The 114,191-nt window shown below is 68.8% G+C and carries 112 protein-coding genes, 4 tRNA genes and 1 pseudogene (1 of these 117 cut by a window edge); 41 read left to right on the top strand and 76 right to left on the bottom strand.

The annotated features are described in order from the left end of the window. The 7 genes from QM714_RS16000 to QM714_RS15970 form a co-directional block, all read left to right on the top strand. Positions 1-329, top strand: the final stretch of a protein-coding gene (locus tag QM714_RS16000) for a hypothetical protein (protein WP_415102323.1). 364 nt of this gene lie to the left of the window's left edge; 329 of the gene's 693 nt are visible here — the last part of the coding sequence; its start codon lies off the left edge, out of view; it ends in the stop codon at positions 327-329. After that, positions 329-640: a hypothetical protein gene (locus QM714_RS15995; RefSeq protein ID WP_415102322.1), complete on the top strand. Its 312-nt coding sequence runs from the start codon at positions 329-331 to the stop codon at positions 638-640. The genes QM714_RS16000 and QM714_RS15995 overlap by 1 nt, the downstream gene beginning before the upstream one ends. Next, positions 637-1,365, top strand: a complete 729-nt coding sequence (locus QM714_RS15990; protein WP_415102320.1) for a hypothetical protein — start codon at positions 637-639, stop codon at positions 1,363-1,365. Before QM714_RS15995 ends, QM714_RS15990 begins: the two co-directional genes overlap by 4 nt. Then, entirely contained in the window at positions 1,362-1,763 is a 402-nt protein-coding gene (locus QM714_RS15985) for a hypothetical protein (protein ID WP_415102318.1), read from the top strand. The genes QM714_RS15990 and QM714_RS15985 overlap by 4 nt, the downstream gene beginning before the upstream one ends. Before the next feature lie 2 nt (positions 1,764-1,765). Beyond that, the gene (locus tag QM714_RS15980; RefSeq protein WP_415102316.1) at positions 1,766-2,311 is read left to right on the top strand and encodes an RNA 2'-phosphotransferase; all 546 of its coding nucleotides are present in this window, start codon (positions 1,766-1,768) and stop codon (positions 2,309-2,311) included. A gap of 297 nt (positions 2,312-2,608) precedes the next feature. After that, positions 2,609-2,896: a group II intron maturase-specific domain-containing protein gene (locus QM714_RS15975; protein ID WP_415102314.1), complete on the top strand. Its 288-nt coding sequence runs from the start codon at positions 2,609-2,611 to the stop codon at positions 2,894-2,896. 192 nt (positions 2,897-3,088) lie between these two features. Then, positions 3,089-3,253 carry an addiction module protein gene (locus tag QM714_RS15970; protein ID WP_415102312.1) on the top strand — a complete coding sequence of 55 codons (165 nt, stop codon included), beginning with the start codon at positions 3,089-3,091 and terminating at the stop codon, positions 3,251-3,253. Positions 3,254-3,289: 36 nt separating this feature from the next. Here the strand turns inward: QM714_RS15970 and QM714_RS15965 are convergent, their stop codons facing one another. Beyond that, a complete protein-coding gene (locus tag QM714_RS15965) occupies positions 3,290-3,997 on the bottom strand; it encodes a heme oxygenase (biliverdin-producing) (RefSeq protein ID WP_415102310.1) in 708 nt (235 codons plus the stop codon). Between the two features lie 174 nt (positions 3,998-4,171). Between QM714_RS15965 and QM714_RS15960 the strand changes: the two genes are divergently transcribed. Genes QM714_RS15960 through QM714_RS15935 form a run of 6 tightly spaced genes read left to right on the top strand, consistent with a single transcriptional unit; the run spans position 4,172 to position 11,108 of the window. Next, positions 4,172-5,287 carry a heme/hemin ABC transporter substrate-binding protein gene (locus QM714_RS15960; protein ID WP_415102308.1) on the top strand — a complete coding sequence of 372 codons (1,116 nt, stop codon included), beginning with the start codon at positions 4,172-4,174 and terminating at the stop codon, positions 5,285-5,287. Next, the gene (locus tag QM714_RS15955; protein ID WP_415102306.1) at positions 5,284-6,363 is read left to right on the top strand and encodes a FecCD family ABC transporter permease; all 1,080 of its coding nucleotides are present in this window, start codon (positions 5,284-5,286) and stop codon (positions 6,361-6,363) included. Before QM714_RS15960 ends, QM714_RS15955 begins: the two co-directional genes overlap by 4 nt. Further along, positions 6,360-7,199 carry a heme ABC transporter ATP-binding protein gene (locus tag QM714_RS15950; protein WP_415102304.1) on the top strand — a complete coding sequence of 280 codons (840 nt, stop codon included), beginning with the start codon at positions 6,360-6,362 and terminating at the stop codon, positions 7,197-7,199. The genes QM714_RS15955 and QM714_RS15950 overlap by 4 nt, the downstream gene beginning before the upstream one ends. After that, positions 7,196-8,284 (top strand): hypothetical protein, encoded by a 1,089-nt coding sequence (locus QM714_RS15945; RefSeq protein ID WP_415102303.1) that lies wholly within the window; start codon positions 7,196-7,198, stop codon positions 8,282-8,284. The genes QM714_RS15950 and QM714_RS15945 overlap by 4 nt, the downstream gene beginning before the upstream one ends. Then, complete coding sequence (locus tag QM714_RS15940) at positions 8,274-9,680, top strand: hypothetical protein (protein ID WP_415102301.1); 1,407 nt, start codon at positions 8,274-8,276, stop codon at positions 9,678-9,680. The genes QM714_RS15945 and QM714_RS15940 overlap by 11 nt, the downstream gene beginning before the upstream one ends. Before the next feature lie 36 nt (positions 9,681-9,716). Then, on the top strand, positions 9,717-11,108 hold the full coding sequence (locus tag QM714_RS15935) for an HtaA domain-containing protein (protein WP_415102299.1): 1,392 nt from the start codon (positions 9,717-9,719) through the stop codon (positions 11,106-11,108). Positions 11,109-11,185: 77 nt separating this feature from the next. Here QM714_RS15935 and QM714_RS15930 read toward each other — a convergent pair whose 3' ends face one another. The 7 genes from QM714_RS15930 to pdxH form a co-directional block, all read right to left on the bottom strand. Further along, positions 11,186-11,758: a TetR/AcrR family transcriptional regulator gene (locus tag QM714_RS15930; RefSeq protein ID WP_415102297.1), complete on the bottom strand. Its 573-nt coding sequence runs from the start codon at positions 11,756-11,758 to the stop codon at positions 11,186-11,188. 275 nt (positions 11,759-12,033) lie between these two features. Next, positions 12,034-12,504: a MarR family winged helix-turn-helix transcriptional regulator gene (locus QM714_RS15925; RefSeq protein ID WP_415102295.1), complete on the bottom strand. Its 471-nt coding sequence runs from the start codon at positions 12,502-12,504 to the stop codon at positions 12,034-12,036. After that, complete coding sequence (locus QM714_RS15920) at positions 12,504-14,132, bottom strand: MDR family MFS transporter (protein ID WP_415102293.1); 1,629 nt, start codon at positions 14,130-14,132, stop codon at positions 12,504-12,506. Before QM714_RS15920 ends, QM714_RS15925 begins: the two co-directional genes overlap by 1 nt. Before the next feature lie 402 nt (positions 14,133-14,534). After that, positions 14,535-16,475 (bottom strand): ABC transporter ATP-binding protein, encoded by a 1,941-nt coding sequence (locus tag QM714_RS15915; protein WP_415103049.1) that lies wholly within the window; start codon positions 16,473-16,475, stop codon positions 14,535-14,537. 53 nt (positions 16,476-16,528) lie between these two features. Further along, positions 16,529-18,262, bottom strand: coding sequence for an ABC transporter ATP-binding protein (locus QM714_RS15910; protein ID WP_415102291.1), 1,734 nt, complete (start codon positions 18,260-18,262; stop codon positions 16,529-16,531). Beyond that, positions 18,262-18,876 (bottom strand): TetR/AcrR family transcriptional regulator, encoded by a 615-nt coding sequence (locus tag QM714_RS15905; RefSeq protein ID WP_415102289.1) that lies wholly within the window; start codon positions 18,874-18,876, stop codon positions 18,262-18,264. The genes QM714_RS15910 and QM714_RS15905 overlap by 1 nt, the downstream gene beginning before the upstream one ends. 105 nt (positions 18,877-18,981) lie before the next feature. Further along, positions 18,982-19,641 carry a pyridoxamine 5'-phosphate oxidase gene (gene pdxH, locus QM714_RS15900; RefSeq protein ID WP_415102287.1) on the bottom strand — a complete coding sequence of 220 codons (660 nt, stop codon included), beginning with the start codon at positions 19,639-19,641 and terminating at the stop codon, positions 18,982-18,984. A gap of 190 nt (positions 19,642-19,831) precedes the next feature. On the opposite strand from pdxH, the gene QM714_RS15895 reads away from it, so the two are divergent. Beyond that, entirely contained in the window at positions 19,832-20,938 is a 1,107-nt protein-coding gene (locus QM714_RS15895) for a citrate synthase 2 (protein WP_415102285.1), read from the top strand. 114 nt (positions 20,939-21,052) lie between these two features. Further along, a complete protein-coding gene (gene serC / locus QM714_RS15890) occupies positions 21,053-22,180 on the top strand; it encodes a phosphoserine transaminase (protein WP_415102283.1) in 1,128 nt (375 codons plus the stop codon). An 81-nt stretch (positions 22,181-22,261) separates the two neighbouring features. Here the strand turns inward: serC and QM714_RS15885 are convergent, their stop codons facing one another. The 4 genes from QM714_RS15885 to QM714_RS15870 form a co-directional block, all read right to left on the bottom strand. After that, complete coding sequence (locus QM714_RS15885) at positions 22,262-22,774, bottom strand: macro domain-containing protein (protein ID WP_415102281.1); 513 nt, start codon at positions 22,772-22,774, stop codon at positions 22,262-22,264. 59 nt (positions 22,775-22,833) lie between these two features. Continuing rightward, positions 22,834-24,066, bottom strand: coding sequence for a class I SAM-dependent methyltransferase (locus tag QM714_RS15880; protein ID WP_415102279.1), 1,233 nt, complete (start codon positions 24,064-24,066; stop codon positions 22,834-22,836). A 79-nt stretch (positions 24,067-24,145) separates the two neighbouring features. After that, entirely contained in the window at positions 24,146-25,033 is an 888-nt protein-coding gene (locus QM714_RS15875) for an NUDIX hydrolase (RefSeq protein WP_415102277.1), read from the bottom strand. A gap of 88 nt (positions 25,034-25,121) precedes the next feature. Then, positions 25,122-26,513, bottom strand: a complete 1,392-nt coding sequence (locus QM714_RS15870) for a geranylgeranyl reductase family protein (protein WP_415102275.1) — start codon at positions 26,511-26,513, stop codon at positions 25,122-25,124. 151 nt (positions 26,514-26,664) lie between these two features. Here QM714_RS15870 and QM714_RS15865 point away from each other — a divergent pair, with 151 nt between their 5' ends. After that, positions 26,665-27,126 (top strand): MarR family winged helix-turn-helix transcriptional regulator, encoded by a 462-nt coding sequence (locus tag QM714_RS15865; RefSeq protein ID WP_415102273.1) that lies wholly within the window; start codon positions 26,665-26,667, stop codon positions 27,124-27,126. A 71-nt stretch (positions 27,127-27,197) separates the two neighbouring features. Continuing rightward, on the top strand, positions 27,198-28,799 hold the full coding sequence (locus QM714_RS15860) for a DHA2 family efflux MFS transporter permease subunit (protein WP_415102271.1): 1,602 nt from the start codon (positions 27,198-27,200) through the stop codon (positions 28,797-28,799). Between the two features lie 497 nt (positions 28,800-29,296). Here QM714_RS15860 and QM714_RS15855 read toward each other — a convergent pair whose 3' ends face one another. The 6 genes from QM714_RS15855 to rplJ all read right to left on the bottom strand — a co-directional run bounded on the left by QM714_RS15855 (position 29,297) and on the right by rplJ (position 40,464). Then, positions 29,297-29,794: a DUF4232 domain-containing protein gene (locus tag QM714_RS15855; RefSeq protein WP_415103048.1), complete on the bottom strand. Its 498-nt coding sequence runs from the start codon at positions 29,792-29,794 to the stop codon at positions 29,297-29,299. A gap of 194 nt (positions 29,795-29,988) precedes the next feature. Then, positions 29,989-33,876: a DNA-directed RNA polymerase subunit beta' gene (locus QM714_RS15850; RefSeq protein WP_415102269.1), complete on the bottom strand. Its 3,888-nt coding sequence runs from the start codon at positions 33,874-33,876 to the stop codon at positions 29,989-29,991. A 134-nt stretch (positions 33,877-34,010) separates the two neighbouring features. Continuing rightward, positions 34,011-37,475, bottom strand: coding sequence for a DNA-directed RNA polymerase subunit beta (rpoB, locus tag QM714_RS15845; protein ID WP_415102267.1), 3,465 nt, complete (start codon positions 37,473-37,475; stop codon positions 34,011-34,013). A gap of 282 nt (positions 37,476-37,757) precedes the next feature. After that, complete coding sequence (locus QM714_RS15840) at positions 37,758-39,083, bottom strand: aspartate aminotransferase family protein (RefSeq protein ID WP_415102265.1); 1,326 nt, start codon at positions 39,081-39,083, stop codon at positions 37,758-37,760. 168 nt (positions 39,084-39,251) lie between these two features. Then, positions 39,252-39,650 carry a 50S ribosomal protein L7/L12 gene (gene rplL, locus QM714_RS15835; RefSeq protein ID WP_415102263.1) on the bottom strand — a complete coding sequence of 133 codons (399 nt, stop codon included), beginning with the start codon at positions 39,648-39,650 and terminating at the stop codon, positions 39,252-39,254. A gap of 85 nt (positions 39,651-39,735) precedes the next feature. Beyond that, positions 39,736-40,464 carry a 50S ribosomal protein L10 gene (gene rplJ, locus QM714_RS15830; RefSeq protein WP_415102261.1) on the bottom strand — a complete coding sequence of 243 codons (729 nt, stop codon included), beginning with the start codon at positions 40,462-40,464 and terminating at the stop codon, positions 39,736-39,738. A gap of 447 nt (positions 40,465-40,911) precedes the next feature. Here rplJ and QM714_RS15825 point away from each other — a divergent pair, with 447 nt between their 5' ends. Further along, positions 40,912-41,907: a DnaB-like helicase C-terminal domain-containing protein gene (locus QM714_RS15825; RefSeq protein ID WP_415102259.1), complete on the top strand. Its 996-nt coding sequence runs from the start codon at positions 40,912-40,914 to the stop codon at positions 41,905-41,907. 135 nt (positions 41,908-42,042) lie between these two features. Here the strand turns inward: QM714_RS15825 and rplA are convergent, their stop codons facing one another. The 5 genes from rplA to QM714_RS15800 form a co-directional block, all read right to left on the bottom strand. Further along, complete coding sequence (rplA, locus tag QM714_RS15820; RefSeq protein ID WP_415102257.1) at positions 42,043-42,762, bottom strand: 50S ribosomal protein L1; 720 nt, start codon at positions 42,760-42,762, stop codon at positions 42,043-42,045. A gap of 91 nt (positions 42,763-42,853) precedes the next feature. Beyond that, the gene (gene rplK, locus QM714_RS15815; RefSeq protein WP_415102255.1) at positions 42,854-43,282 is read right to left on the bottom strand and encodes a 50S ribosomal protein L11; all 429 of its coding nucleotides are present in this window, start codon (positions 43,280-43,282) and stop codon (positions 42,854-42,856) included. 91 nt (positions 43,283-43,373) lie between these two features. Continuing rightward, entirely contained in the window at positions 43,374-44,210 is an 837-nt protein-coding gene (gene nusG / locus QM714_RS15810; protein ID WP_415102253.1) for a transcription termination/antitermination protein NusG, read from the bottom strand. Positions 44,211-44,283: 73 nt separating this feature from the next. Beyond that, entirely contained in the window at positions 44,284-44,508 is a 225-nt protein-coding gene (gene secE / locus QM714_RS15805) for a preprotein translocase subunit SecE (protein ID WP_415102251.1), read from the bottom strand. A 45-nt stretch (positions 44,509-44,553) separates the two neighbouring features. Then, positions 44,554-44,626 (bottom strand) — tRNA-Trp (locus QM714_RS15800). 294 nt (positions 44,627-44,920) lie between these two features. On the opposite strand from QM714_RS15800, the gene QM714_RS15795 reads away from it, so the two are divergent. Together QM714_RS15795 and QM714_RS15790 are read left to right on the top strand one after the other, a co-directional pair. Next, positions 44,921-45,994, top strand: a complete 1,074-nt coding sequence (locus QM714_RS15795) for an adenosine deaminase (protein WP_415102249.1) — start codon at positions 44,921-44,923, stop codon at positions 45,992-45,994. Between the two features lie 376 nt (positions 45,995-46,370). Further along, positions 46,371-47,009 (top strand): DUF4190 domain-containing protein, encoded by a 639-nt coding sequence (locus tag QM714_RS15790; protein ID WP_415102247.1) that lies wholly within the window; start codon positions 46,371-46,373, stop codon positions 47,007-47,009. A gap of 23 nt (positions 47,010-47,032) precedes the next feature. On the opposite strand, the gene QM714_RS15785 is transcribed toward QM714_RS15790, so the two are convergent. The 7 genes from QM714_RS15785 to QM714_RS15755 form a co-directional block, all read right to left on the bottom strand. After that, a complete protein-coding gene (locus tag QM714_RS15785; RefSeq protein WP_415103047.1) occupies positions 47,033-48,082 on the bottom strand; it encodes a UDP-N-acetylmuramate dehydrogenase in 1,050 nt (349 codons plus the stop codon). Between the two features lie 13 nt (positions 48,083-48,095). After that, a complete protein-coding gene (locus QM714_RS15780; RefSeq protein ID WP_415102245.1) occupies positions 48,096-48,488 on the bottom strand; it encodes a MaoC/PaaZ C-terminal domain-containing protein in 393 nt (130 codons plus the stop codon). After that, positions 48,485-48,886, bottom strand: a complete 402-nt coding sequence (locus QM714_RS15775; RefSeq protein ID WP_415102243.1) for a MaoC family dehydratase N-terminal domain-containing protein — start codon at positions 48,884-48,886, stop codon at positions 48,485-48,487. The genes QM714_RS15780 and QM714_RS15775 overlap by 4 nt, the downstream gene beginning before the upstream one ends. 10 nt (positions 48,887-48,896) lie before the next feature. Then, positions 48,897-49,067, bottom strand: coding sequence for a 50S ribosomal protein L33 (gene rpmG / locus QM714_RS15770; RefSeq protein WP_415102241.1), 171 nt, complete (start codon positions 49,065-49,067; stop codon positions 48,897-48,899). Positions 49,068-49,120: 53 nt separating this feature from the next. Continuing rightward, positions 49,121-49,194: transfer RNA gene (locus QM714_RS15765), tRNA-Met, on the bottom strand. Between the two features lie 52 nt (positions 49,195-49,246). Then, positions 49,247-49,319: transfer RNA gene (locus tag QM714_RS15760), tRNA-Thr, on the bottom strand. 60 nt (positions 49,320-49,379) lie between these two features. Continuing rightward, on the bottom strand, positions 49,380-50,780 hold the full coding sequence (locus tag QM714_RS15755; RefSeq protein WP_415102239.1) for an amidase: 1,401 nt from the start codon (positions 50,778-50,780) through the stop codon (positions 49,380-49,382). A gap of 84 nt (positions 50,781-50,864) precedes the next feature. On the opposite strand from QM714_RS15755, the gene QM714_RS15750 reads away from it, so the two are divergent. Then, the gene (locus tag QM714_RS15750) at positions 50,865-51,035 is read left to right on the top strand and encodes a hypothetical protein (RefSeq protein ID WP_415102237.1); all 171 of its coding nucleotides are present in this window, start codon (positions 50,865-50,867) and stop codon (positions 51,033-51,035) included. Between the two features lie 36 nt (positions 51,036-51,071). On the opposite strand, the gene QM714_RS15745 is transcribed toward QM714_RS15750, so the two are convergent. Genes QM714_RS15745 through QM714_RS15735 form a run of 3 tightly spaced genes read right to left on the bottom strand, consistent with a single transcriptional unit; the run spans position 51,072 to position 54,047 of the window. Then, positions 51,072-51,674 carry a DNA-3-methyladenine glycosylase I gene (locus QM714_RS15745; RefSeq protein ID WP_415102235.1) on the bottom strand — a complete coding sequence of 201 codons (603 nt, stop codon included), beginning with the start codon at positions 51,672-51,674 and terminating at the stop codon, positions 51,072-51,074. A gap of 4 nt (positions 51,675-51,678) precedes the next feature. After that, complete coding sequence (locus tag QM714_RS15740) at positions 51,679-52,644, bottom strand: pirin family protein (RefSeq protein WP_415102233.1); 966 nt, start codon at positions 52,642-52,644, stop codon at positions 51,679-51,681. Between the two features lie 44 nt (positions 52,645-52,688). Continuing rightward, a complete protein-coding gene (locus QM714_RS15735) occupies positions 52,689-54,047 on the bottom strand; it encodes an MFS transporter (RefSeq protein WP_415102231.1) in 1,359 nt (452 codons plus the stop codon). Between the two features lie 79 nt (positions 54,048-54,126). Between QM714_RS15735 and QM714_RS15730 the strand changes: the two genes are divergently transcribed. The 3 genes and pseudogenes from QM714_RS15730 to QM714_RS15720 all read left to right on the top strand — a co-directional run bounded on the left by QM714_RS15730 (position 54,127) and on the right by QM714_RS15720 (position 56,424). Next, on the top strand, positions 54,127-55,347 hold the full coding sequence (locus tag QM714_RS15730; protein ID WP_415102229.1) for a PQQ-dependent sugar dehydrogenase: 1,221 nt from the start codon (positions 54,127-54,129) through the stop codon (positions 55,345-55,347). Continuing rightward, positions 55,301-56,107: pseudogene (locus QM714_RS15725) on the top strand (agmatinase family protein); the annotation flags it as partial. The gene QM714_RS15730 and the pseudogene QM714_RS15725, both read left to right, overlap by 47 nt. 104 nt (positions 56,108-56,211) lie before the next feature. Continuing rightward, on the top strand, positions 56,212-56,424 hold the full coding sequence (locus tag QM714_RS15720; RefSeq protein WP_415103046.1) for an arginase family protein: 213 nt from the start codon (positions 56,212-56,214) through the stop codon (positions 56,422-56,424). 151 nt (positions 56,425-56,575) lie between these two features. Here QM714_RS15720 and QM714_RS15715 read toward each other — a convergent pair whose 3' ends face one another. From QM714_RS15715 to QM714_RS15695, 5 genes are all read right to left on the bottom strand, one after another. Next, positions 56,576-57,367, bottom strand: a complete 792-nt coding sequence (locus QM714_RS15715) for an ABC transporter ATP-binding protein (RefSeq protein WP_415102227.1) — start codon at positions 57,365-57,367, stop codon at positions 56,576-56,578. Beyond that, positions 57,364-58,428 carry a FecCD family ABC transporter permease gene (locus tag QM714_RS15710; RefSeq protein WP_415102225.1) on the bottom strand — a complete coding sequence of 355 codons (1,065 nt, stop codon included), beginning with the start codon at positions 58,426-58,428 and terminating at the stop codon, positions 57,364-57,366. Before QM714_RS15710 ends, QM714_RS15715 begins: the two co-directional genes overlap by 4 nt. After that, entirely contained in the window at positions 58,425-59,483 is a 1,059-nt protein-coding gene (locus QM714_RS15705; protein ID WP_415102223.1) for a FecCD family ABC transporter permease, read from the bottom strand. The genes QM714_RS15710 and QM714_RS15705 overlap by 4 nt, the downstream gene beginning before the upstream one ends. Before the next feature lie 10 nt (positions 59,484-59,493). Continuing rightward, positions 59,494-60,504, bottom strand: coding sequence for an ABC transporter substrate-binding protein (locus QM714_RS15700; protein ID WP_415102221.1), 1,011 nt, complete (start codon positions 60,502-60,504; stop codon positions 59,494-59,496). A gap of 241 nt (positions 60,505-60,745) precedes the next feature. Beyond that, a tRNA-Tyr gene (locus QM714_RS15695) sits at positions 60,746-60,826 on the bottom strand. A 138-nt stretch (positions 60,827-60,964) separates the two neighbouring features. Here QM714_RS15695 and QM714_RS15690 point away from each other — a divergent pair. Then, positions 60,965-61,456: a YajQ family cyclic di-GMP-binding protein gene (locus QM714_RS15690; protein ID WP_415102219.1), complete on the top strand. Its 492-nt coding sequence runs from the start codon at positions 60,965-60,967 to the stop codon at positions 61,454-61,456. 69 nt (positions 61,457-61,525) lie between these two features. On the opposite strand, the gene QM714_RS15685 is transcribed toward QM714_RS15690, so the two are convergent. From QM714_RS15685 to QM714_RS15670, 4 genes are read right to left on the bottom strand one after another with little or no spacing between them, the layout of a single operon-like run. Next, positions 61,526-62,527 (bottom strand): sulfate/molybdate ABC transporter ATP-binding protein, encoded by a 1,002-nt coding sequence (locus tag QM714_RS15685; protein ID WP_415102217.1) that lies wholly within the window; start codon positions 62,525-62,527, stop codon positions 61,526-61,528. Beyond that, a complete protein-coding gene (locus tag QM714_RS15680) occupies positions 62,524-63,333 on the bottom strand; it encodes a sulfate ABC transporter permease (protein WP_415102215.1) in 810 nt (269 codons plus the stop codon). The genes QM714_RS15685 and QM714_RS15680 overlap by 4 nt, the downstream gene beginning before the upstream one ends. Continuing rightward, positions 63,326-64,177 carry a sulfate ABC transporter permease subunit CysT gene (gene cysT / locus QM714_RS15675; protein WP_415102213.1) on the bottom strand — a complete coding sequence of 284 codons (852 nt, stop codon included), beginning with the start codon at positions 64,175-64,177 and terminating at the stop codon, positions 63,326-63,328. Before cysT ends, QM714_RS15680 begins: the two co-directional genes overlap by 8 nt. After that, positions 64,174-65,202, bottom strand: coding sequence for a sulfate ABC transporter substrate-binding protein (locus QM714_RS15670; protein ID WP_415102211.1), 1,029 nt, complete (start codon positions 65,200-65,202; stop codon positions 64,174-64,176). The genes cysT and QM714_RS15670 overlap by 4 nt, the downstream gene beginning before the upstream one ends. A gap of 235 nt (positions 65,203-65,437) precedes the next feature. On the opposite strand from QM714_RS15670, the gene QM714_RS15665 reads away from it, so the two are divergent. Both QM714_RS15665 and QM714_RS15660 read left to right on the top strand, forming a co-directional pair. Further along, positions 65,438-67,384 carry a 2-oxoacid:acceptor oxidoreductase subunit alpha gene (locus tag QM714_RS15665; RefSeq protein WP_415102209.1) on the top strand — a complete coding sequence of 649 codons (1,947 nt, stop codon included), beginning with the start codon at positions 65,438-65,440 and terminating at the stop codon, positions 67,382-67,384. Continuing rightward, a complete protein-coding gene (locus QM714_RS15660) occupies positions 67,381-68,463 on the top strand; it encodes a 2-oxoacid:ferredoxin oxidoreductase subunit beta (RefSeq protein ID WP_415102207.1) in 1,083 nt (360 codons plus the stop codon). Before QM714_RS15665 ends, QM714_RS15660 begins: the two co-directional genes overlap by 4 nt. A gap of 57 nt (positions 68,464-68,520) precedes the next feature. Here QM714_RS15660 and QM714_RS15655 read toward each other — a convergent pair whose 3' ends face one another. Continuing rightward, positions 68,521-68,922 carry a hypothetical protein gene (locus QM714_RS15655; RefSeq protein WP_415102205.1) on the bottom strand — a complete coding sequence of 134 codons (402 nt, stop codon included), beginning with the start codon at positions 68,920-68,922 and terminating at the stop codon, positions 68,521-68,523. A gap of 114 nt (positions 68,923-69,036) precedes the next feature. Here QM714_RS15655 and rarD point away from each other — a divergent pair, with 114 nt between their 5' ends. After that, complete coding sequence (gene rarD / locus QM714_RS15650) at positions 69,037-69,945, top strand: EamA family transporter RarD (protein WP_415102203.1); 909 nt, start codon at positions 69,037-69,039, stop codon at positions 69,943-69,945. 165 nt (positions 69,946-70,110) lie between these two features. Here rarD and QM714_RS15645 read toward each other — a convergent pair whose 3' ends face one another. The 16 genes from QM714_RS15645 to QM714_RS15570 form a co-directional block, all read right to left on the bottom strand. Further along, positions 70,111-71,043 (bottom strand): polyprenyl synthetase family protein, encoded by a 933-nt coding sequence (locus QM714_RS15645; RefSeq protein ID WP_415103045.1) that lies wholly within the window; start codon positions 71,041-71,043, stop codon positions 70,111-70,113. An 86-nt stretch (positions 71,044-71,129) separates the two neighbouring features. Beyond that, a complete protein-coding gene (nuoN, locus tag QM714_RS15640) occupies positions 71,130-72,722 on the bottom strand; it encodes an NADH-quinone oxidoreductase subunit NuoN (RefSeq protein ID WP_415102201.1) in 1,593 nt (530 codons plus the stop codon). Continuing rightward, positions 72,719-74,236, bottom strand: a complete 1,518-nt coding sequence (locus QM714_RS15635) for an NADH-quinone oxidoreductase subunit M (RefSeq protein WP_415102199.1) — start codon at positions 74,234-74,236, stop codon at positions 72,719-72,721. Before QM714_RS15635 ends, nuoN begins: the two co-directional genes overlap by 4 nt. 52 nt (positions 74,237-74,288) lie before the next feature. After that, positions 74,289-76,217, bottom strand: a complete 1,929-nt coding sequence (nuoL, locus tag QM714_RS15630) for an NADH-quinone oxidoreductase subunit L (protein ID WP_415103044.1) — start codon at positions 76,215-76,217, stop codon at positions 74,289-74,291. Between the two features lie 25 nt (positions 76,218-76,242). Beyond that, positions 76,243-76,536 carry an NADH-quinone oxidoreductase subunit NuoK gene (gene nuoK, locus QM714_RS15625; protein WP_415102197.1) on the bottom strand — a complete coding sequence of 98 codons (294 nt, stop codon included), beginning with the start codon at positions 76,534-76,536 and terminating at the stop codon, positions 76,243-76,245. Next, on the bottom strand, positions 76,533-77,321 hold the full coding sequence (locus QM714_RS15620; RefSeq protein WP_415103043.1) for an NADH-quinone oxidoreductase subunit J: 789 nt from the start codon (positions 77,319-77,321) through the stop codon (positions 76,533-76,535). Before QM714_RS15620 ends, nuoK begins: the two co-directional genes overlap by 4 nt. A 26-nt stretch (positions 77,322-77,347) precedes the next feature. Then, positions 77,348-77,905 (bottom strand): NADH-quinone oxidoreductase subunit NuoI, encoded by a 558-nt coding sequence (gene nuoI / locus QM714_RS15615; RefSeq protein ID WP_415102195.1) that lies wholly within the window; start codon positions 77,903-77,905, stop codon positions 77,348-77,350. Then, a complete protein-coding gene (gene nuoH / locus QM714_RS15610; protein ID WP_415103042.1) occupies positions 77,905-79,185 on the bottom strand; it encodes an NADH-quinone oxidoreductase subunit NuoH in 1,281 nt (426 codons plus the stop codon). Before nuoH ends, nuoI begins: the two co-directional genes overlap by 1 nt. 41 nt (positions 79,186-79,226) lie before the next feature. Continuing rightward, on the bottom strand, positions 79,227-81,656 hold the full coding sequence (locus QM714_RS15605) for an NADH-quinone oxidoreductase subunit G (protein ID WP_415102193.1): 2,430 nt from the start codon (positions 81,654-81,656) through the stop codon (positions 79,227-79,229). Positions 81,657-81,703: 47 nt separating this feature from the next. Continuing rightward, the gene (gene nuoF, locus QM714_RS15600) at positions 81,704-83,020 is read right to left on the bottom strand and encodes an NADH-quinone oxidoreductase subunit NuoF (RefSeq protein ID WP_415102191.1); all 1,317 of its coding nucleotides are present in this window, start codon (positions 83,018-83,020) and stop codon (positions 81,704-81,706) included. Continuing rightward, positions 83,017-83,694: an NADH-quinone oxidoreductase subunit NuoE gene (gene nuoE / locus QM714_RS15595; RefSeq protein ID WP_415102189.1), complete on the bottom strand. Its 678-nt coding sequence runs from the start codon at positions 83,692-83,694 to the stop codon at positions 83,017-83,019. The genes nuoF and nuoE overlap by 4 nt, the downstream gene beginning before the upstream one ends. Before the next feature lie 70 nt (positions 83,695-83,764). Next, the gene (locus QM714_RS15590) at positions 83,765-85,138 is read right to left on the bottom strand and encodes an NADH-quinone oxidoreductase subunit D (protein WP_415102187.1); all 1,374 of its coding nucleotides are present in this window, start codon (positions 85,136-85,138) and stop codon (positions 83,765-83,767) included. After that, positions 85,138-85,863, bottom strand: coding sequence for an NADH-quinone oxidoreductase subunit C (locus tag QM714_RS15585; RefSeq protein WP_415102185.1), 726 nt, complete (start codon positions 85,861-85,863; stop codon positions 85,138-85,140). Before QM714_RS15585 ends, QM714_RS15590 begins: the two co-directional genes overlap by 1 nt. Beyond that, entirely contained in the window at positions 85,860-86,414 is a 555-nt protein-coding gene (locus tag QM714_RS15580; protein WP_415102183.1) for a NuoB/complex I 20 kDa subunit family protein, read from the bottom strand. Before QM714_RS15580 ends, QM714_RS15585 begins: the two co-directional genes overlap by 4 nt. Positions 86,415-86,457: 43 nt before the next feature. Further along, positions 86,458-86,814 (bottom strand): NADH-quinone oxidoreductase subunit A, encoded by a 357-nt coding sequence (locus QM714_RS15575; protein WP_415102181.1) that lies wholly within the window; start codon positions 86,812-86,814, stop codon positions 86,458-86,460. Between the two features lie 210 nt (positions 86,815-87,024). Beyond that, positions 87,025-87,714 carry a demethylmenaquinone methyltransferase gene (locus tag QM714_RS15570; RefSeq protein ID WP_415102179.1) on the bottom strand — a complete coding sequence of 230 codons (690 nt, stop codon included), beginning with the start codon at positions 87,712-87,714 and terminating at the stop codon, positions 87,025-87,027. A 94-nt stretch (positions 87,715-87,808) separates the two neighbouring features. Here QM714_RS15570 and QM714_RS15565 point away from each other — a divergent pair, with 94 nt between their 5' ends. The 4 genes from QM714_RS15565 (at position 87,809) to QM714_RS15550 (ending at position 92,255) form a co-directional block, all read left to right on the top strand. Then, positions 87,809-88,972, top strand: a complete 1,164-nt coding sequence (locus tag QM714_RS15565; protein WP_415102177.1) for a L,D-transpeptidase family protein — start codon at positions 87,809-87,811, stop codon at positions 88,970-88,972. Between the two features lie 431 nt (positions 88,973-89,403). Continuing rightward, complete coding sequence (locus QM714_RS15560) at positions 89,404-89,616, top strand: hypothetical protein (RefSeq protein WP_415102175.1); 213 nt, start codon at positions 89,404-89,406, stop codon at positions 89,614-89,616. Positions 89,617-89,632: 16 nt separating this feature from the next. Beyond that, positions 89,633-90,895: a hypothetical protein gene (locus QM714_RS15555; protein WP_415102173.1), complete on the top strand. Its 1,263-nt coding sequence runs from the start codon at positions 89,633-89,635 to the stop codon at positions 90,893-90,895. Between the two features lie 94 nt (positions 90,896-90,989). Next, entirely contained in the window at positions 90,990-92,255 is a 1,266-nt protein-coding gene (locus QM714_RS15550; protein ID WP_415102171.1) for an isochorismate synthase, read from the top strand. A 6-nt stretch (positions 92,256-92,261) separates the two neighbouring features. Here QM714_RS15550 and QM714_RS15545 read toward each other — a convergent pair whose 3' ends face one another. After that, the gene (locus QM714_RS15545) at positions 92,262-93,305 is read right to left on the bottom strand and encodes a hypothetical protein (RefSeq protein WP_415102169.1); all 1,044 of its coding nucleotides are present in this window, start codon (positions 93,303-93,305) and stop codon (positions 92,262-92,264) included. A gap of 95 nt (positions 93,306-93,400) precedes the next feature. Here QM714_RS15545 and QM714_RS15540 point away from each other — a divergent pair, with 95 nt between their 5' ends. Both QM714_RS15540 and QM714_RS15535 read left to right on the top strand, forming a co-directional pair. Continuing rightward, on the top strand, positions 93,401-93,658 hold the full coding sequence (locus tag QM714_RS15540) for a type II toxin-antitoxin system Phd/YefM family antitoxin (protein ID WP_415102167.1): 258 nt from the start codon (positions 93,401-93,403) through the stop codon (positions 93,656-93,658). Between the two features lie 6 nt (positions 93,659-93,664). After that, entirely contained in the window at positions 93,665-94,057 is a 393-nt protein-coding gene (locus tag QM714_RS15535; protein WP_415102165.1) for a PIN domain-containing protein, read from the top strand. On the opposite strand, the gene QM714_RS15530 is transcribed toward QM714_RS15535, so the two are convergent. Continuing rightward, entirely contained in the window at positions 93,999-94,646 is a 648-nt protein-coding gene (locus tag QM714_RS15530) for a M81 family metallopeptidase (RefSeq protein WP_415103041.1), read from the bottom strand. The two genes, QM714_RS15535 and QM714_RS15530, sit on opposite strands and share 59 nt — an antisense overlap. A gap of 148 nt (positions 94,647-94,794) precedes the next feature. Further along, positions 94,795-95,436, bottom strand: a complete 642-nt coding sequence (locus QM714_RS15525; RefSeq protein ID WP_415102163.1) for an MBL fold metallo-hydrolase — start codon at positions 95,434-95,436, stop codon at positions 94,795-94,797. Positions 95,437-95,533: 97 nt separating this feature from the next. Here QM714_RS15525 and QM714_RS15520 point away from each other — a divergent pair, with 97 nt between their 5' ends. Beyond that, a complete protein-coding gene (locus QM714_RS15520) occupies positions 95,534-96,037 on the top strand; it encodes a GNAT family N-acetyltransferase (protein WP_415102161.1) in 504 nt (167 codons plus the stop codon). Further along, positions 96,034-97,260, top strand: coding sequence for a cytochrome P450 (locus tag QM714_RS15515; protein WP_415102159.1), 1,227 nt, complete (start codon positions 96,034-96,036; stop codon positions 97,258-97,260). The genes QM714_RS15520 and QM714_RS15515 overlap by 4 nt, the downstream gene beginning before the upstream one ends. A 74-nt stretch (positions 97,261-97,334) precedes the next feature. Here the strand turns inward: QM714_RS15515 and menD are convergent, their stop codons facing one another. From menD to QM714_RS15495, 4 genes are read right to left on the bottom strand one after another with little or no spacing between them, the layout of a single operon-like run. Beyond that, on the bottom strand, positions 97,335-98,969 hold the full coding sequence (gene menD, locus QM714_RS15510) for a 2-succinyl-5-enolpyruvyl-6-hydroxy-3-cyclohexene-1-carboxylic-acid synthase (protein ID WP_415102157.1): 1,635 nt from the start codon (positions 98,967-98,969) through the stop codon (positions 97,335-97,337). Beyond that, positions 98,966-99,895 carry an o-succinylbenzoate synthase gene (locus QM714_RS15505; RefSeq protein WP_415102155.1) on the bottom strand — a complete coding sequence of 310 codons (930 nt, stop codon included), beginning with the start codon at positions 99,893-99,895 and terminating at the stop codon, positions 98,966-98,968. The genes menD and QM714_RS15505 overlap by 4 nt, the downstream gene beginning before the upstream one ends. A gap of 17 nt (positions 99,896-99,912) precedes the next feature. Next, entirely contained in the window at positions 99,913-100,962 is a 1,050-nt protein-coding gene (locus QM714_RS15500; RefSeq protein ID WP_415102153.1) for an AMP-binding protein, read from the bottom strand. 20 nt (positions 100,963-100,982) lie between these two features. Continuing rightward, positions 100,983-101,489, bottom strand: a complete 507-nt coding sequence (locus QM714_RS15495; RefSeq protein ID WP_415102151.1) for a DUF6297 family protein — start codon at positions 101,487-101,489, stop codon at positions 100,983-100,985. Between the two features lie 211 nt (positions 101,490-101,700). On the opposite strand from QM714_RS15495, the gene QM714_RS15490 reads away from it, so the two are divergent. From QM714_RS15490 to QM714_RS15480, 3 genes are all read left to right on the top strand, one after another. Then, positions 101,701-102,573, top strand: a complete 873-nt coding sequence (locus tag QM714_RS15490) for a 1,4-dihydroxy-2-naphthoate polyprenyltransferase (protein ID WP_415102149.1) — start codon at positions 101,701-101,703, stop codon at positions 102,571-102,573. Between the two features lie 36 nt (positions 102,574-102,609). Continuing rightward, positions 102,610-102,747: a hypothetical protein gene (locus QM714_RS15485; protein WP_415102147.1), complete on the top strand. Its 138-nt coding sequence runs from the start codon at positions 102,610-102,612 to the stop codon at positions 102,745-102,747. A gap of 100 nt (positions 102,748-102,847) precedes the next feature. Next, positions 102,848-104,197, top strand: a complete 1,350-nt coding sequence (locus QM714_RS15480) for a TrpB-like pyridoxal phosphate-dependent enzyme (protein WP_415102145.1) — start codon at positions 102,848-102,850, stop codon at positions 104,195-104,197. An 87-nt stretch (positions 104,198-104,284) separates the two neighbouring features. Here the strand turns inward: QM714_RS15480 and QM714_RS15475 are convergent, their stop codons facing one another. Continuing rightward, positions 104,285-104,548: a DUF4229 domain-containing protein gene (locus QM714_RS15475; protein ID WP_415102143.1), complete on the bottom strand. Its 264-nt coding sequence runs from the start codon at positions 104,546-104,548 to the stop codon at positions 104,285-104,287. A 63-nt stretch (positions 104,549-104,611) separates the two neighbouring features. Here QM714_RS15475 and QM714_RS15470 point away from each other — a divergent pair, with 63 nt between their 5' ends. Both QM714_RS15470 and QM714_RS15465 read left to right on the top strand, forming a co-directional pair. Further along, positions 104,612-104,803: a hypothetical protein gene (locus QM714_RS15470; RefSeq protein WP_415102141.1), complete on the top strand. Its 192-nt coding sequence runs from the start codon at positions 104,612-104,614 to the stop codon at positions 104,801-104,803. An 82-nt stretch (positions 104,804-104,885) separates the two neighbouring features. After that, entirely contained in the window at positions 104,886-105,236 is a 351-nt protein-coding gene (locus QM714_RS15465; RefSeq protein WP_415102139.1) for a hypothetical protein, read from the top strand. Between the two features lie 259 nt (positions 105,237-105,495). On the opposite strand, the gene QM714_RS15460 is transcribed toward QM714_RS15465, so the two are convergent. The 9 genes from QM714_RS15460 to hemL form a co-directional block, all read right to left on the bottom strand. Then, entirely contained in the window at positions 105,496-105,777 is a 282-nt protein-coding gene (locus QM714_RS15460; protein ID WP_415102137.1) for a hypothetical protein, read from the bottom strand. 83 nt (positions 105,778-105,860) lie between these two features. After that, positions 105,861-106,421, bottom strand: coding sequence for a hypothetical protein (locus QM714_RS15455; RefSeq protein WP_415102135.1), 561 nt, complete (start codon positions 106,419-106,421; stop codon positions 105,861-105,863). Positions 106,422-106,492: 71 nt separating this feature from the next. Then, positions 106,493-107,743, bottom strand: a complete 1,251-nt coding sequence (locus QM714_RS15450; RefSeq protein WP_415102133.1) for a hypothetical protein — start codon at positions 107,741-107,743, stop codon at positions 106,493-106,495. 285 nt (positions 107,744-108,028) lie between these two features. Continuing rightward, positions 108,029-109,057: a c-type cytochrome biogenesis protein CcsB gene (gene ccsB, locus QM714_RS15445; RefSeq protein ID WP_415102131.1), complete on the bottom strand. Its 1,029-nt coding sequence runs from the start codon at positions 109,055-109,057 to the stop codon at positions 108,029-108,031. After that, entirely contained in the window at positions 109,057-110,688 is a 1,632-nt protein-coding gene (locus QM714_RS15440) for a cytochrome c biogenesis protein ResB (protein ID WP_415102129.1), read from the bottom strand. Before QM714_RS15440 ends, ccsB begins: the two co-directional genes overlap by 1 nt. Further along, entirely contained in the window at positions 110,685-111,449 is a 765-nt protein-coding gene (locus QM714_RS15435) for a cytochrome c biogenesis CcdA family protein (RefSeq protein ID WP_415102127.1), read from the bottom strand. The genes QM714_RS15440 and QM714_RS15435 overlap by 4 nt, the downstream gene beginning before the upstream one ends. Beyond that, a complete protein-coding gene (locus tag QM714_RS15430) occupies positions 111,442-111,996 on the bottom strand; it encodes a TlpA family protein disulfide reductase (RefSeq protein ID WP_415102125.1) in 555 nt (184 codons plus the stop codon). The genes QM714_RS15435 and QM714_RS15430 overlap by 8 nt, the downstream gene beginning before the upstream one ends. A 23-nt stretch (positions 111,997-112,019) precedes the next feature. Beyond that, positions 112,020-112,694, bottom strand: coding sequence for a histidine phosphatase family protein (locus tag QM714_RS15425; protein WP_415102123.1), 675 nt, complete (start codon positions 112,692-112,694; stop codon positions 112,020-112,022). Then, positions 112,694-114,046, bottom strand: a complete 1,353-nt coding sequence (hemL, locus tag QM714_RS15420; protein WP_415102121.1) for a glutamate-1-semialdehyde 2,1-aminomutase — start codon at positions 114,044-114,046, stop codon at positions 112,694-112,696. Before hemL ends, QM714_RS15425 begins: the two co-directional genes overlap by 1 nt. Positions 114,047-114,191 lie beyond the last annotated feature (145 nt).

Genomic DNA, 114,191 nt, shown 5'->3' with positions numbered 1-114,191 from the left:
GGTCTCGTGTTGCCACAAACGCTGGATCGAAGCTCCTGTCGCCGAGTTCGCTAGCGGACGAGGTCGCGAACGCCACAGGCGGAGTCCTCAAGACGAACAAGGGCGGCTTCACCGTCGAGATCCCAAACGGGAGCCGAGGCATCACGGTTCGCGTCATGGAACGTGGAGGGGCGCGGACCAACTACTACCGAGTGAGTGTTCCCGGCAAGGCGACCTACACGGTTAGGGGCGAGGCATCCACCGACGCTGCCCTGACCCACATGGACATCGGTGAGTCATCACTGAGCGACATCCTCTCGATCATCGCTCGAATCCAAGGAGGCGGCTGATGTCCACCACGGACGCCCTCTGGGGCGGGCAACTCAAGGCAGTCGGCTTCGACCCGGTTGTGCACAGCCTCACGCTCCAGATCGACGTCATTGACGGGGGCGTGAGCACGACCTACGACCTGGAATGCTCCGGCGTTTCTGGCCTGCGGTTCACGAACTCCATCCCCGATCCGTGGACCTACGCCGAAGTGACAGAGGTTCATACCGGCCAGACGACGGCAGGACAGTGGACGGTCGAATTGGTTCTGTGGTCTGAGGACTGCGAACTCGTTTGCACGTGCGATGCCTTTGTCGTGATTGAGCACTCATGAACCGACTCCTCGCCATCGTCGTCGCCCTTCTGACCGCGTGGCTCGGGCTTGCTTCACCTGTCGCAGCCGCAGGCGCTGCCGAGTCGCTGGGGCAAGCCCAGACCTACACCTACGACTGCCACACGCTCGCCAACCTGCACACGCAAACCACTAGCGAGCGTGGGCCACCGACGACGTGGGACGGAGGCTTTACCTACGACGCAGTCGACCGTTGGTCATGCGACTCTTCGGCATGCCCGGACACCATCGCCGGCAGCGTCCACACCAACTACGACGACATCACCCGTTCTGCTCGGGTGACCGCGGTCAGGACCACGACCACGGCGACCGCATGGCCTGCGTCGGAGATCTCTGCGCTCTCTGAACGGGCGAGTGCCACAAACGCAGCAACCCGTGCTAACATCGCTGGTGCCCGGTTCGCGCAGAAGTCCTACAGCGAGATGTTCAGCAGCGGCGGGCGCTTCGCGGGTCAGAGCATCGACGATGTCGCTGGTTCGTTGAGGTCGGGGGCCTTGTCTCCGAAGGACGTCCCGATCGATGTCATTGTGCGAGACGGGAACTCCCTGATCCTCAACACCCGCTCGTCTCAGGCGCTCATCAGAGCGGGCGTCCCGCGGTCGTCGTGGAATGTGATCGATCGGACCGGCCAGGCTGCCTATGAGTCTCGACTCACGGGTCAGCTCACTCGCAACGGGCTGTCGAGCTACGGGACGGAACTGCCGTGAACTCGACCGCGGTCAAGCGGGTGATCGGGCCGCTCTCTCCGCCACCGTCCGCGTACACCGAGGACGTGGTGTTCAGCCATCCCGGCGGAGACGCTGAGTTGCGATGCCGCTATGAGCGGAACGGCTCGATGTACGTCGGTGGCCTGCGGTTCCGCCGAGTGCGCGCCTACCGATTCCGTGCGGAGGGGCACTGCACGCCGTGGCACATCGAAGACGCCTACGACACCCTCGTTGAGGTCGAGCAGTCCGAGTGGATCGGCGAACTGCTCGCGGCCGAGCCGAGCGAGACTTGGGGACACTGGAAGATCCGGCACTTCCTGATCTACATCGATGGTGCGGGCGCCTACGAGGTCGCTGCCGAGGACGTCGAGTGGCTGCCAGAGGCATCCGCTTCGTGAGTTTGAGCGACGTCGACCTGGGCCGGGCCGTCTCTCATGCCTTGCGCCACGAGCCATGGCTCTATGAGCTGGAGTTGGACGAGGAGGGCTGGGCTCCGGTCGACCAACTGATTGCTGCACTGCGCGAGAAGGACGGCGACTGGGAGGCCGTCGACCGCGCGGCCTTGGAGCGGATGATTGCAACAGGGGCCAAGCGCCGTCACGAGTTTGACGGCGACCGCATCCGGGCGCTCTACGGTCACTCGGTACCCGGACGCATCCATTGCCGTCAGGCGACGCCGCCCGCGCGACTGTTCCACGAGACGGCGCCGGAGACCTGGGTCGAGATCCAGGCTCACGGGCTGTTGCCGATGGGGCGCCAGTTCGTGCACCTGTCCGTTGACCGCGAGACCGCCACATCGGTCGGCAGGCGCAAGAGCCCTGATCCGACCATCCTGGCGATCGACGCGCGTGCAGCAGCGTCGGCCGGGACGGCGTTCTATGAAGGCAACGAGCTCGTGTGGCTCGCCGACTGCATCCCGGCTCGATTCATCGCGCCCGAGGAGTAATCAGCTGGTCTGGGCGAGTCGGCGGGCCTGGTGGCGCAGGAGCGCGCCTTCGATGAGGGCGCGGATGCTGTTGCGTTCGTCGGGGTCGAGCTGGATGGGAGGCGCTCGGCCCGTCATGGACCCGCGCCAAGCACCGACGCGCCGGGGGCGCAACGATGAAGCTCGTTCGGTACGCCGACCACTTCCTCGTCCACGGAGCCCCCGCCGATGCCGAACCGCTGTTCGGCGAGGTCGCAGCGGTTCTAGAACCGGTTGGCTTGCGCCTATCGGAAGAGAAGACCCAACTGACCCACATCGATGACGGGTTCGACTTCCTCGGCTGGCGCATCCAGCGCCGAACACTGGCAAGGACCTGGCGGCGTCAGGAGAACGGTTTACACCTATCCATCGAAGCGCTCGCTGGCTTCGATCAAGGCCAAGATCAGACTCCTGACCCGCCGAGCAGCCCACCGCACGCTCGCAGACCTCCTGCGCCGCCTCAACCCGACGATCAGGGGCTGGTGCAACTACTTCCAGCACGGGTATCCAAGCGGACCTTCTCCTACGTCGATCACTTCGCCTTCTGGCGGATCGTCGGCTGGCTGAAGAAGCGCCACCCCAAGCTGAACACGCACACCGTGGTCCGCCGCCACCGGGGCGCTTCAGACTGTTAGATCGAGGGCATGCGCTGCTTGACAGGTTTCGAGTGCTGGGAGGTTCCGGTGTCACCTATCCCGGAGACTCCGTCGAGGCTCAGCCAGGGGACTCGCCGCAAGTACTCTGAGGTCATGACAGCTCTTGGAGACCGTCGAGGCGGACTCTGGCCAGAACGAGGTCGACGCAGCCTGGGACCTCGAGACTGCGAAGCGGATCGACGACATCCGCAGCGGCAAGGTCGCGATGATGACCTGGGATGAGATGAAGGCCGAACTGGAGGCCGACCGCGTAGCGAGACGCGGGTGACGCTCGAGCACTTCCGTCGGCGCTTTCACGCGAGCGTCAGCCCAACTGGCCCAGCTCAGCGAAGAGCGCCTGGTTCAGCGAGAAGGCGGCCCGGACCTCGTCGACCACAGTGTCCCGCTCAGTCGGAGCGAGCGGAAGGGCGTCGAGGCGGGCGCGGTAGGCGTCCTTGTAGGGCTTCGGCTTCGGGATCGCTGGGAAGTTGTAGAACGCGACACCGTCGCCAGCGAGACCGAACTCGCGGGTGAGCATCCGGCCGACCACCTGGCCGCCGGACAGATCACCGAGGTAGCGGGTGTAGTGGTGGGCAACGTAGCCGCCTCCTGCGGCCAGGTCGACACTGGCGCGCACTCGCGCCGCATAGGCGGCTGCCGCCGGCGAGTCCACCTCCCGGGCACCCCCCGGTGACCAATAGTCGAGGTCGGCGTCGATGGCGGCGAGCCGGTCCAGGGCTGGGTCGAGGACCGCGGCAACGGCCGGCAGGTCCCGGTGTGCCTGCCCAACCGACTCCAAGGCGGCGTACACCTCACGCAGTCGGAGCAGGTAGGCGGCGTACCCCTCAGCCCCGACCTCACCCGCCACCAGGCGAGTCATGAACGGAGAGTCCTCGGCGGCCTGATGCTCCAGACGAGACCCCTCCCGCAGGGCAACCGACAGTGGCCGGTCGATCGGCAGCGACCCAACTCGATCTCCAGCGGCCCGATCGGCGGCAGCCTGATCGACGGTGACCTGATTCGCGGTGGTCATGGCATAGCTCCCAGCATGGTGTGGACGAGTGGCGGTCTGCCGCGAGGTCGTCATTTTATCGACATCTTGTCAACATCATACTGACAAGGCGTCACTACGTGGACTCGGTGACCAAGGTACACCTAAATAAGGTTAGCCTTACCTGAAACCTCCCCACACCAGAAGGTCCTCCCCGTGTCTCAGCACGCCCGCGCCGCGCGGCTGCTCGCCTCCGGCCTGCTCGCGCTCGCCCTCGGCGCCTGCGGCCTGAGCGGACCGGACTCGAGCCAGGAGGTCAGCAGCGCCGGCAGCCGGACCAGCGCGGCCCCCGAGTTGGCGGCGACGACTCCACTGACGGACCCGCGCGACTGGACCGGCCCGACGAGTGCGGTCGTCGAAGACCCCGAGGTGCACCCGGTCGCCGACGACCCGAGTCCGCATCTCCCGGTCACCGTCACCGATGCCCAGGGCACCGAGGTCACCATCACGGACACCAGCAGGATCCTGGCTCTCGACATCTACGGCACTCTGTCGCGGACCGTGTTCGAGTTAGGCCTCGGTGATCGCGTGGTCGGTCGGGACATCTCCACCCAGTTCGCCGAGGCCAAGGACCTCCCGCTGGTGACCCGTGGCGGCCACGACCTGAACGCCGAGGCGATCTTGGCGCTCGACCCGACGGTGATCCTCACCGACACCTCCCTCGGCCCCTGGGACGTGGTGCTGCAGATGCGCGACGCCGGCATCCCTGTCGTCGTGCTCGACTCCCACCGCGGGCTGGACAACGTCGGCTCCCTGACCCGGTCCGTCGCCGAGGCGCTTGGTGTCCCTCAGGCCGGCCGCAAGCTGGCCCAGCGCACCGAGACCGAGGTCGACGACGTTCGACAGCAGATCGACAAGGTCGCACCCCGATCATTGGCCGACAAGCTCCGCACGGTCTTCCTCTACGTCCGCGGCAAGAGCGGCATCTACTACATGTTCGGCGAGGGCTCGGGCGCGGACTCGCTGATCAACGCCCTCGGCGCCTACGACGTCGCCGACGAGATCGACTGGTCGGGCATGCGCCCGATCACCGACGAGGGCATCATCGCCGCCCAGCCCGACGTCGTGCTGATGATGACGGATGGGTTGAAGTCCGCGGGCGGCGTGGACGGGCTGCTCGAGCGACTGCCCGCGCTCGCCCAGACTCCGGCTGGGGAGAATCGCCGCTTCGTCGACATGAGCGACAGCGAGATCCTCGGCTACGGCCCGCTGACCGCCCAGGTGCTCAACGCGCTGGCCGTGGCGATCTACGCGCCCGAGGCGGTCTCATGACCGCCGTCGCCAGCCAGGCGCTGGCCGTTGGCACCACCCGAGGCCGGGTCGGCGCCACCCTCTTGCTCAGTGGCCTGACCATCGCACTGCTGGTCGCGGTCGTGATCTCGGCCGGGCACGGCCAGCTCGCCATCCCACCGGCCGAGGTGCTCGGGTCGGTGCTGCACCGGCTCGGTCTCGATGTCGGGCCGCTGCCCGCCCACCCGCAGGGCGACAACACGCTCTGGGAGGTGCGCTTCCCCCGGGTCACCATGGGTGCGCTGGTGGGGGCATCCCTGGCCACCGCAGGCGCGCTGATGCAGGGCATCTTCGGCAATCCACTCGCCGAGCCCGGCGTGGTCGGCGTCTCCTCCGGTGCTGCGGTCGCCGCCGGCGCGGTCATCGTCTTCGACGTCGCGTTCGTCGGCACCTGGACGGCACCGGTGGCCGCCTTCCTCGGTGGGTTGGCCACCACGCTGCTGGTCTATGTGCTCTCCCGCGACGCCGGCCGCACGGAGGTCGTCACCCTGGTGCTGACCGGCGTCGCCCTCAACGCGATGACCAGTGCCGGGCTCGCGTTCTTGATGTTCCTCGGCGACACCCAGGCGCGCGAGGAGATCGTCTTCTGGACGCTCGGCAGCCTCAACGGGTCGCGCTGGGAGTACGTCGCGGTGGTCGCGCCGCTCGCCTTGGGCGGCATCCTGCTCGCCGGCCTGCTCGCCCGCAAGCTCGATCTGCTGGCTCTCGGCGACCGTGCCGCCCGGCACGTGGGTGTCGACGTGGAGCGGCTCAGGCTGACCGCCATCGTGCTGGTCGCCGTGCTCACCGCGGCGGCAGTCTCGTTCTGCGGCGTGATCGCCTTCGTCGGCCTGGTGGTGCCGCACCTGATCCGGATGGTTGCCGGACCAGGGCACCGACTGCTGGTTCCCGCCAGCGCGCTGGGTGGCGCCCTGCTGGTGGTGCTGGCCGATCTCTGGGCGCGCACCGCGGTCGCGTACGCCGACCTGCCGATCGGCATGCTCACCTCCCTGGTGGGTGGACCGTTCTTCTTCTGGCTGCTGCGGCGTGCCCGCCGTACGGCTGGAGGCTGGGCATGAGCGCGCCACACGCTCCCGGATCGGGCGCCCACCTGGTGGCCCGGTCGGTACGCGTCCAGATCGACGGGACGGAGATCCTCAGCGGCGTCGACCTGGATGTCCGCGCCGGCGAGGTGGTCGCACTGGTCGGACCCAACGGCGCCGGCAAGTCGACGCTGCTGGCCACGCTCGCCGGCGACATCGCTCCGACGTGCGGCACCGTCGAGCTCGACGGACGCCCGGTCCATGACTGGGCAGTCCGCGCCTTGGCGCGCGAGCGCGCGGTCCTGCTCCAGAAGCAGGGACTGGCCTTCGGCTTCCACGTCGAGGATGTCGTGCGGATGGGCCGCGCACCCTGGCATCGCACACCGCGCCAGGACGCCGATGACGAGGTCGTCACCGCCGCCTTGCTGCGCGCTGACGTCGCATCGCTGGCCGAACGCCTCTTTCCGACGCTGTCCGGCGGTGAGCAGGCGCGCGCGTCGTTCGCCCGGATCCTCGCCCAAGAGACTCCCGTTCTGCTCTTGGACGAGCCCACCGCAGCCCTGGACATCCGCCACCAGGAGGCACTGCTCACCGCGTGCCGCGAGCTGGCCGACACCGGCTGCGCCGTCGTGGTCGTGCTGCACGACCTGACCCTCGCGGCGGCGTACTCCCACCGGATCTGCCTGCTCGCCTCGGGTCGAGTGCGCGCCGACGGTCCACCGGCGACGGTGCTGACCGCAGCCCTGCTGAGCGAGGTCTACGAGCATCCGGTCGAGGTCCTCGACCATCCCCACGGCCCCGTGGTCGTGCCGGTCCGACACGACCATCTGTCCGCAGCGCCTCGATCGCTCCGGGCCGAGGAGGTCTCATGATTCACCGTGCGATTCCCCGTGCGATTCCCCGGGCGATGCTCATCCTCGCGCTGCTCGCAGGCACCGTCTTAGGCAGCATCGGAGCGGGCAGTCCGGCTCAGGCCGCCTCGCGGGTCAGTGTGGCGGGCACGGTCAGCGCGACTTCCGCGACGCAGCTGCGGGTGAGCGGGAGTGGCTTCCAGTCGATCAAGAACGGTCACGGCGGGATCTACGTGCTGTTCGGCACGGTCCGAGGAGGCTGGAAGCCCAGCCGGGGCGGTGCGGTCGGTCGCGACTACTTCTACGTCCCCGACAGCGAGACGGGGAACAACCAGGGCTACCAGAAGTACGTCGCCTTCCCCGGCTCGGACACCGCCAGCTCGGCCAACGGAGGCGTGATGTCCGGCGCGGGCGGCTGGTCGACGACTCTCAACGTGCCGGGGCCGACCTTCCGGGCCTACGACCGCGACGGGAACGTCAAGACCATCGACTGTCGCAAGGTCACCTGCGGGGTCATCACCATCGGCGCGCACGGGGTGGTCAACTCTCGCAACGAGACGTTCACCCCCGTCTCGGTGTCGGCGACGTCGACGACTCCGTCGTCCTCACCGTCGGGCTCCCCCACCGCCGACGACGGCGCCTCGGGAGAAGCCGACCAGGGCAGCTCGACGGCTCCCACCGGCAAGCCCAGCTTCGAGATCGACCGCGCCTCCGCTGTCGCCGGGCGGGTGCTGGCGTTCGCCGGGTCCGGACTCCCGGCTCGCAGTCAGGTCTCGGCCGTCCTCGACGACGGTGTCACCGCCGCCGGGCCGTTCCTGGTCGGTGACGACGGCCGGCTCACGGGAGTGATCTCACTGCCGGCCGACCTGGATCGAGGCACCCACGAGTTGCGGCTCTATGGCATCGAGAAGCCGCCGTCGGTCAGGTTCGCCGTGGCGGCCGCCACCGAGCCGGTCCAGGCAGCGGACCCGACCGAGGTTGCCGCCAGCACGAGCACCAGCGACCGAGCGGCCATCCTCTTCGCGGTCGGCGCCGGCCTGGTCCTCGCCCTCGCGTTGGCGCGGCTGTTGCTCCTGCGACGTCGGAGGTCCAGCGATGGCCACTGATCCCCGCCGCCACCTGCGGCAGGCGCTGGCAGCCCTAGCCGCCGTGGCCGGCGCCACCGCGCTGGTCGTCGGCGGCGCGCTGACCGTCTCGGTCGAAGCAGCCGATCCCGCCCCCGCCGCTGCGGACGATTCCACCAGCACCGCAGCCAGCACCCCGACCGCGACGGAGTCGACCCCGCCCGCCGAGACCTCCGATCCCACAACCACGCCGACCAGCGACCCGACGGACTCGGCCAGCCCGACCGCGCCGACGACCTCACCCACGACTGAGCCGAGCAGCGAGCCCAGCACTGATCCGACCACCGGTCCCACCGAGGTGGACGACGCCGTGCTGCGGTGGGGGATCAACAACGAGTCGAACAATCGAGCGTTCGCTCCCGACACCTTCAACTTCTTCTCCGCGGGCAAGATCCCCGACCCCGGCCAGGGCGGCACCACCATCGAGCGGTCAGACTGGCACGCCCGATCCGGTCAGGTCGAGATCCAGAAGTGGAACGGATCCAGCTGGCGCCGAGCGACCTGGGGCGGGCTGAGCACCGACAGCACCGGAGCGCCGTTGGGTGCACCCACTGCCGGCACGTTCAGCAACCACCAGTTCGTCTTCTCCGGCGGCGCCGGGACCGTCGACCCGACCGCCGGCACCGCCCACGTGACCTGGGCCGGCGACGTCACGGTCCTCTACTACTCCGGCATGTCCTTCTTCTACATCTCCAACCCGGTCCTCGACATCGCCGACGGACACGGCCAGCTGACCGGCACCGTCAGCGGCTTCGCCTCCTCGGTGGAGGACACCAGCATCTGGGCCCCGGTCCCGCCGGCGACCGTCGTCCTCGCCGATCTGCCGAAGGTAGACCTCGGCGACGACACCGGGCTCTCCGCAGACCCCGCCTACCTCGGCGTGAGGATCAGCGGTCTGCCCCAGGTGACCACTGGCGCCTCGTGGGGCGCGTTCCCGAAGACCTTCGTCGCCTTCATGGACAAGCTGGGCACGGCCGCCTTCTGGTTCTCCAGCGGCGCTTCGACCGACGCCTTCAAGGTGCCGCTGCCGATCACCGTGGGCTGGGACGGCTCACCCAGCGAGCTGCCACCCTCCACCGCGCCGACCACTCCGCCGATCGAGCAGCCCACGCCGCCCACCGCCAAACAGCCACCGCCCCCAGCGGAAGCCGCGCCGCCAGGGGACGCACTCGCCCCGGCGCCGCAACCCGCGGCCGCTGCACCGGCTCTCGCCCTCCCGGGTCGTCCGGACACCGCAGCAGTCGTCTCGCCGACGGTCGTCCAGGTCGCGAGCACTACCCAGACCCATCCGGGCTGGTGGATCGGGGGCGGGTTCCTGCTCTCGGCCGCTGCCCTCCTCCTGGTGCCCGGGGCCTCTCGGGCACGCACCACCGCATGACCCACGAGCACCACCTCCCCACGAAAGGAACCCAGCATGTCCACACTGACCGACGGCACACGCCGCCGCACGACCCGGAGCCTCTCCGGGCTCGTCGCAGCGGCGGTGGTCGCCACCGGAGTGGCTTTCACTCCGGCCGCTCCCGCCTCCGCGGCGCCGGCCACGGGCGAACTGAAGTGGAAGATCTCCCAGCAGTTCGTCACCTCGATGCCAGTGCACACCTTCACCGACGGCGCGAGTCAGGACACCGACGGGGTCGTCAGCTTCCCTGACGCCGCCGGGTCCTACGACACCGGCAGCGGCGACGCGACGGTGTCCTACTCCGGCTCCGTCACAGGCACGTTCGTGAATGGCGACACCGAGTACTACCACGTCACCATCGCCGACCCGACCGTGACCGTCGACGCCGACGGCAGCGGCGAGATCAGTGCCGTTGTGTCGGCTGCGAACGTCGCGTTCGGCCCTAACGCCGCCGCCAGCACCGATCCGGCGCGGGTCGTGGTGACGACCTTCGCCGACGGATCGTTCTCCAGCGACACGGGCACGCGCAGCTTGGCCGCCACCCCCGACTGGGGCGGCGTCCTCCCGGCCAACAGCGCGACCGCTACCGACCTGGGCATCGCTGCGGATCGACCCGTCGAGGGTCAGGCCTTCGCACCAACGTTCCTCGCTCAGGTCACCCCAGGCGTCCGGGCACACTTCTACGCCAGCGGAGCAGCCAGTGACGCCAACAAGGCCCCGGCTCCGTTCGTTGCCGCCGCGAACCCGACCGTCGACATCACGACCCTGTCGGTGAGCTATCGCGGCGGAGTAAGCCTGAAGGTCGCCGGTGAGAACTTCTCCGGAGTCACCGAGCCCGGCGACGACGGCGTCTACGTCGGCGTAGCACCGGCCGGCGGGCTGCCCGATGTCTCCTCCCCTGACGGCATGGAGGCGTTTGCCGGCGCTGCCTGGGTGCCCGCGGCCGCGATCACCGACGGCACGTTCACCACCACTCTGAACCTGCCGACCGACAAGCTGGACCAGAAGACGTCGTACTCGCTGTACACCTGGCAGGCGCACACCCACTCCAACCCCTCCCAGGACACCGAGACAGCGGTGAGCATCGACTGGGACAAGCTGCGCGGACCAGCCGAGGTGAAGGCCAAGGTCACCAAGGCGCCCCATCCCACCAAGAAGGGCAAGCTCAAGGCGACCGTGGCAAACCCGAACGGCAAGACCAAGCCGACCGGCAAGGTCGAGGTGGACGTGCTCCGCAAGGGCCACGTCGTCAAGCGGCTGAAGGCCAAGAAGCTCACCGCCGGCAAGGTGACCTTCACGCTGCCGAAGCTGGCCACCGGGAAGGTCCAGTTCAGGGTGGTCTATCTCGGCTCGAAGACCTTCAAGCCGGCGAACACGACCATCTCGCACAAGGTCACGCGCCGGTAGGTCACTCGGCGGTAGCACCACCTGGCCGCCACGGCGCGGGGGCTCGGGCCCTCGCGCCAGCGGTCAGCGGTCAGCGGTCAGCGACCGTCGGTGACACCGACGGCTCGGAGCACGAACGCCTGGATCTCCCGGGCCGGGAGGTGACGGGGGCCGAGGCAGGCGTGGATCAAGGACACCGTGGCGTCCAAATCGTCGACCATCAGCACTCCGGCGTCCCGGCCCTCGGTGAGCAGACCGCGGAGGACACCCTCCACGTCGAGCACATGGTCCCGGATGGCGATCCGGCCGGCCGGGGAGAGGGCGCCGTACAGCTGGGTGCCGAGGCCCATATGGAACCGCTCGCCGGCCTGCAGCTGGTAGCCGACGTAGACCCGCAGCCGCTCCACGACGTCGTCGGCCGCCTCCAACTCGGCCCGGAGCTCGTCGAGGTAGCGGGCCGTCTCCTCGGTGGCGAAGCCGACGGCGACCGCCTCCTTGTCGTGGAAGTGGTGGTAGATCGCGGTGCGCCCGATCCCGGCTCGCTGCGCGATCTGCGCCATCGACACCGCGTCGTAGCTCCGCTCGGCGACCAGCTCGGCGAACGCCTCGAAGACGCGCCGGTGCACCAGTTCGCGGTGTTCCGCGAGGGAACCGGCAGCGATCCTGGGCACCAGCGTCCTCTCTGTCTGGCCGACAGCCGCGGGCGGGCGCGACGGTCCGTCGCCCATGGTCCCACACGGAGGGCCCGGGGACAGGTGCACCGATTGGCCCGAAACGGCAGTCCTCGCCTCGGCTACTGGTGTGTACGGACGGCATATGTGACCTACGCACCAGTAGCCCGGTTCACGGCCCCGTCACAGCTGCCCCACCGACAGCCCGCAACCGGAGAGGTTGCATCCGACTTCGTCAAGAGACTCGATCTGGTCGACGAACCCAGAGAGGCTTCTCAGTCCAGGGCCGCGTTGTAGCGGCCGAGCGCGGAGACGAACTCCTCCAGCTGCTCGTCGGACCAGTCACCCAGCCCTGCATCGAGCCACCGGCGCCGCTCCGCCCTGACGGCCTCCAGTCGGCTCACTGCATGGGGAGTCGGACCGACCAGGAAAGCGCGGCCGTCGTCGGGGTCGGGGTGCCGCTCGACGAGGTCAAGACCCTCCAGATGACGGAGGTGCCGGCTGATGGCGCCCTTGTCGATGGCGAACCGATCGACCAAGGTGGTCGCTCGCACCGGCCCTTTCTCGGCCACGAAGGCCAACACCAGGTACGACGCGGGCGCCAGGTCGGGATCCACGCTCTGGGCCCGCTGACCGATCACTCGCTTGACCCGACGGATCAGCACGCCGACCTCGGATTCGAGCGTGGTCAGCAGGTCGGCACGGACGGCACCGACCTTCGTCGCCGGGTCCGTTGCCGCGTTCATCACCGGGCACCACCGGGCTGGTCGACGCCGAGCTCGGCGGCCACCTCCGGGTTGAGCTCCTCCGCGTGCAGGATCGTGGTCCGGAGCGGAACCTCACGGATGAACAGCACGCACACCAGCGCGGCCACCGCAAACGGCGCGGCCACCAAGAACAGGTGTCGGGTCGCCTGCCCGAAGGCGTGCTCGAAGAGTTCCCGCACCGGCTCGGGCAGCGTGCCGAGGTCGGGGATGGAGTGGCTCTCCGCGCCGTCCTCGACGGTGATGCCCATCGCCGTCAGCCCCTTGGTCACCGTCTCGGCCACCTGATGACTGAGCACGGCACCGAGCGCCGAGACACCGATCGATCCACCGATCGACCGGAAGAAGGTGACCACCGAGCTCGCCGCCCCGAGATCTGCCTGCGGGGTGTTGTTCTGCACGGCGAGGACGAGGTTCTGCATCGTCGCGCCGAGCCCGAGCCCGAGGAGGGCCATGAAGATGCCGACGAAGACGAGTGAGGTGTGCTCGTCGATGGTCGCGAGCAGCGAGATGCCGACGATGACCAGGACCATGCCGCCCACCAGCCACGGCTTCCACCGACCGACCTTGGTGATCATCCGGCCCGAGACGATGCTGGAGACGAGCAGCCCGCCGACCATGCAGATCGACATCAACCCAGCCCGGGTTGGGGACATGCCCCGGGACAGCTGGAAGTACTGGCTCAGGTAGACCGTGGAGCCGAACATGGCGACCCCGATCAGGATCGAGGCAGCCGTGGACAGACTGGTGGTCCGGTCGCGGAAGAGCCGCATCGGGATGATCGGCTCGCGGGCGACCTTCACCTCGACAAACACGGCGGCCGCGAGGACCAGGATCCCGGAGAAAACCAGGCCGTAGCTGACACCGGAGGTCCACGCGAACTGGTTGCCCGCCAGCGAGACCCAGACGAGCAGAATGCTCACGCCACCGACGATCAAGGTGGCGCCGAGGTAGTCGATGTGCACCTCGCGGCGTGCGACGGGCAGGTGCAGCGTCTTCTGCAGCACCACAAAGGCGAGCAGCGCGAAGGGCAGGCCGACGTAGAAGCACCACCGCCAACCGACGGTGTCCACCAGCAGACCACCGATGAGCGGACCGGACACGGTCGCGAGCGCGAACGTCGCGCCGGTGTAGCCGTTGTAGCGGCCACGCTCGCGGGGCGGAACCATGCTCGCGATGACGACCTGGACCAAGGCGGTCAGGCCACCGACACCGAGACCCTGCACGGCGCGGGCGGTGATCAAGACCTCCATGCTCGGCGCCGTGGCCGCGATCAGGGAGCCGACCGAGTAGATCACCAGCGCGACCTGCACCAGCAGCTTCTTGGACAACAGGTCCGCCAGCTTGCCCCAGATCGGCGTGGTCGCCGTCATGGTCAACAACGTCGCCACGACCACCCAGGTATACCCGGTCTGGCTGCCCTGGAGATCTGCGACGATCTTCGGCAGCGCGTTGGACACCACGGTGCTCGACAGCATGGCGACGAACATCGCCAGCAGCAGGCCGGTCATGGCCTCGAGCACTTCGCGGTGGGTCATCTGGCCGGACGCCTCTGGGGGCGCGTCGGTCGTTCCGATGGGTTGGGCCTGGGTCACGGGGTCTCGCTTCACGCTGAAGATAATGTTGTCGTGGTCAACAATATTCCCGAATCGTTGACCAGGGCAACTTTTAACCGGATTGGTGTGCGCGGCTCGTCGACGGCCCAGCGTCACCACCTGTCAGCGCTCGACCCCACCGACGATCGAGCCCGGGCATGCAGCGACCCGCGGGCGTGGTCTCGTTGGGAGACCGCTCCGGGGGGACGTGCCCCGGATCGCCCGCGGGTCGGGTGACTGCTTCGGGATTCGCCAGCAGCGCCGCACGGCGCTGTGGCCGGTCGCTGCTAGCGGGCAGCCACCTCACGCGTCCTTGAAGATTCCATCTGTTGGACCACCTCCCTTCCCGTGTCCGACCACCGTAGGTCCCCGGGCGTTCCGCATCAACCAGTTTCCCTCCTCGAGGGCGCTTGAGGATCAGCCGACCTCGACGGCAGCGAACTGGGACTCGTAGAGCCGGGCATAGGCGCCACCAGCGGCCACCAGCTCCTCGTGGGTGCCCTGTTCGACGATCGCCCCGTCCTCCATCACCAAGATCAGGTCGGCGTCGCGGATCGTGGAGAGCCGGTGGGCGATCACGAAGGAGGTGCGGTCGGTGCGTAGCGCCGCCATGGCGTGCTGGAGGAGCAGCTCGGTGCGGGTGTCCACCGAGGAGGTTGCCTCGTCGAGGATTAGCAACGCCGGCTCGGCCAGGAAGGCGCGGGCGATGGTGACCAGCTGACGCTCGCCGGCCGAGAGGCTGGAGCCCTCGTCGTCGATCACCGTGTCGTAGCCATCGGGCAGCGCATGCACGAACCGATCGACATAGGTGGCCCGCGCGGCCTCGAGGATCTCCTCCTCGGTCGCGCCAGGGCGGCCGTAGGCGATGTTGTCGCGGATCGTCCCGGTGAACAGCCAGGTGTCCTGCAGCACCATGCCGGTCTGCTCGCGCAGCACCGAGCGTGGCAGGTCGGCGATGTCGACGCCGTCGAGGGTGATCCGTCCTGCGTCGACCTCGTAGAAGCGCATGATCAGGTTGACCAGGGTCGTCTTGCCGGCGCCGGTCGGCCCCACAATGGCGATGGTGTGGCCGGGCTCGGCGACCAGGGACAGGTCCTCGATCAGCGGGCGGTCGGGGTCGTAGGAGAAGGAGACATGCTCGAAGCGGACCTCGCCACGCGCCTCCGGCGGCAGCGCCTTCGCGGGCGTCCGGTCGGGCTCCTCCTCACGAGCGTCGAGAAGCTCGAAGACCCGCTCGGCCGACGCCACGCCCGACTGCAGCAGATTCATCATCGAGGCAACCTGGGACAGCGGCTGGCTGAACTGCCGGGTGTACTGGATGAACGCCTGCACGTCACCCAGGCTCATCGCGCCGCTGGCGACGCGCATGCCGCCGAGCACGGCGATCACCACGTAGTTGAGGTTCCCGATGAACATCATGATCGGCATGATCAGCCCGGAGACGAACTGCGCACCGAACGAGGCGCGGTAGAGCTGCTCGTTCTCCTCGCCGAAGATGCGCTCCGCCTCGGCCTGCCGACCGAACACCTTGACCAGGTGATGGCCGGAGAAGGTCTCCTCGATGTGGCCGTTGAGGACGCCGGTACGACGCCACTGGGCGACGAAGAGCCCCTGCGAGCGTTTCATCACCGTCCCTGCGGCGATCATCGTCACCGGGACGACGATCAGCGCGACCAGCGCGAGGGTCGGGCTGATCCAGAACATCATCACCAGCACCGCGACCACGGTCAGCAGCGAGGTGAGCAGCTGGCTCATCGTCTGCTGCAGGGTCTGGCTGATGTTGTCGATGTCGTTGGTGACGCGCGAGAGGAGCTCGCCGCGAGGCTGCTTGTCGAAGAAGCCGAGCGGCAACCGGTTGATCTTGTCCTCGACGTCGGAGCGCATCGCGTAGATCGTGCTCTGCACGACGTCGTTGAGCAGATAGCCCTGCAGCCACCCCAGCAGCGCGCCACCGACATAGATGCCTAGCACCAGCAAGAGCACGTGCCCGACGGCGCCGAAGTCGACGCCCTGACCGACCACGACGTCCATGCCCGCCACCATGTCGGCGATCTGGTCGTGGCCCGCATGCCGCAGCATCTGCACGACCTGGGCCTGGCTGGTGCCCGCGGGGATGCCGCTTTCGGCCAGCTTGCTGCCCATCAGGCCGTTGAAGATGAGGTCGGTCGCGCGACCGAGCACCTTGGGTCCGATCGAGAACAGCACGACGGAGCAGATTGCCAGCAGCACGACCAGGGTCGCCTTGACCTTCTGCGGCGCCATCCGGCGGACCAGTCGTTTGGCGGAGGGGCCGAAGGTCATCGCCTTCTGACCGACCATGCCGCCGCCCATCGGCCCGTGACCGGGCCCGCCGCGCATGCCGCGTGAGTCGATCCGCTCGGTCTGCTTCAGGGTCTCGCCGTTGCGGTCACTCACGCCGCCTCCTCCGCGGTGAGCTGGGACGCGACGATCTCCTGGTAGGTCGGGTTGTCGACCAGCAGCTCCTCGTGAGAACCGATACCGACCACCCGGCCGGCATCGAGCACGATGATCCGGTCGGCGTCGCGGATCGTCGAGACCCGCTGGGCGACGATGAGGACTGTGGCCTCCCGAGTCACTGGCCGGAGCGCCGCTCGCAGTCGCGCATCGGTCGCCAGGTCGAGGGCGGAGAAGGCGTCGTCGAACAGGTAGATCTCCGGACGACGTACGACGGCGCGCGCGATGGCCAGCCGCTGCCGCTGACCGCCGGAGAAGTTGGTGCCCGCCTGTGCGACCGGGGCGTCGAGCCCCTCCGGCAGCGACTCCACGAACTCCTTCGCCTGGGCGATCTCGAGGGCCTGCCAGATCTCGTCGTCGGTGGCATCGGCCTTGCCGTGCTGGATGTTGCTGCGCACGGTGCCGGAGAACAGGAACGCTCGCTGCGGGACCAGCCCGATCGTCGACCAGAGCAGCTCGGGGTCCAGCCGACGGATGTCGACACCGTCCACCCGGACCTGCCCGGCGGTGGCGTCGAAGAGTCGCGGCACCAGGTTGACCAACGTGGTCTTGCCGGCGCCGGTGGAGCCGATCACCGCGACCGTCTCCCCGGGAGCGGCGGAGAAGCTGATGTCGTGCAGCACCGGCTCGTCGGCTCCGGGGTAGGCGAAGTCGACACCGTCCAGCTCGAGCTGCCCGTGCGCCGACAGCTCTCGGATCGGATTCGGATCGGCGACGACCGAGGTCTCGGTGTCGAGCACCTCCTGGATCCGGGCCGCGCCGACGGCCGCACGAGGGATCATGATCAACATGAAGGTCGACATCATCACCGCCATCAGGATCTGCATCAGATAGGTCAAGAAGGCGGTGAGCGCGCCGATCTCCATGTCGCCGTTGTCGACGCGGTGGCCACCGAACCACAGCACGGCGACGCTGGAGAGGTTGACCACGAACATCACCATCGGGAACATCACCGCCATCCACCGGCCGGTGTAGATCGCCACGTCGGTGAGGTCGGTGTTGGCCTTGGCGAACCGCTCGGTCTCCCGAGGCTCGCGAGTGAACGCGCGCACCACCCGCACGCCGGTGATCTGCTCGCGGAGCACTCGGTTCACCTCGTCGATGCGTGGCTGCATCTTGCGGAACCCAGGCACCATCCGGCTGACCACCAGGCCGACGCAAGCGACCAGGATCGGAATGATGACGGCCAGCAGCCAGGAGAGGCCGAAGTCCTCGCGCATCGCCATGAAGGTGGCGCCGACCAACATGATCGGTGCGGTGATCATCAGCGTGCAGGAGGTCAGCACGAGCATCTGCACCTGCTGGATGTCGTTGGTGGTACGGGTGATCAGGGACGGTGCGCCGAACTGTTGAAGCTCTCGCTGGGAGAACTCGCCGACACGATGGAACAGCCCGGAGCGCACGTCGCGGCCGAACGCCATCGCCGTCCTGGCACCGAAGTAGACCGCGCCGATCGAGCACATCACCTGGACCAAGGTGACGGCCAGCATGATGCCGCCGAGGCGCCAGATCTCGCCGGTGTCACCGCGCACGACACCGTCGTCGATGATGTCCGCGTTCAGACTCGGCAGGTAGAGCATCGCGATGGTCGCGATCAGCTGGAGGACGACGACTCCTGCCAGCAGGCTCCGATAGGGGCGCAGGTGGGTGCGAAGCAGCGTGAGCAGCATCAGCTCTCCTTCCGGGCGACGCCGTGGAGCACGGCCTCGGCGATCTGTTCGGGGGTCAGGCTCGCCTGACCGGTCATGCCAGGGTGCTGAGCGCCGTACACCAGGCTGCGCAGGACCAGCGCGGCCACGGCCGGCTCGACCCGGAGCTCGGTCGCGTGCTGCTCGAAGAGCAGGGTGAGGCGCCCCAGCAGCACCTCGTTCGCGCGCGTCAAGAAGCCGGGAGGTCCGGGCTTGTGGCGCTTGCTGTGCTTGATCGGGTCGGCCGCGACCACGGCTTGGCGCAGCGCGATGAAGACGGTGGCGGCTCGGTTGCTGGTCTCCTGCATCCGCTGGGCGACCAGTCGCACCTTGCCCGCGAGGTCCGGTGCTCCTGCGATCAACTCGGCAAACGCCGCGTCTCCCCCGGGCGGGTCCAAGACGTGCTGGGCGACCGCCGCGAGCAGTTGCACCTTGTCGTCGAAGGCCCGATAGATGGTCCCTTCGGCGACGCCGGCCGCCGCGGCGATCTCGCGAGTGGTCGGGACGGTCCCACTCTCCATCACCATGGGGGCCACGGTCGCGACGATCGCCTGTCGGCGCTCTTCCGGCTTCATCGGTTTGGCTCGGGGTGGCACGTTGACCCACTGTAAGTGAGTGAGCACTCACTCACAAGTGGTTTTTCGATCGACCCCGAGCGACTCGGCTCAGGGCGCGAGCGCCGGCGCGCTGCCCGCCGGTGATTACGGCGCCAACCGCTCGGTCGCCCACCCGTCGAGAGTGCGGCGGTAGACCAACCGGTCGTGCATCCGACCAGCCCGACCCTGCCAGAACTCGAAGGACTCCGGCGCCACCCGGAAGCCACCCCACTCGTCCGGCGGGGGGATCACCTCGACGTCGGCGAATCGCACCTCGGCATCGTCGTACGCCGCCTGCAACTCGGCGCGGTCGCCCACCGGCGTGGACTGGTGCGAGGCCCAGGCGCCCAACTGGGCCGGCCGCGGGCGAGCGGCGAAGTAGTCGGCCACGTCGTCACGCGACAACACCGACGCCGAGCCTTCGATCCGGACCTGTCGCTCCAACGGGTGCCAGGGGAACAACAACGAACAGGCTGGGGTCGCGGTCAGGTCACGGCCCTTCCGGGACTGCAGGTTGGTGAAGAACACGAAGCCGGCGTTGTCGTATCCCTTGAGCAGCACCATCCGCGCCGACGGCTGACCGGCCGCGGAGACGGTGGCGATCACCATCGCGTTCGGCTCGGTGAGCTCGGCGGCAATCGCGTCCGCGAGCCAACGTCGAAACATCTCGAACGGGTCGGCGGCCAGATCGCTCTCGTCCAGGCCACCTCGTGCGTAGTCGGCGCGCAGCGCGGCCCAGTCCGGACGAGCGTCGTCGTGCGCCATACCGGCACCCTAGACGTGAACCCAGCCGGATCAGCGACCGGACCACACGTGCGCCCGTTGCGGCCGCGGGGCAGAATGACCCGGATGGCTGCGCGATCCGCAGCTGATCCTCGCGCAACCGAAGGAGTCTCATGACCGCCCCAGATCTCGCGACCACACCCAATGTCTCGAGGCCCGAAGGAGGCCTCGGATGACGGAGGTGCAGCACGGTCTGGAGGGGGTCGTCGCGTTTGCGACGGAGATCGCGGAGCCGGACAAGGAAGGCTCCGCACTGCGCTACCGCGGGGTCGACATCGAGGAGCTGGTCGGCCGAGTTCCCTTCGAGAAGGTCTGGGGTCTCCTCGTCGACGGCAGCTATGACCCCGGCCTGCCGCCGGCCGAGCCCTACAACATCGCCATCCACACCGGGGACGTGCGTGCCGACGTCCAGGCCAGTGTGGCGATGCTCGCCCCGATGCTCGGGATGGGGCAGACCTACGACATCAGCGACGAGCAGGCCCGGCTCGACCTCTCTCGGGTGGCGGTGATGGTGCTGTCGTACGCCGCCCAGGCCGCCCGTGGGCTCGGCAAGCCGGTGGTGGCGCAGCGCGTCGTCGACGAGGGCGACTCCCTGGCGGAGAAGTTCTTGATCCGCTGGCGCGGTGAGGCCGACCCCAGGCATGTCCGAGCGATCGATGCCTATTGGAGCTCGGCCGCCGAGCACGGCATGAACGCCTCCACCTTCACGGCCCGGGTGATCACCTCGACCGGCGCCGACGTGGCCGCCGCGTTCTCCGGAGCCATCGGCGCGATGAGCGGGCCGCTGCACGGCGGTGCGCCGTCCCGGGTGCTGGGCATGATCCAGGAGGTCGAGCGGCGCGGCGATGCGACGTCGTACGTCAAAGAGCTGCTCGACAAGGGCGAGCGGCTGATGGGCTTCGGCCACCGGGTCTACCGGGCCGAGGACCCGCGCGCCCGGGTGCTCCGCAGGACGGCCCGCGAGCTCGGCGCACCCCGCTACGAGGTGGCCGAAGCGTTGGAGAAGGCGGCCTTGGAGGAGCTGCGGGCGCGGCGTCCGGATCGGGTGCTGGAGACCAACGTCGAGTTCTGGGCCGCGATCGTGCTGGACTTCGCCCAGGTCCCCGGGAACATGTTCACCTCGATGTTCACCTGCGCCCGCGCCGCCGGTTGGTCGGCGCACATCTTGGAGCAGAAGCGCACCGGTCGGCTGATCCGGCCGTCGGCGATCTACATCGGCCCGGAGCCGCGGCCCGCCTCGACCATCGAAGGCTGGGACTCTGCCTGGGCGGCGAACTGACGCCTTAGGACGTGCCGCTCACCCGCAACCTCGTTGGCGTCACCCGGGATGCCAGAATGGGCCCGCCGACAATGTCGTCGGGTGCCCGCCCTCGACGCCTGTGAAAGGTCTCCCATGAGTGCCGACGTCCCGGCCATCGCCATCCCCGCCGACCTGCTGCCCGCTGACGGCCGCTTCGGCGCGGGCCCGGCCAAGATCGACCCCGCCCACCTGAGCGCGCTCGCCGCGACCGGCACCTCGTTGATGGGGACCTCCCACCGACAGGCTCCGGTCAGGAACCTGGTCGGGAAGGTGCGAGCTGGTCTTGCCGAGTTGTTCGCGCTGCCCGAGGGCTACGAGGTCGTGCTCGGCAACGGTGGCGCCACCGCGTTCTGGGATATCGCGACCTACGGGCTGATCCGGGAGAAGAGCCAGCATCTGTCCTTCGGGGAGTTCTCCGCGAAGTTTGCGAAGGCCGCGGCCACAGCGCCGTGGCTAGCCGAACCGAGCGTGATCAGCGCCGAGCCCGGCAGCCGGCCGGTCTCCGTCGCGGAGGACGGTGTCGACGCCTACGCCTGGGCGCACAACGAGACCTCCACCGCGGTGATGACCGACGTGGTCCGACCCGCGGACACCGGGGACGCGCTCGTGCTGATCGACGCCACCTCCGGCGCCGGCGGACTGCCGGTCGACGTGAGCCAGACCGACACCTACTACTTCGCGCCGCAGAAGTGCTTCGCCTCCGACGGCGGCCTCTGGATCGCGCTGATGTCGCCCGCGGCGCTGGACCGCGCCGCCGAGATCGCCGCCTCCGATCGGCACATTCCCGCGTTCTTCGACCTGCCGACCGCGATCGACAACTCCCGGAAGAACCAGACCTACAACACCCCGTCGGTGGCCACTCTCTTCTTGATGTCCGAGCAACTGGACTGGATGCTCGCGAAGGGTGGCCTGAAGGGCATGGTGGAGCGCACCACGGCCTCCTCCGACACGCTCTACGGCTGGGCCGAGCGGACGTCGTACACCACGCCGTACGTCCCCGACCCCGCCGCCCGCTCGCTGGTGATCGGCACCATCGACTTCGACGAGGCGGTGAACGCCGACACCGTCGCGGCGGTGTTGCGCGCCAACGGAGTGGTCGACACCGAGCCCTACCGCAAGCTCGGCCGCAACCAGCTCCGGATCGCGATGTACCCCGCCATCGACCCCGCCGACGTCGCCGCCCTGACCACCTGCATCGACTACGTCGTCGAACGCCTCTGACCGGCCGCCTGTGGACAAAACTGAGATACTACGGTCCCGATTGGCTGCTCCTACGGCGGAAAACAGCCAGTCGGGACCGTACTATCTCGAAACGCCGTCCACCCGAGCCTGGATGGCGTCGTGGGTGGCAGCGTCGAAGGCGACCAGACGAGCCTCCTCGACGAGGCTCTCGGTGGTGAGCAGGGTGTCGACGGCGGCGGCGATGGCGTCCTGCTTGGGCCATCCGTAGACCCCTGCGGAGACCAGCGGGAAGGCGACCCGGCGGGCGCCGAGCTCGTCTGCGACGGCTAGGGCACCGGTGTAGCAGGAGACGAGCAGGGAGCGGTCGGTCTCACCTCGGGTGTAGTTCGGTCCCACCACGTGGATCACCCAGCGCGCGGGCAAATCCCCGGCCGTGGTCCAGCCGGCCGCGCCAGTAGCCAGGCCTCGTGGGAAGCGACGGATGCAGTCCTCCAACACCGTCCGCCCACCGCGTCGATGGATCGCGCCGTCCACACCGCCTCCGCCGCGCATCGCGCGGTTCGCGGCGTTCACCACCGCATCCACTGACTGCTCGGTGATGTCACCGTGGACGACCGTCAGCTGTCTGGGCATGACGCCATTGTGCCTTCGACTTCATGGTGTCCTCGCCGAGCCGCTTCACCTCGCAGCGGTCAGCCGGACGCCTGCCGGTCGAGCAGCACGCCCAGCCGCGGCGTGATGCCCCACGCCGCGACCAGGTCGTCGTACTCCTCACGCGCGCCGGGATCGACCCGCCCGCGGCGGACGGCACGCAGCATGGTGTTGCGAGGCGTGTGCCTGCTCTCGACGAACTCGACGACGTCCACCCGATAGCCCGCCGCGCGGAGCAGCGACGCGCGCAACGCGTCGGTGAGTGTGTCGGCGAAGCGCTCGCGCAAGATGCCGTCGCGGACGATCGAGGCGTACGGCGTGGGCGCGGTGGCCCGCCGAAGTTGAGCCGCGACGTCGTGGTGGCAACAGGGAGCTGCGAGGATCACCGGCGCCTGCCAGGAGATGGCGCGGGCGAGGGCGTCGTCGGTGGCGGTGTCGCAGGCGTGCAGGGCAAGCACCACCTCCGGGGCCGGAGTCAGCTCCACCTCGGCGATGCTCTCGGCGACGAACCGGATCGGCTGGCCGAGACTCTCGGCCAGCGCGGCGTTCCGGGCCCGGGAGTCCGCCCTCGTGTCGACCCCGGTGAGTGCGACCGGCAGGCCACGAACCTCGGCGAGGAACCGGTGGGCGACGAAGGTGAGGTAGGCGTTGCCGCAGCCCAGGTCGACCACGCGGAGTGGATCCCCCTCGGTCGGCGTCCGCAGGCGCCCCTTGCCGAGCGCGTCGGTCAGCGCCGCGTCGAGCTGCTGGAGGAACTCCTCGACCTGGCGATACTTCGCCTGCCGGGACGGCTTGACCCGACCGTCCCCCGTCGAGAGGCCGAGGGCAACCAGCACGGAGTCCTCGGGAGGCAGCAGGCGGGTCTTGTCTCGGTCGTGGCCACGCTCCACCTCGACCGGCGCCGTCCGCGCCCGGGTGTGCACCCGAGGGCTGCCCTTCTTGCCCACCCGGACCTGATGGGTCGCCTCGACGGTCTCGACGTGCCAGTTGCCGAAGGGCTCGGCGAGCAACTCGTCCACCGCCGTGGCGGCGGCCGAACCGACCAGGTGGTTGCTGGTGTGCGCCTGAGTGTCGTCGTACTTGGTGACCTGCAGATGTCGGCCGGCCTTGAGGTCGACGTAGCGCAGCTCGACGCGGCGCCACTCCGGGCGAGCAGCACGACGGCGCCCCGAGGCCACCGCTCGCAGCAGCCTCGCCTCGTCCAGCAGCCAGGTGCGCACTGCCGCGAACTCCTCCTGCGCCGGCGTGGTCGACGCCGGCAACGGATCCGTCACCGCAACACCGCGGCCAGGATCACCAATGCCAGCAGGAGTCCCAGGGCGACCGGGATGACCAGGCGGCGGTGGCGCGGATTCACCGCGGAAGTGTATCCAGCGAGAGCGCGGCACGAACGACCTCGGTGACCGGCCTCTCTCCCGCGGCGATCTCCGACTCGGGCACCCACGCGACGGCATCAGTGGTGCCGTCGACCTCCATCACCTGGGGCTCAGCGTCGTCAGGCACGGTCGCGGCGAAGAGGAGATGGATGCCGTGATAGTCCTCGAACCGGCCCGACGGCGCGGTCCCGGAGAAGTGCAGGTCGTGCACGTCCAAGAGACCCCCGACCGCGCACGCGACGCCGCACTCCTCTCGCACCTCTCGGGCCAGCGCCTTAGCCGGCGGCTCTCCGTGGTCGATCCCGCCGCCCGGCAGGGTCCACTCGCCGGAGTGGTGGCCGCGCTCGGAGATCCGGGTGAGCAGGATGGCCTCACCGCGTCTGATCACCGCGTAGGCAGCGATCCGTTGGAGCTGGAACGGCTGATGGTCCGAGAGTGCCTCCACGACCAGGGGCACCACGGGGACCTCCCCATCGAGGATCTTGGTCAACGGCTGCCAGGCTGCCTCCACCGTCGATCCGTCGACCTCGACCACTCGCGGCTCCGGGGCATCGGTGGCCACCCAGCCGTCGTAGACCAGCCTCAGCGCGTGAGCATCGACGCGGATCCCGCCCCGCCAGACACCAGGCAAGTGGGCTGAGTAGACCCTGGCCGTCTCGGACACGTCGGCGGTCAGACCGGTCTCTTCGAAGATCTCACGAAGGACGGCCTCGCGCGGGTGCTCTCCGTGTTCGACGCCGCCTCCGGGCAGAGTCCATCGTTCTTCAGCGGAGATGCGGGGCGAGATGCGGCACAGCAACAGGTGTGCGTCGCGCAGGATCACGGCGTACGCCGCGACGCGCTGTTGCTGAGGGAGGCCGGCCACCACCCCAACCTAGCGGGATGGGTGCGCACCACTGTCGACGGATAGCGGACCGCGCGGCGTGAACCCTCATGCTCACGTGGGTTGCGGGCTACCGGACAGGCGGACTGTCGCCACCGGGAAGGAAGCGCCATGCAGCCCGGTCGAGGAGGTATCCCCTCGGCAGAGCCGTCGATCCGATCACGAGCGGACAGCGGGCCCGGTCGATCAGGAGAACGGCGCCCGCGCGTCCCGCGCCTGGGAGTGCCGACCGGCCCAGCGCCACACTCGTGCTGCCCGGTCGCGGTCGGCGTCGGTGACCAGGTTGCCCATCCAGCGCAGGGCCAGCGTCATCAGCCAGTCCGAGCGCATGCCGACCGGCCCGAGTGCCGGTAGCAGCCGCGGGATGGTGACGAGTCCGGCCAGGCGACGCGCGATCGAGAAGCTTCTCCCCGTAATGGTGCCGCAACACCGCAGGCCAGAGCGTGCCCAGGTCGGGCGGGTCGTCGACGAATGTCTCCGCCACCAGCCGACCACCTTCCAGTCCGTAGTCGATGCCTTCACCGTTGAGCGGGTTCACGCACGCGGCCGCATCGCCGATCAGTGCCCAGTTGCGGCCCGCGACCCCGGAGACAGCGCCGCCCATCGGCAACAGCGCCGACGTGCTGGCCCGCAGGTCTCCGGTGAGCGCGAAGTCGTCGCGTCGCTGGGCGGCGTAGTGCTGCATCAACGGACGCAGCGCCACCTCGGCCGGTCGCTTCTGGGTCGCCAGCGTGCCTACCCCGAGATTCACCTCGCCGGTGCCGAGCGGGAAGATCCAGCCGTAGCCGGACAGCACCTCGCCGTCGGTCCCGCGCAGCTCGAGGTGGGAGCTGATCCACGGGTCGTCGCTCATCTCCGAGGCGACGTAGGAGCGGCCGGCGACGCCGTACACCGTGTCGCGGTGCCACTGCCTGCCCAGCATCTTCCCGACCGGCGAGCGGACCCCGTCGGCAACGACCAGTCGGCGGCAGGCCACCTCGAAGAGCCGGCCGTCGCGGAGGAACTCCACGGCAGTGACCCGGTCCCCGTCTCGGCGGACGCTGATCGCGCGGGATCCGTCGAGCCCGGTGGCACCGGCCTTGAGGGCGGTGGTCCGCAGGTGGTCGTCCAGCTCGGTGCGAGCGACGGCCGAGCCCCAATCGGGCAAGGATCCGCCGGGCCAGGGGAGCAACAGCGTCTGACCGAACCCGTGTGCGCGCAGCCCCTGGTTGACGGTGTGGGCGCGCAACCAGTCCTCGAGTCCGAGCCCGATCATCTCCGCGATGGCCCGCGGGGTCAGCCCGTCGCCACAGGTCTTGTCCCGCGGGAAGGTGGCCGCATCGGTGAGCACCACGTCCAGGCCGAGCCGCGCCGCCCAGGCCGCAGCGGCCGATCCTGCCGGACCCGAGCCGACGACTAGTACGTCGGTGCTCAGGTCTCCGCCTCGACCGTGCGGCGCACTCGACTTCGCTGGACCAGCCACCTCGAGATTGTCTCAGCCAGCACCGAGACGGCATATTCCGAGGGGACAGGTCGTCTCGCCTCGAGGCACGTCGGCTCACTTTCCGAATAGGGTCGGCAACCGCGATAGATCTATCTTTCGCGATAGTCGCGCTTGCGCTACTATCTTCGGCGTGGATCCGCGAGGCGAGCTGTTCGACAGCCTGGAGAGCTTCCTGCGGCAGTTGATCGGCATGGTGGAGTCGGAGGGTCTCACCTTCCTGGCGGACATCGAACTTTCCTTCACCCAGGTCCGCACCACGATGCTGCTCGCCTGCTCTGGGCCGTTGCCGATCCGCGCGGTCGCCGACCATCTCGACCTGTCGGTCCACGCCGCAGGTCGCAACATCGACCGCTTGGTGGAGCTCGGGATCCTGGAGCGGCGGGAGAACCCCGACGACCGACGGGTCAAGCTGGTCTCGCTGTCCGTGCCCGGGCTGGAGATGGTCGACCAGCACCTCGCCGCCCGGCGGCGGGCCCTGCGGGCCTTCATCGAGCAACTGCCCGGCGAGCAGGTGGACGCCTTGGCCAGCGCCCTTCGGCCGATCCTTGCCGCCGACTATCTGCACTCACGGCGGCCGGTCCCGACGCTCTAGAGCCTCCTTGCGCTCCCCTCACCCGCGCACTTCACATCCCACCAGCCTCAGACCAGAGAGAAGAGAGAACTATGTCCAGCACGACCGATCCGAGCGGGGCGCCGCCTGGCGGCCAGCTCGCCGATGACGACGACAAGATCACTCCGGCCATCCTCAAGGTCGCCGGCGTGGTGGTGCTCGGCTCGATCATGGCGATCCTCGACACCACGGTCGTGAATGTCGCCCTGCCGACGTTCCAGACCGAGTTCAACGTCGACGAGTACTCCACCGTCGCGTGGGCGATCACCGGCTACACGCTGGCTCTGGCCGCCATCATCCCGGTCACCGGGTGGGCGGCCGATCGATTCGGGACCAAGCGCCTCTACATGATGGCGCTGACCCTGTTCACCCTCGGCTCGGTGCTCTGCGCCACCGCCTGGAGCATCCAGTCACTGGTTGCCTTCCGGGTCCTGCAGGGCCTCGGCGGTGGCATGCTGATGCCCCTCGGCATGACCATCATGACCAAGGCGGCCGGACCCCACCGGATGGGCCGGTTGATGGCGATCCTCGGCATTCCGATGCTGCTCGGCCCGATCCTGGGCCCGATCATCGGCGGCTGGCTGATCGACTCCGTCTCCTGGCACTGGATCTTCCTGATCAACCTGCCGCTCGGTGCCATCGCCATCGCCTACGCGTTCTTCGCCTTGGCACCGGACGCCCCGGAGCCGAGCGAGAGCTTCGACGTGATCGGGATGCTGCTGATGTCGCCCGGCCTCGCACTCTTCCTTTACGGCGTCTCGTCCATCCCCGGGGAAGGCACCATCGCCGCCACGAAGGTTCTTGTGCCCGGGCTCCTCGGCGCCGCGTTGATCATCGGCTTCGTCTTCTGGGCGTTCCGTCCGGAGCACCCGCTGCTCGACCTGCGGCTCTTCAAGGACCGCAACCTGACCGTGGCAACGGTGGTCATGTTCATGTTCGCCGGCGCGTTCTTCGGCGCCCTGCTGCTGGTGCCGACCTACTTCCAGCAGGTGCGCGGTGAGAGCGTCCTGAAGGCCGGCCTCCTGGTCGCGCCCCAGGGTCTCGGCGCGATGGTGACCATGCCGATCGCCGGCGCCCTCACCGACCGACTGCCCGTCGGCCGCATCGTCCCGTTCGGTTTCATCGGCATCCTCCTCGGCATCTCCGGGCTCGCGCTGAGCACCGACCCGGGCACGCCCTACTGGCACATCATCGCCTGCCTCTTCGTGATGGGGCTCGGCATGGGCGCCACGATGATGCCGATCTTCACCTCGGCGTTGAAGACGCTGCGCACGCACCAGGTAGCCCGCGGCTCGACCCTGATCAACGTCATCCAGCAGGTGGCCGCCTCGGTCGGTGTCGCCGTGATCTCGGTCATCCTGACCAACCGGGAGAACGCCTCCGAGGCGGTCCGGGCGGCGCGCTCACTCGCCGAGGCACAGGGTGCCGGCATCCAGCCACCGGACTGGGCCGTGGCGGTCATGCATCAGCTCGGCGACGCCTTCCAGGCGACCGCACTGTCCGACCTTGCGGGCGCCTTCAGCACCGCCTTCTGGGCGGCCGCCGCCGTGCTGGTGGTCACCTTGATCCCGGTGGCCATGCTCCCCCGCAAGCACGAGGAGTCGCACCTGCTCGACGACGAGGCCGGCTCACCCGGCCCGAGGGTGATGCACTGAGTTCGGAGACAGTACGGTCCCGATTGGCTGCCCTGAGCCAGGACTGTGGACAGCACCACGGTGGAACCGCGCGTTGGCGGGTTGCTGGTCGCTAGTGGTGGCGACCGACAGGGGCAGCCACGCCGGGGTGAGCACCGCCCGTGGCTGGGGTTCGTTGCCGGGTTGCTGGCGCTTGCCCCGGCTTCGCGGTGCGGCCGGTGGGCGTCTGCTGCGGTCTTCTTGCGTCTCCTGCTCCTTTGTGGGTGCTGAGTGCCCGGTCTACTGGACACTCAGCACCCACAACAGCGCACCAGACGGGCCGGCATGCAGCCGAAGGCGACGGCCCACCTTCTCGCATAGCTGCTCTGTCGGCGAGCACCCCAGGCGACCAGCACCCCGGCCGCGGCCCCTCTCCACGGATCCAACCTAAGGCCGCACGAAGTCCAGCCAATCGGGACCGTACTATCGCCCCAACGCCGGCGACGAGGCCTCTGCCGACGTCGACTGGGTGGCGAGACTCAGTGGGCAGGCCGCCGATACGGCTTGTGGCTGAGCAGGTGGACCTTGTGCTTGCGGCAGCCGGTGGTCGGATGCTTGACGTACTGCGAGTGCGTCTCGTTGGGCAGATAGACCCGGAAGCCGTCGACGTGCGCCGGGCGGCACAGCTTGCGTGGATAGTTCTGCGCCACCGTCTCTTGGATCGGGCTGACCAGGCGCTGCCCGGGCTGCACGACAAGGCTGCGCACGTGCCCGGGGTCCCGGTCGGCTGGGGCGCCGATCTGGGTCCCGTCTCCGTCGCCGACATAGGACACCCCGCCGTAGCCGCCGGTGCGGCAGGCATGGTCGGAGATGTTCTTGATGGCGATCACGCCGTACCGATGACCCATCCCGGCACCACGGCCATGGTAGCTGATCGCCATGTCCGAGCTGATGCAGGCGGCGACTTCTGCGTGACCAGAGGTCGGGCTCGCGCTGGCCACCGCTGGTCCCGCCAGCAGACCGGCGCCTAGCGCCATCGCCGCTGAGGCAGCTGACCAGCACGCTCGTCGTGAGAGATTCATGGTTCCCCCTTCGCGGGGCTCCTTCGGCCCCTCTTGAGGAGAGCCTCGACGGCCCCGTGAAGTTGCGGCCGCCGCCTGAGAATCCGCGAAGAACACAGCACTGCGGGCCGACCCCGGGAGGGGCCGGCCCGCAGCGGACGAGCGTCAGCTCAGTTCTGGTAGGACCCGAAGTCGAAGTCGTCCAGAGCAACGGCCTGAGCCGCGCCGGCGGGACCGAACTCGTAGTCGTAGGAGTCGTACCCGGTGACGGAGTACGCCGCCGCGCGAGCCTCCTCGGTCGGCTCCACCCGGATGTTGCGGTAGCGCTCCAGGCCGGTGCCGGCGGGGATCAGCTTGCCGATGATCACGTTCTCCTTCAGCCCCAGCAGGGAGTCGGAGCGACCGTGGATCGCGGCGTCGGTGAGCACCCGAGTGGTCTCCTGGAAGGAGGCCGCCGAGAGCCAGGACTCCGTGGCCAGCGAGGCCTTGGTGATGCCCATCAACTCCGCACGACCCGAGGCCGGCTTGCCGCCCTCGGAGACCACTCGCCGGTTCTCCTCCTCGAAGAGGGTCCGGTCGACCAGATCGGACGGCAGCAGGTTGGTGTCACCCGACTCGATGACCGTCACCCGGCGCAGCATCTGTCGGACGATGATCTCGATGTGCTTGTCGTGGATCGACACACCCTGGCTGCGGTAGACCGCCTGAACCTCGTCGACCAGGTGCTGCTGGGCCCGACGCACGCCGAGGATCCGCAGCACCTCCTTCGGGTCGGGCGTGCCGACCGTCAGCTGCTGGCCGACCTCGATGTGGTCGCCGTCGTGGACCAGCATCCGAGAGCGCCGCGAGACGGGGTACTCCTGGACATCGGAGCCGTCGTCGGGAGTGATGATGACCTTGCGGGCCTTGTCGGTCTCCTCGATGGTGACCCGACCGGTGACCTCCGAGATCGGCGACAGGCCCTTGGGCTGCCGGGCCTCGAAGAGCTCCACCACACGGGGCAGACCCTGGGTGATGTCGTCGGCCGAGGCCACACCACCGGTGTGGAAGGTCCGCATGGTCAGCTGGGTGCCGGGCTCACCGATCGACTGGGCGGCGATGATGCCGACCGCCTCACCGATGTCGACGAGCTTGCCGGTCGCCAGGGAGCGGCCGTAGCACTTCGCGCAGGTGCCGGTGCGAGCATCGCAAGCCAGCACGGAGCGGACCTTGACCTCCTCGATGCCGGCCTCGACCAGCTCACCGATCTTGATGTCGCCGAGGTCCTCGCCGGCCACCGCCAGCACCTCGCCGGTCTCGGGGTGGAGGATGTCCACCGCCGAGGTCCGGGCATACGCCGCGGTCTCGGCGTTGTCGTCCTTGCGGACCACGCCGTCCTCGCCCCGCACGCCGATCCGCTTGGGCAGGCCACGCTCGGTGCCGCAGTCCTCCTCACGGATGATGACGTCCTGCGAGACGTCGACCAGGCGCCGGGTGAGGTAGCCCGAGTCGGCGGTGCGCAGGGCGGTGTCGGCCAGACCCTTGCGGGCACCGTGGGTCGAGATGAAGTACTCGACCACGGACAGGCCGTCGCGGAAGTTCGACTTGATCGGCCGCGGGATGATGTCGCCCTTCGGGTTGGCCACCAGGCCACGCATGGCCGCCACCTGGCGGATCTGCATCATGTTTCCGCTGGCCCCGGAGTCGACCATCATGTAGATCGGGTTGCTCCGGTCGAAGGTCGACTCCATCGCCTTGGCGACGTCGTTGGAGGCTTGTGTCCAGATCTCGATGAGCTCCTGCCGCCGCTCGTCGTCGGTCACCAGACCGCGCTCGAACTGCTGCTGGACCTTGGCCGCCTGGGCCTCGTAGCCCTCCAGGATTGTCCACTTCTCCGGCGGCGTCACGACGTCGTCGATGGAGACGGTCACGCCCGAGCGGGTGGCCCAGTGGAAGCCGGCATCCTTGAGTGCGTCCAAGGACGCGGCCACCTCGATCTTGGTGTAGCGCTCCGCCAGGTCGTTGACGATGGCACCGAGCTGCCGCTTGCCCACCTCGAAGTTCACGAAGGGGTAGTCGGCCGGCAGCGCCTCGTTGAACAACGCCCGCCCGAGCGTGGTGTCCAAGGTGAGCGAGTCGCCCTCGACCTCCATGTCTACGGGGGGTACGACGGCCGCGCCGAACCGGATCTTCACCCGGCTCTGCAGCGCGACCTCGCCACGGTCGAAGGCCATGATCGCCTCGGCGACCGAGGAGAACGCCCGGCCCTCGCCCAGCTCACCCTCACGGTCGGTGGTGAGGAAGAACAGGCCGATGATCATGTCCTGGGTGGGCATGGTGACCGGTCGACCGTCGGACGGCTTGAGGATGTTGTTGGTCGACAGCATCAGGATCCGGGCCTCGGCCTGCGCCTCCGCCGACAGCGGCAGGTGGACCGCCATCTGGTCGCCGTCGAAGTCGGCGTTGAAGGCGGTGCAGACCAGCGGGTGGATCTGGATGGCCTTGCCCTCGATCAGCTGCGGCTCGAAGGCCTGGATGCCGAGTCGGTGCAGGGTAGGTGCGCGGTTGAGGAGCACCGGGTGCTCGGTGATGACCTCTTCCAGGACGTCCCACACCACGGCGTACCGGGACTGGCCGGACGTGGCGCGCTCGACCATCCGCTTGGCGGACTTGATGTTCTGGCTGTGCGAGAGGTCGACCAGCCGCTTCATCACGAAGGGCTTGAACAGCTCCAGCGCCATCTGCTTGGGCAGACCGCACTGGTGCAGCTTCAACTGCGGGCCGGAGACGATCACCGAGCGACCGGAGTAGTCGACGCGCTTGCCGAGCAGGTTCTGCCGGAAGCGACCCTGCTTGCCCTTGAGCATGTCCGAGAGCGACTTCAGCGGGCGGTTGCCCGGCCCGGTGACGGGACGGCCACGGCGACCGTTGTCGAACAGCGAGTCGACGGCCTCCTGCAACATCCGCTTCTCGTTGTTGACGATGATCTCGGGGGCGCCGAGGTCGAGCAGTCGCTTCAACCGGTTGTTGCGGTTGATCACGCGGCGGTACAGGTCGTTGAGGTCGGAGGTCGCGAAGCGGCCACCGTCCAACTGCACCATCGGGCGCAGGTCCGGCGGGATCACCGGGACGGCGTCGAGCACCATGCCCTGCGGCTTGTTGCCGGTCTTGCGGAAGGCGTCGACGACCTTGAGACGCTTGAGGGCGCGGACCTTGCGCTGGCCCTTGCCGGTCGCGATGGTCTCGCGCAGCGACTCGACCTCGGCCTCGATGTCGAAGGACTCCAGGCGCTTCTGGATCGCGGTCGCGCCCATGTAGCCCTCGAAGTACTTGCCGAACCAGGTCTTCATCTCCCGATAGAGCATCTCGTCGCCCATCAGGTCCTGGACCTTCAGCGACTTGAAGGTCTCCCAGACCTCGGCCAGGCGGTCGATCTCGCGCTGGGCGCGGTCGCGGACCTGCTTCATCTCACGCTCGGCACCGTCGCGGACCTTGCGCTTGGCGTCGGCCTTGGCTCCCTCGGCCTCGAGGGTCGCCAGGTCCTCCTCGAGCTTCTGGCTGCGCTCGGCGATGGCCTGGTCGCGCCGCTTCTCGAGGCGCTCGCGCTCCATGCCGACCTTGCCCTCGAGCGAGGACAGGTCGCGATGGCGAGCGTCCTCGTCGACGTGGGTGATCATGTACGCCGCGAAGTAGATGACCTTCTCGAGGTCCTTCGGCGCCAGGTCGAGCAGGTAGCCGAGGCGGCTCGGCACACCCTTGAAGTACCAGATGTGGGTCACCGGCGCGGCCAGCTCGATGTGGCCCATCCGCTCACGGCGGACCTTGGACCGGGTCACCTCGACGCCGCAGCGCTCGCAGATGATGCCCTTGAAGCGGACGCGCTTGTACTTGCCGCAGTAGCACTCCCAGTCCCGGGTAGGACCGAAGATCTTCTCGCAGAAGAGGCCGTCACGCTCGGGCTTGAGCGTGCGGTAGTTGATGGTTTCCGGCTTCTTGACCTCGCCGTGGCTCCAGGTGCGGATGTCTTCCGCAGTGGCCAGGCCGATCTGAAGCTGGTCGAAGAAGTTCACATCGAGCACGGTGGCTGCATTCCTTCGTTAGTTTTTCGAAACATGAGGCTTGTGGACTGATCCCCCGACTGCGGCCCCCGCCGCAGGATCGGAGTCCCGGCGAAGTCTCCGAGCGAGAGCGCCGAAGACTTCGCCGAGGGCGATCAGACTTCTTCGACGGACGACGGCTCGCGGCGGGACAGGTCGATGCCGAGCTCTTCGGCGGCGCGGAACACGTCCTCCTCGGAGTCCTTCATCTCGATGGCAGTGCCGTCCTTGGAGAGCACCTCCACGTTGAGGCAGAGGGACTGCATCTCCTTGACCAGCACCTTGAACGACTCGGGAATGCCGGAGTCGGGGATGTTCTCGCCCTTGACGATCGCCTCGTAGACCTTGACCCGGCCGGGGACGTCGTCGGACTTGATGGTCAACAGCTCCTGCAGGGCGTAGGCGGCGCCGTACGCCTCCATCGCCCAGACCTCCATCTCGCCGAACCGCTGGCCGCCGAACTGGGCCTTTCCGCCCAGCGGCTGCTGGGTGATCATCGAGTAGGGCCCGGTCGAGCGCGCGTGGATCTTGTCGTCGACGAGGTGGTGGAGCTTGAGGATGTACATGTAGCCCACCGACACCGGGTCGGGGAACGGCTCGCCGGAGCGACCGTCGAAGAGGTCGGCCTTGCCGTTCTCCCCCACGACCCGCACGCCGTCCCGGTTGGGCAGCGTCGCGCCGAGCAGGCCGGTGATCTCGTCCTCCTTGGCGCCGTCGAAGACCGGCGTAGCGACCAGAGTGTCGGGGTCGGCCTTGTCCGCACCGATCTCGATCAGCCGCTTCTTCCAATCCGTCGACCCCTTCTCCCCGTGGAGGTTGAGGTCCCAGCCCTGCTTGGCCAGCCAGCCGAGGTGCAGCTCGAGGATCTGGCCGATGTTCATGCGTCGCGGCACGCCCAGTGGGTTGAGGATCACGTCGACCGGGGTGCCGTCCTCCATGAACGGCATATCCTCGATCGGCAGGATCTTGGCGATCACGCCCTTGTTGCCGTGGCGGCCGGCGAGCTTGTCACCGACCGAGATCTTCCGCTTCTGGGCGACGTAGACGCGCACCAGTTGGTTGACACCCGGGGGCAGCTCGTCGCCGTCCTCGCGGTTGAACTCGCGGACACCGATGACCGTGCCGGACTCGCCGTGCGGCACCTTCATCGAGGTGTCGCGGACCTCGCGGGCCTTCTCGCCGAAGATCGCGCGCAGCAGCCGCTCCTCCGGGGTCAGCTCGGTCTCACCCTTGGGGGTCACCTTGCCGACCAGGATGTCGCCGTTGGTCACCTCGGCGCCGACCCGGATGATGCCGCGCTCGTCGAGGTCGGCGAGCAGGTCGTCGCCGACGTTCGGGATATCGCGGGTGATCTCCTCCGGACCGAGCTTGGTGTCGCGAGCGTCGACCTCGTGCTCCTCGATGTGGATCGAGGTGAGGATGTCCTCTTGCACCAGGCGCTGGCTGAGGATGATGGCGTCCTCGTAGTTGTGTCCCTGCCACGGCATGAACGCCACGAGTAGGTTGGTGCCCAGCGCCATCTCGGCGTCGTCGGTGCACGGCCCGTCGGCGATCGGCGAGCCGACCTCGACCCGGTCGCCCTCGGCGACCAGCGGGCGCTGGTTGATGCAGGTGCCCTGGTTCGAGCGGCGGAACTTCTGCAGCCTGTACGCCGAGTAGGTGCCGTCGTCGTTGGTCGTCTCGACCAGGTCGGCGGACACCTCGCGGATCACGCCGGCCTTCTCGGCGGTGACGACGTCACCTGCGTCGACGGCGGCGCGATACTCGATGCCGGTGCCAACCAGCGGGGCGTCGCTGGAGATCAGCGGCACCGCCTGACGCTGCATGTTCGCGCCCATCAGGGCCCGGTTGGCGTCGTCGTGCTCGAGGAACGGGATCAGCGCCGTGGCCACCGAGACCATCTGGCGTGGCGAGACGTCGACGTAGTCGACCTCGTTCGCCAGCACCTCGGAGACCTCTCCGGCCCGCTGGCGGACCAGGACGCGCTCCTCGACGAACCGGCCGGCGCTGTCGATCGCCGCGTTGGCCTGGGCGATGACGTAGCGGTCCTCGTCGTCGGCGGTGAGGTAGTCGATCCGGGTGGTGACCTTGCCCTTCTCGACCTTGCGGTAGGGCGTCTCGACGAAACCGAACGGGTTGATCCGACCGTAGGAGGCCAGCGACCCGATCAGACCGATGTTGGGACCCTCGGGAGTCTCGATCGGGCACATCCGGCCGTAGTGGCTGGGGTGCACGTCCCGGACCTCCATGCCGGCCCGGTCACGAGACAGTCCACCAGGGCCGAGCGCGGAGAGACGCCGCTTGTGGGTCAGCCCGGCGATCGGGTTGGTCTGGTCCATGAACTGGCTCAGCTGGGAGGTGCCGAAGAACTCCTTCAGCGCCGCCACGACCGGTCGGATGTTGATCAGCGACTGCGGCGTGATGGCCTCGACGTCCTGGGTGGTCATCCGCTCGCGCACCACCCGCTCCATCCGGGCCAGGCCGGTGCGCAGCTGGTTCTGGATCAGCTCGCCCACCGTGCGCAGACGACGGTTGCCGAAGTGGTCGATGTCGTCGGCGACCAGCTCGACGGTGCCCTGCGGGGTGTCGAGCTCGGTCTGACCGTCGTGCAGCGCGACGATGAACCGGATCGCTGCCACGATGTCGTTGATGGTCAACGTCTGCTGGTCGAACGCTTCGTTCAGACCCAGCTTCTTGTTGATCTTGTAGCGGCCGACCTTGGCCAGGTCGTAGCGCTTGGGGTTGAAGTAGTAGTTGTTGAGCAGCGTCTGGGCTGCCTCCCGCGTCGGGGGCTCACCGGGCCGCAGCTTGCGGTAGATGTCGAGCAGCGCGTCGTCCTCACCCTGGGTGTGGTCCTTCTCCAAGGTGAGCATCATGGATTCGTACTGGCCGAACTCCTCGCGGATCTGCTCGTTGGTCCAGCCGAGGGCCTTGAGCAGCACCGTGACGTTCTGCTTGCGCTTGCGGTCCAGACGCACGCCGACCATGTCGCGCTTGTCGATCTCGAACTCCAGCCAGGCACCGCGGCTGGGGATCAGCTTGGTGGTGTAGATGTCCTTGTCGGAGGTCTTGTCGGCGGTGCGCTCGAAGTAGACGCCGGGTGAGCGGACCAGCTGGGAGACCACCACGCGCTCGGTGCCGTTGATGATGAAGGTGCCCTTCGGGGTCATCAGGGGGAAGTCGCCCATGAAGACCGTCTGGCCCTTGATCTCACCGGTCTCGTTGTTGGTGAACTCGGCGGAGACGTAGAGCGGGGCGGAGTAGGTGAAGTCCTTCTCCTTGCACTCGTCGACGGAGTACTTGGGGTCGTAGAAGACCGGGTTCTCGAACGAGAGCGACATCGTCTCGGAGAAGTCCTCGATCGGGGAGATCTCCTCGAAGATCTCCTGGAGTCCGGACTTGCGGGAGACGTCCTCGCCGGCGGCGAGTCGGTTCTCGACCGACTGGTGCCACTTCTCGTTGCCGACCAGCCAGTCGAAACTGTCGGTCTGGAGAGAGAGGAGCTGGGGAACCTCGAGCGGTTCGTGGATCTTTGCGAAAGAAATGCGGCGTGGGTGACCAGAGGTGCTGCGCGCGGCCAAGAGGTGTCCTTCGAAGGGTCGCTCTGGGAGAGGCACCCGCTCACCACCGAACAACCACCGGGCAGGCCGAAGGGCATTTGAGAGAGGGCGCGAACGCCTAGTCTAACCCAGAACGCGGGCACGACTCAACACCGGAGTCAAGCCTCTCAGCGAAATCTCAGCCCAACCTCGACTGGGAGATCTCGACGACCTGCCGGATGGAAGAGAATCATGCGCGGTCAAACGCCTCAGGTCAAGCGGTTCGGCGGCGCGTCCCCTCCATGACGGCCGCCGAGACCGTCGTCAAGACACGGCCGCGTCGGCAGTCTCCAGCGCCCGATCGATGATCTCCAGGCCCCGGTGGGCGTCCTCGTCGGAGATGTTCAGCGGCGGCACCACGTGGATCCGGTTGTAGTTCGCGAACGGCAGCAGGCCGTCGGACTTCATCGCTGCGACGACGGCATTCATCGCGTCCGAGCTGGCGCCGTACGGCGCGAGCGGCTCCCGGGTGGCCGGGTCCCTGACCAACTCGATCGCCCAGAAGGCGCCCATCCCGCGGACCTCGCCCACCGAGGGGTGCGCCTCGGCGATCTTGGCCAACCCGGGCCCGAAGATCTCGACACCGAGCCGGGCGGCGTTCTCGACGATCTGCTCCTCTCGCATCGTCTCGATGGTGGCCACCGCGGCGCCACATGCCAGCGGATGTCCGGAGTAGGTCAGCCCACCGGGATAGACCCGGTCGTCAAAGGTGGCCGCGATGGCGTCGTCGATGATCACTCCGCCCAGCGGGACGTAGCCGGAGTTGACGCCCTTGGCGAAGGTGATCAGGTCGGGGACCACATCGCCGTGCTCGAAGCCGAACCAGCGACCGCTGCGGCCGAAGCCGGCCATCACCTCGTCGGCGATGTAGACGATGCCGTGCTTGTCGCACAGCTCACGGACACCGGCCAGATAGCCGGGCGGCGGCGGCATGATCCCGGCCGTCCCCGGGATGCTCTCGAGGATGACCGCGGCGATGTTGCCCGGGCCTTCCAGGGCGATCACCTGCTCGAGGTGCGCCAACGCGCGGTCGCACTCCTCTTCCTCCGTGGTGGCATTGAAGGCGCTGCGGTAGAGGAACGGCCCGAAGAAGTGGACGGTCCCGGCACTGCCGTTGTCGCTGGCCCAACGGCGGGGGTCGCCGGTCACGTTGACCGCGAGGTGGGTGCCCCCGTGATAGGAGCGGTAGCAAGAGAGCACCTTGGTCCGGCCGGTGTGCAGCCGCGCCATTCGGATCGCGTGCTCGACGGCGTCCGCGCCACCGTTGGTGAAGAAGACCTTCTCCAACCCGTCGGGCGCCTGCTCGGCGATCAGTCGCGCCGCCTCGGAGCGGGACTCGACGGCCGTGCCGGGCGCCATCGTGCAGAGCGCGGCAGCCTGGCGCTGGATCGCCTCGATCACCTTGGGGTGCTGGTGTCCGATATTGGTGTAGACCAACTGCGAGGAGAAGTCGAGATAGTCCTTGCCGTCGCCGTCCCAGACCCGCGACCCCTCGGCTCTGGTCACCACCATCGGCTTGATCTGCGCCTGCGCAGACCAGGAGTGGAAGACGTGCTGACGGTCCAGCTCATAGATGCGACTCGGGTCCATGCGAGCCAGAGTAGTGGGTGTCACCTCCGACGACATCCACCAACGACCGAGGGCGGCCACCCGGAACCGGGTGGCCGCCCTCGGCGGTGTGCAGGTGTGGCCGGATCAGCAGCCCGGGTGGGCCGCTCCGGCCATCGTCAGCCCAACAATCATCAGTTCAGCAGAGGGTCACTTGAGGGTGACCGAGGCGCCAGCGCCCTCGAGTGCCTCCTTGGCCTTCTCGGCGGCGTCCTTGTCGACGCCCTCCAAGACGGCCTTGGGTGCGGCCTCGACCAGGTCCTTGGCCTCCTTCAGACCCAGGGAGGTCAGCGCGCGCACCTCCTTGATGACGTTGATCTTCTTGTCGCCGGCGGCGTCGAGGATCACGTCGAAGGAGTCCTGCTCGGCAGCGCCGCCGTCGGCGGCGGCCTCGCCACCCGCGGCGGGGGCGCCGGCAGCGGCAACGGCAACAGGGGCAGCGGCAGTGACGCCGAAGGTGTCCTCGAACTGCTTGACGAACTCGCTCAGCTCGATGAGGGTCATCTCCTTGAACGCGTCGAGCAGCTCGTCGGTGGTGAGCTTCGCCATGATGGCGGTTCCTTCCGTTCGGTGGCCCGTCGCGGTGCTGCGATCGGACCGGGGTTTCTCAGGTGGTGGGTACGTCGGCCTGGGCTCAGGCCTCGGTCGGCTCCGCGGCGTCTTCGGCAGCGGCCTCGGTCGACTCCTCTGCAGGAGCCTCCTCGGCGGCGGCCTCGGCAGCCTCGGGAGCTTCCTCGGCAGGGGCATCGGCCGCAGCCTCCGCCTCCGGAGCGGGCTCGTCGGCAGCGGCCTGGTCATCTGCGACCGGGGCCGCCGGCGTACCGGCACCACCTGCGAGGATCGATGGGTCGCTCTCGGCCTTGGCCTGCAGGGCGCCGACCACGCGGGCGGCCTGCGACAGCGGGGCGTTGAGCAGGTAGACGGCCTGGGACAGCGAGGCGAGCATCGCGCCCGCCAGCTTGCCCAGCAGCACCTCACGCGACTCGAGGTCGGCCAGCTTGGCGACCTCCGCAGCGTCGAGGGGCTTGCCGTCGAGGTAACCGCCCTTGATCACGAGGGCGGGGTTCGCCTTGGCAAAGTCACGCAGACCCTTGGCCGCCTCGACGACGTCGCCCTTGATGAAGGCGATCGCGGTCGGTCCGGTCAGCAGGTCGTCGACACCCTCGACGCCGGCTTCCCTGGCGGCGAGCTTGGTCAGCGTGTTCTTGACCACGGCGTAGTTGGCGTTCTCACCCAGGGCGCGCCGCAGGTCCTGCAGCTGCTTGACGGTGAGCCCGCGGTACTCGGTCAGCACAGCACCGGCGGCATCGTTGAACGACTCAGCGATCTCCGCGACGGCTGCTGCCTTGTCTGGCCGCGCCATGGGGTCTCCCTTCGGGGCTCCGCGAGACCCCCGGCATCGAGCTCCACGACGACGAACGCCCCGGGCGCAGGCCCAGGGCGTGGGAGGGATCCGGTCGCCGGGCGGCTGCCCTGGCGTGGTCCTCTGGCTCTGTCACCTGCGCTGGCCGTCCGCTCTCACGGAACCTTCGACCGGATCGTGCGACCCGGCCACCGGCGGTCTCTGGTTTCGAGGCGTCACTCTACGGCTCCCGTGTCTGGCCTCCAAATCCCTGGCGCTGGGCGAGGCCTGGCCGCCCCGTCTGCCGCGGTGTTCTTGCGTCTACCGCGGTCTTGTGGTGGCAAAGTACCCGGCATACCGGGTCTCAACCCACTACAGCACCGCGGGAGATGGGGCGGGGCGGCCGCCGGCGGGACCGATTTTACTGTTCGCCCGCGCGGGTGGGCCGCGACGTGTTGAATGGCGTGCGTGGATCTCGACGTTCACTCGCTGAGCAACGTGCTCGACACCACCGATGCACGCCTGCGCGCCGAGACCGGACCCGCCCGGATGTGGCCGTCCGGCTTTGGTGCGCTCGACGAGGTGCTCAGCGGTGGACTGCGCGGGGGCAACCTGATCCTGCTGTCCGGGGCGCAGGGCCTCGGCAAGACCACGATGGCCGTGCAGATGGCCCGCAACGCGGCCAGGTCGGGTCGGCAGGTCCTCTACTTCACCTATGAGCACGACCCGCAGAACATCTTGGAGCGGGTGCTGGCCCTCGAGATCGGCGAGCTCAACGACCCCCAGGGCGCGAACCTGGTCCGGATCCGGCAGGCGTTCGAAGGGGTCGATCACGGCACCGGAGGTCTGACCGACCGGCTGGTCGACGTCAAGGGGGCGATCCCTGCGCTGCAGAAGATGGTGAACTACACCGATCGCTTCCACGTGCACCGCTCCAGCGGCAACGTGACGAACATGCAGGTCATCACCAACGCCGTCGAGCAGGTGTGGCGACAGTTCGGCGAGGCCCCGATGGTGGTCGTGGACTACCTGCAGAAGGTCAAGGAGGACAGCTCCGACATCGAGGCCGAGCGGGTGACCGTCGTCGTGGAGAACCTCAAGGACCTCTCCTTGGACGCCAAGATCCCCGTCCTGGCCATCGTGGCCGCCGACAAGGACGGCCTGGAGACCGGCAAGCGCCTGCGCGCACAGCACCTGCGGGGGTCGACGGCGCTGGCCTACGAGGCCGACGTCCTGCTCATGCTGGCGCACAAGTACCAGATCATCGCCCGCCACCACCTCGTCTTCGATGCCGGTCAGGCCGAGCGGTTCAAGGACTGGGCCGTGTTGTCGGTGGAGAAGAACCGCAACGGGCGCGACGGCGTCGACTTGGAGTTCCGCAAGCGCTTCGACCAGAGCCGCTACGAGGAGGACGGGCACCTCGTGGTGGAGAAGCTGGTCGACGAGCGGCTGTACGTCGAGTAGCCAGCGCCGCTTCTCAACCGGGCCATCTCAACCGGGCCATCTCAACCGGGCCATCGCGCCGACCTCTCGCGCAGGTCGCGAAATGACGCGACCCGCCGAGGTGAGCTCGGCGGGTCGGGTCGAAGTGTCCAGCCGTCAGGCGGTGGCGTCGTCCTCCAGCGCAACATCGCGGGTGCGGTTGGGGTCGACCTGGATGCCGGGGCCCATGGTGGTCGAGAAGGTGATCTTCTTGACATAGCGACCCTTCGACGACGACGGCTTGAGCCGGAGCACCTCTTCGAGTGCGGCGGCGTAGTTCTCGGCGAGCTGGGTCTCGCTGAAGGACGCCTTCCCGATGATGAAGTGCAGGTTGGCGTGCCGGTCGACGCGGAACTCGATCTTGCCGCCCTTGATGTCGGAGACGGCCTTGGCCACGTCGGGGGTGACGGTGCCGGTCTTGGGGTTCGGCATCAGGCCGCGCGGGCCGAGGACTCGACCGAGCCGGCCGACCTTGCCCATCATGTCCGGAGTCGCGACGACGGCGTCGAAGTCGAGCCAGCCGCCGGCCACCTTGTCGATCAGCTCGTCCCCGCCGATCACGTCGGCGCCCGCCTCACGCGCAGCGTCGGCCTTGTCGGCGTTGGCGAACACCAGCACCTTGGCGGTCTTGCCGGTGCCGTGCGGGAGGTTGACGGTGCCGCGCACCATCTGGTCGGCCTTGCGCGGGTCGACGCCGAGGCGCATCACCACGTCGACGGTCTCGTCGAACTTCTTCTTGGCCGACCCCTTCGCGATCTTGATCGCGGCCAGGGGGGCGTAGGTCTCGGCCCGGTCGTAGGTCTCTTCGGCCTGCCGGTAGGACTTGCTGCGCTTCATGGTCTGGTTCTCTCTTCTTCCAGGTGTGGTACGACGGGCCAGCGCCGGCCCTGCCACGTGGTGCGGATGGTGTGTCGGTGGATCAGCCGGATCAGTCGGTGGTGACGCCCATGGAGCGGGCGGTCCCCTCGACGATCTTCATGGCAGCCTCGATGTCGTTGGCATTGAGGTCGGGGAGCTTGGTCTGGGCGATCTCACGGACCTGGTCCTTGGTGAGCTTGCCGACCTTCTCCCGGTGCGGCACACCGGAGCCCTTCTGCAGGCCGGCGTACTTCTTGATCAGCTCGGCCGCGGGCGGGGTCTTGGTGATGAAGGTGAACGAGCGGTCCTCGTAGATGGTGATCTCGACGGGGATGACGTTCCCGCGCATGGACTCGGTCTGGGCGTTGTAGGCCTTGCAGAAGTCCATGATGTTGACGCCGTGCGGACCGAGGGCAGTGCCGACCGGCGGCGCCGGGGTCGCGGCCCCGGCCTGCAGTTGCACCTTGACGAGCGCTGCGATCTTCTTCTTGGGAGGCATTCTTTCTGGGTCTTTCTTCTCGTGGTCGTAGCGAGCCGGTCACCGGTGTGCGGCGCCGTGCCCTGCCACCTTCGGGTGTTGCTGGTGAGCCTCAGACCTTCTCGATCTGGCTGAAGCTCAGCTCGACCGGGGTCTCCCGGCCGAAGATCTCGACGAGGGCCTTGACCCTCTGGGACTCGGGGTTGATCTCGGTGATGGTCGCGTGCAGCGTGGCGAACGGACCGTCGACGACCATGACCGAGTCGGACACGTCGAAGTCGGCAACCTCGATCGGCTTCTTGGCGGGCGCGCCGCCGGAGGCGGCGGCACCGCCGGTCGCGGCTTCCGCCTCGACGGCCGCAGCCACGGCCGGCGCCAGCATCGACTCGACCTCGGCCATGCTCAGCGGCACCGGCTGGTGGCTGTGGCCCACGAAACCGGTCACCGACGGCGTGTGTCGCACGGCGGCCCAGGACTCGTCGGTCAGGTCCATCCGGACCAGCACGTAGCCGGGCAGGACGGTCCGCTTGACCATCTTGCGCTGGCCGTTCTTGATCTCCGCGACCTCCTCGGTGGGAACCACGATCTCGTGGATGTAGTCCTCCATGTTGAGGGAGTGGATGCGGTTCTCGAGGTTGGCCTTGACGCGGTTCTCCATGCCGGAGTAGGTGTGCACGACGAACCAATCGCCCGGCTTGGCCCACAGCTCGCGGCGGAACGCCTCCAGCGGGTCGTCCTCCCCCTGGTCGTCCTCGGCCACCTCGACGGCGTCCTGGTCGACCACGGCCACCTCGACGGCGACCTCCTCGACCTGGGGAAGCTCGTCGACCTCGTCCGTCGCAGGCTCGACCACCGCCTCGTCAGCCTCTTCGGGTGCTGCTGACTGCTCGCTCTCGACAGACTCGACCGAGGTCTCGTCGTACTCGTCCGACACGTGCTGCTCCGTCATGTTGTTTTCTGTGTCTCTTCCGCCCGCCGGTGGCGAGCTCTCGTCAGGAGGCTGATTCGGGCCTTGGCACGGTCTAGGCGAACGCCCAGAACACGAGCTTGCCGAAGGCCAGGTCCAGCAGCGCGACCATTGCCATCATGAACAGCACGAAGGCCATGACCACCACGAAGTAGGTCCAGAGTTGCTCACGGGTCGGCCACACCACCTTGCGGAGCTCCGCGACCACCTGGCGATAGAAGGTCGCCGGGCTGGTGCGCTTCTCACGCGAGGTGTTGCGGACCGCGCGGCTGTCCGACACGTCTGCCACCTTTCCGACTTCACCTTGGTCGTGCGTGGGTTCTTGCAGGGCACGAGGGACTTGAACCCCCAACCTTCGGTTTTGGAGACCGATGCTCTGCCAGTTGAGCTAGTGCCCTCCGAGACCTCCCCACCCTTCCGCTGACGGATCCAGGGCAGGGCAAAGCATGTGGGAGGCCACCGATCCACGAGTGTACGGCGAAGGGCGAGGCCGCGTCCAAACCGCGGCGAGACGCACGCAGGGGCCGCATCCCGGGCCGAGTCTGGCGGGTGGGCCGAGAGCGGGTGGTCAGGAGACTCCGGTCCGCCTCTCAGCCGACCTACGGAGGGGAACCACTGATCAATCCCGACTGACGGGTCAACCGGTGCGGGACACCGGATCGACCAAACGTCATGCACCTACGATGGCGGCCATGCCGAGCGCGACCCAACCGCCGCGCGACCTGCGCCTGTTGCCCAAGGCGCACCTGCATCTCCACTTCACCGGCTCCATGCGGCACCAGACCCTGCTCGAGCTCGCCGAGCGGGAGGGCCTCACTCTGCCGGACTCGCTGGTCGAGGAGTGGCCGCCCCAGCTCTCCGCGGCCGACGAGAAGGGCTGGTTCCGCTTCCAACGTCTCTACGACGTCGCGCGCTCGGTGCTGAGCACCGAGGACGACGTACGCCGTCTGGTGCGCGAGGCCGCGGAGGACGACGTCGCCGACGGCGGCCGGTGGCTGGAGATCCAGGTCGACCCCAGCGGCTATGCCGCCCGGTTCGGGGGAATCACCGCGTTCACCGACCTGGTCCTGGACTGCGCGCGGGACGCCGCGGAGCGGACCGGACTCGGCATCGCGGTCGTGATCGCGGCGAATCGGACCAGGCACCCGCTCGATGCGCGGACGCTGGCGCGGCTCGCTCGGCAGTACGCCGGTCGCGGCGTCGTCGGCTTCGGTCTCTCCAACGACGAACGGCGCGGCGTCACCGCCGACTTCGGCCCCGCCTTCGCGATCGCCGAGCGGGCCGGCCTGCTGCTCGCCCCGCACGGCGGGGAGCTGCTCGGTCCGCCGAGTGTGCGCGCGGTCCTCGACCACCTGCACGCCGATCGACTCGGCCACGGCGTCCGATCCGCGGAGGATCCACGTCTGCTGGACCGGATCGCGGCCGCCGGCGTGGCGCTCGAGGTCTGCCCGGTCTCCAACGTGGCGCTCGGGGTCTACACCGACCTCAGCTCCGTGCCGCTGCCTCAACTGCTCGAGGTGGGCGCCACCGTCGCGCTGGGCGCCGACGACCCGTTGCTCTTCGGGTCACGCCTCGCCGGTCAGTACGCCACCATGCGCGCCGCGCACGGACTCACCGACGCCCAGCTCGCCGAACTCGCCCGGATGTCCTTCCGCGCGAGCAGGGCACCCAGCAGCGACGTCGCCCGTTGGCTCGGCGAGGTCGACGCCTGGCTCGCCAGTCCTGCCCCCGAAGTCTCCGAGGACGCCGTCCTGGATCGGCGCTGAGCGCACCCGCGCCGCCCTCCCCCCGCCGACAACGTCATCCTCTGCGGTCGCCCGCGCGACCGCAGAGGATGACGTCCGGTGGGACACCGAGGCGCGGCGATGGGAGGATGGCGGGGTGACGACACCCTCCGACCCCTGGTCAGCGCCACCCTCGGACGACGATCTTTGGGAGAAGGCGACCCCGTCCTCCGACCGGCCCACCGAGACCGCTGAGTCCACTGAGACCACTGAGTCTGCTCAGTCGGCCGAGACGCCCGAGCCGGCACAGTCGTCGGAGTCGGCATCCTCCGCTGCTCCCACGCAGCCCCCAGAGCGAGGACAGGCGGGTGAGACAGCCCCGTCCGCTCCGGCGCCCGAGCCTCCGCCGACCGCACCGATGACCGCCCAGCCACCCGTTGGCGGACCCGCCGCCACACCACCCCCGACGACGCCATACGGCACCAGTACCCCCTATGGAAGTGGCGCGCCCTACGGCACCGCGGCTCCCTACGGCGGCCAGCCCTCCGGCACCGGTCTGCCGTACGGCGCGAGCCCGCCACCGCCACCCGGCGCACCCGCCGGGCAGCAGCCGCCTCCGTCGAGCTATCCGCCACCGGGCTACCAGCCACCCCCCTATGGGGCCGCCTACCCTCCCGCACCGAGCGGCATCCCGGGCCCGGGCGGCTACGCCGCACCCAACCCACCGGACCACCCTTCGGCCACGACCGCGATGGTGCTCGGCCTGATCGGGCTGATCGGCATCGCCGTGTGCGGCGGCATCACGCTCGTGCTGAGCCCGTTCGCCTGGGTGATCGGTGGCCGCGCGGTGCGCGCGATCGACGCCTCCGGTGGTCAGCTGGGCGGGCGCGACAAGGCGAGCGCCGGCCGGATCACCGGCATCATCGGCACCGTCTTGCTGGTGCTCGGCGTGCTGTTGGTGGGGCTGATCGTGATGCTGGCGCTCATGAGCACGCCCAGCCCACAGCAGTCCGACTTCGGGTCCACCACCCAGTCCGCCCAGGTGTGGCGCGACTAGCCTGGATCCGTGGAGGGGCGCCGCTACAGCGCGCAGCCGACCAGCACCGGCTCGTTGGCCAGGCGGACGCCGAACACCTGCTCCACGCCGGTGCGCACCTCCCGGGCCAGTGCGAGCAGGTCGGCTGTGGTCGCCTCGCCTCGGTTGGTGAGCGCGAGCGTGTGCTTGCGAGAGAGCCGCGCGGGCCCCGCGCCGTACCCCTTGTCGAAGCCGGCGTGCTCGATCAACCAGGCCGCGCTGGTCTTGATGCCACCGTCCGGCTGTGGCCACTGGGGCGCATCGTCGGGGAGCGCGGCCGCTGTCTCGGCTGACAGCACCGGGTTGGTGAAGAACGACCCAGCGCTCCAGGTGTCGTGGTCGGCGGCGTCGAGGACCATCCCCTTGGCCGCCCGCAGCGCGAGCACGGCGTTGCGCACCTCGGTCACCGGAGCACGCGAGCCCGGTTCGACGCCGAGCGTGCGGGCCAGCTCGGCGTAGCCGATCGGGGCACCGAGGCTGCCCTGTCGGAACTGGAAGGTGACCTCGAGGACGAGATATCGGCCTGGCTCGGCCTTGAATCGGCTGCTGCGATAACCGAAGCCGCAGTCGGCCGCCGCGAACGTCCGCTGGGTGCGGTCGACCCGATCCCAGGTGCGCACCGAGGCGATCGTGTGAGCGACCTCCTGGCCGTAGGCGCCGACGTTCTGGATCGGCGTGGCGCCCACCAACCCCGGGATCCCGGACAGGGCCTCCACCCCGATCCACTCCGAAGCCACGGCGCGGGCGACGAGGTCGTCCCAGGGCTCACCGGCCGCGACCCGGACCGTGACGCCACCACAGGTGGGATCGCCTTCGCAGACGTCGCCCTCACAATTGTCGGGGTTGACCTCCAACCCCCGGGTGGCCACGTGCACGACGGTGCCCGGGACGCCGTCGTCGGACACCACGACGTTGCTTCCACCGCCCAGGACGAGGACCGGTTCACCGGCCGCATCGGCGTCGGCGACCGCGCGGACCAGGGTCGCCTCATCCGCCGCCTCCAGCCAGGACCCGGCTGGGCCACCAAGCCGCAGCGTGGTGTGGTCGCGGAGCATCTCGGCGCGGATCTCAGCCACGCACGACGGCCTTCGGTAGGCCCAACACCTTCTGCCCCTGACAGGTGACCTCCAGGGCCAGGGTGGTCAATCCGTCCTCGACACTCTTGACGGTGCCTGCGACGGTGACCTCTACGCCGTCATCGTCGTCGGGCACGACCACCGGGTTGGTGAACTTGGCACCAAGGTCGGCGACCTCGGCGCCGTCGGTCCACTCCGCCACCGCCCGAGCGGCCAGCGCCATCGTGAACATGCCGTGCGCGATCACGCCTGGCAGGCCGACCCCGGTGGCCACACGGTCGGACCAGTGGATGGGGTTGAAGTCGCCGCTGGCACCGGCATAGCGCACCAGGTCGGCCCGGGTGACCCGATAGGAGCGGGTCACGAGCACGTCGCCGGGGGTCACTGGTCGGCTCCCCGGTGGACCAGGGTGGCCGTGGTCGTGCAGACCAGCGCGCCGCCTGCGTCGGTGATCTCACTGCGGGTGCCGATGATGTCGTTGCCGCCGATCTGCCGCAGCGACGCGACCGACAACGTCGCGGTGAGCACGTCGCCCGGCCGGATCGGCCGCTCGTAGTGAAAGCGCTGCTCGCCGTGGACGATCCGGAACAGCTCCACCTGCTCGGCCTCGAGGAACTGGTTCATCGCGTCGAAGGCGAGCACGATCGGGAAGGTCGCCGGCACCGAGCCGCCGTCGTACGGCGTGCCGACGGCGACGGCGAACTCGCGGACCTTCTCCTCGGCCACGGCATAAGGCCGCGTCGGCGGGAACTCTCGCCCCACCAGGGACTGGTCGATCGGCATGACCCGAGGGTCAGCGGGTCTCGCGGTGCGGGGTGTGCTTGCGGCAGCGCCGGCAGAACTTCGCCAGCTCCAACCGGTCGGGGTCGTTGCGGCGGTTCTTCTTGGTGATGTAGTTGCGCTCCTTGCACTCGGTGCAGGCGAGTGTGATCTTGGGGCGAACGTCGGAGCTCTTGCTGGCCACGGAAGGTCCTTTGGTCGATCGTTGGTGCGTGCGGAAGCGGTCGCGCTGCGCAGTAGCGGGGGCGGGACTCGAACCCGCGACACCACGATTATGAGCCGTGTGCTCTAACCACCTGAGCTACCCCGCCGCGGACACGGAGCTCCGGCGTGAGCGAACTCCGAGCCGGGTCTCCGATCCAGAGCCCCCTTACGGAATCGAACCGTAGACCTACTCCTTACCATGGAGTCGCTCTGCCGACTGAGCTAAGGGGGCAACGGCGAGCAAGGATACACAGCCGCGAGGCTCGGGGAGAAATCGGCTTGGAGGTCCCGCTCAGCCCTGGATCCGAGCCCAGGGCTGAGCCTGCTCCAACTCGTAGGCGAGCTCCAACAAGGTTGCCTCCCGACCGGCCCCCGCGCCGAACATGACGCCCATCGGCAGTCCGTGGGAGTCGGTGGCCAGGGGCAGCGAGATCGCCGGGTCGCCGGTGGCGTTCTGGTACGGCGTGAAGGCGACCCAGCCCAGCAGTCGCTCGATAACGGTCTCGTAGTCCTGGGTGGGGTCGAGGTAGCCCAGCTTCGGGGTCGGCCCACCCATGGTCGGGGTGAGCATCACGTCCCAGTCGCGGTAGAACTCCGCCGAGGCCACGGCCGACCGGCGCAGCCGACGGATCGCTCCGGGCAGACGGGGCAGGTTCGTCCGACAGTGCCGAGCAAGCCCGGCGGAGAGGTTGTCCACCTTCGACCGGTCCCAGGTCGGGCCGAACGTCGGCCGACCGGTGCCGAGCAGGACGAAGGCCAAGAACGCCCAGTAGAGCAAGAAGTCGTCGGCGAAGGTCTCGCTGGCGGGCGGCCCGGTCTGCTCGACCTCGTGGCCGAGGCTCTCGAGCAGGGCGGCGACCTTGAGTATCTGCTCCACCGACTCGGGCTCGACGGTGGCGTGGCGCGAGTCGGTGACCACCGCGACCCGAAGGCGCCGCCGTCCGGGACGGGTCACGTCGCCGACGGGAGGCAGCGCCAGGTTGCGATACACCCGCTCCGACTCCCTCAGGAAGGCGGCCGTGTCGCGCACCGAGCGGGTGAGCACACCATCGGCGATGATCCGCACCGGCATCTGCCGGTTGACCCGATCCTGGGCCAGCCGGTCGCGGGTCGGCTTGAGCCCGACAAGCCCGTTGGCGGAGGCGGGGATCCTGATCGAGCCGCCGCCGTCGTTGGCGTGGGCGATCGGCACGACCCCGGCCGCGACGAACACACCCGAGCCCGACGAGGAGGCGCCGGCGCTGTAGTCCTGATCCCACGGGTTCCGGACCGGACCAAGACGGGGGTGCTCCGCAGTCGCGCTGAACCCGAACTCCGACAGCTGCGTCTTGCCGATCGGGATCAGGCCGGTCGCCAGATACATCCGGGCCAGATCGCCGTCGGCCTTGGCCGGTCGGGAGACGTAGGCGTCGGTGCCCTGCTGGGTCGGCAGGCCGGCCACCTCGACGTTGTCCTTGATGAAGGACGGTACGCCGGCGAAGTAGCCCCCTCGGGGGTTACCGGCCTCGGCCCTTGCCCGATCGAACGTCTCGAGCGCGAGGCCACCGAGGTGGGGGTCGACGGCGCTCACCCGAGCGATGGCAGCCTCCACCACCTCGGGGACCGACATCTCCCCGGCGTGCAAGGCGTCGACCAGACCGACCGCGTCGCGGTCGCCGAGGGCATCGTCTGCAAAGGCATGGACACGAGTCACCGACTCACTTTAGTGCATCTGGCCTGCTGTCCGACGCCCCGAGATACCGGACGACGACTCGCGCATACGTACTACCCTGGTGGAATGACGCTATGGCCGCTCTGGCTCGGGCTCGCGGGTGCGGTGCTGATCTGGCTCATGATCGCCGCCGGGTGGGTCAACCTCGCCGCGGGCATCGTAGTCGCGCTCTTCGTGGGGCCATCCGTGTACGTCGCCATCGTCATCATGTTCTTCGACGACACCCGCGACCGCTGACGAGACGAACACGCCACCTTGTTCCCTGGCAGACCCTCAACGGCCTGACACCGCGCAACCTCGCCGATGACAGCCGGCGAGATGATCGTCGACCAGGCCGATCGCCTGCATCAGCGCATACATCGTGGTCGGGCCCACGAACACGAACCCTCGCTTCTTCAACGCCTTCGACAGCGCCACCGACGCTGCCGACGTGGCAGGCACGTCGGCGAGAGTCCTCGGGGCGGGGAGCGGATCGGGGCGGAACCCTTCGACGAAGGACGCCAGACCACCGTCCTCGCGCAGTCGCACGGTCGCCACCGCATTGGTCATGGTGGCCTGGATCTTGGCGCGGTTGCGGACGATGCCGGCGTCGTTCATCAGTCGCTCGGCGTCGCGGTCGTCGTACGCCGCGACGACGTCAGCCTCGAAGTCCGCGAAGGCAGCCCGGAACGCCGGTCTCTTGCGCAGGATGGTCAGCCAAGAGAGACCGGACTGGAAGGCCTCCAAGGTGAGTCGCTCGAAGTGGGCGGCCTCGCCGACGACCGGCATTCCCCACTCGGCGTCGTGGTAGGCGATGTACTCCTCGCTGCTGGAGCCCCACGGGCAACGGGCGATGCCGTCGGCGCCGGTCACCGCACCCTGACCGACCACGTCCACGCGTTCAGCCTCGCGCCTTCAAGCGGGCGTTGGGAAGCGGCGGTGCCGGGATCGGCGCCAGCCGGTCGCTCACCACGCCGAACCTGCCCGGCGCCGCCCGGTGCCCAGAGCTGACCGGCTTGCCGTCGTCGAGGATCTGCGCCTGCCACTCGGCTCGATAGCCGACGATGTCGTCATGGCTCCGACCCACGAGGTTCCACCACATCACGATCTGCTCTCCGAACGGTTCACCCCCGAGCACCAGGACCCTGCTCCCGCCGCCGAGCGCCTCGATGACGAGTGGCCACCCGGCGTCCTCGTCCGCGGCCGGCAAGGCGGCCAGCTCGCCCGGCTTGACCTCGGTGCCGGCCGGACCGGCTCGACCGATCGAGACGACACCGTGGTCGACCAGCACGCCGTACTCGAAGCCAGGCTCCGTCTCCAGTTCGAGAACCGTCCCCTCGTCCACGGTGAGCTCCGCTCCGACCAACGGGGTGAAGGTCGACACCGGTGAGGTGTCCCCCAACAGAGAGCCGACCAGGACGCGGGCGGCCCAGCCGTCGCCCTCGATCAGCTGCGGGGCATGGTGCACGAAGCCGGGCTCGGTGTCGCGGGCGGAGTCGGGGAGGGCCACCCAGAGCTGCGCGCCGTGCAGCTCACGGGTCGGCGCGGTGGAGACCTCGGAGTGGCTGATCCCTCGGCCGGCGGTCATCAGGTTGACCTCACCGGGGCGCACCAGCGCATGGTGGCCGGCACTGTCGCGATGCTCGATCTCACCGGTGAACAGCCAGCTCACGGTCTGCAAACCCGTGTGCGGATGCGGCGCGACCCTCATCCCACCGGTGTCTGCCACCCGGTCTGGCCCGTAGTGGTCCACGAAGCACCATGCGCCGATCAGCGACCGCTCCCGCGACGGCAGCGTGCGTCGCACCGTCATCGCCCGGAGGCCGCCGAGCGGCACCTCTCGAGGGAGCACCTTCTGCACTGTCACCCTCCTATCGTCGCGCCAGGGTCAAGGGCCCAGGCGTCGAGGAGCTAGACACCTTCTCGATCGGAGAACCCGGGGTGGACGAAGGGCTCACCGCGTTTGAGCTGCTCGATAGATCCGGGATGGACCCGAGCCAGATGGGCCAGTGCCTTGCGGCGGAAGCGCAGGATCTGCACCACGCCGAGAAGCCAGACGGGGTACTGCACCGACAGGGCGATCCGGAAGTCCGCGAGATCGTACGCCGCCATGCCGGCCGGCTGGCGCCAGTCGAGCACGATGCCCACCAGCGCGATGGTGAGCAGAGCGGCCAGGAAGCCGCCGATGTTCACCACGCCGTTCGCCCGCCCGCTCGCCTCCTGTGGCATGAAGGTCCGGGCCAGGTCGAAGCCCACCATCGAGGCCGGGCCGCCGGTCGCGATCGCGAGCACGAGCACCACGAGCAACCAGATCGGAGCCGGGCCGGACTGAGCCAGCACGATCGTCCAGACCACGGCGATCATGGTGACCACCCCGACAACCATCGGCGATCGGTAGTAGGGGAATCGTGCCACCAGCAGCCCCATCGCCGGCCCGGCCACCATCACCCAGCCGGTCATCACCATCAGCAGGATCCCGGCCTCGCGTGAGGACAGCCCCTCCCCCTGCACCAGGAACGGATAGCCCCACAGCATCCCGAAGATGGTGACCGAGAACGGCGAGGTGAAGTGCGACCACATCCCCAGCCGAGTGCCCGGATTGCCCCACACGCTGCGCAGCGACCGGGCCAGCACCCGCATCTTGACGACGACCGGGGCGGCGACCCGATACGGCGAGTCCTTGACGAGTAGCGCAACCGCCACCATCAGCACGACGCCGATGCTGGAGACGACGGCGAAGGTGCGGGTCCAGCCGAGCGCGTGCAGCGCCCAGGCGAGTGGGCCCGCGGCCGCGATCGCACCGAGCTGGCCCACCTGGCCGGTGAGCTGGGTGACCAACGGAGCCTGCCGCACCAGGAACCAGGCGGTGACCAGCCGCAGCACCGACCCGAAGATCATCGCGTCGCCAGCACCCAGCACGGCGCGGGCCAGCGCTGCGATCGAGAAGGTGGTCGCGAAGGCGAATGCCAGCTGGGCCAGAGTCATCGCGGCAAGTCCGGCCAACAGCATCACCCGTGATCCGAACCGGTCGAGCATCACTCCGACCGGGATCTGCATTCCGGCGTAGACGAGCAACTGCAAGACCGTGAACGAGGCGAGCTCGGTCGCCGAGATCCCGAACCGATCAGCGGCGAGCAGCCCGGCGACGCCGAGCGAGCTGCGGTGGAAGACCGCCAAGACGTAGACCGACACCGCCACGACCCAGATCACCCAGGCGCGGCGTCGCCCGATGTTGTGCAGCTGCTCGATCTGCTGGCGCGGAGGGGACACTGGCGTCATTCTCGCCGACCGCAGTCGCCGGTGTCGGTCGGGGCGCACAGAAGTCCGTCCGGCCCGGTAGCGTCAGGCCATGCCCACAGCGACTCCTCATGCCAGCTCCACTCGCCGGGCGACCTGGACCGCAGCACTCGTTGCCTCGGCCACCGCGCTGGCCGGCCTGGCCGCGAGCGCCGGCAGCAGCTCCGCCGCGACGCCGCGCAGCGGCAACGACGCGGTGCCAGCGGCGCAGCACGCGGCCGCCAAGACTCCGGCTCGCCGGGCACCCAGCGTGCACCTCGATCGAGTGGTCTCGGGGCTCGCCACTCCGATCGACGTCGCCAGCCCTCCCGGCTCCGGCGATCTCTACATCGCCCAGCAGTGCGGGGTGATCAAGGTGCTGCGCCACTCCACGCTGCGCCGAGCCGGCTCGTTGAAGAGCAAGACCCATTGCGACGGTGAGCGCGGGCTGCTCTCGATCGCCTTCGACCCCGAGTTCAAGACCAACCACCGGCTGTTCGTCTACTTCACCCGCAAGGGCACTGGCGACATCCAGATCGGTCGGGTCGAGGTGCGCAAGCGGCATCTGGTCCCCAGCACCTACCGCAATGTGTTGCGCACCCGACACCGCCAAGACGCCCACCACAACGGCGGCAAGCTGGTCTTCGACGACGCCGGGATGCTCTACATCTCCACCGGCGACGGCGGCGGCTCCGGCAACCAGTTCGGGCACTCCCAAGACCACGGCTCCATGCTCGGCAAGATCCTGCGGATCGACGTGCACGGCAAAGCGCCGTACTCCATCCCCCGCAACAACCCCCTCGTCGGGCACCAGGGCCACCAGGAGATCTGGGCGATCGGCCTCCGCAACCCGTGGCGGATGTCTCTGGACTCGGCCACCAACCGGCTCTGGGTCGGCGACGTCGGGCAGAACCGGATCGAGGAGGTCGATCAGGTCAAGGCCGGCGGGAAGAAGCTGCTCAACTTCGGTTGGTCCCACTTCGAGGGCCGCCGGATCTACGACCGCTCGGAGAAGCTGCGCGGCGGCACGCTGGTGAAGCCCCGGTTCAGCTACGGGCATTCCCAGGGTCGCAGCATCATCGGCGGCGGCATCTACCGCGGCAGTGAGCGGGCGCTGCGTGGCTACTACGTGTACGGCGACCTCACCGGCTGGATCGGCGGCTTCGATGTCAAGGAGAAGAGCTCGCAGTTCCGGATCAACCCCGGCGGCACCCTGTTGACCATCTCCCAGGCCGCCGGCGAGCTGTATGCCGGCTTTGCGGACGGCTCCGTCTACCGGATCGTCACCGGATGACCTGCGACAGGGTGGACGCGTGACCAGGATCGGCAACCTCTTCGGACCCGACTTCACCTTCCTCGGCGTGCCTGCCGCCGACCCCGACGATCCGGAGACCTTCGCCGGCTCCGACGTGGTGATCGTCGGCGCGCCGTTCGACGGTGGGACGTCGTACCGCTCGGGCGCGCGGTTCGGCCCGCAGGCCATCCGCGGCACCGACTATCTCCCCCACGACGGCTCACGTCCGTCGCTGGCCCTGCGCACGGACCCGCTGCAGGACCTCAAGATCGTCGACGTCGGCGACCTCGAGCTCTACTCCGGTGACATCGCGCGCTCGCTGACGCAGATCCGCGAGATGGTGGCGACCGTCTCCGGGACGGGCGCCATCCCGGTGATCCTCGGCGGCGACCACTCGATCACCTACTCCGACGCCTCCGGTGTGGCCGACGTGCTGGGCCAGGGGCGGGTCAGCCTGATCCACTTCGACGCCCACGCCGACACCGGTGACATCACCTTCGGATCGCTGTGGGGACACGGCCAGCCGATGCGGCGGCTCATCGAGTCCGGCGCCGTCCGCGGTGACCGGTTCCTACAGATCGGGCTGCGCGGCTACTGGCCCGAGCCGGAGACACTGGACTGGATGGCCGGCCAGCGGATGCGGTCCTTCGAGATGACCGAGATCGTCCATCGCGGCCTCGACGACTGCCTCACCGAGTCGTTCGAGATCGCCACCGACGACTGCGACGGCGTCTTCCTCTCCGTAGACATCGACGTCTGCGATCCCGGTCACGCGCCGGGGACCGGCACCCCAGAGCCCGGCGGGCTGTCGGCACGTCAGCCTCCTCGACGCGGTCCGCCGGATCTGCCTGGAGCTTCCCGGTCGTGGGCATCGACGTGGTCGAGGTCGCGCCGCCGTACGACCATGCCGATATCACCGCTGCCCTGGCCAACCGGGTCGTACTGGAAGCACTGTCCGCCATCGCCCGGAAGCGGTACGACGAAGTGCACGGCACCCGCTGGAACCCTGCCCAGCCCCTCCTCGACTCCCGCGTGGCGCCCCTCCCCGAAGGCCACGTCCGCGGCCACGAGCACTGAGCTCGACGAGGCTCCGGCTCAGGGGAGTGGGCGCACGGTAGCCGTCTGCCGCGGTCTTCGTTCGTCTGCCGCGGTCTTGTAGTGGCAAAGTGCCTCGCATACCGGGCCCTGACCCACTACAGCACCGCGGCAGACGGGACGGGGACGCCCGTCACTCCTGCCGGCCGACGGGCACCACCATCGGGGCACCGCTGGCGGGGCAGGGAACGACCAGGCACTCCAGTCCGAACACCTCGCTCACCAGCGCGGTGTCCACGATCTCGGCAGGTCGGCCCTCGGCGACGATGCGACCGCCCTTCATCGCCACCAAGTGGTGGGCGTAGCGGAAGGCGAGGTTCAGGTCGTGCAGCACGACCACGATAGTGGTGTTGTTGCGGCGGTTGAGCTCGGCCAGCAGGTCGAGCAGCTCCATCTGGTGGTTGATGTCGAGGTAGGTGGTCGGCTCGTCGAGCAGCAGGAGGTCGGTGCCCTGCGCGAGGGCCATCGCCACCCAGACCCGCTGCCGTTGACCACCGGAGAGCTCGGCGACCACCCGGTCGGCGAGGTCTCCCGTGCCCGTCGCATCCAGCGCCGCAGCGACGGCCGTGTCGTCGGCGGCCGACCATCGGCGGAACCATCCCTGATGGGGATAGCGGCCACGGCCGACCAGGTCGCCGACGGTGATCCCGTCCGGCGCTACCGGAATCTGCGGGAGCAGCGCCATCAGCTTGGCCACGTCGAGGCTGCGCAGATCGGCCAAGGCGGCACCATCGAGGAGCACCCGCCCCGACGCGGGTGTCAGCAGGCGTGCCAGGCCGCGGAGCAGGGTCGACTTCCCCGAGGCGTTGGCGCCCACGATGACGGTGATCTTGCCGTCGGGGATCTCCAGGTCGAGGTCCTCGACCACCGGCCTGCCGTCGTAGCCGAGCGCGAGTCGTTCGGCACGCAGTTCGTGTGCGGTCATCCGCGTCGACCTCCTGCATTGACACTGACCAGGAGCCAGATCAGGAACGGTGCCCCCACGAGGCCGGTGACCACGCCCGTCGGGAGCACGACCGGCATGAACTGACTGGCGACCAGGTCGGCTCCCATCACCAGAGCCGCGCCCACGAAAGCGGACGCCAGCATCGACCCGCCGGCGGAGCCCAACAGGCGAGCGGAGATCGGCCCCGACATCAAGGCGACGAACGGAATGGGCCCAGCCACCGCAGTGGCGAAGCCGACCAGCACCACGGCCATCACGATGAGCAACAGCCGGGCCACCTCCACCCGGCTGCCGAGGGCGATCGCCTGGTCGTCGCCGAGCTCCAGCGCGCCCAGTGGCCGGTCGAGCAGCAGGGCCAGCGGGAGCGCGACGGCGAGCACCACGCACAGGATTCGCAGTTCGGCTGCACCGGCGTTGCCGACCGACCCGATCAACCACGCCATCGCGGCCCGGGCGTCGAAGACCTGGGCGCGGGCGAGCAGGTAGCCGACGAGCGCCTCCATCATGGCGGCGGTGCCGATGCCGATGAGGATGAACCGGAAGCCGGTGATCCCGTCGCGCCAGGCGAGCAGGTAGATCAGCAGCGAGCTCACCGCCGATCCCACCAGCGCTGCGCCGGACACCCATAGGCCACTCAGATGAGCGAGCACGATCGCGGCGGAGGCGAACAGTGCGGCGCCGGAGGACACACCGACGAAGTCGGGAGAGGCAAGCGGGTTGCGCAGCATCCGTTGGAAGAGCGGGCCGGCGAGCCCGAAGGCGAGCCCGACCGCTAGCCCGGTCGCGGCAGTCGGCAGGCGGAGCTCACGCACGACGAAGTCGGTGATCGGGTCCTCGCGCAGTCCGAGCAGCGACGTCACGGCGTCCAGTGGCGAGATGTAGGTCGATCCGATCCCCAACGTCACCACGAACAGAGCCAGGGCGAGCAGACCGGCGCCCCCCGTGACGAGCAGCCATCGCCGCGCCCTGCCACGTCGAGCCGCTCGGGTCAGCTCGAGAGCGTCCGGGGCACCGGCGCCCGGGAGATCCAGGGCGGTCATAGCTGAGCCAGGTTCTTGTAGCGGACGAGGCCGATGAACACGGGGGCACCCAGGATGCCGAGGACGACCCCGACCTCGAGCTCGCCGGGCGAGACGATCAGTCGGCCGACGATGTCGGCGATCAGCATCACGCCGGGCGAGAGCACCGCGGTGTAGGCGAGCACCCAGCGGTAGTCCGGCCCGACGATGGCGCGCGCTGCCTGGGGCACGGCCAGCCCGAGGAAGACGATCGGTCCACACGCGGCGACCGCAGCCCCACAGAGCACCGCGACGATGGCGAACAGCACCTGCCGCGCCCGCCGTACGTTCACCCCGAGACCCGAAGCCATCTCGTCGCCGAGAGCCAACCCGTTCAGCACGCGTCCCGAGAAGAGGGCCACAATGCTGCCGACGACCAGGAACGGTGCGGTCTGCTGCAGCACGGTCCAGTAGCGACCCGCCAGCGAGCCGACCTGCCAGAAGCGCATCTCGTTGAGAGCCTCGAGGTTCGCGATCACGATCGCCGAGATGAGTGCGTACAGGCCCGCGCTGACCGCGGCGCCCGCCAGCGCCAGCTTGACCGGGGTCGCGCCTTCGCGGCCCAGCGCCGCGATGGAGTAGACCACCACTACCGCGATGCCGGCGCCGACGAAGCCGAACCAGATGTACGTCGTGAGGCTCTGCCGCCCGATCAGGGCAATGGCGACCACGATGGCGGCCGCCGCACCGCCGTTGACGCCCAGGATCCCCGGATCCGCGAGCGGATTCCGGGTGGACGCCTGCAGGATGGCGCCGCTCAGGCCGAGAGCGATCCCAGCGGTGAGCCCGATCAACGTGCGCGGCACCCGCATCTCACGGATGACCGTCTGCCCGGTCGAGTCGGGGTTGTAGTCGGCAAGTGCGTGCCAGATCGTCCCCACACCGACGTCGCGGGTGCCCAGCAGCACGCTGCCGAGCACGACGACGCCGAGGACAGCGATCAGCAAGATCAGGCCGATCGTCAATCGCGGCGCGCCGCCCCGGGCCCGCGGCGTGGGCTCCGGGTCGGCGCGCCGGACGTCGAGAGTGCTGCTCACCTCCGTGAGGCTACGAGCCGACGTTGGTGTCCGCCTGCCCGATGGCGGCGGTGAGCGTGTCGAGCTGATCGGCGTAGTCGCCATAGGTGTGCACCCAGTAGCCGGGCCATGGTGTGACGGCGCCGGCCTTCGCCGCTGCGATCTTGTCCCAGGTCGGTTGCGCCTCGCCGGTCTTGAGGTTGTCCTCGTAGCCGCGATCGTCGACCAGGAGCAGGTCGGGCTGGTACTTGTCGGCCTTCTCCCAGGACACGGTCTCCCAGTAGGGGAATCCCTTGTCGGGCGACTCCGGGTCGATCACGTCCAGGCCCCAGTCCTGGAAGTCGGTGAGCGAGGTGGAGTACTGCGGGACCGCGACGTAGAGCGCGTCCTCGGTAGGCGCGACGGCGAGCGCGGTCAGCCCGGGCTTGTCCGCCACTGCCTGCTTGAACGCGGCGAGCGCGTCCTCGAAGTGGTCGCGGTCCTCGGCGTACTCCCCGCTGTCGACGTCCACGCCCAGGCTCTTCGCGAAGCCGTCGTACCACTGGATCAGCTCCAGCAACGAGCCCTCCTGGCTGCCGCCGATGACGGGTGCCAGTTTCGCCACCTTGAGCGATTCCTCGTCGACGCCCTCCTCGAAGCCCTGATAGGCCTCCTGGGGTGGCCACCAGTCCGCGAGGATCAGGTCCGGTTGCAGCTCGGCGACCTTCTCGGCGTCGATATGGCCCCACTCTTCACCGACGATCGGGATGTCGGAGATGTCCTGGTCGGCCAGCCCGGGCTCCCACTTGATGTCCTGGGCGAGGTAGATGCCCACCGGCCGAATGCCGTAGGCCAGCAGTCCGCCGGCCTCGGCGGCACTGGCCACGATGCGCTCGGGCTTGTGGTCCAGGGTGATCGTGTCGCCGTTGCCGGACACATAGGACCACGACGTGTCGGCGCTGGCCTCACTAGACTCGTCGTCCGAGCCGCAGCCGGCAAGAGCGAGGCCCGTGGTGAGCGCCAGTCCGAGAAGGACGGGGGCGGGGGTACGGCGCAGGTTCACCTGGCATGCCTTTCTAGTCTGGATAAGGCAAGCCTAACCTAACGGGAGATTCATCAATCGTCCGGGGACGGTACGGGAGTCCCCCGGCGCCGGTCTGCTGACGCAGTGCTGGTCGCCGGTGGCGCTGACCGAGAGGCAGCGACGACCGGAGAGCACCGCCGTAGTCGGGGTTGCTGACCGGGTGGCCGGAGGCGGCTCACGCCCCGCGTTCTCGGTTGTCGCGGTCGGTTCGCGCTACGTGTGGCAGGTGAAGGATTCGAACCTTCGAAGCTTTCGCGACGGATTTACAGTCCGCTCCCATTGGCCGCTCGGGCAACCTGCCGTGTCCGTCACCCGGCTTGGCCGGGCGAGAACGAGAAGGAACAATACCTCAGGGCGCACCCCCGGACGAAAACGGTCGAGCCGCCGCGACAGGGCCTCGACCACACGCGAAAACAGACCCAAGGAGAGAGAGCAGCCCATGGCCGACTCGTCGTTCGACATCGTCAGCAAGCTCGACCACCAGGAGGTCGACAACGCCCTCGGCCAGACGGCTCGTGAGGTCGCCACCCGGTTCGACTTCAAGGGCACCGGAGCCACCATCGCCTGGCAGGGTGACACGGCCATCGAGATCAGTGCCTCGGCCGACGACCGCGCCAACGCCGTGCTCGACGTGTTCAAGCAGAAGCTGATCAAGCGAGGCCAGAGCCTGAAGATTCTCGACGCCTCCGAGCCCCGCCAGTCCGGCCAGCAGTCGAAGATCGCGATCGCCCTCAAGGAGGGCATCTCCTCGGAGAACGCGAAGAAGATCGCCAAGCTCATCCGCGACGAGGGCCCCAAGGGCGTCAAGGCACAGATCCAGGGCGACGAGCTCCGGGTCTCTTCCAAGAAGCGCGACGACCTCCAGGCGGTGATCGCCCTGGTCAAGGAGCAGGACTACGACTTCGCGGTTCAGTTCACCAACTACCGCTGACCCTGCCTCCCGGACAACGGCATGCGCTCCGGTCGCCCGAGCGACCGGAGGGTATGACGTCTCGCGGAGTCAGGCGGTGGCGACCAGGTCGTCGGAGCTGGGTGCTCCCGTGGCCGGGATCATCGTGGCGCCGGAGGCGGGGGTGAGCCAGACGGTGGCGCCCTCGGCGAGCCCGAGGCCCTGCGCGTGGGTGCGGGTGAGGACCACCTGCACGTCGGCCCCCGGCACCGTGTGCACGGTCAACCGGGCCTCGAAGCCGACCCGCAGCACCCGGGTGACGGTGCCCTGGACCGCGTTCGGCTGTGCCCTGGTTAGGGACACGTCGATGTCGTGAGGGCGCAAGGTGAGGTCGCCGAGCCGGGTGGTCTCCCCGAGGAAGCCCATCACGAACGGGTTGGCGGGCTCGTCGTAGAGCTGGTCGGGCGACCCGATCTGTTCGATCCGACCCTCGTTGATCACCACGATGCCGTCGGACACCTCGAGGGCCTCCTCCTGGTCATGGGTCACGAAGATCGTCGTGACGTGGACCTCGTCGTGCAGGCGGCGCAGCCAGTCACGCAGCTCCTTGCGGACCTTGGCGTCCAGCGCTCCGAACGGCTCGTCGAGCAGCAGCACCGACGGCTCGACCGCGAGCGCCCGGGCAAGCGCCATCCGCTGACGCTGCCCTCCGGAGAGCTGGGAGGGGTAGCGGTCGGCGAACTGCGAGAGGTGCACCAGGTCGAGCAGCTCGCTCACCCGGCGACGCACCTCGGCCTTGGGCCGCTTGCGGATCTCCAGCCCGAACGCGACGTTCTTTGCCACGCTCATGTGCTTGAAGACCGCGTAGTGCTGGAAGACGAAGCCGACGTTTCGCTTCTGCGCGGGCAACCCGGTCGCGTCCACCCCCTCGATGGCGACCGTGCCCTCGTCGGCCTGGTCCAGGCCGGCGATGATGCGCAGCAGCGTCGACTTGCCGCCGCCGGAGGGGCCGAGCAGTGCGGTCAGCTCTCCGGAGGGCAGGCTGACGGATACGTCGTCGAGGGCGACGAAGTTGCCGAAGCGCTTGGTGACGCCGTGGATGTCGATGCTCATGAGTGAGATTCCTTCGGACGAAGAAGCGAAACGATGATGATGCAGATCACCGACGCCGCAGCGAGGACGAAGGCGATGGAGTAGGCCGTAGCCTGGTCGAAGTTCTGGTACTTCTGCTCGACGATGAGCGTGGCGGTCTGGGTGCGATCGGTGATGTTGCCGGAGACGACCTTGACCGCCCCGAACTCACCGAGCGAGCGCGCCAGCGACAGGACGACGCCGTACACGACCGCCCACTTGATGCTGGGCAGCGTGATCCGCCAGAGTGTTTGGCGCCCGGTTGCGCCGAGGCTGCGGGCAGCCTGCTCCTGGTCGTCGCCGAGCTCGGTGAGCACGGGCACAACTTCTCGGATCACCAGCGGCAGCGCCACGAAACAGGTCGCCATGATCATGCCGGGAGCGGCGAAGATGACCTGGAAGCCTGCCCGCTCCAGCGCCGGTCCGAACCAGCCGGTGCGCCCGTTGTAGACCAGCAGGAGCGCAAGGCCGACGACGACCGGCGAGACCGACAGCGGCACGTCGATAAGAGCAGACAGCACTCGCTTGCCGGGAAACTCGTAGCGCACCAGCAGCAAGGAGATCGCCAGCCCGAAGACGGTGTTGACGAGCACCGCCCAGAACGCGATGCCGAGCGTCAGGTTGAGCGCATGCACCACGTCGGGCTTGGTGAGCGACTCGAGCATCGCACCCACTCCGTCCTGGAAGGCGCCACGGACGACGAGTGCCACCGGCCAGAGCACCAGCATGAAGACGTAGCCGATCACCAGGATCCGCAGTGTCCACCGCGCGGGAGAGAGCTCAACCACGACGGGCCACCTTTCGCTGGACGATGTCGAGGCAGACGATCACCAGCAGAGCCACCGCCAGCATGACCGTGGCCAGACTGGCAGCCGCGGCCTGGTTGCCGCCCTCGATGAAGGTCAACACCCGCACCGAGACGACCTCGGTGTGGAAGGGCAGGTTTCCCGACAGCAGCACCAAGGAGCCGTACTCGGCGATAGCGCGGCCGAACGAGAGCGCCGACCCGGCCGCAATCGCCGGTGCCAGGCTCGGGAAGATGATCCGCCGCAGGATCGTGGCGCGACGGGCACCCAGGGACGCGGCGGCCTCCTCCACATCGTGCTCCAGCTCCTCGAGCACCGGCTGCACCGTGCGCACCACGAAGGGGAGCGTGACGAAGGCCAAGGCCAAGAAGACAGCCACCTTGGTGCTCGCCCAGTTGACTCCGATCGGGCTGCGCGGGCCGTAGAGGGACAACAGCACCAAGCCGGCGACGATGGTGGGTAGCGCGAACGGAATGTCGATCACCACGTCGAGCACCCGCTTGCCGACGAATCGGTCACGCACCAGGACCCAGGCGATGAGGGTGCCCATCACCGCATTGATGAGGGTGACGAGGACGGCCTGGCCGACCGTGAGCCGGAGAGCAGCCAGCGTCTGCGGGTTTGTCAGCGTCTGCCAGTACGCCGCCCAACCACCCTCCGCGGCCGTCACCACCAAGGCTGCGAGCGGGATCAGCACCAACAGGCTGAACCAGGTGACCGCGATGCCCAAGCTGAGCGTCGAGGCCGGCGTCAGCGTGCTGACCGGCCCCTCCCGGCGCGCGGTGGTGTCGCGCGCCGGGGTGACCGTCGTAGCGGCCGTGCTCACTCAAGCGTCCCGGTGTCTTGCTGGAGCTTGGTGATGATGCCGTCGTTCTCGTCGAAGAACTTGGTGTTGGCATCGGCCCACCCGCCGAAGTCGTCGTCGATGGTGTAGAGCTTGCTCGGCGTCGGGAAGGGGTCGGACGGGTCGTTGGCACCCTTGACCTCGGGAAGGGTCACCCCGTCGATCACGGGGCGCAAGCCGGACTTGGCGTAGTCCGCCTGGCCTTCGGCCGAGGTCATGAAGTCCAGCAGGTCCTGCGCCTTGGGATCGGCGTCCTTCAAGACGGCGGCGGGGTTCTGGATCAACAAGGTGTCGTCAGGCACGAGGTAGTCGACGTCAGCACCGCTCGCACGGGCAACGATCGCTTCGTTCTCATAGGAGAGCAGCACGTCACCGTTTCCTTCGGTGAAGGCGGTGGTGGCGTCGCGGCCCGAACCGGGCAGCGCGATGGTGTTCTGCAGCAGCTTCTTGACGAAGGTCTGCGCCTCCGCCTCACTGCCACCGGCGCCGACGACGTGGGCCCACGCCGCCAGGATGTTCCACTTGGCAGAGCCGGAGGAGGCCGGGTTCGGCGTGATGATCTCCACGCCGGGCTTGATCAGGTCGTCCCAACCCTTGATGTTCTTCGGGTTGCCTGGCCGGACCACGAAGGAGACGACCGACGAGGTTGCGATCCCCTTGGTCGCGTTGTCCTTCCAGTCCTCGGCCACCTGTCCGGAGTCGACGAGCCGGGTCATGTCGGGCTCGAGCGAGAAGTGCACAAGGTCGGCGTCCAGTCCGCCCTCGACGGCGCGACTCTGGTCACCCGAAGCGCCGTACGACGTGGTGATCTGCACGTCCTTGCCGGCATCGGTCTTCGCGAAGTCTGCGAAGACCGGGACGTTGGCTGCCTCCAACACGGAGAAGCCCACCACGCTCAGATCCGTGGAATCTGAGTCGCTGCCGCTGCTCGATGCCTTGGTCGAGGCGCAGCCGGCCAGGGCCAGCGAGGCCGCGACAAGAGTCGCAGCGATGACACGTGAGCGCATGGAGGCTCCCTTTCATATAACGCATGGCTTTCATGCGTCTGTTAAGTTACTCGACTTGTTTACTCGACTTTATCGTCTAAGGCAAGTTGGCGCGCCCGCCACGGACGTGGTCTGGATCACTCGCCAGAGATGTCGGCCCACCAAACCGTGAACGCTGCGTCGGCGCCGACCCCGCGCGGGCTATCGTGGTGGGCTGAACGGGCACTCGTTTGGCGAAGGAAGCAGGGAACACGCGGTGACCAAGAGGGTCAAGCAGCTCGATCGGGTCATCATCAGGTTCGCCGGCGATTCGGGTGACGGGATGCAGCTCACCGGCGACCGGTTCACCCACGAGTCCGCGTCGTTCGGCAACGATCTCTCGACGCTGCCCAACTTCCCCGCCGAGATCCGCGCTCCGCAAGGCACGCTGCCCGGAGTCTCGTCGTTCCAGGTGCACTTCGCCGACCACGACATCTTGACCCCGGGCGACGCACCCAACGTGCTGGTCGCCATGAACCCGGCGGCTCTACGGGCCAACCTGCCCGACGTGCCGAAGGGCGCAACCATCATCGTCGACACCGCCGACTTCACCGCGCGCAACCTGACCAAGGCGGGCTACTCGGACAACCCTCTCGACGACGACTCCTTGGACGCCTTCGCCGTCCACGCCCTCGATCTGACCGGCATGACGATCGAGGCGGTCAAGGAGTTCGGACTGACCCGCAAGGACGCCTCCCGGGCCAAGAACATGTTCGCCCTCGGCCTGCTGTCGTGGATGTACGGCCGCCCCGTGGACTCGACCCTGAGGTTCCTCAAATCCCGGTTCGCCCGAGTCCCCGAGATCCGCGATGCCAACCTGGCGGCCTTCAGGGCCGGCTGGAACTTCGGCGAGACCACCGAGGCGTTCGCCGTCTCCTACCAGATCGACCCCGCTCCGATGGCCGCCGGCAACTACCGCAACATCACCGGCAACCTCGCCCTGGCCTACGGGCTGGTCGCAGGCGGGGTCCAGGCCGGGCTCCCTGTCTTCCTCGGCTCCTATCCCATCACGCCCGCCTCCGACATCCTGCACGAGCTGAGCAAGCACAAGTCGTTCGGCGTGACCACGTTCCAGGCGGAGGACGAGATCGCCGGGATCGGCGCCGCGCTCGGGGCGTCCTTCGCCGGCAGCCTCGGGGTCACGACCACCTCCGGCCCGGGCCTTGCCCTGAAATCGGAGACGATCGGGCTCGCCGTGATGACCGAGCTTCCGCTGATCGTCATCGACGTGCAGCGTGGTGGCCCGTCCACCGGCTTGCCGACCAAGACCGAGCAGGCCGACCTGCTGCAGGCGCTGTTCGGCCGCAACGGCGAGGCGCCGGTGCCGGTGATCGCCCCCCAGTCGCCGGGCGACTGCTTCGACGCGGCGGTGGAGGCAAGCCGGATCGCCGTCACCTACCGCACGCCCGTGCTCCTGCTCTCCGACGGCTATCTCGCCAACGGCTCCGAGCCGTGGCGGATCCCGGACGTCGGCGAGCTCTCGACCATCGAGCCGGACTTCGCCACCGAGACGAACACCACCGTCTCGGGGAAGGCCGAGGGCGAGCAGGTGGCCGCGTTCTGGCCCTACCTGCGCGATCCCGACACCCTGGCTCGGCCCTGGGCCGTGCCCGGCACCCCCGGGCTCGAGCACCGCATCGGCGGGCTGGAGAAGGCGGACGGCCACGGCAACATCTCCTACGACCCGGCCAACCACGACCTGATGGTGCGACTGCGATCGGCCAAGGTGGAGCGCATCGCCGACGACTACGCCCCGACCGAGGTCTACGACCCCTCCGGGCGCGCGAAGGTGCTGGTGATCGGCTGGGGCTCCACCTACGGACCGATCGGGGTCGCCTGCCGACGAGTACGCCGCGCAGGCTACGACGTCGCCCAGCTCCACCTGCGCCACCTGAACCCGCTGCCGACCGACCTGGGCGACATCCTGCGCCGCTATGACCGAGTGCTGGTGCCCGAGATGAACCTCGGCCAGCTGTCGATGCTGCTCCGCGCTCGCTATCTCGTCGACGCCGTCGGCTACAACAGCGTCCGCGGGCTGCCACTCCAGTCCGCCGAGCTGGTCGACGCCATCGGCGCTCTGCTCACCGAGATCGAGGGCGCCGAGGTCGACCTGTCGCCCGAGCGCACCGCCCGTCGATCCCACACCGAGGAGGTCGGCTCGTGACCGCCACCGAACTGCCGTTCCCCGGCCTGCACAGTGGCATCGACGGAGTGCCGACCCTCGACGGCGCCCAGACCGCACGGGAGTACACCTCGGACCAGGAGGTCCGCTGGTGCCCCGGTTGCGGCGACTACGTCATCCTCAAGGCAGTACAGAGCTTCCTGCCCGATCTGGGACTGCGCCGCGAGAACATCGTGTTCATCTCGGGCATCGGCTGCTCCTCTCGCTTCCCCTACTACCTCGACACCTACGGCATGCACTCCATCCACGGGCGAGCGCCCGCCATCGCCACGGGGATCGCGACGGCTCGAGAGGACCTGTCGGTCTGGGTCATCACCGGAGACGGCGACGCACTGTCGATCGGCGGAAACCACCTCATCCACGCGCTGCGTCGCAACGTGAACCTCAACATCCTGCTGTTCAACAATCGGATCTACGGCCTGACCAAGGGGCAGTACTCCCCCACCTCCGAGCCGGGCAAGGTGACCAAGTCCACCCCGATGGGCTCGGTCGACTACCCCTTCAACCCGATCTCGCTAGCCCTGGGCGCGGAAGGCACCTTCGTGGCGCGCACGGTCGACTCCGACCGCAAGCACCTGACCGCCGTACTCTCCGCCGCGGCAGCCCACCGCGGGACCTCGTTGGTCGAGATCTACCAGAACTGCCCGATCTTCAACGACGGCGCCTTCGACGCCATCAAGGGACCCGGCTCCGAGGACGCGCTCATCAGGTTGGTGCAGGGTGAGCCGATCCGGTTCGGCGCTGACGGCGCCAAGGGGCTGATCCGCGACCACGCCACCGGCGGGGTGAAGATCGCCGAGGTGGCCGAGGTCGGCGAGAGCGCGCTGCTCGTGCACGACGCGCACAGTCCGGATCCGTCGACGGCGTTCGCGATCTCCCGGTTGACCGACGCGGGCCACCTCCACCGGGCGCCCGTGGGCATCTTCCGGCAGGTGGAACGGCCGACGTACGACGACCAGGCCCGCGCTCAGGTCCACCACGCAGAAGCCGCCGCCGACGGCACCCGAGCCGAACGGCTCGCGGCGCTCATCGGCGGCGGCGACACCTGGACCGTGGCCTGAGCGGTCCCACCAGTAGGGGCCTCCAAAGCCTGGATCCGCGGAGTCTCTGACTGCGGGTCAGAGGGTGTAGGTGTACCAGATGCTCGAGTAGGACACGTCATACCCACCTGAGGCCGGCACCATCGCCCGCCAGTACCACTTGCCCTTGCGCGGTGCGGGCACCTGCTGGCGGTACTTGTTCTTGGCGTCGGTCTTGACCTTCTTGAACTTCTTGAACTTGCACTTCGGCTTGCTCGGGTCGCAGGTCGCCTTCTGGATCACCAGCTTCTTCTTCTTGTAGTCCTGGACCTTGCCCTGGAAGAAGAGCTTGTTGTGCTTCTTGACGATCTTCGCGCCCACCTTGCGAGTGCCAGCAACCTTGCTGGCTGGCGTGGCGTCGGCGACTGGCGCGATAGCGACGGCGGCCGGGCCCAGGACCATGGCGCCCGCCGCGAGCAGTGCGGCGAAACGAACCCTCATGTCTCCCCCTTGTGTGTGATGTGGGATTTCCTTGCTGAGACGTCCGCGCGCGGGCACCAAGGCCAAGCCGGCACACCCCGCGAGAACGCTCCCTCCGCACCCTATGCTGAGTCGGTGTCGGAGGCGCATCGCGGTTTGCTCTTCGGGATCGTGGCCTACCTCATCTGGGGCGCCTTCCCGCTCTACTTCCCGCTCATGGAGCCGGCGGGCGCGCTGGAGATCCTTGCCCACCGGGTGCTGTGGTCCTTCGTCGTGATGGCTGTGCTCGTCGTCCTCGCCGGGCGGACCGCCGAGTTCCGAGCAGTGCTGCGCCCGCAGCGCGCGACCGCCATGTTGGCGGTGGCCGGGATCACGGTCAGCCTGAACTGGTCGACCTACATCTGGGCGGTCAACAACGGGCACGTCGTCGAGTCCTCGCTCGGCTACTTCATCAACCCGCTGGTCAGTGTCTTGATGGGCATTCTCGTGCTCGGCGAGCGCCTGCGACCCGTGCAGTGGGCTGCGATCGGCGTAGGCGTCCTCGCGGTTGCTGTCCTCGCCGTCGACTACGGACGGCCGCCCTGGGTCGCGCTGGTCCTCGCGCTGACCTTCGGCACCTACGGCCTGGCCAAGAAGCTCGCCGGGGTCGGCGCGGTCGAGAGCCTCGCCTTCGAGACGATGCTGGTCGCCCCCCTCGCCGTCGGCTACCTCGCCTGGCTGACCGCTCAGCACCGATCCACCTTCGCGACCGAGGGCCTCGATCATGCCCTCCTGCTGGTCTCGCTCGGCTTGGTGACCGCCGTACCGCTCACCTTGTTCGGCGCAGCGACGATCCGGATCCCCCTGGTCAGCATCGGGCTCTTGCAGTACGTCGCCCCGGTGCTCCAGTTCGCCCTCGGCGTGCTGTGGTTCCACGAGCCGATGCCGCCCGGCCGGTGGATCGGCTTCCTGCTCGTCTGGCTCGCCCTGGCACTCCTCACCGTCGAGGCCATCCGCAACCACCGCCACCAACTCCGCGACACCGCCGAGGCCACCGCCCTCTAGTTGCTCGCCGTGGACGGGCTGATTGGCACTCCGGTGGTCCGAAACTGCATCCCACCCCATCTCCCGCGGCGCTGTGGTGGCTGAGGGCCCGGTATACGAGGCGGTCACCCCCCACAAGGGCGCGGCAGATGCAAGAAGACCGCGGCAGAACTCACCCGACGCTGGTCAGCTGGTCCGGGTGGCCACCAGGTCGGCGAAGGCCTCGAGGGCGTCGCGGACCGCGCCGGGCGGGACCACGTTCAGCCGCTCCTTGGCCTCGGCGGCCTGACCGACGACGTAGTCGCGAGCTCGTTGCATGGCGGGGTGTGTGCGCAGCAGGCGGAGTGCCTCGGCGTGCAGCGCATCGTCACTCAGATCGGCGTCGAGCAGCTCAAGCAGTCGGGTGTCGGCGGGGTCGGTGGACGCCTTCGCCATCAACACCGGCAGCGTGGGGACGCCCTCACGGAGGTCGGTGCCGGGAGTCTTGCCGGACTCGACGGAGTCCGAGGCGATGTCGAGGATGTCGTCGGACAGTTGGAAGGCCGATCCGACGATCTCGCCGTACTCTGTCAGCGCGCGCTGCACGTCGGCCGTCGCGCCGCCGAAGATCGCGCCGTATCGCGCCGAGGTCGCGATCAGCGACCCGGTCTTCCCGGCGACGACGTCGAGATAGTGCTCGATCGGGTCCTCGCCCGGCCCCACCGCCACCGTCTCCTGGATCTGGCCCTCGACGAGGCGAGTGAAGGTCTGGGCCTGGATGCGTACGGCGTCAGCCCCCAGCTCGGCGGTGAGCTCGGAGGACTTGGAGAACAAGAAGTCCCCGGTGAGGATCGCGACGTGGTTGTCCCAGCGGGCATTGGCCGAGTCGGCTCCACGACGGAGGGCCGCTTCGTCCATCACGTCGTCGTGATAGAGCGAGGCGAGGTGGGTCAGCTCGACGACACAGGCAGCGGTGATCACGCCCGGGTCGGCGGGCCGCTCCCCGGTCTCGGCCGCCAGCAGGACCAGGAGCGGGCGCACCCGCTTGCCCCCGGCGGCCATCAGGTGCGAGGCGGCCTCGGTGACGAAGGCCGCTCGACTGCGCACGTGCCCGGCGAGCTCCTTCTCGACCAGCGCCATCCGCTCGGTCAGCCGCGCGGCGAGCTCCTCGTCGAGGACCGGCAGAGCCAGGCCCTCGGTCTGGGTCCTCTGCTCAGCAGGATCAGTCACCTGATGAATTCTCCCGCCCGACCGGCCAGGTCGAGCACCGGGCCCGGAACGACGCCGAGCAGCACCGTGAACGCTGCCGCGACCGCGATGGTGCCAGCCGTGAGGATCGACGGATGGGTGACCGCCGGTCCGTCACCGATCGGGTCGCTGAAGTACATCAAGTAGATGACCCGCACGTAGAAGAACGCGGCGATCAGGCTGGCTCCGACGGCGATGACGACCACCGGCCATGCCCCTGCGGACAGGGCAGCGGCGAAGACGGTCCACTTGCCGACGAACCCGGAGGTGAGCGGGATGCCCGCCATCGCCAGCAGAAACAGGGCGAACACGCCCGCGACGATGGGCGACTCCTTGCCCAGGCCAGCCCAGCGGGAGAGTGCGTTGGCCTCACCGGAGGCATCGCGCACCAGGCCGACGACCGCGAAGGCGCCCAACGAGGTGATGCCATAACTGGTGAGGTAGAACAACACCGCCTGCAGGGAGGTGATCTGGCCGGCGGACAGCTCTGCCGCGCTCTGCACGCCGAGGATCCCGGTCAGGATGAATCCGGTGTGCGCCACCGCGGAGTAGGCCAGCATCCGCTTCACGTCGGACTGCACGATCGCCAGCAGCGCGCCGACCAGCATGCTCAAGATGGCGACCGCCCAGATCATCGGCTCCCAGCTCCACCGGGCGACACCGAAGGCGACATAGAGCAGGCGAGCCATCGCGCCGAACGCCGCCACCTTCGTGCCCGCCGACATGAAGGCGGTCAGCGGCGTCGGGGCGCCCTGGTAGACGTCGGGAGTCCAGGCCTGGAAGGGAGCCGCACCGACCTTGAACAAGACACCCACCGAGAGCAGCGCCAGCCCGATCGCGAGCAGCGCGGAGTTGCCGTCCCCGGAGGCCACTGCCTCGTTGATCGACGCGAAGTCGAAGGAGCCGGCGAAGCCGTAGACCAGAGCCATCCCGTAGACGAAGAACCCGGTCGAGAACGCCCCCAGGAGGAAGTACTTCAGGGCCGCCTCCTGACTGAGCAGCCGGCGACGCCGAGCCAGGCCGGTCATCAGGTAGAGCGGGAGGGAGAGAACCTCCAGCGCCACGAACATCATGATCAGGTCGTTGGCGGCAGGGAACAGCATCATTCCGCCGATCGCCAACAGCAGCAGCGGATAGACCTCGGTGTGCTCGAGGCCTTGAGCCGAGGCACGCCGCTCGGACTCCGACCCGGGCACCGTGCTGGCCTGGCCGGCGAACGCGGTCAGGCCACCTTCGAGCCGGCGCTCGGCGAACAGGAGCGCGCCACCGATGCCCAGGCCGAGCACGAGGATCCACAAGAACACCGTCGGCCCGTCGATGGCGAGCGCATCCATCACCGCAAGCTGGCCGCGGGCCGTGCCGTCGCCGAGGTCGTCGAGACGAGTCGCCAAGGTGACGGCCGCGACCAGGGCGGCCACCAGGCCGACGACGGTCAGCAGAACCTGGGTCGCGTAGCGCTGCGAGCGGGGCAGGAACGCCTCGACCAGCACGCCGAGGCACGCGACCCCGAAGACGATCAGCAGCGGGAGCAGCTGGGCGTATTCGACCGTGGGCTTGACGAAGTCGTTCACTGCTGGCCTCCGGCCTCGGGCGCGGGCACGACGGGCGCCTTCTCGCTCACCCCGACATGGGCGAGCGTCGCGTCGACGTACGGGTTGATCACGTTGAGCAGCGGCATCGGGAAGAAGCCGAAGACCACCAGGCCCACGATCAGGGGCACGACGGCGGAGAGCTCACGTCGGTTGATCTCCGGCAGCGACTCGACCGGCTCGAGTTTGGGGCCGGTCATGATGCGTTGGTACATCCACAGCATGTAGACCGCGGCCAGCACGATCGCGGTGACCGCGATCGCCCCGGTCCACCAGGCATGCCCGAACGCGGAGATCAGCACCATCAGCTCGGACACGAACGGCGAGAGGCCGGGCAGACCGGCACCGGCGAGCCCGGCGATCAAGAAGAGACCCGCCAGCAGCGGCGCCGCCTTCTCGATGCCCGTCATCTCGCTGATCAGCTGGGTGCCGCTGCGCCGGATGACGAAGCCGGCGAGCAGGAACAGGGCGGCCGTGCCGATCCCGTGGTTGACCATGTAGAGGATGGCGCCCGCGCCACCCTGGCTGCTGAACACGAAGATCCCCAGCACGATGAAGCCGAAGTGCGACAGCGAGGTCAGGCCGATCAGGCGCAGCACGTCGTCCTGGCCGATCGCCACGAACGCGCCGTAGATGATCGAGATCAACGCGAGCACGACGACCACCGGGGTGGCCCATTGCGAGGCCTCGGGGAACAGCCCTAGACAGAACCGCAGCATGCCGAACGTGCCGATCTTGTCGAGGATGCACACGAGCAGCACGCTGGTGCCGGTCGTGGCCTTCTCGGTGGTGTCGGGCAGCCAGGTGTGCACCGGGAACATCGGCGCCTTGATCGCGAAGGCGACGAAGAACCCGACGAACAGCCACCGCGCGGTGGTGGTGCCGATGTCCAGGGAGGCCATGTCGGAGAGGAGGTACGACGGCGTGCCGTGCTGCGCGGACACGACGTAAAGACCGATCACCGACACCAACATGATCAAGCCGCCGGCCAGCTGGTAGACGAGGAACTTCACTGCGGCCCGACCGCGACCGGGACGCCCGAAGCCGCCGATGAGGAAGTACGCCGGGATCAAGGTGGCCTCGAAGACGACGTAGAACAAGAACACGTCGGTCGCCGTGAAGACCGCGAGCGAGAAGGCCTGGAGAGCCAGGGTCCACGAGACGAAGGAGGCGAGTCGGCCCTCCTCCTCCGCGTCGGGCCAGGAGGCGACCAGCACGACCGGGACGAGGACCACGGTGAGCAGGACCATGAGCAGGCCCAGACCGTCGACCCCGAGCGCCCAGTGCACTCCGAGCGGCTTGATCCAGTTGACCTTCTCCTCCAGCTGCATGCCGCCGCCGGTGTGGTACTGCGTGGTGACCACGATGCCGAGGGCGAGGGCCAACCCGGAGAAGACCAGGCCCAGCTGCTTGGCCGCGGCAGGCGCCAGGGCGACGACGACCGCGCCGACCAGCGGCACCGCGATCAGCAGTGTCAACCAGGGAAAAGAGCTCATTCGGGGCCCCCGCGGAAGTGTGAGCGAAGCGAGCAGTTTCGTGGAGTGAAACTCATGCGAGGTTCACCGCCAGCAGGGCCAGGACGACGAGGATGACGCCGCCGAGGAGGGACAGGGCGTAGGACCGGACGTAGCCGTTCTGCCACTTGCGCAGCACACCGGCGAGGCCGGCCACCGTCCAGCCGCCACCCTCGACCGCGCCGTCGACGCCGCCGCGGTCGATGGTCGCAAGGCCGGTGGCCACGGCTCGGCCCGGGCCGACGACGAAGGTCTCGTTGATCGCGTCGCCGTAGAGGTCGTTGCGGGCAATGGTGATGACCGGCGGGACGTTCTCGGGGGCCTCGCGTGGCACCGGACGCCGGCCAAAGATCGACCAGGCGATCGCAACGCCGACCAGCACGATGACCAACGCCAGCAGCGACACCACGATCGGCGGCAGCGGCGGCTCCTCGTGCGGAGCCTCACCGACGACCGGGGCGAGGAAGTCCACGATCCAGCCGTTGAGATAGAGCAACCCGCCCAGCACGGAGAGCGCACCGAGGACCATCAGCGGGATGGTCATCACCTTGGGCGACTCGTGCGGGTGGACGCCGTCGAGCCAGCGCTTGTCGCTGATGAAGGTCATCAGCATCAGCCGGGTCATGTAGAACCCGGTGACCCCGGCCCCGATCAGCGCGGCCGCGCCGACCAGCCAGTTGTGGGCGAGGGCGCTCTCGATGATCTTGTCCTTCGACCAGAAGCCTGCAAAGGGCGGGATGCCGATGATCGCCAGGTAGCCCATGGCGAAGGTGAGGAACGTGATCGGCAGAGCCTTGCGCAAGGCGCCGTAGTGGCGCATGTCCACGTCGTCGTCCATCGCATGCATGACCGAGCCGGCACCGAGGAACATGTTGGCCTTGAAGAAGCCGTGGGTGAGCAGGTGGAAGATCGCGAAGGCGTAGCCGGCGACACCGAGGCCCGCGCCGAGCATCATGTAGCCGATCTGGCTCATCGTGGAGCCGGCGAGCACCTTCTTGATGTCGTCCTTCGCGGTTCCGATGGCCGCGCCCCAGAGCAGCGTGACGACGGCGACCACGACGACCGTGGTCTGCGCGATCGGAGCGCGCTCGAAGATGAAGTTGGACCTGGTGACCAGGTAGACGCCGGCGGTCACCATGGTCGCCGCGTGGATCAGCGCCGAGACTGGCGTGGGGCCCTCCATCGCGTCCAGCAGCCAGGCCTGGAGGGGCACCTGCGCGGACTTGCCGCAGGCGGCCAACAGGAGCAGCAGGCCGAGTGCGTTGAGGGTCTTCCCCGAGGCCTCACCGGCCACGGCGGAGACGCCGACGAAGGCGGTGGTCCCGAAGGTCACGAACATCAACGCGATGGCCAGCGACATCCCGATGTCACCGACCCGGTTCATCACGAACGCCTTGATCGCCGCCGCCGCCGCGGTCGGCTTGTGCTGCCAGAAGCCGATCAGGAGGTACGACGCCAGGCCGACTCCCTCCCACCCGAGGAACACGCCGACGTAGTTGGCCGACAAGACCAGGACCAGCATCGCGGCGACGAAGAGGTTGAGGTAGCCGAAGAAGCGACGGCGCCGGGCGTCGTGGGCCATGTAGCCGATCGAGTAGATGTGGATCAGCGAGCCGACGCCGGTGATGAGCAACAAGAACAGCACCGAGAGTGGGTCGAGGAGCAGGTCCATGCCCACGTCGAGCCGACCGGCCTGGAACCAGGTCCACAGGTGCTGGCCGACCTGGCGGTCGTCAACGTCGCGGCCGAGCAGCCCGAAGAACATCGACAGGCTGATCACGAAGGACCCGAGCACGGTGGCAGAGCCGAGCAGGTGACCCCACCTGTCGGTGACCTTGCCCCCGATGAGCAGGATCGCGGCGCCGGCGAGCGGCAGTGCGACGACCAGCCAGATCAGTGCGAACACACCCGAGGCGTCCGTCGGTGCGACCACCGGGACGTGGGCGGCGCCCTCGTGCGCCATCACGGAGAGATTCACGACGGTCCCCTCAGTACTTCAGCAGGCTCGGGTCGTCGACCGAGGCCGAGCGCCTGGTCCGGAAGATGGTCATGATGATGGCCAGGCCGACCACGACTTCGGCTGCCGCGACGACCATCACGAAGAATGCGGCGACCTGGCCCGAGAGGTTGCCGTGCTGCTTGGCGAAGGTCACGAAGGCGAGGTTGCTGGCGTTGAGCATCAGCTCGATGCACATGAAGACGACGATCGAGTTGCGCCTGGTGAGCACGCCCACCGAGCCGATGGTGAACAGGATCGCCGACAAGACGAGGTAGGGGGTCATCGGACGTCCTCCTCGGTCGAGGCGGCGGCACCGACCTTGCCGGCGACCTCGGGCGCGGTGTCGACCTCGACCCCGAGCTGCCGGGTGATCTGGTCGATGTCCTCGGCGTTGACCGGCGCAGTCCGCACGGTGCCCCGGGCGGCCAGCACCCGGGAGATCGAGGACTCCGCCGCGGTGCCGTCGGGCAGCAGCGCGGGGGTGTCGACGGCGTTGTGGCGGGCGTAGACGCCAGGTGCAGGCAGCGGGCCGGGGTGGCGACCGGAGTCTGCGTAGTCCTGCATCCGCTGCCGGGCCAGGTCCGCCTGGGTCACCTTGGGTGTCAACCGCTCTCGGTGGGCCAACACCATCGCACCGAGCGCGGCGGTGATCAGCAGCGCCGAGGTGATCTCGAAGGCGAACACGTAGCGGGAGAAGACCAGGTTGGCGAGCGCCTGGACGTTGCCGCCCGCGTTGGCATCGGAAAGGCCGACCGCGGTGCCCAGCGTCACCTGGCCGACGCTGATGCCGAGGAGCAGTCCCAGGATGGTCCCTGCGCCGATGGCGAGCACCCGCTGGCCCTTGATGGTCTCCACCACCGAGTCCGACGCGTCGACGCCGACCAGCATCAAGACGAACAGGAACAGCATCAAGATGGCGCCGGTGTAGACGATGATCTGGACGACGAAGAGGAACGGCGCCTCGAGGACGGCGTACAGCACGGCCAGACTGATCATCACCACGGCCAGGAGCAGTGCGGCGTGCACGGCCTTGCGGACGAACAAGAGGCCGAGGGCCGCCACCACCATGATCGGCGACAGGATCCAGAAGACGGTCACGAAGCCCCTCCTTCCCGACCGGCACCAGTCTCGGCCGGGGCGGAGAACTGGCCGCGGTAGTAGTCCTTCTCGTCGTCCCCGAGCAGCATCGGGTGGGGCGGCTGCTCCATCCCCGGCAGCAGCGGCGCCAACAGGTCGCTCTTCTGGTAGATGAGCGACTCGCGGGTCGAGTCGGCCAGTTCGTACTCGTTGGTCATGGTCAGCGCACGGGTCGGGCAGGCCTCGATACACAGCCCGCACAGGATGCAGCGCAAGTAGTTGATCTGGTAGACGCGGCCGTAGCGCTCGCCTGGGCTGAAGCGCTCGTCGGGACTGTTGGACGCACCCTCGACGTAGATCGCGTCGGCCGGGCAGGCCCACGCGCACAGCTCGCAGCCGATGCACTTCTCCAGGCCGTCGGGCCAGCGGTTGAGCTGGTGGCGGCCGTGGAAGCGCGGGGCGGTCGGCAGCTTCTCGAAGGGATACTGCTCGGTGACGACCTTGCGGAACATGGTCCGGAAGGTCACCCCGAAACCCGCCACCGGGTCCCAAAACTGCTCCTTGAGGGTGGGCATCAGACCTCCTCGGCCGTCGCGACGTGCGTCGGCACGGTCTCGAAGACGAGCGGCCGGGCCGCCCCTCGGACCGGGCCGCCAGTGGGCATGGGGGGCACCGGGAAGCCACCGGCGAAGGCGTCCTCGGGCTCGTCAGCGGTGTCCTCGTCGGGCTCCCGCTCCCCCACGAAGGAGAGGGCCAAGAAGATCGCGGCCAGCACGCCGAGCGCGATCAGCACCCACTTCAGGCTGATCCCGCCGTCGTCCTTGAGGCTCTGGATGGTGGCGACCGCCACGATCCAGAGCAATGAGATCGGGATCAGCCGCTTCCAGCCGAAGTGCATGAACTGGTCGTAGCGCAGCCGCGGGAGGGTGCCGCGCAGCCAGATGAAGACGAAGATGAAGCACAGCACCTTGCCGAAGAACCACAACAGCGGCCAGTAGCCGATGTCCGCCCCCGGCCAGACGTTGATGATCGGCCACGGCGCGTGCCAGCCGCCGAGGAACAGCGTGGTGGCGACCGCGGAGACGGTGGCCATGTTGATGTATTCGGCGAGGAAGAAGAGCGCGAACTTCAGGCTGGAGTACTCCGTGTGGAAGCCACCGACCAGTTCGCCCTCGGCCTCGGGCAGGTCGAAGGGGGCACGGTTCGTCTCGCCCACCATCGCGATGCAGTAGATGATGAACGACGGCGCCAGGATCAAGGCGAACCAGAAGCTGCCCTTCTCGTTCTGCGCGGCGACGATCTCCGAGGTGGACATCGACCCGGCGTAGAGGAAGACGGCGACGAAGGCGAGCCCCATGGCGACCTCGTAGGAGATCATCTGGGCGCTGGATCGCAGGCCACCCAACAGGGAGTACGTCGACCCGGACGACCAGCCGGCGAGCACGATTCCGTAGATGCCGATCGAGGCGATGGCCATCACGAACAGCACGGCCACTGGGGTGTCGGTCAGCTGGAGTGGAGTGCGGTGCCCGAACATCGTCACCTCGGGACCGAACGGGATCACCGCGAATGTCACGAAGGACGGCACGACCGCGATCACCGGCGCGACGAGGTAGACGGTCTTGTCGGCCGCCTTCGGGATGAGGTCTTCCTTCAGCGCGAGCTTGACGCCGTCGGCGAGCGACTGCAGCAGGCCGAAGGGACCGTGGACGTTGGGCCCGATGCGGTGCTGCATGCGACCCACGACCCGGCGCTCGAGCCAGATGTTGAACAGCGTCAGCAAGACGAGTACGACGAAGATGAGGACGGCCTTGACGATGACCAGCCAGACCGGGTCCTTGCCGAAGGCAGCCAGGCTGTCTCCGCTAGCGGCCAGCACGTTGACCGAGTGCGCGATCACTTGCTCACTCCCTTCACCGTCACCCGGCTCCCGGGTGAGGCCAGGTCGGCCAGCACGCCGTTGCCGAAGGAGTTGGCGGGCACCCAGACGGTGCCGTCCACCATGTCGACGGCTCGCCTGGCCGACAGGATCACCTGACCGCGATCACCGGTGACCACGACCTCGTCGCCGTCCTCGACACCGAGCCCGTCGGCGATCGTGGTGCCGAGCAGGACGACCGGCCGGCGGCCAGCGGCCCGCATGGCATCTGCCCCATCTTGGAGTGAACCGAGGTCGATCAGCTGCTTCCAGGTGGCCAACGCCACCCCGTCCGAGCCCTGGTCGGTCGCGCTTGTCGAGACCCCGGACGGCTCGACCCGCTCGCCGTCCCACGGACCCACGCTCTCCATCTCCGCGTGCACGGCGGCGACCGAGGTGAAGCCGAGGGAGTGGTCCATCTCCTCGGCGATGCCGGCGAGCACCCGCAGGTCGGGCAGCGAGGCAGGGTTCGCGAAGACGGCGCTGAAGGAGCGTGGCCGCCCCTCCCACGTCACGAAGGTGCCGGCCTTGTCGGTCACCGACGCAACGGGGAGCACCACGTCGGCCACGTCGGTGATGTCGGTCTCGCGAAGGTCGAGGGCGACCACGAAGGCGCCCGCGAGGGCGGCGCGGAAGGTGGCGGGGTCTGCGGTGTCGTCGGGGTCGACGCCGCCGATCACGACACCACCGAGGGTGCCGTCGGCAAGCGCTGCGACGATCTGATCGGCGTCTCGGCCGGGCGCGCTGGGGAGTGAATCGACCCCCCAGGCTGCGGCCAGGTCGACCCGGGCTGCGGGGTCGGCGACCGGGCGGCCACCGGGCAGCAGGGTCGGCAGGCAGCCGGCCTCCAGCGCTCCGCGGTCACCGGCGCGGCGCGGCACCCAGGCGAGCTTGGCACCGGTCCGGTCGGCCAGCTCGGCAGCGGCAGTCAGGGCACCCGGGCTGGTCGCGAGCCGCTCGCCGACCAGGATCACCGACGAGGCGTCGAGTCCGGCGCCGTCGTCCTCGGCGAGCGCCCGCAGCGCCGCGGCCTCCCGACCCGGCACGGTCGGCACCAGTCGCCCGGCCATCTTCTCCAAGCCGCGAGACGTGAACGGGGCGACGGAGACGACGGTGGTCCGGCCGGCCCGGGTGGCCTTGCGCAGGCGCAGGAAGAGGGTGCCGGCCTCGTCCTCGGGTTCCAGCCCCGCCAGGACGACGGTGCCGGCGGCCTCGAGGTCGGCGTACGTCGCGGCCTGGGTCAGCACCACCCGCGACCCGAGGAAGTCGGTCTCCTCGGCCGAGAGCGGGCGGGCGCGGAAGTCGACGTCGTTGGTGTCGAGCGCAACCCGCGCGAACTTGGAGTAGGCGTAGGCGTCCTCGGCCGTCAGTCGACCACCGGTGAGCACCGCCGACCGGCCGGCAGCGGCCAGTCCGCGGGCGGCCACCGCGAAGGCCTCGGGCCAGGAGGCGGGTCGCAGCTCGCCATCCTCACGGATCTGCGGATAGGTGAGCCGGTCGTCGGCGCGGGTGTAGGCGAACGCGAACCGGTCCTTGTCGGTGATCCACTCCTCGTTGACCTCCGGGTCGTTGCCGGAGAGCCGCCGCATCACCTTGCCGCGGCGGTGGTCGACCCGGATCGCCGCACCGCAGGCGTCGTGCTCGGCGATCGCCGGGGTGGAGACGAGGTCGAACGGCCGAGAGCGGAAGCGGTATTCCGCCGAGGTCAGCGCACCGACCGGGCAGATCTGGATGGTGTTGCCGGAGAAGTAGGACTCGAAGGGCTCCCGCTCGTAGATGCCGACCTGCTGGAGCGCGCCACGCTCGACCAGGGCGATGAACGGGTCACCGGCGATCTGCTCGGAGAAGCGGGTGCAGCGCGCACACAGCACGCACCGCTCGCGGTCGAGCAGGATCTGCGCGGAGATGTTGATCGGCTTGGGGAAGGTGCGCTTGACGCCTTCGAAGCGGGTCTCACCGCGGCCGTTCATCGACTGGTTCTGCAGGGGGCACTCGCCACCCTTGTCGCAGACCGGGCAGTCGAGCGGGTGGTTGACGAGCAAGAACTCCAAGATCCCGGTCTGGGCCTTCTCCGCACCCTCGGAGGTGTACTGCGTGTGCACCTCCATCCCCTCGGAGACCACCAGGGTGCACGACGCTTGCGGCTTCATCCGTCCGGGCGGGCCCTGCATCTGCCGCATCGCCCCGTCGGGGCCGGGGAGCGCGACCTCGACCAGGCACTGGCGGCAGGCGCCGACCGGGTCGAGCAGCGGGTGGTCGCAGAAGCGCGGGATGGTGATGCCGATCTCCTCGGCGGCACGGATCACCAAGGTGCCCTTGGGCACGCTCACACTGACGCCGTCGATGGTGAGGGTCACCAGGTCGACGGCCGGGGCATCGCTGGTCGAGCTTGTCGAGACCTGACTCATGCCTGCGCTCCCGTCATGCCTGCGCTCCCGTCATGCCTGCGCTCCCGTCATGCCTGTGCTCCCGCCGTGACGAACAGGGTCGAGGCGGCCGGGTCGAACGGGCAGCCACCCTCGACGAGGTGAGCGACGAACTCCTCGCGGAAGTACTGGATCGAGGAGGTGATCGGGCTGGTCGCTCCGTCGCCGAGCGCACAGAACGCGCGGCCGAGGATGTTGTCGCACTCGTCGAGCAGCTTGTCGAGGTCCTCTTCCGACCCCTGGCCGCGCTCGAGGTTGGCCAGCGTCTGGGCCAGCCAGTAGGTGCCCTCCCGACACGGGGTGCACTTGCCGCACGACTCGTGCTTGTAGAACTCGGTCCAGCGCAACACGGCTCGGACCACGCAGGTGGTCTCGTCGAACAGCTGGATGGCCCTGGTGCCGAGCATCGAGCCCGCGGCGCCGACGCCTTCGAAGTCCAGCGGGACGTCGAGGTGCTCGGCGGTGAGCAGCGGCGTGGAGGAGCCGCCGGGGGTCCAGAACTTCAGCTCGTGGCCCTCGCGGATGCCACCGGCCAGCTCGATGAGCGTGCGCAGGGTGATCCCGAGCGGAGCCTCGAACTGGCCCGGGTTGGTGACATGGCCAGACAGCGAGAAGATCCCGAACCCCTTGGACTTCTCGGTGCCCATCGAGGCGAACCAGGTCGCGCCGTTGGCGATGATGCTCGGCACCGACGAGATCGACTCCACGTTGTTGATCACCGTGGGGCTGGCGTAGAGACCCGCCACGGCGGGGAACGGCGGCCGCAGCCGCGGTTGGCCACGGCGACCCTCGAGGGAGTCCAGCAGCGCCGTCTCCTCGCCACAGATGTAGGCGCCGGCGCCGGCGTGCACGACCAGGTCGAGGTCGTAGCCGGAGCCGTGGATGTCCTTGCCGAGGTGGCCGGCGGCGTACGCCTCGGCGACCGCGGCCTGCAGGCGGCGAATGACGTGCAGCACCTCGCCGCGCACGTAGATGAACGCGTGGTTGGCCCGGATCGCGTAGGACGAGATGATCACGCCCTCGATCAGCGTGTGCGGGCTGGCCATCATCAAGGGGATGTCCTTGCAGGTGCCCGGCTCGGACTCGTCGCCGTTGACGACGAGGTACTTCGGGTTGGGGTTGTCCTGGGGGATGAAGCCCCACTTCATCCCGGTCGGGAAGCCGGCGCCACCGCGACCGCGCAGCCCGGAGTCCTTCACCTCGGCGATGATCGCGTCGGGGGTCATGCCGAGCGCCTTCTTCAGCGCGCCGTAGCCGCCTTGGCGCTCGTAGGCCGCCAGCGTCCAGGACCGGTCCTGGTCCCAGTTGTCGGTGAGGACCGGGGTGAGGGTGTCGATCTCGCTCACTGCTCGACCTCCTTCACGGTCACGCTCGCGGACGGGGCGGACCAGTCGTGCTCGCGGGCGATCTCCAAGCCCTCCAAGGACGCCGGACCGGCCGACGGGCCCTCGTCGGCGAGCCCGTCGTTGAAGCCGGCCAGCACCCGCTCGGCCTCTCGCCAGGTCACGATCTTGGGTCCTCGGGTGGAGTGGACCTCGTTGCCCTCGCGCAGGTCGTCGACCAGTTGGGTCGCCGACTCGGGGGTCTGGTTGTCCATGAACTCCCAGTTGACCATCACCACGGGCGCGTAGTCGCAGGCGGCGTTGCACTCGACGTGCTCCAAGGTGATGGTCCGGCCGTCCTCGTCGGCTGTCGTCTCGTCGTTGCCGATGCCGAGGTGCTCCTTGAGGCGGGCGAAGATCGCGTCACCACCCATCACCGCGCACAAGGTGTTGGTGCACACGCCGACGTGGTAGTCGCCGACCGCGCGCCGCTTGTACATCGTGTAGAACGTGGCGACCCCACTCACCTGGGCGGGGGTGATGTCGAGGATCTCGGCGCACGCCTCGATGCCCTCCGGCGTGATCCGCCCCTCGGCGCTCTGGACCAGGTGCAGCATCGGCAACAACCCCGAGCGCGGCTGCGGATAGCGGTCCGCGATCTCGACCAGCTCGGCGTAGGTCTTCTCGTCGATGCTCACCGGCGGGGTCCCCTCGGAGTTGTCGGGCGGAGGAGCGGAGCGGGGGAGCACGAGAACTTCGTGGGGTGCTTCACCTATCCACCCCTCCCATGACCGGGTCGAGTGAGGCGATCGCGACGATCACGTCGGCGACCATGCCACCCTCGGCCATCGCGGCGGTGCCCTGCAGGTTCGTGAAGGACGGGTCTCGGAAGTGGACCCGGAACGGACGCGTCCCTCCGGTGGAGACGACGTGGGCGCCCATCTCGCCGCGCGGGCTCTCGACCGGCACGTACGCCTGCCCTGCCGGCACGTGGAAGCCCTCGGTCACCAGCTTGAAGTGGTGGATGAGCGCCTCCATCGACTCACCCATGATGTGCTTGATGTGGTCGAGGCTGTTGCCCATGCCGTCCGAGCCGATGGCCAACTGGCTCGGCCAGGCGATCTTCTTGTCGGCGACCATCACCGGTGCGCCCTCCAGGTCGGCGAGCCGCTGGGCCGACTGCTCGATGAGGCGCAGCGACTCCCACATCTCGTTGAGTCGAATGCGGAAACGGCCGTAGGCGTCGGCCGTGTCCCAGGTCTGGACGTCGAACTCGTAGTCCTCGTAGCCGCAGTAGGGCTGGGTCTTGCGCAGGTCCCAGGGGTAGCCAGTGCTGCGTAGCACCGGTCCGGTGATGCCCAGCGCCAGGCAGCCGGCGAGGTCGAGCTCGCCCACGCCCTCCAGCCGCGCCTTGAAGATCGGGTTGGCGTTGCACAGGTCGGCGTACTCCGGCAGCCGCTTCTTCATCAGCGCCACGAAGTCACGGATCTCGTCGAGCGCGCCGGGCGGCAGATCCTGCGCGACCCCACCGGGACGGATGAAGGCGTGATTCATCCGCAGGCCGGTGATCAGCTCGAAGAGGTCGAGCACCAGCTCCCGCTCGCGGAAGCCGATCGTCATCACGGTCAGCGCGCCGATCTCCATGCCGCCGGTAGCGATCGCCACCAGGTGCGAGGAGATGCGGTTGAGCTCCATCAGCAGGACCCGCATGACCTGGGCCTTCTCGGGGACCTCGTCCTCGATGCCCAGCAGTCGCTCCACGCCCAGCACGTAGGTCATCTCGTTGTAGAACGGGGAGAGGTAGTCCATCCGGGTGCAGTAGGTGACGCCCTGCACCCAGGTGCGGTACTCCATGTTCTTCTCGATGCCCGTGTGCAGATAGCCGATGCCGCACCGGGCCTCGCTGACGGTCTCGCCCTCCAACTCGAGGATGAGCCGGAGCACGCCGTGCGTGGACGGGTGCTGCGGCCCCATGTTGACCACGATGCGCTCCTCGACGTGGTCGCCGATGGCATCGGTGATGGATTCCCAGTCCTGGCCGGTGACGGTGAACACCTTGCCCTGGGTGGTCGCGCTCGTCCCGGCATAGGGGTCGGCGGTCTCGGGCGGGATGGTGGCCTCGGGAGAGACGTGGTCGCTCATCAGTTGTAGGACCTCCGCTGGTCCGGCGGGGGCACGGAGCCGCCCTTGTACTCGACGGGGATGCCACCCAGGGGGTAGTCCTTGCGCTGCGGATGGCCGGGCCAGTCGTCCGGCATCAGGATGCGGGCCAGCGCCGGGTGGCCGTCGAAGACGATCCCGAACATGTCCCAGGTCTCCCGCTCGTGCCAGTCGTTGGTCGGGTAGACGCCGACGATCGACGGGATGTGCGGATCGCGGTCGGGACAGGTCACCTCGACCCGGATCCGCCGGTTGTGGGTCATCGACAGCAGGTGGTAGACCGCGTGCAGCTCGTGGTCGGGGTCGTCGGGGAAGTGCACACCGCTCACGCCCGAGCAGAGCTCGAAGCGGAGTCGCTCGTCGTCACGCAGCAACTGGGCGACTGCCACGAGGTGGTCCCGACGGACGTGCAGGGTGAGCTCGCCGTGGTCGATCACCACTCCGATCAGGGCGGACTCGATCCCGGCCTCGGCGAGCCGCTCCTCCAAGACGTCGGCCGCGTCGTCGTACCACCCTCCGTAGGGCCGGTGCGCAGCCCGGGGCAGCAGGATCGGGGCGACCAGGCCGCCGTACCCGCTGGTGTCGCCGGAGCCGGACGCACCGAACATGCCGTGCCGGACGCCGACCGCGTGGTCGATCTCGGTGTCGGCTCCGACGATCTCGGCACCTGGCTCGACGGCCTCGTTGTTCGAGTGCTCCTCGCTCACCGCATCAGCCCCCGCATCTCCGAGGTGGGCAGCGCCGCCAGCGCGGCAGCCTCCTGCTCCACGATCTCGTTGGCCCGGTTGACGCCGAGCTTGGTGGTCTGCACCTGCTTGTGCAGCTTGAGGATGGCGTCGATGAGCATCTCCGGGCGCGGCGGACAGCCGGGCAGATAGATGTCGACCGGAACCACATGGTCCACGCCCTGCACGATCGCGTAGTTGTTGAACATGCCGCCGGAGCTCGCGCAGACGCCCATGGCCAGCACCCACTTCGGGCCCGGCATCTGGTCGTAGATCTGCCGCAGCACCGGCGCCATCTTCTGGCTCACCCGACCGGCCACGATCATCAGGTCGGCCTGGCGCGGGCTGGCTCGGAAGACCTCCATGCCGAAGCGGCCGAGGTCGTACTTCGGGCCGCCGGTCGTCATCATCTCGATGGCGCAGCAGGCCAGCCCGAAGGTCGCGGGCCAGAACGAGGCCTTGCGCATGTAGCCGGCGACCCCTTCGACCGTCGTCAGCAGTACGCCGCTGGGCAGCTTCTCCTCAACACCCATCTGCGGGGCCTTCCTTCGCCAGGGTCTCGGTCGCGTGCACGGGTCAGTCCCAGTCCAAGCCGCCGCGCCGCCAGACGTAGGCGTAGGCGATGAACACGGTCAAGATGAACAGCACCATCTCCACCAGTCCGAAGCGGCCGAGCTGATCGAACTGCACGGCCCACGGGTAGAGGAAGATGATCTCGATGTCGAAGACGATGAAGAGCATCGCGGTGATGTAGTACTTCACCGGGAACCGGCCGCCGAGCGCGTGCGGGGTGGCTTCGATGCCGCACTCGTAGGACTCCAACCTGGCCTTGTTGTAGCGCCGCGGTCCGACGATCGCGCTCATCACCACGGAGAAGACCGCGAATCCCGCCGCGAGGAGGATCAACCAGAGGATCGGCGTATAGAGCTCCATGCCCGTCCTTTCCTACGTTCAGCTGTTCGGCGAGACCCGGCGGAGCTGTCCCGTCGCTTCACGCGATCTTGTGAATGCCTTCACGAAGTCACACCCGGCACAGTCTAGGGTCACCGAAGACCATCCTGCACTGTGGGCGTCCACCGACCAAACAGGGTGCCCCGGAGTGGACACGTGGCGCCGCTCGCGCAACCGTCCGCCCTGGGCCGGTCAGGCGGTGCCGCGGTGCAGGGCGACGATGCCGCCGGACAGGTTGCGCCAGCCGACCCGTCCCCAGCCGGCCTGCTGGATCATCGCCGCGAGGCCGGTCTGGTCGGGCCATGCCCGGATCGACTCGGCGAGGTAGACGTAGGCGTCCGGCGAGGAGGAGACCGTCCGCGAGATCGGCGGTAGGGCCCGCATCAGGTACTCCAGGTAGACGTTGCGGAACGCGGCGTTCGTCGGGTGGCTGAACTCGCACACCAAGAGCCGGCCACCCGGGCGGGTGACCCGGCGCATCTCGGCCAACCCCGCGAGTGGGTCGACGATGTTGCGCAATCCGAAGGAGATGGTGACCGCGTCGAAGGAGTCGTCGCCGAACGGCAGCCTGGTGCCGTCGCCGGCGGTGAACGGCAGGCTCGGTCTGGCCTGCTTGCCGACCCGGAGCATGCCTAGCGAGAAGTCGCACGGGACCACGGTCGCGCCACGGTCGGCGAACGGCTGACTCGAGGTGCCGGTGCCGGCGGCCAGGTCCAGCACCACCTCTCCCGGCTCCGGTGCCACTGCGTCGATGACGGCGCGACGCCAGCGCCGGTCCTGACCGAGCGACAACACGTCGTTGGTGACGTCGTACCGACGCGCGACGGCGTCGAACATCCGCCGCACATCGGACGGCTGCTTGTCCAGATCGGCTCGGGCCACGGGCGAAGCCTATGCGCGAGTCGCCACCAGGGTCTGCGCGAGGTGCCACCTGCCGCCGCAGTGATTCGCCACCACGATTCACCATGGCAACCAAATGCCGGGAGTTTGCGTCTTCATCCTCGACACTGTTGGGGACCTCTTCTTCCCCGGGGGATACATGGCTCTGCTCAAACGGCTCGTCAAGGCGCTGCTGATGCTGGCGCTCGTCGCCGGCGTCGTGACCGGCGGGGTGTACCTCGGGCTGGTCGCCTCCGCCGACTCCCACGGCTCCGCGGCGGCCGATCCCACCACCGCCCCATCCGACCAGACTTCGGCCACTTCGCGCGAAGAGTCGACCTCCAGCCCGAAGCCGTCGGCGACCGAACGCCCCGACGACACCCCGCAGCTCGCGGCCGGCGCGCGCGGTGTCGACGTCCGCGACCTTCAGGCCAGGCTGTTCCAGCTGGCCTGGCTTCCCGAGCAGACCACCGGGAGGTACGACCCGGCAACCGTCGCCGCCGTGAAGGGGTTCCAGGCCAAACGCGGGCTACCGACCACCGGGCAGGTCGACGAGCGGACCTGGCAGCGCCTCGCGTCGATGACCAAGCCGCCCACCCACGACCAGCTGTTCAACGTGCTCCACCCCGGTCCCGCGATTCTGCAACGCGGCGACTCCGGCGACCAGGTGCGCGCCCTCCAGGCCCGGCTGAAGGAGATCGCCTGGTATTTCGGCGACGTCACCGGCAGCTACGACTCCGCGACCGTGACGGCAGTGCGCGGCTTCCAGGCCAAGCGCGAGATCCCGGTCACCGGCGCCACCGACCAACGCACGCTCGACCGACTGGCTGCGATGACGAGCACACCCACGCACGAGGCGATGTACAACATCGAGCCGAAGCCGGGCGCACTCGACGCACGGTGCCGCACGGGTCGGGTCCTCTGCATCGACAAGGCCAGCCAGACCCTGCGCTGGGTCGTGGACGGAAAGGTGCTGCAGACCCTGGACGTCCGGTTCGGCGCGTCCTACTCACCCACCCGCGAAGGCGTCTTCTCGGTCTACAGCAAGGACGCCGACCATGTTTCCCGCCTCTACGGCTCGGCGATGCCCTACTCGATGTTCTTCTCCGGCGGCCAGGCGGTGCACTACTCCTCCGACTTTGCCGCCCGAGGCTACGCCGGCGCTTCGCACGGCTGCGTGAACGTCCGCGACTACTCCGGCATCCAGTGGCTCTTCTCCCAGGTGCAGGTCGGCGACCACGTCGTCATCTACTGGTCCTAGGCCATCGGCGCGACTCGGGTCATTCGCCGGGTGGCTGGTGGTGGGTGGCTGGTGGCCGACAGGGCAACGACCGGAAGACCAGGGCTCGGCGTGCGGCTGCTCGCCGGGTGGCTGGTTGCTGGCGGCTGGTCGTCACTCCTGCCGCTGCTTCATCAAGGTATCTGGGTGAGCCTGCACTTCTCATTGCGTGTACGCCGTGAGAGGTGAGGCTTCATCCACTTACCTTGGTGAAGCAGCAACCCGTGTGACCCCTGGGAACCAGAGCGGCTCTTGGCCCTGACCCGTCTGCCGCGGTGCTGTGGTGGGTGAGTGCCCGGCATACGGGGCACTCTGCCACCACAAGGGCGCGGCAGACGCAGGAAGACCGCGGCAGACGCCCCCCCCAAGCGGTTCGGCGTCGGGGTCGCCACTCTGTCGTCGGTAGACGATGGGTGTCGCCCTCCGGGGCCGTCACCACGTCGTGCCCGGCCTCGCCCGGCAGCGATCCCGCCCTCGACTCCACGCCAGGACATCACCGTGGTGCCCGCCGGGAGGCCGGCGCCGACTACACCATGCTCGGCGCCGTCGCCATCGACCTCGCCATCGACCTCGCCATCGACCTCGCCATCGACCTCGCCATCGACCTCGCCATCGACCTGGCCTGACTACTACCGTGACGCCATGACTGGCGCATCCGACCGACTAAGTGACCTGGCCGCTGGGGCGACCGATGAGTTCGACCTGACCGATCCCGACCATCAGGACCGCCTCGAACAACTGGCGGGCACACTGCTGGCCGAGCCCAGTGCCGAGCCGGCAGCACTGCGCGCGGTGGCGCTCGATGCGCCCTTGGAGTTCCGGATGGCCGCCAAGCTGGTGGAGTCCCGGCGGGCGCTGCTGACCGCGCCGCCGACCCGGCTCGGCGTCGTCTTCGCCATGTGGGGCGAGCAGAACCGCCTCACACCGCGTGGTCCGGACAACCCGCACGGCGAGGACTCCCTGCGGACCAAGATCCGACAGCTGCGCTGGGCAACGGCGGGAACCGCGGTCACCTGGACGCTCTACGCCGTCGACGACGGCTGCCCCCACGGCAGCGGCCGACTGGCGCAGGAGATCGCCGAGGACGCCGGCGCAGCCGACCAGGTGCAGGTGCTCTTCCTCGCCGAGCAGGTGCCCGCCGACGATGGCCCGCTGCGGAGCCTGGCCAGCGCCGACGACTCCCGCAAGGGTGGCTCGATCATCCTCGGCGCGATGCAGGCGATCGCCGACGGCGTCGACGCGGTGATCTACACCGATGCCGACAACTCGGTGCACCTCGGCCAGATCGGGCTGCTGGTGGCGCCCTTCCGCGAGCACGGCGCCCGGGTCGTCCTCGGCGACCGGCGTCACCCGGAGTCCGTCCTGGTCAAGGACGCCGCGCGGTGGGGCGTCGGCATCAAGAGCCTGCGCCATATGCAGCGGATGGCCGGCGAGGCGATCTTCGGCCGCGGCATCCTCGACACCCAGGCGGCCTTCAAGCTCTACGAGTCGGGTCTGCTCGCCGAGATCATCTCCGACCCGGTGGTCTTCGACTTCTCCTTCGACACCGACTGGATCGGCGCGTTCCTGGCGCGGGGGATCGACTTCACCCAGGTCCCGTTCGCGTTCTTGGACTCGGCGGCCGAGTCGGCCACGGCCAAGCAGCAGCCGATGACCACCTGGGAGACCCTGCTCAAGGGCATGGTCGCCAGCCTGCGCCACCACGACCTCCTCGCCAGCCCGGCCAGCCGAGAGATGGCCGACGTAGTGGACGAGGAGGTCAGGGACTACCACGATCTCGACGCCATCATCGACGTGGTGCCGCCCGAGCTCGCCGATGCCGGCGAGAGCTCCTACGGCGACCCCGAGGTGATGTCGCCCGCCGCCATGCGGGCCTGGCTGCGGGCACATCGTCCGGCGGAGTGACCCATCGAGGAGCGGCCGCCCCGCCCACGTCGTACCCCCCGCGATCGGGTGGTCGTCGCGGCGCGCACCCGGGTGGCGCGTATTCTGACGCCTCGTGACCCCCACCCCGTCCGCCGACGGGCAGACCAGCCCATTCGTCGTCACGTCGGTCGCCGTCGATCTCGACCCCGAGACGCCGCTCACGACGCTCCTCCCCGCCGGTTCGCCGGTCACCTGGCTGCGCCGCGGCGACGGACTGGTCGGCTGGGGTGCCGCCGCGGTCTTGCGCACGCGCTCGGCCACCCGTTTCGCCGACGCCGACAAGTGGTGGGCCGAGACGACGGCGCGCGCTGACATCCACGACGAGGTCGGGGAGCCCGGGTCCGGCCTGGTGTGTTTCGGCTCGTTCGCCTTCGCCGACGAGCCCGGCGACTCCGCGCTGATCGTGCCGCAGGTAGTGATCGGTCGCCGCGGCGATCGGTGCTGGGTGACCACGATCGGCACCGAGCCGGTGCCGTCGCCCACCGTGCAGCCGACGAGCCCGCCGCAACCTCCCGTCGACGCGGTGTTCACCGACGGCGCCTTGAACGGCGAGCAGTGGATGTCGGTGGTCGCCGAGGGCGTGTCGCGCATCGCGCGCGGCGACCTGGAGAAGGTCGTCCTGGCCCGGGACCTGGTGGCCACCGCCGCAGAGCCGATCGACGTCCGCTGGCCGCTGCAACGGCTCGTGGATCAATACCCCACCTGCTGGACCTTCCACGTCGACGGCATGTTCGGCGCGACTCCCGAGATGCTGGTGCGCCGCGAGCGCGGCCTGATCACCTCCCGCGTGCTGGCCGGCACCATTCGTCGCACTGGCGACGACGACCACGATCTCGCGCTCGCCGCCCACCTGGCGCACTCGTCGAAGGACCTCGAGGAGCATGAGTACGCCGTCCGCTCGGTGGCCGACGCGCTGGAGCCGCACTGCTCGTCGATGAACGTCCCCGAGGCGCCGTTCGTGCTGCACCTGCCCAACGTGATGCACCTGGCCACGGACGTCGCCGGCGTGGCCCACGACGCCGCCACGGTGTCGTCGCTCGCGCTCGCCTCCGCACTGCACCCCTCGGCCGCCGTGGGCGGCACCCCGACGTCGGTCGCCACCGCGCTGATCGCGGAGATCGAGGGGATGGACCGGGGTCGCTACGCGGGGCCGGTCGGCTGGATGGACGCCACCGGCGACGGCGAGTGGGCGATCGGCCTCCGCTCCGCCGAGATCAGCGGCACCACCGTGCGGCTCTTCGCTGGCTGTGGGATCGTCGCCGACTCCCAGCCCGAGGCCGAGCTCGCCGAGGCCCAGGCCAAGTTCGTCCCGGTCCGCGACGCCCTCGCCGGGAGCTGACGGCCCTCAACGGCAGCGGGTGATCTTGCCGGTCTTGACGACCTCGAACCGGGAGCCGTCGATGGGGTGGGCGTTGAACTGGTCGAGCACCTTCGCCCAGCGCGGGTCGGCCGATCCGGTGACATACATGGCCGACCCCTGGTCGGCGTACATCAACCCGTAGCGCTTCATCGCCACCACGATGGTGCGCGCGGCACCGTGATAGCGCTTGACTGGGAAGTTGGCGTCGAGCCGGAAGCGCATGCCGTACGACGGCAGTGTGGGGCTGGTGTTGCCTGACGGCCCACAGTGCCTGGCGGGTGAGACGAACGCGGCGCGGGCGCTGGGCAGGGTGAAGCGGAGCGCATGGGTGATCTCGCCGCTGGCCGCCTCGTCGTAGTCCAGCAGTCCGGGCAGGATCGGCAGGCCGGCCGCATCGGCAGAGGTCCAGAACTTCGGGCGCAGCTTGTTCGAGCCCAGGTCCCAGCGGGCCGCTGCCGAGGCGCGCCAGGCGACCACCTTGCCTGCGGAGTTCCGGACCCGCTTGGCCTTGTAGAGCTCGACCAGCTTGCACGTCCCTCGCCGCACCGTGATCACGTGCCGATCACCGCCCGAAGGATCGGGGTGAGCTCGGCTGCCGCCCTCGATGTGTGCCTTCTTGGGCGTGGGCACCGGGCCCCGGTCGCTCTCCCGGCGGTAGTCCTCGCCCTCGACGCCGAACTTCAACGGCAGTGTGCCGTGGTTCTTCGAGACCACGTTGACCGGGATGCCGTAGTACTCCTCGGTCGTGCCGAGGTCGAGGTGAATCTTGTGGCCGGCGGCCTGTTTGCGAATGATCGCCTTCGATCGCTTGGCCATCGGCTTGTCGTCGATGCGGGTGTTCCACGGGTTGTCCGCCGGGAACACCTGACAGCCGCCCACTCGGTGGACGCCGGCAGCCGCGCGACCCTGGTCTCGTTGGTCGGCCTTGGCGGCGGATCTGGTCGGCGCCGCCTCGGCCGTCGCGCCAGCGAGGGCGGCGGCCGCGAGCGCGCAGACCAGGGTCGCGGTGAGGGCGGGTCGAAGATCCATGGGCCTCATTGTGACGGCAGGCGGCCGCCACCGTCGCCGGACCGAGGCCATCTCGAATGTGCTACAGTCGTGCTACGGCACAAGGAGGGTGCGCGGTGAAGACGATCGGCCAGCGCGAGCTGCGCAACGACAACGCGCGGGTCATCCGGTCTGTCGAGGAGGGCGAGTCGTTCCTCGTCACCAAGAACGGCACTCCGGTAGCAGTGCTGCGACCGGCGGAAGCCTCCGAGACCAGCCCGGCTCTGCCGCTGGCGCGGCCGGCGAGCAACCGGGTCGACTACCGAGACTGGCCGCGGGTGACCTCAACGCTGCCCAGCGAGGAGTTGCTCGACGAGCTGCGTGGGGAGCGGTGACCCCTAGTGGCGACCTGGTACGCCGACACATCAGCGGCGCTCAAACTCGTGCTCGAGGAGGCCGAGTCGCCCGCACTGGCGGCCGCGATCGATGATGCCCAGGCGACCCTGGTCGGGACGCGATTGCTCGAGACAGAGATGCGTCGCGCTGCCTACCGCTCCCCTGAGTTGGATCAGACCCAGGTCAGCGCATTCCTCGCCACGATCGACCTTTACAGCCTCACCGACGCGCTCTATCGCCAGGCCGGCCTGCTCCCGGGAGCCAATCTCAGGTCCCTCGACGCTCTCCACCTGGCCGCTGCCATCGCTCTGGGGGTCGACGCGCTCCTCACCTACGACCTCAGGATGGCCGAAGCCGCCCACGAACTCGGCCTCGTGGTCCTGGCGCCCGACAGCTAAGCCTCGATCCGTGCAGGGGCGCCGTCGCGAGCGGCACCCGAGGGGTGCGAGGGCAAGGCGGCGGCGCGAAGGCAGACTGGACGTCTTTCGAGCGCCCGGCAACGCAGCGGAGCACCCTCGGGGCGCACCGGCGACTCGTGTCTGTCCTCGACCCGAGCACCCACGCCTTGTAGGGGCGCCACTCCGACTCGGGTCGCGCGAGTCGGAGAAGCAGGTTGCGGACCGCGCGCTCCTTGGTCTCCAGCCAGTCGACGCGAGGTGCGGTGCGGTAGGTCGTGAGCAGGTCGAGGCTCACGGCCAGCCGGCGCGAGACATTGCCATGCAGGTCCATGCCAGTCGAGATCAGCACGTCCGGTCCCAGCACCTCGCGGCAGGCGGCAGCGAGGTCGCCCTCCATGTCGTCGAGACCCACGACGCTGGCGGCACCGTGCAGATCGAGAACCATCCCGCCCAGCGGCTCGGCGGCGTGCACCGCGGCCAACCCCTCCAGGATCCCGGCCTTCAGCACGGCATAGTCGGCGGCCGGGATCGCACCGCCCGGGATGCCTCTGCCCTGCAGGATCGGCACCCAGCGTGCGGCATCGGTCAGGCTTCCGCCGGGCGCCCAGAACTCGCGAGCGTCGAGGATCTGCTGAGCGCGCTGGGGCGCCAGGATCTTGAGGCCGTGCGCGCGGGACTGAAGGTCGTGGCCTCCAAGCTGATGCCGGCGATGGCCACCCGTGGCCGTCGGGAGGCGCTCACGCGACGGTCAGGTCGGCGCCGTCGGGGAGCCGGACATAGGCCTGGTGATCGGGCAGCAGCCGGTTGAGGTGACCGTCCACGATGGCGAGGCCCGCGTCGGAGTAGACCTGGTCGTGGATCGCCAGGTTGCGCGGGGCACCGACCACGCGGGCGAAGTCGACCGCCTCAGCCGCCCGCATCCACGGCGCCGACACCACCACGCAGAGCAGGTCGACCGGTTCGTCCGGTGGGGTCAACGCGTCGCCGGGGTGGAAGACGCGATGCTCACCCGCCGTGACGACGTAGCCGGAGTTGGTGACCCGTGGGATCTCGGGGTGGATCACCGCATGCAGCTCACCGACCGCACGCACCGGCAGGCCCGCGTCGAAGGTCTCACCGGGAGCAACCACGGTGAGCCGCTCGGCCACGTCGGGCGCCTCCTCGCGGACCCGCGCCGCCACCGACTCGATGGAGAAGACCGGCGCATCGGTCGCCCGCAGCCTGATCGGGTCGTAGTGGTCGGGGTGCTCGTGGGTGATCAGCACGGCCGAGGCGCCTGCCACCGCCTCGGGGTCGGTGAACATGCCGGGGTCGATGACGACCACGCTGTCGGCGTACTCGATCCGCACGCAGGCGTGACCGAACTTCGTGATCCGCATGCACGCCAGGCTAGCCGGATCGAGGACCGTCCTGGTCTGGTCGGGCCTCGGGACCGAGGGTGCCCGTCGAGACGCCGTGGACCATGCTTGGAGCGTCATGAGCGACTACACGGTCACGCTGCGCGACGCCACGCTGGAGGATGCCGAGGCGGGCGCTGCGCTGCATCGCAACTGCTGGCGCGAGGCCTATGGTCCGCTGGCCGACCCGGCGCTGTTGCAGTCCCGACTTGCAGACGTCGGCCGCTGGGTCGAGTCCTGGCGCGCCGACCTCGGTGCGGGGTCGCCGCGGGTGGTCGCGGAGGTCGACGGCGAGCTGATCGGATTCGCGCGCGCCGGGCGGTCGCGCGATTCCGACCCGCCGGTGTCCGACGAGCTCTATGCCCTCTATGTCCGGGAGTTCTGGCACGGCTCCGGGGTCGGCCAGGCGCTCCTCGAGGTGGTGCTCGGTGACCGTCCCGCCAGCCTGTGGGTGCTCGAGGACAACGCTCGGGCGCTTCGCTTCTACGAGCGCAACGGCTTCCACGCCGACGGCGCGCGGGAGTGGTACGCCGGTCTCGGCCTATGGGAGCTTCGACTCGTGCGAAAGGAGACCGGCGCATGAGCAGGCGCTACTTCGACCTGGCCGACCCCGCCTTCGACGTGACCTCACCGGTGGTCCACGAGGCGCGGGATGAGGACTGGTACGTCGAGACGTCGTACGGCTGGGCGGTGCTCCGCTACGACGAAGGAGCCGCACTGCTGAAGGACCGCCGCTTCCAACAGGGCAACGCGCAATGGCCGGCCCAGAACGGCATCCACTCCGGCATGTTCTCCGACTGGTGGAAGGAGGTGCTGCTCAGTCTCGAGGGCGACGACCACCTCCGGCTGCGCCGGCTGCTCCAGCCCGCCTTCCGCAACAAGACCATCGCGGCCCTGCGGCCGCGGTTCCAGGAGCTGGCCAACGAGCTGATCGACGCCTTCGCACCTCGTGGCCAGGTCGAGTTCGTCAGTGAGTTCGCCGAGCCCTACTCCTCCCGGATCTTGTGCGTCCTGCTCGGCCTTCCGGAGGACAATTGGCCGCAGGTGGCGCACTGGGCCGACGACCTCGGCAAAGCGTTCGGCATCCGGGTCAAGGAGGACCTGCCGCGGATCGAGGCCGCCCTCGACGGGCTCTACGGCTATGTCGAAGCCGCCATCGAGGAGCGGATGACGCGGCTCCGAGACGACCTGGCCCAAGACGACCTGGTCGGCACCCTGCTGCAGGCCCAGGAGCAGGAGGGCAAACTGAGTCGCCACGAGCTCGGCGTCGCCTTGGTCTTCTTGGCCATGGCCGGGATGGAGACCACCCGCAACCAGATCGGGCTCGCCTTGCAGACTCTGCTCAGCTATCCCGACCAGTGGCGGTTGCTCGCCGAGCAGCCCGAGCTCGGCGGCCAGGCGGTCGAGGAGATCATGCGAGTCAACCCCACCGTGACCTGGGTGACCCGCGAGGCGATCGAGGACGTCGACCTCAACGGACTGCACATCCCCGCTGGGGGTGTGGTCCAGGTGCTCTCGCACTCGGCCGGCACCGACCCGGCCGCAATGCCCGACCCGAGCTTCGACATCACCCAGCTGCGCCCGCCACACCTGGGCTTCGGTGCCGGCGCCCACCACTGCCTGGGCCACTTCGTCGCCCGCACCGACATGGCCGTTGCCCTGCCCCTACTCGCCCAGCGGATGCCGGACGCCGTCCCCGACGGCCCGGGCCAGTGGCTCCCCGTCTCCGGCAACACCGGTGCCGTCTGCTTCCCGATCCGCTTCACCCCCACCCCCCGACAACGTCAGGTTCGGATCCACCACTGATCAGCCGGCGAGGTGGTGGGGATAGCGCCACGAGCAGGAAGGCGATCTCCACCGCACCATGGTGGCGGTCCGCTTCAGGGACGCAGGGCGCGGATCCGTTCGTCGAGCTCGCGGCGGCGGCTCCGGTCGACCGCTACCTCGATCACCTCGATGCCGCCGGCGGGACTGGCCAGGGCGTGTTCGAGCTCGGGGAGCGAGTCGACCCGCCAGTGCGGGGTGCGAGTGGCGGCGCAGAGGCTCGCGATGTCCACCCCGTGTGGGGTCCCGAAGAGCCGGTCGTAGCGGTCGGCGTACTCTTCCGCGCCCTGCTCCAGCATCGCGAAGATCGCCCCTCCGTCGTCGTTGACCACGACCAGGGTCAGGTCCGGCCGCGGGTCGTCGGGTCCGAGCACCAGCCCGCCCATGTCGTGCAGGAAGGTGACGTCGCCGAGCAGGGCGAGGGCCCGTTCGCGGCGACGCCCGAGGGCGGCCCCGATCGCGGTCGATACGGTGCCGTCGATGCCGGCCAGGCCACGGTTCGCGATCACCTTGCGGCGGTCGCCCACGGGATAGGGCACCGCCATCAGGTCGAGGTCGCGAATCGGGCTCGACGCGCCAACCACCAACAACCCTCCGGGCGGCACCGCACGGCTGACCGCCCCGGCGACCTGGTGAGGGGTCAGGCCCGGCTCGGCCGCCAGCAGGGCGTCGAGCTGGGCGGCCACGCTGCGGTCGGCCGACTTCCACTCCTCGAGCCAGGCAGGATCGTCGGCGCCCTCCGGCTCGTGCTCGGTCGTGGTCGCCAGCTCCGTGGCCACCTCGAACGGACGCCGCCCACGGATGCTCGCGGTCGCCCACACCTCGACCCCGGGCCGATCCAGCAGGCGAGTGACGGGCCGCGACAGGGTCGGGTGACCGAAGACCAGGACCCGCTCGATGCGCTGACCGAGGTCACCGTCCAGGAGCAGCCGATAACACCGCAGCGCGTTGTCTCCCGTGCGGCACCCGGCTGTCGGCTCGGCCAGCAACGGCCAGCCCGCCCGCTGGGCCAGAATCCGCGCCGGCGGGCCCGCGTCGTCCCCCGCGAGGACGACGGTCCGGGGGCCGATAGGGATGCCGTTTGGGCCCAAACCGCAATCCTGGGAGCCGAAATCCTGCCGTTTGGGCCCAAACCGCAACTCTTCGGGCACCCAGCGGTCCCCCGGCACCAGGGGAGCATCGAGCTGCACATTGAGGTGGTACGGCGCCCCGAAGACCGGCCCGACCCGGTGGTGCCGGGCGATCGGGGGGAGCAGATCGGGCGTGAACCGCGGTCCGTCGACGGACAGGTCGAACGACGCGACGGCCGGACCGAAGAAGCCGACCTGGTCGGTGGTCTGGTTGGCCGACGTCCCCCGCAGACGAGCCGGCCGGTCGGCGGTCACCACCACGAGCGGGACCCCGGAATGGGAGGCCTCCAGCACGGCGGGGTGCAGGTTGGCCACGGCCGTCCCCGAGGTGCACACGACCGCCGCCCGTGAGCCGACCTTGGTCAGCCCGAGGCCGAGGAATCCAGCGGATCGCTCGTCGAGCCGAGTGTGCAAGCGCACCAGCCCAGCGACGGCCGCGTCGTAGGCCGCGAAGGCCAGCGGGGCGTTGCGGGATCCCGGTGCCAGCACGATCTCGGTGACGCCGCCCTCGATCAGCGTGGCCACGACCCCCCGGGCCAGCTCGGTCGACGGGTTGCTCACGACGAGCGATCCTGCCGCACGGCTCGGACCTCGGCCAGCCGGGTCGACCAGTGCTCGGCCCGATCGGCCGGCGCCGCCAGTCGATCCAACGCAGCGGGATCGACCACGACCGGCCGGACCGGCAGCATCCCGTCGACGGGCAGCAGAGGCTCGGCCACCACGTCGTCGGTGAGCAGCGCCACCGTCGCGAGACCACAGGCGAACGGCAGCTCCGGCAGCGCGGCCGCCAGTGCCACTCCCGCAGCGATGCCGACCGAGGTCTCCAGCGCCGACGACACCACCACCGGCAGGCCGATCTCTTCGGCGATCCGTAGGCAGGATCGCACTCCTCCCAGCGGCTGCACCTTGAGCACGGCGACATCGGCGGCGGCCAGGTCCCGCACCCGATAGGGGTCCTCGGCCCGCCGGATCGACTCGTCGGCCGCGATCGGCACGGACACCTTGCTGCGCACGGTCGCCAGCTCCTCGACGGTGGCGCACGGTTGCTCGACGTACTCCAATCCCCTCGCCGCCCGGTCCAGCACCACGATCGAGGCGACCGCCTGGTCGACCGACCACAGTCCGTTGACGTCGATGCGGATCCGGCCGCTCGGGCCGAGCGCGTCTCGGACCGCCTCGAGCCGAGCCTGGTCGTCGCCCAGCGAGACACCGGGGTCGGCGACCTTGACCTTCGCCGTCCCACACCCCGACGCCGCCACCAACTCAGCGGCGCGCTCGGGCGACACGACCGGCACCGTCACGTTGACGGGTACGGCGTCGCGCACCGGCGCCGGCCAGTCTCCGGAAGCGGCCTCCTCCGCGCATCGCAGCCAGGGCTCGGCGACCTCGGGGGGGTACTCCAAGAACGGACTCCACTCCCCCCACCCGGCATCACCCCCGAGAAGCACGCCCTCGCGGGCGGTGATTCCGCGGAAGCGGGTCCGCATCGGGATCGACCAGACCCTCACACCAGCCCCCGCAACCGCTCGCGGTCGACCTTCCCGTGGGGAAGCAGCGGCATCGACTCGACCATCACCAGCTGGCGTGGTGCCCACGTCCGCGGCAACTCCTGGGAGACCCAGTCCCTGACCTCGTCCAGTCTGACATCGCCCAGGCCGACCTCGCCCAGGCCGACCTGGCCCACCACGAAGGCGACCACCCGTTGCCCCCATTCGGCGTCGGAGACGCCGAGCACCTCGACCTCCCGCACGCGAGGGTGTGCGCGCAGACGGGCGGCGACCGCAGGCAGCGGCACGTTCACACCACCCGAGACGACGACATCATCGGCGCGGCCGACCACCTCGAGTCGACCGTCAGGAGCCCACCGGCCCAGGTCCGAGGTCACGAACCATCCGTCGACCAGGGTCTGGGCGGTGAGCTCGGGTTCGCCGTCGTACCCCTCGAACAGCATCGGTCCGGCCAGCCTGATCCGCCCGTCCTCGCCGAGATCGACCCGGACCCCCGGCAGCGGCACACCGTCGTAGACGCAGCCACCCGCCGTCTCGCTGGAGCCGTACGTCGCCACGACGTGCAGCCCCGCCTTCTCGGCCCGTGCCCGCAGCGATGGATCGATCGGCCCGCCGCCGAGAAGGATGGTGTGGAACCGGCGCAGGCTCGCGGTCTCGGTCGGTGAGTCGAGCAGACGGTGCAGTTGCGTGGGCACCAGCGAGACGAAGCGGCGCGGCGCCATTGACGCCTGCCACTCCAGCGTCGAGGCCATGGTCTGATGCGGACCGAGAACGATCGGTGCTTTCCCGGCCACCAGCGAGCGGACGATCACCATCAGTCCGGCGACATAGGTCGCCGGCAAGGCCAGCACCCACCGCCCCTCCGCGCCCAGCCGCTCTGCGGTTGCGGACACCGACGCCAACACCGCTCGGCGGGACAAGACCACGCGCTTGGGGGCACCCGTGGACCCGGAGGTTGACACGATCAGGGGCTCTGGCTCGCCATCGTGACCGAGCCAGTCCTGGACGGCCGCCACGATCTCGGCCGTCGACCCAGCCAGTTTCATGGTCGCACGCTATCCGGCGTCTACTTGCGGCCGGTCAGATAGGCCAACACGATCACCGCGAGCAGCAGGGACACCTCGCCGCCCCGGACCGTCGGAACGAGGAGGATCGGCGCCGTGGTGAGCAGGAGTACGTCGAAGCCGCGCACCGCACTGCCGTAGAGGTTGGTCGGCACACCGCCCGCCGGGGTGGAGACCAGCGGTCGGGAGTAGTCCGGTGGTCGACCGGTCACCCAGCGCACCGCCGAGGCCAACCCCGACAGACCTACCGCGACGCCGAGGAACAGGCCGTCCCCAGCCGGGACCTCCAGTCCTCGGCCCACAGCAGGCCCGCAAGCGAGGCCGAACAGCAACGCCAGTCCGGTCGGCACCGCCAAGACGGCCCGTCGAAGTCGCGCGACCGAGAAGGGCATCAGCCGCGCCAAGCCTGGTGTTCGCACCAGCACCCGGAGACCGCTGAGCAACGGCAGAGTAGCCAAGAACCCGGCCAACGCGGCCACCAACACCACGATCCGTCCCGCTCCGGCCACAACGCCGGCGTAGGACCCGCCAGCACAACCGCCTGGCCGGAGGCGACGTCGACGTCCAGACCGGCAACCACCGTCACCTCGCCGAACCGACGGGTCAGCCCGCGCACCTGCAGCAAAGGTGGCCGCGGGGAAGTCATGAGAGTGACGGTATCTGGCGGTCCGCGGAGCCTTATCGCGCGTCGGAGAGGCGACCCTGGTTGAATCTGACCCCGTGGCTACTCCCGCTCAATGGGTTGCCGGTGCCCGCCCCCGCACCCTCCCTGCCGCCGTCTCGCCGGTCGTCGCGGGGACGGGGGTGGCGGCGTACGCCGGCCAGGTCGTCTGGTGGAAGGCCGCCCTGGCCCTGGTGGTCGCCCTGGCACTGCAGGTCGGCGTCAACTACGCCAACGACTACTCCGACGGGATCCGCGGCACCGACGCCGAGCGGGTCGGACCGATGCGTTTGGTCGGCTCCGGAGCCGCGACCGCCCACGCGGTGAAGCTGGCCGCCTTCGCGGCCTTCGGAGTCGCCGCGATCGCCGGACTGGTGCTCGCCGCGACGACGGCGTGGTGGCTGGTGGCCGTCGGGCTGGTGTCGATCGTGGCCGCCTGGTTCTACACCGGCGGCAAGCGCCCCTACGGCTACCTCGCCCTCGGCGAGCTGATGGTCTTCGTGTTCTTCGGGCTGGTCGCAGTCGTCGGCACCACCTATGTGCAGACCCGCACCTGGGAGTGGGCCGCGTTGTACGCCGCCGTGGGTGTCGGCGCGCTGGCCTGCGCGATCCTGGTGGTCAACAACCTGCGTGACGTGCCCACCGACACCGCAACTGGCAAGCGCACCCTGGCCGTCGTCCTGGGCGACGAGCGCACCCGCTACCTCTACCTGCTGCTGGTGCTCGCCGCGACTGCGGCCGTGGTGGCGGTCGCGGTGGCCACCACCTGGTGGGCCCTGGTCGGGTTGCTCTTCCTGGTCCGGATGATCGCGCCCCTGCGGACGGTGCTGGGCGGTGCCCGAGGACTCGCGCTGGTGCCGGTGCTGCAACAGACCGGGATCGGTGAGCTGACCTGGGCCCTGCTGGTCGCCGTACCGCTCTTCCTTCGCTAGCCGCCTCCCGGACATGCCGCGGCTACCCTGGCCGACATGTGGTTCTTCGTCTTGTTGGCGATCGCCGTGGCCGCCTTCGTCGTCTACCGATTCCGCGTCCCGATCCTGGCCAAGATCCTCGGCCAGTCCGAGCACCGGGTCGACCGCTACCTCAACCGGCCCAAAGACAAGTAGCCGCCGAGAGGTAGTAGGTTCCTCTCGCAGGTACGTCGTCCCGGGACTCCGCGGGCACCCTGACCCGCGGCGGATCAGTTCGCTGAAAGGTGTGGGAAACGTGAGCCAACACAAGTTCGTGCTGGACGAGTCGGAGATGCCGACGCACTGGTACAACATCGTCGCCGACCTCCCCACGCCGCCGCCCCCGCCGTTGCACCCGGGCACCCGCGAGCCGGTCGGCCCGGACGACCTGGCCCCTCTGTTCCCGATCGAGCTGATCATGCAGGAGGTCAGCGGCGAGCGGTTCGTCGAGATCCCCGAGGCCGTGCGCGAGGTCTACCGGCAGTGGCGGCCCTCGCCACTCATCCGGGCGGTGCGGCTGGAGGAGAAGCTCGGCACTCCGGCGCGCATCTACTACAAGTACGAAGGCGTCTCACCCGCCGGCTCCCACAAGGTCAACACGTCGGTGCCGCAGGTCTACTACAACTCGCTGCACGGCGTGAAGCGCCTGACCACCGAGACCGGCGCCGGTCAGTGGGGCACGGCGTTGGCCTATGCCTGCTCGCTGTTCGGCATCGACTGTGAGGTGTGGCAGGTCGGCACCTCCTTCGACACCAAGCCGCAGCGGCGCACCCTGATCGAGGTCTTCGGCGGCAAGGTGCACCGGTCGCCGTCACGACTGACCGAGTCCGGCAAGGCCTTCCCCGAGGACCACCCCGGCACGCTCGGCATCGCAATCTCCGAGGCGGTCGAGGTGGCCGCCCAGGACCCGGACTCGAAGTACTCCCTCGGCTCGGTGCTCAACCACGTGCTGCTCCACCAGACCGTGATCGGCGAGGAGGCGCTCCGGCAGCTCGCCAAGGCGGGTGAGGACAAGGTCGACCTGGTGATCGGCTGCGCCGGCGGCGGCTCCAACTTCGCCGGCCTCGCCTTCCCGTTCGTGCGGGAGAACCTGACCGGCAACGCCAACGCCCGCATCGTCGCCGTCGAGCCGACCTCGTGCCCGACGATGACCCGCGGCGACTACCGCTACGACTTCGGCGACACCGTTGGCCTCACCCCGCTGATGAAGATGTACACCCTCGGCCACGGCTTCGTGCCGTCGACGATCCACGCCGGCGGACTGCGCTACCACGGCATGGCGCCGCTGGTCTCGCACGCCGTCCACGAGGGCCTCATCGAGCCGGTCGCCCTGCACCAGCGGGAGTGCTTCGAGACGGCCATCGAGTTCGCCCGGACGGAGGGCATCGTGCCCGCCCCCGAGTCCTCCCACGCGCTGGCCCAGATGCGCCGCGAGGCACTGGCGGCCAAGGAGTCCGGCGAGGAGAAGGTCATCGTGGTCGGCCTCTCCGGTCACGGCCTGCTCGAGCTGGGGGCGTACGACGAATACCTCTCCGGTCGCCTCGAGGACGACCCCCTCTCCGAGGACTCCCTCCAGGCCGCCCTCGCCGAGGTGCCCGTCGTCTGACCCGGCCGGCCCGTCTGCCGCGGTCCTGTGGTGGCTGAGGACCCGGTATACGGGGTCCCAACCCACTACAGCACCGCGGGAGTTGGGTCAGTCCTCGTCCTCTTTGGCCTTGGCCTGGTCGAACCGCGCAGAGGCGCGGCGAGCCCGGGCGTCGACCTTCTCGGCGAACTCCTCGCGCTGGCGGTTGAGCACGAAGTAGGAGAGGGCCCCGGAGACCAGCAGCGCGATCACGACCGGCCAGATGATCGAGGCCTCCTTGCCGAAGATCAGGATCCACAGCGCCACCACGACGGCCAGCACTCCGGCGAACAGGAGGGTCCGCAGCAGCGTGTAGACGATGAAGGGCTTCACGCCCCCCAACGATAGGCCCGAACCGCGACCACTGCGCTACCACCTCCCGCCTACCCTGGAGATGTGCTCAAGTTGATCCTTCTCCTCCTGCTGCTGGGGGTCGCGATCTATCTCACGATCCGCCAGCTCCAAGGTGGTGCAGGCGCCTCCCTTCCGAAGCAGCCCAAGCCGCCGACCCGTCCGGTCGCGCCGGACGACGACGTCGACTTCCTCCGCGAGCTGGACCGGCGGCGCGACGACGACGACCTGAGCTGACCGCCACATCGGGCAGGAGCGAGTCACCGGTGACTCCTCGTGTTCGCCTGCGAGCCCGCAGATCGCCGACTAGCCTCGGACCGTGCGACGATTCATCGGACCGATTCTCGCGACGGTCGCCGTTGCCCTCGTGCTGGGCGGCTGCGGGACCGCTGCCGACCCGACCCACTCGGGAGCCACGCCGAAGAGCGAGAGTCTGCCCGCCTGTCACCAGATCTGGGTCAAGGGTCGCACGCTGCCGAAGGACTACCAGGGCTGTGTCGACTCCGACGGCGTGCTGCAGGTCTCGGAGGTCGAGCAGTGCCCGTCGTCGGACGGCGCGCTGACCACCTATCACCAGGACTACTTCGCCCTGCTCGGGCAGAAGATCGACCGAGGGGTGGACTCCACGGCCTACCAGCAGACCTACGCCATCTGCTTCGGCACCAACTGAGCCGGAGACGTTAGCGCCCACTTGAGGGGCCAGTCGGAGGGTGCCCAACGATGCCGACTGTCGACTGGCCGACGGCGACTGCCGGAGCTGATTATCGCGGCCATCAACGCGGGCGTGACTGTGAGCGAGGCTGCAACAGCGGCCTCCTCAACCCAGACTCCACTCGTGCACTGGCGGTCTCGGCAACGGTCGTGCCGGCCGCCCAGCGAGAGTCAGCTCCGAGCGCAAGGGACCGCAGAGCCGAGACAGCCGTGCACAATCATCCAGAAGGCCAAGCGAGGTTCGTGCAGACCGCGTATGTCTTGGCGGCTTTCACGCCCAACGCTCCCTCGACGCGCCACGCAGAGCCATCCTTGGCATTGTCCAGCGTCTCCGTTTCCTTGAAACTCGAGAAGGTTCCCTTGTAGACGGGATTGTTGCTTCCGGGTGTCCAGACGTTCGTTGCGCCCTTCGTTACGGCGACCACCTTCGGCACGCGTTGACCACACGAGATGTTGCCTTCTTTGAAGGCCGCCTCAGCCGGCGTGGCTAGCAGCGCCACACTCCACCCGGCGATAACTCCGGCGACAACCAACGACCGGGGCCGCGGCAAGACTAGCCGTGCTGGGCTGCGCCTCATGATGATCACCCCCAGTTCTGTCGCTTGACGCCCACATATCCGGGTGTCTTGCGGTAAGTCCGGGTCATAACCAGAACGTTTGTACCCTGATCCTTCGCCTCAATGATCTGGTCTGAACCGCCGCTCCCTTCTGAGTAGATCATCCCGATATGCGTGCTACTCGCAAATGCATCCATCTTCTTCGTTGTTGCATACGAAGGTTCGAAACCCATCGTGGTCATAGGACCAGCGCCATCGTGAAAGGAGTCCGCGGTATAGGGGCCGTGCTCATCGGTCATGAGCTCCCAGCGACGCTTGTGATCCGAACCAGTCTTCGTCATCGCCCAGGACTTGAAGGTGAACCCCGAGCAATCTGGACCCTCCCCGACGGAGTTATGGTAGGTGTCTTCGGCTGGCGTATCGTCCTTGCCGTTGCTATTCCAGCAGCCGCCACCCCAGTCATAACCATCACCGATCGCTGTCGCAGCGTATGATTTCGCATCGCCCCGGGTCCAACTCGTGACAGCGACCGAAGGGTTCTTGTTGCAGTGGGTGTCGGCCCAGTCAGCGGCGAGTGCGGGGACCACGCTCCCTCCAACGACGAAGCCCGTGGCTAACGACATAGTTCCGATCAAGACGAGGGATCTCATAGTCACGCTCAGCCCTTCTGTGCAAGGTCGTATCGCCAGATATTGAAGCCGTCCTCGGTGGTTCGCATCTGGTAGAGATCGGAGCCCTGGAGACGAAACTCGACCGCTCCCAGGACGTATGCCTCCATCGGGATGGTGAACTGTTGGTCGACGCCGTCCGCAGAAAGGACCAGGACGATCGACTGAGGGTGCTTCTGCTCGACGACCTGGCTCTGCACCACCGCCACCCGCCCATCGGGCAAGGGCGCGGCCACGTCAACCTCCAGCAGAGGCGCTTGCCCGGTCAGCCGCCAGGCTTGGACACCGTTGGCGGTCAACTGCGCGATTCGGACCTCGTTGCCCTCCTCCCTCATGTGCTTGCGCATCACCAGACCCTCACCGGCGGCATCAGGAATCCCCGCAAAGGCGCCCGCGACCTGCTCCTGCTCCGACAACACTGCGCCGCCACGCAGGACCGGAGTCCACCAAGAATCATCAGCCTCGACGTACATCGTGTCCCCAATTCGGACCACGTCATTGCCCGCAAAGGGCAGATCAACGGTCTCCTCGGCCGCTCCACCCTCGGCCGAGAACCGCTCCATCCGCGCCGGCGGTACAGCAGTTCCGTAGAGAACGTCGACCCGCCCGTCAGGCTCGATCCCAACCACGGGTTCGCCGGGCGACAACTCGATGGGCACATTGGTCCGGTTGCCTTGCGCGTCGAACCGGGCCAGCCGCTTGTTCTTGGTGTCCATGATCACAACGTCGCCGTTCGGCGCGATCGCGAACGAGTCGGGGCCGAACCCCTCAGGACTCTTCCCGAACTGCGAGGGGCCGCTGCCCCACCCACCGGACGCCACCAGCGTCCCGCGCTCCATCTCCTCCGGCGCCCACGGCGGATTCCCCAGATCTACCACCCGCGCGGTGTCAAAGGAGACTGCCTCCATCGAGACCCCGTCGGCTGGATACTCCGCAGCCTGTTTGCCGTCGACCTCAAAGTCGGCGTGATAGCGGAAGCTCTGCGCAGCCAATACCTCGGGGGGAACCTCCACGGTCAGGTCCACCCCGTCAGCCACGACCTCTTCCTCGACCGCCGCAGAGCCCTCCGGCTCGACCGTGACAGTACCGGTGACATTGGCGCACGGAGTTTCCGGGCACACCAACTCGAATTCGAGCTTCAACTTCTTGCCAGGCTCGTACAGCAGCGGTGGATTGTGAATCACGTCGACGGAGACGCCGCTCCCATCACCAGACTCCACCGAGGAGGCTCTCAGGCTCACCTCGGGGCTGTCCGAGCAGCGCAACACCCAACAGGATGCCAGCAACACCGGCAACGATACCGACGGTCGCAGTAGTAAAACGAGGCCTACCTCGGTCTCCCGATGATCGCATTGCAGACCCGACCCTTCCCCCGAACCGGGGCCACGGAAACGTAGCCCGCGCCTATGAAAGTAGGCCCTGATTGTCGCGCGCGTCAATCACTTGACGTCCGCTGTTGAGGTTCTGTTACATAACGTTCGCGGACGCACCTGGCCGGTCACGAACCGGCGATCGGATCCGCCCCATCAAGTCGAGTCGGTCGAGACCGCGCCCACCTCAGACCCGGCATAGGAGTGCATGCTGGTGGTGGAGAAGTAGTTGATCCCGATGAAGTTGAACCACAGCGTGGCGACGCCGACCAGGGCCAGCCAGGCCGCCTTGCGGCCTCGCCAGCCGGCGGTGGCGCGGGCGTGCAGGTAGCCGGCGTACACCACCCAGGTGATGAACGCCCACACTTCCTTGGGATCCCAGTTCCAATAGGACGACCAGGCCTGGTGGGCCCAGATCGGCCCGGTGATCAAGACGGCGAAGGTCCACACCGGGAAGCCGAAGGCGTGTAGCCGATAGGCGATCCGGTCCAGCGTCTTCGGCTCGGGCAGGCGGGCGATGTAGCCCCGGTCGGGGTTCTTCGACCGCTCCTTGATCAGGTAGAGCGCCGAGACGATCCCGCCGAGGGAGAACGCCGCCGTGGCGACGATCGCCGAGATCACATGGATCACCAGCCAGGGCGAATTGAGGGCCTCACGGAGCGGGGAGACCGGGCCGTAGAGCCAGATCACCGCGACCATCAGCAGGGTGACCACGAACGCGGTGACCAGCGGACCGAGCCAGCTGAGTCGGAAGCGGCGGTAGAGCGCGAGGTACATCACCACGACGACCCAGGTGCCGGCCAGCACGAATTCGTACATGTTGCCCCAGGGCACCCGGTTCGGATCCGCAGCCATGCCGCGGCCGACCAGTGCGACGAACTGCAGCGCGCAGGCGAGGCCCGTGAGCAGCAGCCCGAGCCTGCCGAACATGGCGATCCGCTCGGCAGGCTCACGCGGCCCACCGGTCTCCGTGATCACCGGATCCGCGACGATCGGGTCCGCCACGAGCGTGCCGCTCCCAGGGGCGGCAGCGCTGCGCTCGGCCCGCCGCTCCGCGCGGGAAGCGACCGGCACCTTGCGCAGGGAGCTCCACTCGACCAGGTGCGCCATCAGGGCGAGGAAGTAGACGACACCGGCTGCAGCGATGGCCTGCTGGCTCAGATTCTCCCAGTCCAGGTCGCTCATCAGGTCTCCACTCCCGACTCGTCGCCGCGCTCGTCACCTTGCAGATCCGCCACGATACCGGCCAGCACGGAGTCGAGCTCACCTCCGTCGCTCCGCTCGAGCGCACCGACCTCGACCGTCGTACCGTCCTCGCCGGAGCGAGCGCGCACCCACACCCGACGCGGCCGGATGAACAGCGACCCGAGCAGTCCGATCAGAGCAGCGATCACCCCACCGAGAGCGAGGTCCTTGCCGGGAGTGCGACTGATCTGGAACCGGTTCCACTCCTTGACACCGTCGAAGGTGACCGAGCCGCCGCCGGCGATCGGGACGGTGTCGCCGATCTGGAGGTCGATCCGGTCGGGCTTGCCGTTCGCCTTCTTCAGGGCGGTGAGGCCGGACTTGTCCAAGAAGTAGACCGACTGCGGCGCCCCGCTGTCGAGACCGAGGTCGCCCTTGTAGGCCAGCAGCGACAGGGTCGGGTTGAGGTCGTCGCCGGTCACGTTGACGGGGTTGCCGTCGACCTTGACATAGCTGGGATAGAACAGCCCCTCCAGGCCGATCTGGTCCGGCTTCGCCTCCGGGACCTTCACCACGCCGAAGGACAGCAGGGTCTTGTCCTGCGGAAGGAAGACGACCGGCCTGGTGGAGACGTTGCCGTCGCCGTCGCGCACCGTGATCACCGGCGCATAGCCGTGTGCGATCAAGAAGACCTCGGTGCCGCCGATCCGCAGCGGATGGTTGACCCGCAGGTCGTAGTGCTTCGCGCTGGAGTTCGGCGTCGGCCAGTAGGTCAGGTGGGAGACGAACTTGCGGTCCATCCCGCGCGCCCGCCCGCTGGTGACCCACTCGACGTCGAAGGAGTCCAGCGTGAACCGAAACGGCTCCATCGAGTCGGGGTCGAACAAGCTGCCCGGCTTGTAGTCGTCGTACTGCGTCAGCACGTTGGAGAAGCCGCTCCCGGAGATGACCACGACGCCGCCCTTGTAGCCGAACAGACTGCCCATCGCGAAGCCGACCAGCACCACCAGCAGCGAGAGGTGGAAGAGCAGGTTCCCGGCCTCACGCAGGTAGCCGCGCTCGGCGGCCACCGCGTCGTCGCCGTCGGTCGCTGGGCGCAGACGGTAGCGGCGACGGCCGAGCACCTCGCGGGCGCGGACTAGGACGTCCTCGGGCGTGAGGTCGGTGGTGTACGTCGCGTGGCCGGGCAGGCGGGTCAGCACCCGCGGCGCTGCCGGCGGCCGGGCGCGAAGAGCCCGCCAGTAGACCCGCAGCCGGGGCAGGATGCAGCCGACCAGGGAGACCATCAACAGCAGGTAGATCGCCGAGAACCACACCGAGTCGTAGACCGCGAAGAGACCCAGCCGCTCGTAGATCGGGGTGAGCTGAGGATGCCGGTCCTGCCACTGCGAGGTCTTCAGCGAGTCGACCCCGGTCTGCGGGATGACCGAGCCGGGGATCGCCGCCAACGCCAGCAGGAGCAGCAGGATCAGGGCGGTCCGCATCGAGGTCAGCTGACGCCAGGCCCAGCGCAGCAGCTCGACCACGCCGAGCTCACCCGGCTGCCTCTCGGGCCCCGCGGGAGTCTCGCCGAGCAGCGGGTCACGGTCGGCGAGATCGCCGGGTTCGGGGGTCCGCTCCTCGGTGGTCACAGGCTGACCTCGTAGCCGTCGACGAGATGGATCTGGATCCACGTCGTGGCCTGATCCCACCACCCGGTGAGCAGCATCACGCCGACCGCGATCAGCATCACGCCACCGAGACCGGTCACCCAACGCTGGTGCCTCCGCACGAATCGCACGGTGCCGAGCATCCGCTCGAAGGCGACCCCGGCCACGACGAAGGGGATACCCAACCCGAGCGCGTAGAACGCCGACAGCAGGGCGCCACGCGCCGCCGTACCTTCGTTCCAGGCGAGCGAGTTGATCACGCCCAGGGTCGGTCCGACGCACGGCACCCAGCCGAGCCCGAACAGGAAGCCCAGGAGGGGGGCGGCGGCGAGCCCGACGAAGGGTACGGCGTGGATGCGCCACTCACGCTGGGCGAAGGGGATGAGGCCGAGGAAGGCCAACCCCAGCAGGATGCTGATGATCCCGAGCACGATGCCGAACTCGTGGCGGTAGGAGTAGAACCAGGCGCCGGCGGTGCCGGAGGCCAGCCCGAGCAGCACGAAGATGACGGTGAAGCCGGAGACGAACAGCACCGACCCGGCGATCATCCGCCAGCGCCGCCGCCGGGTCACCTCTCCGTCCATCAGGTCGGCGCCCGAGAGCCCGGTGGCGTAGGAGAGGTAGCCGGGCAGCAGCGGGACCACGCACGGAGAGAAGAACGACACCAGCCCGGCGATGATCGCAACCGGGATGGCCAGCACCAGCGACCCGGCGAGCGCCTGCTGCTGGAACCAGTCAACCATCGTGCGAGACCTCGTCGACCAGATCGACCAGCGTGCGCACCGAGGGGATCGCCCCGGAGATGACGCCGGCGACCCGGCCCTGGTCGTCCAACACCACCGTGCTCGGTGGCGCGCTCAGCCTGACGTGCCCCGCGAAAGCCAGGATCGCGGCCCCGTCCGGGTCGTAGATCGACGGGTAGGGGACGTCGTGCTCACGCTCGAAGTCGAGACCCTGGTCGGCCGAGGTGTCCCGGATGTTCAGGCCGACGAAGCTGGCGTTCTTGCCGATCTTGTCGTAGGCGCTGACCAGGTCGGGGGCCTCGGCACGGCACGGCCCGCACTGCGACCACCACACGTTGATCACGGTCGGCTTGCCCCGCAGATCGGCGATCGACAGCGGCTTGCCGTCCAGGGTGGTGCCGTCGAGGTCGATCGGCTTGCCCCGGTCTGCGGCATCGACGACGGAGACCTGCCCGTTGCCCAAGATGTAGCCCCGGTCGCCGGTCCCGGCTACCGAGGAACAGCCGGTGAGCAGCGCAAGCACCAGCACTCCCGCGAAGGCGAGCACCGTGCGAGGACTCGGCGAAGCGATCAGGGCCGGTGCTCCTCGGGGGCACCGCCGGCCGAGAAGGCGGCCTTCTTGTCCCTGCTCGGGATCAGGTCTGCGGCCGGCTCGGAGTAGGTCACCTCGGTCAGCCTGCCGTCGTCGAAATGGAACGACGTCAGCGAGGCCAGCGTGCACTGCCGCCGGCGCGGGTCGTGGAAGAAGGGCCGACCCTCTGCGGAGAGGCGGGTGATCCAGATCGGCAACTGGTGGGAGACCAACACGGCCTCGTGACCCCGCGCCGCCCGCTCGGCATCCACCACCGCGGCGCGCACCCGGGCGGCAACCTCCTGGTAGGGCTCACCCCAGGACGGCTTGAACGGGTTCCACAGATGCCGCCAGGCCGACGGCGAGCGCAGCGCGCCGTCGCCGACCCCGAAGGCCTTGCCCTCGAAGACATTGGTCGACTCGATCAGCCGGTCGTCGGTGCCGATCTCCAAGCCAGTCGCCTCGGCCAGCGGCTGCGCGGTCTCCTGCGCCCGCTCCAGCGGAGAGGCGGCCAGGTGCACGATGTCGCGGTCCTTGACCGCGTCGGCGACCCGCTCGGCCATCTTCACGCCCAGCTCGGAGAGGTGATAGCCGGGACGTCTGCCGTAGAGCACGCCCTCGGGGTTGTGCACCTCACCATGCCGCAGCAGGTGGACGGTGGTCTGCTCGCTCATCAGGCTCCTCGGGTCGCGGCTGCGGCTCGGGCCGCTTCGGGCAGGGCAGCCAGCACGGTGTCGACGGCACGGTCGTCGTGCGCGGCGGAGACGAACCACGCCTCGTAGGCCGACGGCGGGAGGTAGACCCCGCGGTCGAGCATGGCGTGGAAGAAGGCGGCGTACGCCGCGGTGTCCTGGTCGCTCGCGCCGGCGAAGTCGAGCACCGCCTTCTCGGTGAAGAACACCGAGAACATGGTGCCGGTCGACTGCACGACATGCGGCACACCGGCGGCCGTCAGTGCCTCCGCAACTGCGATCTTGATCGTCTCGGCGGTCTGGTCGAGGTGGCGGTAGACCTCGTCGGTGGCCAGCCGCAGGGTGGCCAGTCCGGCGGTGGTGGCGACCGGGTTCCCCGACAGGGTGCCGGCCTGGTAGACGGGACCGCCGGGGGCGAGTTGGGCCATCACGTCGGCGCGACCGCCGAACGCAGCAGCCGGGAAGCCGCCGCCCATCACCTTGCCGAAGGTCATCAGGTCGGGTCGCCAGCCCTCGACCGCTCCGTCGAGTCCCCACTGGCCGGTCCGGGTGACCCGGAAGCCGGTCATCACCTCGTCGGAGACGAACAGCGCGCCGTGCGCACGGCAGGTCTCGGCGAGGAAGGCGTTGAAGCCGGGCTCGGGCGGCACCACGCCCATGTTGCCGGGGGCGGCTTCGGTGACCAGGCAGGCGATCCGGTCGCCGTGCTCGGCGAAGACCTGCTTCACCGCCGACCGGTCGTTGTAGGGCAGCACCAACGTGAGCGCCGTCGACGACTCGGGGACACCGGGCGTGCCGGGCACGGCGAAGGTGGCCAGCCCCGAGCCCGCGGACGCCAGCAGCGAGTCGACGTGGCCGTGGTAGCAGCCGGCGAACTTCACCACCACGTCACGGCCGGTCACTCCACGAGCGAGCCTGATCGCCGACATGGTCGCCTCGGTGCCCGAGGACACGAAGCGCACCTGGTCGACCGGCGTACGCTCCACGATCGCCTCAGCCAGCTCGACTTCGGGCTCTGTCGGAGTGCCGTACGACGTCCCGCGCGCGACGGCCGCCTGCACCGCAGCCTGCACCTCCGGGTGCGCATGCCCGAGCAGCATCGGGCCCCACGAGCAGATCAGGTCGACGTACTCGTTGCCGTCCACGTCGGTCAGCCACGCCCCCACCGCCGACCGGACGAACCGCGGCGTCCCCCCCACGGCGTTGAACGCCCGGACCGGCGAGTTGACGCCGCCCGGGGTCACCGCCTGGGCACGCGCGAAGAGAGCAGCACTGGCCTGGGACGTCACCGCCACATTGTGGCCGACCTTCCTGAGAGACCGCACATCGGCCATCGGGCGCTCCGGAGGGACTGTGCTCGACTTCCGGCTGATGTCGGGGGTCGCGGGTCGCCTGTGGTGCTGGCCGACAGGGCAGCGACGTTGCTCGGGTCTCCCCGTCTGCTGCCGGTTGCTGGTCGCCGGGGGTGCTCGCCGACAT

The organism is Nocardioides sp. (genome assembly GCF_047602075.1).
Classification (GTDB): domain Bacteria; phylum Actinomycetota; class Actinomycetes; order Propionibacteriales; family Nocardioidaceae; genus Nocardioides.
The sequence above is the reverse complement of the archived record's forward strand: the minus strand, read 5'-3'. Positions and strand labels throughout refer to the sequence as shown.

Excerpts from the sequence above, each read along its gene's own strand:
- QM714_RS15995 (WP_415102322.1), top strand. The coding sequence starts at position 329 with ATGTCCACCACGGACGCCCTCTGGGGCGGGCAACTCAAGGCAGTCGGC.
- QM714_RS15990 (WP_415102320.1), top strand. The coding sequence starts at position 637 with ATGAACCGACTCCTCGCCATCGTCGTCGCCCTTCTGACCGCGTGGCTC.
- QM714_RS15975 (WP_415102314.1), top strand. The coding sequence starts at position 2,609 with ATGACGGGTTCGACTTCCTCGGCTGGCGCATCCAGCGCCGAACACTGG.
- QM714_RS15965 (WP_415102310.1), bottom strand. The coding sequence starts at position 3,997 with ATGACCACCGCGAATCAGGTCACCGTCGATCAGGCTGCCGCCGATCGG.
- QM714_RS15955 (WP_415102306.1), top strand. The coding sequence starts at position 5,284 with ATGACCGCCGTCGCCAGCCAGGCGCTGGCCGTTGGCACCACCCGAGGC.
- QM714_RS15950 (WP_415102304.1), top strand. The coding sequence starts at position 6,360 with ATGAGCGCGCCACACGCTCCCGGATCGGGCGCCCACCTGGTGGCCCGG.
- QM714_RS15945 (WP_415102303.1), top strand. The coding sequence starts at position 7,196 with ATGATTCACCGTGCGATTCCCCGTGCGATTCCCCGGGCGATGCTCATC.
- QM714_RS15940 (WP_415102301.1), top strand. The coding sequence starts at position 8,274 with ATGGCCACTGATCCCCGCCGCCACCTGCGGCAGGCGCTGGCAGCCCTA.
- QM714_RS15935 (WP_415102299.1), top strand. The coding sequence starts at position 9,717 with ATGTCCACACTGACCGACGGCACACGCCGCCGCACGACCCGGAGCCTC.
- QM714_RS15925 (WP_415102295.1), bottom strand. The coding sequence starts at position 12,504 with ATGAACGCGGCAACGGACCCGGCGACGAAGGTCGGTGCCGTCCGTGCC.
- QM714_RS15915 (WP_415103049.1), bottom strand. The coding sequence starts at position 16,475 with ATGCGCGGCGGGCCCGGTCACGGGCCGATGGGCGGCGGCATGGTCGGT.
- QM714_RS15910 (WP_415102291.1), bottom strand. The coding sequence starts at position 18,262 with ATGCTGCTCACGCTGCTTCGCACCCACCTGCGCCCCTATCGGAGCCTG.
- pdxH (WP_415102287.1), bottom strand. The coding sequence starts at position 19,641 with ATGGCGCACGACGACGCTCGTCCGGACTGGGCCGCGCTGCGCGCCGAC.
- QM714_RS15895 (WP_415102285.1), top strand. The coding sequence starts at position 19,832 with ATGACGGAGGTGCAGCACGGTCTGGAGGGGGTCGTCGCGTTTGCGACG.
- serC (WP_415102283.1), top strand. The coding sequence starts at position 21,053 with ATGAGTGCCGACGTCCCGGCCATCGCCATCCCCGCCGACCTGCTGCCC.
- QM714_RS15885 (WP_415102281.1), bottom strand. The coding sequence starts at position 22,774 with ATGCCCAGACAGCTGACGGTCGTCCACGGTGACATCACCGAGCAGTCA.
- QM714_RS15860 (WP_415102271.1), top strand. The coding sequence starts at position 27,198 with ATGTCCAGCACGACCGATCCGAGCGGGGCGCCGCCTGGCGGCCAGCTC.
- QM714_RS15855 (WP_415103048.1), bottom strand. The coding sequence starts at position 29,794 with ATGGCGCTAGGCGCCGGTCTGCTGGCGGGACCAGCGGTGGCCAGCGCG.
- QM714_RS15840 (WP_415102265.1), bottom strand. The coding sequence starts at position 39,083 with ATGGACCCGAGTCGCATCTATGAGCTGGACCGTCAGCACGTCTTCCAC.
- rplL (WP_415102263.1), bottom strand. The coding sequence starts at position 39,650 with ATGGCGAAGCTCACCACCGACGAGCTGCTCGACGCGTTCAAGGAGATG.
- rplJ (WP_415102261.1), bottom strand. The coding sequence starts at position 40,464 with ATGGCGCGGCCAGACAAGGCAGCAGCCGTCGCGGAGATCGCTGAGTCG.
- rplA (WP_415102257.1), bottom strand. The coding sequence starts at position 42,762 with ATGAAGCGCAGCAAGTCCTACCGGCAGGCCGAAGAGACCTACGACCGG.
- rplK (WP_415102255.1), bottom strand. The coding sequence starts at position 43,282 with ATGCCTCCCAAGAAGAAGATCGCAGCGCTCGTCAAGGTGCAACTGCAG.
- nusG (WP_415102253.1), bottom strand. The coding sequence starts at position 44,210 with ATGACGGAGCAGCACGTGTCGGACGAGTACGACGAGACCTCGGTCGAG.
- QM714_RS15795 (WP_415102249.1), top strand. The coding sequence starts at position 44,921 with ATGCCGAGCGCGACCCAACCGCCGCGCGACCTGCGCCTGTTGCCCAAG.
- QM714_RS15790 (WP_415102247.1), top strand. The coding sequence starts at position 46,371 with ATGACCGCCCAGCCACCCGTTGGCGGACCCGCCGCCACACCACCCCCG.
- QM714_RS15785 (WP_415103047.1), bottom strand. The coding sequence starts at position 48,082 with ATGCTCCGCGACCACACCACGCTGCGGCTTGGTGGCCCAGCCGGGTCC.
- QM714_RS15775 (WP_415102243.1), bottom strand. The coding sequence starts at position 48,886 with ATGCCGATCGACCAGTCCCTGGTGGGGCGAGAGTTCCCGCCGACGCGG.
- QM714_RS15750 (WP_415102237.1), top strand. The coding sequence starts at position 50,865 with ATGACGCTATGGCCGCTCTGGCTCGGGCTCGCGGGTGCGGTGCTGATC.
- QM714_RS15730 (WP_415102229.1), top strand. The coding sequence starts at position 54,127 with ATGCCCACAGCGACTCCTCATGCCAGCTCCACTCGCCGGGCGACCTGG.
- QM714_RS15715 (WP_415102227.1), bottom strand. The coding sequence starts at position 57,367 with ATGACCGCACACGAACTGCGTGCCGAACGACTCGCGCTCGGCTACGAC.
- QM714_RS15710 (WP_415102225.1), bottom strand. The coding sequence starts at position 58,428 with ATGACCGCCCTGGATCTCCCGGGCGCCGGTGCCCCGGACGCTCTCGAG.
- QM714_RS15690 (WP_415102219.1), top strand. The coding sequence starts at position 60,965 with ATGGCCGACTCGTCGTTCGACATCGTCAGCAAGCTCGACCACCAGGAG.
- QM714_RS15685 (WP_415102217.1), bottom strand. The coding sequence starts at position 62,527 with ATGAGCATCGACATCCACGGCGTCACCAAGCGCTTCGGCAACTTCGTC.
- QM714_RS15670 (WP_415102211.1), bottom strand. The coding sequence starts at position 65,202 with ATGCGCTCACGTGTCATCGCTGCGACTCTTGTCGCGGCCTCGCTGGCC.
- QM714_RS15655 (WP_415102205.1), bottom strand. The coding sequence starts at position 68,922 with ATGAGGGTTCGTTTCGCCGCACTGCTCGCGGCGGGCGCCATGGTCCTG.
- QM714_RS15645 (WP_415103045.1), bottom strand. The coding sequence starts at position 71,043 with ATGGCGCTGGTCGAGAAGGAGCTCGCCGGGCACGTGCGCAGTCGAGCG.
- QM714_RS15635 (WP_415102199.1), bottom strand. The coding sequence starts at position 74,236 with ATGAGCTCTTTTCCCTGGTTGACACTGCTGATCGCGGTGCCGCTGGTC.
- nuoL (WP_415103044.1), bottom strand. The coding sequence starts at position 76,217 with ATGGCGCACGAGGGCGCCGCCCACGTCCCGGTGGTCGCACCGACGGAC.
- nuoK (WP_415102197.1), bottom strand. The coding sequence starts at position 76,536 with ATGACCCCCTACCTCGTCTTGTCGGCGATCCTGTTCACCATCGGCTCG.
- QM714_RS15620 (WP_415103043.1), bottom strand. The coding sequence starts at position 77,321 with ATGGTGGTGGCGGCCCTCGGCCTCTTGTTCGTCCGCAAGGCCGTGCAC.
- nuoI (WP_415102195.1), bottom strand. The coding sequence starts at position 77,905 with ATGCCCACCCTCAAGGAGCAGTTTTGGGACCCGGTGGCGGGTTTCGGG.
- QM714_RS15605 (WP_415102193.1), bottom strand. The coding sequence starts at position 81,656 with ATGAGTCAGGTCTCGACAAGCTCGACCAGCGATGCCCCGGCCGTCGAC.
- QM714_RS15590 (WP_415102187.1), bottom strand. The coding sequence starts at position 85,138 with ATGAGCGACCACGTCTCTCCCGAGGCCACCATCCCGCCCGAGACCGCC.
- QM714_RS15580 (WP_415102183.1), bottom strand. The coding sequence starts at position 86,414 with ATGGGTGTTGAGGAGAAGCTGCCCAGCGGCGTACTGCTGACGACGGTC.
- QM714_RS15575 (WP_415102181.1), bottom strand. The coding sequence starts at position 86,814 with ATGGAGCTCTATACGCCGATCCTCTGGTTGATCCTCCTCGCGGCGGGA.
- QM714_RS15565 (WP_415102177.1), top strand. The coding sequence starts at position 87,809 with ATGCCGGGAGTTTGCGTCTTCATCCTCGACACTGTTGGGGACCTCTTC.
- QM714_RS15555 (WP_415102173.1), top strand. The coding sequence starts at position 89,633 with ATGACTGGCGCATCCGACCGACTAAGTGACCTGGCCGCTGGGGCGACC.
- QM714_RS15545 (WP_415102169.1), bottom strand. The coding sequence starts at position 93,305 with ATGGATCTTCGACCCGCCCTCACCGCGACCCTGGTCTGCGCGCTCGCG.
- QM714_RS15525 (WP_415102163.1), bottom strand. The coding sequence starts at position 95,436 with ATGCGGATCACGAAGTTCGGTCACGCCTGCGTGCGGATCGAGTACGCC.
- QM714_RS15520 (WP_415102161.1), top strand. The coding sequence starts at position 95,534 with ATGAGCGACTACACGGTCACGCTGCGCGACGCCACGCTGGAGGATGCC.
- QM714_RS15515 (WP_415102159.1), top strand. The coding sequence starts at position 96,034 with ATGAGCAGGCGCTACTTCGACCTGGCCGACCCCGCCTTCGACGTGACC.
- QM714_RS15505 (WP_415102155.1), bottom strand. The coding sequence starts at position 99,895 with ATGCGGACCCGCTTCCGCGGAATCACCGCCCGCGAGGGCGTGCTTCTC.
- QM714_RS15500 (WP_415102153.1), bottom strand. The coding sequence starts at position 100,962 with ATGAAACTGGCTGGGTCGACGGCCGAGATCGTGGCGGCCGTCCAGGAC.
- QM714_RS15485 (WP_415102147.1), top strand. The coding sequence starts at position 102,610 with ATGTGGTTCTTCGTCTTGTTGGCGATCGCCGTGGCCGCCTTCGTCGTC.
- ccsB (WP_415102131.1), bottom strand. The coding sequence starts at position 109,057 with ATGAGCGACCTGGACTGGGAGAATCTGAGCCAGCAGGCCATCGCTGCA.
- QM714_RS15435 (WP_415102127.1), bottom strand. The coding sequence starts at position 111,449 with ATGGTTGACTGGTTCCAGCAGCAGGCGCTCGCCGGGTCGCTGGTGCTG.
- QM714_RS15425 (WP_415102123.1), bottom strand. The coding sequence starts at position 112,694 with ATGAGCGAGCAGACCACCGTCCACCTGCTGCGGCATGGTGAGGTGCAC.
- hemL (WP_415102121.1), bottom strand. The coding sequence starts at position 114,046 with ATGGCCGATGTGCGGTCTCTCAGGAAGGTCGGCCACAATGTGGCGGTG.